Origin of the sequence: Thioalkalivibrio thiocyanoxidans ARh2, from assembly GCF_000385215.1 — a bacterium.
Taxonomy (GTDB): domain Bacteria; phylum Pseudomonadota; class Gammaproteobacteria; order Ectothiorhodospirales; family Ectothiorhodospiraceae; genus Thioalkalivibrio; species Thioalkalivibrio thiocyanoxidans.
In genome coordinates this window covers 1-114107 of record NZ_ARQK01000061.1, presented here as the reverse complement: position 1 = coordinate 114107, position 114107 = coordinate 1, and the positions used below count along the sequence as shown (strand labels likewise).

Genomic DNA, 114107 nt, shown 5'->3' with positions numbered 1-114107 from the left:
TTTGATGTCGATCTTCGGCCCGTAGAAGGCGCCGCCGCCCTCGTCCACCGAATACTCCAGCCCCTTCTTCTCGATCGCCGAGCGCAGCGAGGCGGTCGCGTGCTCCCAGATCGCATCGGAACCGACCGCGTCCTCGGGCTTGGTCGAGAGGTTCACGTCGAACTTCTCGAACCCGAAGGTCTGCAGCACCTCGAGCGTCAGGTCGATGACCGCCATCACCTCGGCCTCGATCTGGTCCTCGCGGCAGAAGATGTGGGCGTCGTCCTGGGTAAAGCCGCGCACACGCATCAGCCCGTGCAGCGCGCCGGACATCTCGCGACGGTACACCGTGCCCATCTCCGCCCAGCGCAGCGGCAGATCGCGGTAGGAATGCAGCCGGTCCTTGTACATCAGCACGTGGAACGGGCAGTTCATCGGCTTGAGCTGGAAGGCCTGGTGCTCGTCCTCCATCGGCTCGTACATGGACTCGGCGTAGAAGTCCGCGTGGCCGGAGGTCTTCCACAGCTCCAGGTTCGCGATGTGCGGCGACACGACGAAGTCGTAACCCGCCTTCTCGTGCATGTCGTACCAGTACTTTTCGATCTCGCGGCGGATGCGCGCGCCCTTCGGGTGCCAGAACACCAGGCCGCCACCGGCCTCGTCCTGGATCGAGAACAGGTCCAGCTCCTGGCCGATCTTGCGGTGGTCGCGGCGCTCGGCCTCCTTCAGGCGTTCCAGGTATTCCTTCAGCTGGTCCTTGTTCGGCCAGGCGGTGCCATAGATGCGCTGCAGCATCTCGTTGTCGGAATCGCCACGCCAGTAGGCACCGGCCACCTTGGTCAGCTTGAAGGCCTTCAGCTTGCCGGTGGACGGGATATGCGGGCCGCGGCAGAGATCGACGAAGTCGCCCTGCTTGTACAGCGAGATGTTCTCGCCCTGGGGGATGGACGCGATGATCTCGGCCTTGTACGCCTCGCCCATGTCGCGGAAGTACTTCACCGCCTCGTCGCGGTCCATCAGCGAGCGCTCCACCGGCAGGTCCTGCTTGGCCAGCTCCTTCATGCGCTTCTCGATCTTCTCCAGATCCTCCGGCGTGAAGCCGCGGTCATAGGCAAAGTCGTAGTAGAAGCCGTTCTCGATGGTCGGGCCGATGGTGACCTGCGCGTCGGGAAAGAGCTGCTTGACCGCCTGCGCCATCAGGTGCGCGGTCGAATGCCGGATGATCTCCACCCCCTCCGGGTCGCGGTCGGTCACGATCGCGAGTTCGGCGTCGTCGTCGATCTCGTGGCGGGCATCCACCAGCTGGCCATTCACCTTGCCGGCCAGGGTCGCCTTGGCGAGGCCTGGACCAATGTCCTTGGCGACATCCAGCACGGTGACCGGGTGATCAAACTCGCGGCGGCTGCCGTCGGGGAGGGTTACTGCGGGCATTGCGAGGCTCCTTCGCCGACCCATACGCGGGGTCGAACGTCGCGTATCAGAAATTGAGGATTGCCGGAACGACAACGGCGCGAAGCGTATCACACGCCCCGCGCCGTCGGCAGGTTTCCCGGCCTGCAGCCGGGATTCCCGGATAGCCCCTTACATGTTCTCTTCGATGAACAGATAGGTCCGGTTCACGTTGGGGCGGTGCCAGTCGTCGTAATGGCGCAGGTGCTTGAACTCTTCAAGGTCCGCGAGCCGCTCCACTACCTCGTCCAGCGACTCCCAGTCCTCGATCCCGGCCTTCACCTCGCGCACCAGCAGCGTGAGGTAGTCGCCGGTATCCTGGCGCGCCTCGGCCATGTCGGTGGCCCGCCCATGGCCTGGCACCACGATCTCGGGATCGATCGATTCCAGATGCCGGAAGGCCTCCAGCTTCTCCACCGGGTTGCTGAACGGATGGATCCCCAGCATGCGCTCGGTGTAGACGATGTCGCCGGTGAACACAACATCCTCGCCTGGCAGGTGGACCATGATATCGCCCGGGAAATGGGCGTCCCCGGCATAGATCAACTCGAAGTCGACCCCGCCCACCGTCAAGGTGTATTCGTCGGCATCAATGGGATCGGATGCCGGCACCGGCTCGGTACCTTCCATCGCCTCTTCGCCGACTGCATTCGCCAGCGAGGCGATCTGACTCTCGCCTCGCTCGGCCTGGGTGCTGGCAGTGCGCTTGAGCGCAACCAGCTCCGCACCCTGCTCCTGGAAGAAGCCATTGCCCAGCCAGCGATGATCCTGCGAACCCACCGAGATCACATGCGTGATCGGCTGATCCGTGACCTCGGCGATGGCCTCGGCCATGCGTTCGGCGACCTTGTAGCTCGGCCCCGAGTCGATCAGGACCACGCCCTCGTCGGTCACGACAAAGCCCGTGTTGTTGGTGAAACCAAGATTCTCCGGCGTGCGGTTCTCCAGCGAGCCGTAGAAATACCAGACGCGATCCGTCAGCTGGATCGGCTCCAGCACCTTCTCGATGGGCCGGTCGCGCGGCTCGTCGTTTTCGTCCCCGGCCTGTGCAATCAGGGCCAGGCCCATCAGCACAACGGCCAGCACTGGCAAGGCGGCCCAGCGCCCCTTCAATTGCCTGTCCATTCAACCATCCTCAATCAACAGTTATCGACTTGTCGGCTGTAAAGCCTGCGCATGCGTCGCGGGTACTTTGGCCTTCGAACGTCCGTTCGGACCGTTATTGACTGGACCCAGTATATCCGTTGGCCCACATAATTTAGACAGGGCTCACATCAACCCCGTCGCTGCTCGTCCCCCGCCGAACCACGCAGCGCGCGCACGACCCACCGCGCCGCCAGCGGGAACAGACCCACGGCCGCCAGTGAGGCAATCAGGCCGGGCGAGAAAATCCCTTCGGGCCCATCCAGACGGCTGATCTGCGTACCGGCATTGGCAAAGACGATCGTGGCCGGGAGCATCCCCAGTTGCGAGACCCAGTAATAGGTCCACGTCCGGATGCGCATCAGCCCCATGCCCGCGTTGATCACAAAGAAGGGGAAAGCGGGCGTCAGGCGCAACGCAAACAGGTAATAGGCCCCCTCGCGCTCGAAACCACGATTGATGGGTTCCAGCCGGTCCGCGAATCGGCGCTGCAGGGGCTCGCGCGCGATCGTGCGCGCCAGAAGAAACGTCAGCGTCGCGCCCAGCGTGGAGGCAAAGGACGACAGCACGCTGCCCCAGAACACGCCGAAGATGGCCCCGCCCGCCAGCGTCATGACGACGATACCGGGCAGCGACAGCGCCGCCACGATTACATACACGCAGAAGAACACCACCGCCGCCAACAGCGGCCGCGCCTCACGGTGGCCCTCCAGATCCCCCTGGGCCGCCTGCAGACGCTCGAACTCCAGGAAGCGGCCGAGGTCGAGGGCGAAGAACACGATCAATGCGACCACCGCAAGGATCGCCACCACCCAGTACGTTCGATTCACCTGCCCTCTCCCGATGCGCATTCGTCAAAACGGTGGACCCGGACGCTGCCCGCGTGCGTACATGGGCCGTATGAATACACAGCCACATCCGTACGATGCTCTCAAACCCACCGTAATTCTTGACGCGGTGGAAACCACCGGCCTGCGCTGCGATGGCCGCCTGCTCGCGCTGAACAGCTACGAAAACCGGGTGTATCAGATTGGCATTGAGGATGCGACGCCGGTAATCGCCAAGTTCTACCGACCCGGGCGCTGGAGCGACCAGGCGATCCTCGAGGAACATGCGTTCAGCCAGGAACTGGCCGCGCGGGAGGTCCCCGTGGTCGCGCCACTGGTCGGAGACGACGGGGCGACCCTGCACCATCACCAGGGCTTTCGCTTCGCGGTATATCCCCGCTGCGGCGGGCGCACACCGGACCTGGAGCAGTCCGATACGCTCCAGCGCATCGGACGGTTCATTGCGCGGATTCACGAGGTGGGCCGTAGCGCGCCGTTCCACGAACGCGTCACGCTGGAACCCGGGACACTGGGGGAACAGGCACGGCAGGACGTGCTCGCCTCCGGCTACCTGCCCCCCGAGCTGCAGTCAGTCTATCGCGACCTCAGCGCAGACCTGATCCAGCGTATGCAGCGAAATACCGAGGCCGTGGGCCCCATCCCGCAGTTGCGGCTGCATGGCGACACCCACCCGGGCAACATCCTGTGGACCGAGGACGGTCCCCACTTCGTCGACCTCGACGACGCCTGCAACGGACCCGCGATGCAGGATCTGTGGATGTTCCTCTCCGGAGAGCCGCCCGAGATGGCGGCGCAGCTGCAGAACCTGCTGGAGGGCTACGAGACGTTCATGCGCTTCGACCGCCGCGAACTGGGCCTGATCAGCACCCTTCGCACCCTGCGGATCCTGCGCCACGCCGCCTGGCTGGCCCGCCGGGCCGACGATCCCGCGTTCATCGACGGATTCCCCGTGTTCTACACCCCGCGCTACTGGGAGGAACACATCCTGACCCTGCGGGAACAGGCCGCCGCGCTGGACGAGCCCGCTCTGGCGCTTGTCCATCCGGAGGCACCGTACTAGGAAACACTAATCAAGCGGTCGAGCCCCTGCGATCGCCCCCAGGTCCCGATAGTGTTCCAGCAGTTGCTGCCCGCTATCCAGCAACTCGGGACCGGGCGCGAGGCCGAAATCCTCCGCTACCAGACGAAGCTGCTGGTCACCCGCTGCCGGCTCCTCGCAGACCCGCCACAGCAGCCGTGCTCCGAGCGGGTTCAGCTCGGCAAAGCGTACGCGCTCGTCCTCGCCACGATAGGCCAACAGGTAGGTGGGCACATCACCCGGCTGCTGGGGGCAGTGGTCCGGCCCTATCCGATGCACCGGGAACTCGTAAGCCAGCAGTCGCGCGGAGGACGAAAACACCGGGACCCCCGTGAGCAGATCGCCCTGCGGATCCACGTCGCCCGAGGGCTGCGCATCGCTGTAGACGAGCTCCGTTTCGACCCGTTCGTAGTGCGCCAGCTCGGCCAGAAACGGCCAGTCGTCGGGTTGCGGCACACGCTCCTCGGCCAGGTACTGCACGAACTCCCCCGCGAGCTGCGGGAAATAGGGCGTATGACAGCCATGGTCGCGATAGAAATCGCGCACCAGCGCTGCCCATGCCTCCTCCCCGAGGATGCGCCGGATCACCGGGAACCCGCGCCCGAGCAGATTGCGGACGTTATTAATGAACAGGCGCCGGTAGATCGCCAGTCGGCGGTCCTCGATACCCTCCGGAGGCGGGTGGCGCTCCGGGTCGCGCAGGTGCCGGGCGAGGTGCTCCTGCAGCTCCTGGAAATCGGGCTCAGCCATGGGCCTGCAGGGATGCGCGCTTCCCGGCCGCGTTGACCTGAAGTGCGCGGATGCGGTCCGTTTCCTCCAGCAAGACCTCCAGCGCCGGAAAGTTGAAGTCCCGCTCCAGCAGGGTCGGCACCGGGCCAATCCGTTCGTAGGTCGCCTCCAGCAGGTCCCATACGTCTCCGCAGACCGGCTGGCCGTGGGTATCCACGCGCAGGTCCGGTGCCTCTTCTTCGTGGCCGGCAATGTGGATGTAGCGCACCCGCTCCAGCGGCAGACCGTCGAGAAACCCGACCGGGTCATAGCCGTGGTTGATGCTGTTCACGTAGATGTTGTTCACATCCAGCAACAGGTCGCAGTCAGCCTCGCTCAGTACCGCCCGAATAAATTCCAGTTCGCTCATGCGGGCCCCCACCGGGGTGTAATAGGAGACGTTCTCCAGTGCCATGCGCCGGCCGATCGCCTCCTGTACCTGCAGGACCCGACGGGCCACATGCCGCACGGCCTCCTCCGTGAACGGGATCGGCATCAGGTCGTAGAGATGCCCCTTTTCGTCCCCGCAGGCCGAAAGGTGTTCGGTGTAATCCTCGATGTCGTGCGTATCAAGGAAGCGGCGCAGATCGGACAGAAACGCCGTATCCAGGGGGCGTGGTCCCCCAATGTCCAGGGAAAGGCCGTGACAGACGAACGGGTGCGCCTCGGTGTACTCGCGGAAGGTGCGACCCAGCCGCCCGCCCAGATGCATCCAGTTCTCCGGCGCGACCTCGAAAAACCCGAGCCGCTCCAGCGACTCGGGTGCCGCGGCCAGCGGCTCGAGTAGTGCCCGCCGCAGGCCGAGCCCGGCCCCGCGTACGCGGGCCGGGCGTACGGGCTGGATGGCTTCAACCGCCACAGGTCCCCTCGCCGCAGGCGCCTTCGGAGTCCTTTTCTTCTCCGTCACCGTTGGCGCCGCAGGAACCCTCGGAGTCCTTGTCCTGGTCATCTCCTTCGCCACTGGCGCCGCAGGTGGCTTCCCCGCAACTGCCCTGTGCCAGCATGTGGGGAGCTGAAGATCCCTGCTGATAGCCGTGGTTCAGATCCACCGCAGCAAAGGCCGGGCTGGAACCCATGGCCAGGCCGATCGCGGCGGTACCCACCGCGCCGGCCAGCGTCTTTTTCGAGAACAGTTCTTGTTTCATGATGCAACTCCTTCGTCGCTTGACGTTATGGGCAAAATGCCCGTCCTGCCAATGGCTACTGTATACGTAGCCTCATTGGCTATCCCCTGTCCATCATCCTCCTGCGGATGTAGAAATCGATGCTCAGGTAGCGACCGGCGCCCCAGAAGAAGATCACCAGCAGCATGATGAAGTATGTCGCGGCCATCTCGATTCCGCTGTTCACGATCGCGAAGCTCCCGTGCTCGGTCAGCCAGTCCCAGTTGCCGTGCTCCCGCAGGATGGAACGCGCGCGGCTCAGCCGTTCCTGGGCCGCTTCCACTCCCGAGCAGTTGAACAGGCACATCATCGGGTCGGAGATGCGCTGCCATCCGTTCTCCAGATGGGCCGTGACCGCCGCGACGATCATCGTGATCATCAGGGGAATGGAGAACCAGCGCGCGGCAATACCCAGCAGCAGGGCGATCGCACCCAGGACCTCGGCATAGGCGGCCAGCAGCACCATCAGGTACGGAAACGGCATCCCCAGCCCCCAGTCCGGGTTGCCAAACCACATCACCACGCTTTCCTTCGGCAGGAAGCCGTCGAGCTTGTTGGTGCCGGCCATCCAGAACACCGGCGCGAGATACAGGCGAATCAGCAGCGGCGCCAGAAAATCCGCCCCGCGCGTCATGTCCAGCCACCGCTGGAATCGGATGCCCGCCCGCAACGCCATAGCGTTCATCGCCTCGTCCTCGATTCTTCCGTTGAACGGACTTAAAGCCTAGCCAGCCCTTCGGACAATCGTGAGAACCGTCGCGCCGGCTTTTATGTCCGATCGTCCGGGGCGGAGCCAAGACGCCTGCGATGCCGTACATTGATCTGTGTTTCCTCGACAGGAGCGAACCCCTCATGGACATGAGCCGGATCATGCCGCGCGAGGACACGCTGTCGTCCGTCCTCTCGGCCTACAACCTGCGCGCACGGATCGACACCAACCCCCGTCTGTGCGGCCAGTGGCAGCTCAGCACCACCGGTTCCGGGCATGCGAGCTTTCACCTGATCAGCGAAGGGGGCTGTTACCTGCACATGGAGGACTGCGAGCCACTGTGGCTGGATGCAGGCGACATGCTGCTCCTGCCCCACGACGACTGGCACCTGCTGGCGAGCGAGCCTTCATTCGAGGACCGGGACAATCACCTGAATCTGCTGGACCCGTCCGAGCCCGAACCCGGCTCGACACAGCTGTTATGCGGTCACTTCGAATTCGATTCCGGGCGCCGGAATCCGATCCTGGCGGCCCTGCCCGACCGCGTGATCGTGCGCCACGCCGAGAGCGGCGAGCGGCTGGCGCGGCTGGCCGATCTGATGCGCCTGGAACTGTCAGAGCAGTCCGCCGGCTATCGGCCGGTACTCGATCGTCTGGCGGATACCCTGTTCGTAATGACGGTGCGCCACTACGTCTGCCATTACCAGGAGCATCCAGAGCAGTGTCTGATCGCGGCCCTCGCGGACGACCGTATCCGCCGTGCCCTCGACGCGCTGCATGCACGACCCGAGGAAGCCTGGACGGTCGAGGGCCTGGCGCAGGAGGCCGCGATGTCGCGAACGAGTTTCGCCGCCCGTTTCACCGAACTGGTCGGGCAGGCCCCCATCGACTACCTGACCCAGTGGCGCATGGTCCTGGCCGAACGGCTGCTGCGCGATCCGAGGGCATCGGTGGCCAGCGTGATGGAACAGGTCGGCTATGGCTCGGAGCCGGCCTTTCGCAAGGCCTTCAAGCGCGTCCACGGGTACGGCCCCGGGCGTATCCGGCGCCTGTTCTCGCGCCTGACTCGCTCGCACTGAAACACCGCGGTACCGGGCTTTCAGCGACCTGCAGGCGCCTCCCAGTGCTCGTCCTGCATCACGTCATCCAGTGGCGTGGAGGCCAGGTGGTTGGTGTAGTTCGAGAGGGTCTTCAGCGCGACCGCGAGGATCACATCCAGGATCGCCGCCTCGTCGAACCCCGCCCGGCGAAACGCCTCGAGTTCGGCATCGGGGACCGCGCCCCGATGCTCGAGTACCGCCACCACGAACCGGCGCAGGGCCTCGAGCCGCTGGTCGGGCACAGGTTGATCCTCCCGCAGCGCGTCGACGACTGCATCGGGCAGACCCGTCATCCGTCCCGTCATGGAGTGCGCGGCCATGCAGTAATGGCATTCGTGGAACCGACTGATCGTGAGTAGCGCAACGCTCTGTTCCTCGGAAGACAGGCTGCTCTGGCCCAGTCGCTCGGTCAGGTCCAGGTAGGCCGCGGCCGCCGCCGGGCTACTGGCCATCACGCGAATCAGATTCGGCACCAGCCCCAGCACCTTCCCGGATCGCTCGAAGGCCTCCGGCGCGCTGTCGGTCGCTCTCAGGGGAAATTCCATCGTCATATACCTCCAGGGAACCACTGATCAGTGGTTCCCTCGCTCTTCGTCGTGGACCGGTCTGACCGGCAGCAGGGCTTCCAGTGCCGGCAGCAGATGCAGGACCGTATCCGCGTCCTGCCGCGCCTTGGCCAGCAGCAGCACGCCCTCGACCTGCGCCAGCCACTGTTCCGACAGACGGGCACTATCCGACGCCTGCGGGAGTTCACCGCGCTGCGCGGCGGTCTCGATCGCTCGCTGGAAATGGCCGCGCAGGGCCTCCAGGTGCGCGGCCACGGCCTCTCGAACCGCCGAATTCCAGTTCGCCAGCTCCAGCGCCAGGTTCCCGAACGGGCAGCCGGGGAGCTCCCCGACCTCCCCCTGGGCGCGGATCTCGAACTGATACAGGCGATCGACAAACCGCCCGAGGCGGTCGCGCAGAGGCAGGTCGCATTCCAGCGACGGCCGCAGTACCTCGCGTTCGAGCTCGCGATAAAGCGTCTCGAGCATCTCCAGCACCAGGGCATCCTTGCCGGGAAAAAAGTGATAAAGACTCCCCTTCTTCACGCCGGCGTGCGCACAGATCTCGGCCACGCCGACGGCGCCGTAGCTGCGGCCAAGGACCAGCGAGCGTGCAGCGGCGATCAGGGCATCGCGTGTCCGGCTTCGGTTGAGTGCATCGGCCATGCATTGAATGGTAGTTGACCGGTCGGTAAATTGGAAAGCATCGGATACCTAGCGAGGCCACCATGTCCATCCCGGTTATCAACGCGCAGGCGGTCACGATTCCGGTTCGCTACGAGGACAGCTGGCAGGATGGCTTCGGCGCCCGCGGCTGGAAGCTGGACGTCCCCGGACGGGGAGCTGACGTGATTGCCGCGACCCCCTATTGCGGGGATCGCATTCCGACCTCGGTGTTTGTCCATGACGTCGTGGACCACCTACTGTGCGGCTTCAGTCTGTCCGGTTACGTCGACGAAGCCGCAGCCCTGATCCAGCTCTCCCTGCGAACCCACTCCAACCCTGTCCCGGACTTCCAGCAGATGGTCGACGAAGATCTGATCCCGGGGCTTGGCCAGCACGATGACTGGGTCGAGCTGCTGCCGGCCTCGCTAAACGCCTCACCCGAGGGTTCCGTGGAATCCAGGGACTCCCGCCTCCTCCTGAAAGGGCTTCGCGAAAGCCTGGGTGACGGGGCCCTGCGCGCCCTGCTGACAGCCGGGTTCGTCCGCGAAGGCTGGAAACGCACAGATGATGCCCGGGACCACTGGGAGGGGCTTGGCCTGCGTTATCCGGACCGCGGCGCGACCGCCCTGGCACTGCAGGAGCTATTCGAGTGGATGGACGCCACGGTGCGCGAGCAACAGTGGATGCACGCGACTGGACAATTCCTGATCCATCGCGAGCACGTGACCTTCCGGTTTTCCCGGCCTGAGGACGCAGGGCATCAGTCGGTAAATGTCACTTCCGGTCGTTGAGGCCAAACCACCAAACCGCAGACACACGACCAGACCTTACGCCTGCAGGTCAAAGTGCGATCCGAGATTCTCGTTGGAGTTGGACTGCACCGAGCCGTCGGGCATGAAGGTCTGGCCCATGTCCGCTTTGTCGTCCGGGTCGGCGTCTATCTGGGGGGCATCGTCGGCCTGCGGGGCCCCGTTGACCTGGCCGCCGGCCAGCGGCATCGCCGTGGCCTGTGTCGGCGGGGTCGCGTTCACGCCCTGGGGCGAGAATGCCGCCTCGTGTGCCGAGGGGGCCTGTGTGGTGGACACCGGCTGGGCGACATGCGGTGAGGTCGAGACGCCCGCGCCCTGCCCGTTGAGCTGACCATTCGCCTGCGCTTGCGTGGCGGCCTGTGCCTGCTGGGCCTGAGCTTGCTGGGCGGGCTGTGCGTGGGCCGCCTGTCCGGCCTGTGCCGCCTGGTTGCCAGCCTGCCCGGCGTTGTTCGGGTTTTGCGCCGAATGGGTCGGTCGCGCCAGGGCCGCCTGGTTCATTCCGATGCCATCGATCATGGGATGCTCCCGGTTTGCATTGCACCCGGCACCAAAGCAGCAACTATGCCAGAACACCCGACCCGGGCGCGAAGCGCGCCATGAGGCATTTCTCGGTCACCTGCCCTGTGCGGCTACAGGATCCGGGTGGCAAACGCGATCCGCCCGCCAGCAAGCGCGTTCCGGTCAGCCTGGGGCTATTCGCAACCGATGTCCTCGTGCCAGAGGTCCGGGTGGCGTTCAATAAAGGCGGCCATCAGCTCCCGGCAGGCGGCGTCCTGCAGCACATCGACCTGCACGCCGTGCGAGCGCAACCAGTCCTCCTCTCCCGTGAAGCTGGAGTTCTCGCCGATCACCACGCGCGGGATGCCGTACAGCACGATCGCCCCGCTGCACATCGCGCAGGGCGACAGCGTCGTGTAAAGCGTGCACTCGCGGTAGACGCTTGCAGGCAGGCGTCCGGCGTTTTCCAGGGCGGCCATCTCGGCATGCAGTATGGCGCTGCCGTTTTGCACTCGGCGGTTGTGCCCGCGCCCGACGATGCGTCCGGCGTGTTCGATCACGGAGCCGATCGGGATGCCACCCTCATCCCAGCCAGTTCGCGCCTCGTCCAGTGCGGCTTCCAGAAACGGATTCATGACATTCGTCCAGGGTTGCTCCCAGTGCATTGTGTACACTGAACGATGTCGGTTCCACACCGGCGCCACCCAACCCCCTCCCCGTTATCCCTGCAAGGGGTTCTATACAAGAGGACTACCATGCGCCGCCGCGTCATCGGCATCCCCGTCGGTATCCTGCTGGGCATCGCCCTCGCCTTTGTGCTGGCGAATGTCGCCCTGTTCAACCTGCTGCCGAAACCCGACCGGGTGAAGGTCCCGGTGGCCATCGACTACGGCACCTCGGACAGTGCGTTTCGCCGCGGAATGGGGCTCACGCTGCAGCAGCCGATTGTCTCCGGCAACAGGCTGGAGCTGCTGCGCGACGGCGAGGCCATCTATGACGCCAAGATCGAGGCGATCGAGAACGCCGAACACACGGTTACATTCGAGGTATACGAATTCTGGGGCTATCAGGCCGCCCGCTTCGCGGAGGCCTTTGCCCGCGCCGCCGAGCGTGGGGTGAAGGTGCACTTGGTGATCGATTACATCGGCTCCGTGGCGGCCGCCCAGGAGAAGTTCGACCGCATGACCGATGCCGGCGCGGAGGTCGTGCGCTGGCGCAAACCCTCCTGGTACGAGATGTCGCGGTTCAACCACCGCACCCACCGAAAGATCCTGGTCGTGGACGGCCACACGGGATTCATTGGCGGCGCCAACGTAGCGGATTCCTGGGTACCCGACGAGGACCACGAGCCCTACCGCGACAACCATTTCCGCGTCACCGGTCCCGTGGTGGGCAACCTGCAGGCGGCCTTTATGGAGACCTGGCTGGATGCCATGGGCGAACTGCTGCTGGGCGACGCCTATTACCCGGAACTCGAAGAAGAAGGTGATCTGGATGCACAGGTCGTCAACAGCGCCCCGCGCGAGGGACGCCATCGGATCCGCAAGATGTTCCTGCATGCCCTGGCCGCGGCCGAGGAGCAGGTCACCATTGCAACAGCGTATTTCTATCCCGACCCGGACTTCCTCGACGCCATGACCGAAGCCGCCGAACGCGGTGTCCGGATCCGCGTGCTGATGCCGGGCGACACCATGACCTTCGGCTTCGTGCGCCATGCCTCGGTCAATCGCTGGCGACCGATACTGGAAGCGGGGGTGGAACTGTACGAATACCACCCGCGGATGTATCACTCGAAATTGATAAGCGTCGACGACCGCTGGGCCAGCATTGGCTCCGCCAACATGCACAATCGGTCGTTCCGCCTGAACGACGAAACCAACCTGAACATCTATGACGAAGACTTTGCCCGCTCGATCCGGGAACTGATCGAGGAAGACAAGGCAGAGGCCGAGCGCATGACAATCGAGGCCTGGGAAGATCGCCCGTGGAAATACCGCATCTACGGCTGGATCGCGCGCATCCTTGGGCCCTATATGTAGGACACGCCCTACCGGCCTCGGCCGCCTCAGTCCGCGGCGGGCCAGGCGACTCCCTCGGCATTGCGCTCCACCACCAGAATGTGGCCCGTGCCGGCACCGCAACCGGACAGCCCCATGGTCTTCGCAGGCTGGCTGCCAGCCCGCAGTTGGTTCACGGTTCTGATTCCCGCGATCAAGAAACGCACACCGGCAGCTGCCGTCACACTCATCCCGCCCGCCGTGGCAACGACCCAGCCTGTCCAGGCGCTTGATTCCGGTCACATCACCCAGGCTTCGCGGCTGCGCCATGCACAGCCGTCTTCACCGCCTGGCTAGTCGGAATGACAGAGGCCGTCGCTGCAGCGCGACCGCCAGCGTCGACGCGCGAACCCCTCATAGACCCGGTCCATCAGGCGCACTACGGGCGGCACTCGCCTCAGGCCCCGCCCCAGCACGCGGTAGTACGGCAAATGCTGCCAGACGACGACGAATGCCCAGGCCCCGGTGTGGATCTGCCCTTGGGTATCGACGACGTGCATCCGCCGCATTGCCGCCCCCCAGTCAATGCGCCACGACCTCAATGGCGCCGCGTCGGCATGGATGTCCTGCCAGTCCACATGTCCGACCTTGTCCAGCCGCTGGTAGTGGCCGATCTCGCGCCGGCAAAGCGGACAGCCGCCATCGAAAAAGACGATGGGGCGACGCCCGGGAACCGGATGGTCAGGCATGGCCCACCGGGCCCACGTACTGATGCTCGGCCTCCGACAGCGAGCCCAGTGCACGTTCGACCACATCGCGCGCGAGATCGCGCGTCATCTCCGGGTGCGCCGGGATCATGTCGGTGCGCACGGCGAGCGCCATTGCCAGTGCCTGCAGGACGTCGCCATTGCAGGTGTCGCCCAGCACCCCGATTTCGTGATCCAGGGTATCGACCAGCCGATCCAGCAGCTGCTGGACACGCACGGCCGAACCGGTCTCGGGATGCAAACGAAACTCGAAGGATACGGCCTCGCCACTGGGGGTGGTATACCGATAGGGCATCACGTCCATGGGTCTCTCCTTCTGATTCGTGTGGGTTGGATGGCATCGCCAGACAGAACGCCGGCTTGAAAGATTGGGCCACGTACGACATCAACAGTTCAATCAATAACGAGATTCCTCGTAGGTCAACGTTGGGCCGTCATCAACATTAAACCACACCGTCGAGATACTCGACCGAGCCGCAAGTCGCGGTATTCTTGGCCCCGATGAACACGGTCCTCCACTTGCATCCAGGGTGGCACTGATGGCCCGCCGACGGCGCGGGCCGATCGCCCGCCTGCTACGCGCGCTGGCCTGGCTGCTGGCCGGGACGCTTGCGCTCGTCGTCACGTTCGCGCTGGGATTGATCCTCCTGTTTGCCAAGGTCAATCCGCCCTACGGCATGGCCATGGTCGTCGCGACGGACTGGCAGACCGCCTCGCGCCTGCGGCCGGACTGGCAGCGCCTGGATGACCTGCCGCGCCACCTGATGCTGGCGGTAATCGCGGCGGAAGACCAGCATTTCCCCGTGCATCGCGGCTTCGACTGGGGATCGATGCGCCAGGCGGTGGACGCTCACGTGCTGCATGGCCAGCGCCTGCGCGGCGCCAGCACCATCAGCCAGCAAACCGCCAAGAACCTGTTCCTCTGGCACAAGCGCTCCTGGTTCCGCAAGACGCTGGAGGCCGGGCTCACGGCGGGAATGGAGACTATCTGGCCCAAGCGCCGCATCCTCGAGGTGTACCTGAACCTGGCGGAATGGGGTCCCGGCATCTACGGGATCGAGCATGCAGCGCAGCATTATTTCGGTGTACCCGCGCGCGAGCTGAACCGGCAGCAGGCCGCACGCCTGGCCGCAATCCTGCCCAGTCCAGGCAACTACGATCCGGTGAACCCGGGTCCGCACCTTACCCAGCGCATTGCCTGGATCGAACGCCAGATGAACCAGCTGGGCATCGCCTGGCTGGATCCCATGCTGCTGGAATAAGCGCAGCGCGCTGAACTGGCGTGCACATCCATCAGTCATTCCCTAGACTGGCACCCTCCGCCGTCGCATGGATGCGCGTCTTCCGCATCAATCCTCGCGACCCGCGAACCCCGTCCAAGCCCGAGGTCCGCCCGTGTCCCCAAGTCACCTTCTCCGTCTTCCCTTTCTCCTGCTCGTCCTGGTGTCGCTGCTGGTCCCGTTGGGCACGGTTCAAGCCCAGGACACCGGCGAGCGCGAACTGCACGACGCTCTGATCGAGGCACTGGAAAACGAAGAAGCCCGCGAGCGGCTACTTGAAACGTTGCGTGCCGAGCGCGCGGAGGACGACGAGGCGGCAGCAGACGAAGAGGCCATCGACACCGACGAACCCATGTCGCTCCCGCGCCAGATCGCCCAGGTCACACAGTCCCTGGCCGAAGGCACGGTGCAGGAGATTCGGGCCCTCAACGAGATCGCCACGGACATCGGGGAGACGCTGCGCACGATCGACCCGGTGGTGTTTGGCACGGGTGTACTGGATCTGGCGATCCTGATCGCTTTCACAATCGCCATATTCCTGATCTTGCGCCGCTTGGGCAGCCCGATGTTTGCCGCGCTGGATCGCTGGGTGATCAACTCGCCTGAGCAGTATCACCTGCTGCGCGCACTCCCCGCCGTCCTCCTGGCCGCACTGGTCGACTTCCTGATCGTGCTCCTGGCCTGGGTGGCGGGTTACGGGCTCGCGCTGTTTGTGCTCGGAGAGTCCGGAGAGATGCTCACGCGGCACTCGCTGTTCCTGAACGCCTTCCTGCTGATCGAGGTCACCAAGGCGGCCCTGCGCCTGATTTTTGCCACGCGCTATCAGGGCCTGCGGCTGCTGCCGATGGCCGGCGACGAGGCCGCCTACTGGAATGCCTGGCTCGCGCGCCTGGTGACCTACATCGGCTACGGCCTGCTTCTGCTGGTGCCGATCACCAACATCCACATCTCCAGCGAGGCGGGCCGTTCGCTGGGCCTGCTGGTCATGCTGACCGCCTTCCTCTATGCGGCGGTGATCATCCTGCAGAACCGTCAGCGCGTGCATGACCGCCTGATCCTGGTCGCCAACCGCGCCGGGTTCGCATTCACGCGAATGACACTGACCTTCGTGGCGAACGCCTGGCACTGGATCGCGCTGATCTACTTCCTGACGCTGGCAGTCGTCAGCATGACCCGTCCGGAAGATGCCCTGCCCTTCATGGCCAAGGCCACCGGCCAGACCATCCTGGCCGCCTTTATCGGGGTATTCGTGGCCAACGTGCTCACCCAGGTCATCGGACGCGAGATCCGGGTGCCGGACGAGACCCGCCTCAAGTTCCCGATGCTCGAGGCACGCCTGAACTCCTATATCCCCAAGGCGCTCAAGACCATGCGCCTGGTGATCCTGCTCATCGTGCTGGCGGTGATCGCGGATGCCTGGGGCGCATTCAATCTGGGTGCCTGGATAGCGTCGGACGCGGGCATGTACGTCCTGGGTACCACGATCTCGGTCGCCCTGATCCTGCTTGCCGCCCTGGCCATCTGGCTGGTGTTTGCCAGCTGGATCGAGCACCGGCTGAACCCGAATACCGGCGAGGGCGAACCCGGCGCGCGCGAGAAGACCCTTCTGTCCCTGTTCCGCAATGCCGTCGCGGTGGTGCTGGCCGTGATGACCACCATGATCGTGCTGGCGGAGATCGGCGTGAACATCGGCCCGCTGCTGGCGGGTGCCGGTGTCCTGGGCCTGGCGGTGGGCTTCGGCGCGCAGAAACTGGTGCAGGACATCATCACCGGGGTATTCATCCAGCTGGAGAAAGCCATCAACACCGGGGATGTGGTCACGGTCGCCGGAACGACTGGGGTGGTCGAGAAGCTCACGATCCGCTCCATGGGCCTGCGCGACCTGTCGGGCACCTATCACCTGATCCCGTTCTCCTCGGTGGATGCCGTTTCCAACTACATGCGTGACTACGCCTACCACGTGGGCGAATACGGCGTGGCCTATCGCGAGGATATCGACGAGGTCATCGTGCGCCTGCGCGAAGCCTTCGAGGAACTGAAGGAAGACCCGGACCAGGGCCCGAACATCCTCGACGAGATGGAGGTGCACGGAGTCACCGCGCTGGCGGACAGCTCGGTCAACGTGCGCATTCGCATCAAGACCCTGCCGGGCACGCAGTTCGGTCTGGGGCGTGCGTTCAACCGCCTGGTGAAGAAGCACTTCGATGCGGCCGGCATCGAGATCCCGTTCCCGCACCAGACCATCTACTTCGGTCAGGAGAAGGACGGCACGGCCCCGCCCGCGCATCTGCGCCTCACCCAGGAAACGGGCGAGGACACCGAGGACAGTCGCGACTACTCGAAGGACCGGCGGGCCCGCCCCAACCCGAAGCACAAGGGCGATTACGACGAGGCCGAGGACTGAACGAGAAAAAGCCGGTGTACGGATTGACGCGGGTGACTTCCCCCGAGGTGGAAGTCGCGCCATGATGAAGGCATGCGACTGCTGATTCTGCTCGCACCGCTCGTGCTGCTCCTGGCCTGGGCCCCGAGCTGGTGGGTACGCCATACAATGAAGAAGTACAGCCAGCCGGAGGACCGCTACAACGGCACCGGGGCGGAACTGGCGCGCGACCTGCTGGATCGCCATGGCCTGCACCACGTACGCGTCGAATCCACCCGTGATGGCGACCACTACGATCCGTTCGATCGGGCGGTGCGGCTGTCGGAGGGCAACCACGACGGTCGGTCGCTCACCGCGATCACGGTAGCGGCGCACGAGGTCGGGCACGCGGTCCAGCACGCCCAGGACTACCCGCCCCTGCGGATGCGCAGCAACCTCGTATGTCTGTCGCGCTACGGACAGCAGATCGGGGCCTGGCTGCTGGTCGCGATCCCCGTGATCACGCTGATCGCCCGGCACCCGGCGCCGGGCATCCTGTTCTTCCTGGCCGGGATTCTGTCGATGGGGCTGGCCGCGCTGGTGCACTTCGTCACCCTGCCCACCGAATTCGACGCGAGCTTTCGCCGGGCCCTGCCGATGCTGCGCCGGGGCAATTACCTGCACCCGCCGGACTATCCCCATGCCCAGCGGATCCTGAAGGCCGCGGCCTATACCTATCTCGCCCAGTCCCTGATGAGCCTGCTGAACATCGCGTCCTGGTTCCGCTTCCTGCGCCGTTAGGGAAACACGGATTCATGTGTGCACTCGCGTTGGTACCCCAGGTTTCCCGAGACAAGGCGCGGTGCGCAGCCGGTAATGGTTCTGCCGGCAAGGGCCGCAACGCAGGATCGGGGAGCATGGGATTTCAACCCCACAAACCATTGAAGGCAGAAAGTCGGCCGCCCGTGGTTGACGAAAACGGGGGCGCGCACGGCGTTGTGGTTCCCTTGTGCAGAATGACCGCATGGCGATCACCACGCCTTGTTCGCACGCAAGCGCGACACAACAGTAAGCGTGCATATCCATCCGTGTCTCCCTAAAACATGGCCGACTGCCCCCTTTGCACCGGGCCACTGCGCCTTTTCTTCGCCCGCGGGGTGCGCGATCCCTCGCCCGGGGATTACCTGCGCTGCCCGACCTGTTCGCTGATCGTTCTGGAACCAGCGTCCTGGCCCACGCCTGCGTTTGAACACGCGTATTATCAAACGCACGAAAACCGCCCGGACGACCCCGGTTATCGGCGTTTTCTCGGGCGCTTGATCGCCCCCCTGGAGGCCCACTGCCCACCTCCGGCCCATGGCCTGGACTGGGGGTGCGGCCCCCATCCGGTGCTGGCGGACATGCTGCGTGCACGCGGCTACTCGATGCAGACCCACGATCCCGTGTTCGGGCCCGACCGCCCGCCCCCCCTCGAACGCTTCGACCTGATCACCTGCAGCGAGGTACTGGAACATCTGCACAACCCCCTCGCCACACTTGAGGACATGGCGGCCGTTCTGCGGCCTGGCGGCACCATCGTGATCATGACCGGCTGGCCGCCCGCCGCAGCCGACTTCCATCGCTGGCACTATCGCCGTGACCCTACCCACGTGGCCTTCTACGGCCCTGCCACGCTGCACTGGGTCGCGATGCACCTGGGCTGGGCGATCGAGCTACCGGCCACCGATATCGCCCTCTTGTGTCCTCCTTCCGGCCGAGGGGGCACCGATCACACCAAAAACGAGAAGCCTGCAGCGAAAACCGGGCTGCTCCGGCACCCGTCGACCACGCCTGTTAAGCTGTTGTTAAGTCACCACGCACTAAGCTTTCCACCGTAATTTCACGAGGAGAATCATTATGACGAACCGTTCCCGGCCTCTCGCCGGTTTGATTGCCGCCGCCGCGCTCGCGCTCGCCAGCCCGCTGGTGATGGCCCAGGGCATGGGTCAGGAAGGCATGGGCCAGCAGGGGCAACAGCAAGGCGGGGCCGACCCGCAAATGGAAATGCAGCAGCTGCAGCAGACCCTGGCCGAGACCCAGCAGCAGGCGATCGAGAACAACCCCGATCTCGAGCAAAAGGGCGAAGAGCTCGAAAACCTGGTGCTTAACAAGATGGAAGAGGCCGGCTATCAGCCGCGCCAGGATCTTGAAACCCTGGAAGGCGCCGAAGAACGCCTGCGCGATCCGGACCTCAGCGCCGAGGAGCGCCAGCAGGTGATCCAGTCGGAGGACGTCCAGCAGGCGCAGATGAACCTGCAGGAGGCCCAGCAGGCCGTGGCTCAGGACGAGGAAATCATCACCGCCCAGGAGGCCCTGCGCGAAGACCTGATGGCCGCCATGCGCGAAGAGAATCCGGACATCGATGACATCATTGCGCGTCTGGAAAGCCTGCAGCAGGAAATGCAGCAGGGTGGCAGCCCGGGCATGGCGCCCCCGCAGTAAACCGCGCCACGCCTGACGCTATCGCGCCCCGGTCGCCGCTGGTGACCGGGGCGTTTTTGTGTGGCACATGCAGGCGGACCAAACGCCGCCCTCTATATTCTCTTTGCGCTATGTATCGCATTGAATACCTTTGATAGAAGAAAATAAGTCGAGCCTCTATACTGGCGCCTCCCCCTGACTGCGCCCGGCCCACCCCGGGCCAGAGTTGGCTGCCAAATCGTGACGACGGCCCTGGCAGCCACACGGCCCGGGTGCGCCGGGCTCGCGGGATCGCTCGACAAGCCGTCGTCCACGTCACGAACAGGCCAAGCGAGTACCGCCATGAATTCGATCCTGCTGCGCATCTTTCCGTTCTTGAGCTGGCGCCCGACCAAGGGCACGATCAATGCGGATCTGATTGCCGGGATCTCCGTGGCCCTGGTACTGATCCCGCAGTCCATGGCCTATGCCCAGCTGGCCGGACTGCCGCCCGTCTACGGCCTGTATGCATCGCTGCTGCCGGTCATGGTCGCCGCCCTCTGGGGCTCCTCGCATCAGCTGGCCACCGGCCCCGTCGCAGTCGTCTCGTTGCTGACCGCATCGGCCCTGGTCCCGCTGGCCGCCGAAGGCTCCTCCGAGTTCATTGCCCTCGCGATCGCCCTGGCCCTGATCGTCGGGGTGATTCAGCTGGTCATGGGCCTGTTCAAGCTGGGCGCCCTCGTCAGTTTTATCTCCCATCCGGTGATCGTCGGCTTTACCAATGCGGCGGCCATCATCATCGGGCTCTCGCAGCTCAACAAGCTGCTTGGGGTGCCGATCGACACGTCGGGTCACTTCCTGCTGGGCCTGTGGGGCGTCGTGCTCGAACTGGGCAACACCCACTGGCCGACCCTCGCCTTCGGTCTGGGCGCGATCGCGATCATGGTCGGGATGAAGCGGGTCGCACCGAAGATCCCCGGCGTGCTGGTCGCGGTGGTCGTCACCATTCTGGTCTCCTGGCTGGTCGGCTACGAGCGCAAGGCCGACACAACACTGGACCAGATCGCCCCCGCCGAACTCGTCGAACTCGCCCAGCAGATCGAGGAGAAGCGCGGCCAGGTATCCGATCTGGATGACCGCGTGCGGGAACTGGAAAGCGAGATCCAGGAAGCCGCCCGCGTCGACGCCCCGGCCCTGCGCTTCCAGCAGGAGCAGGCCGAGCTGGAGCGCGAGGAACTGCGCGCCGAACTTGCCCCGCTGCGCGAGGAACTGCGCAGCGTCACGCTGCGCCGACTCCCGGCGACCGACGATGAACCCGAGCGCTTCATTGCCGATGACCACCTGTCGGACGCCGAGCGGGAACGTGCCGAACGCACTGCCTGGCGGATCGAGCGGGTAGATGGCGATGACGTCGCCCTGAATGGCGGTGGCGCAGTCGTCGGCAACGTACCTCAGGGCCTGCCGTCAATCAGCGCACCGGAGATGACCTTCGGCACCATCACCACACTGCTGACTACGGCCTTTGTTATCGCGCTGGTCGGCTTCACCGAGGCGATTGCGATCGCCAAGGCCATGGCGGCGCGGACCGGGCAGCGCCTGGACCCGAACAGGGAACTGATGGGCCAGGGCCTGGCCAACATCTCCGGCGGCTTTACCCAGGGCTATCCGGTGAGCGGGTCATTCTCGCGTTCGGCGGTCAATCTGAACTCGGGCGCACGCACGGGCATGGCGTCCGTCTTCACGGCCGTGATCATCGGGATCGCTCTGCTGTTCCTGACGCCCCTGATCTATCACCTGCCGCAGTCGGTGCTGGCTGCCATCATCATGATGGCCGTGGTAGGCCTGATTAATTTCAAGGCGATCAAGCACGCCTGGGTGGCCAACAAGCACGACGGGGCTGCGGCGATCGTCACCTTCGTCGCCACCCTGGCAATGGCCCCGAACCTCGACTACGGCATCCTGATGGGCGCCGGTCTGGCCATCGTGCTGTACCTGTACCGCACCATGCAGCCGCGCGTGTGCGAACTGGCCCGCTACGACGACGGGACGCTTCGCGAGGCACAGCGCTACGGGCTGGAGACCAACGAGAAGGTCGGGCTGATGCGCTTTGACGGCTCGCTGTACTTCGCCAACGTCCCCTACTTCGAGGATGCAGTGCTGGATCTGGTCGCGCGCAACCCGCAGGCCAGGTATCTGATCGTGGTCGGCAAGGGTATCAACGAGATCGACGCCTCCGGCGAAGAAGTCATCCACCAGCTGGTCCATCGCCTGAAGGCGCGGGGCATCACCCTGGTCTTCGCCGGCGTGAAGGCGCAGGTTATGGAGGTCATGCAGCGCACCGGCCTCGAGGACATCATCGGCAAGGACAACATCTTCAAGTCCACCGATCATGCGGTGAAGGAGATCTCCGAACGCGTGGGTGAACCGATCAAGTAATGCCAAGGGCCCGCGCCACGGACGGCGAAAAGGGCTGCACCCACCGGCGTCAGTCGCTACACTGGTCAGGTTACGAACCCAAGAGGAGTTGACCCGTGTCCCGAGACCAGATCGTTCGCTCGAGTCGCAACCCGTCCAGCACCGGCTCCATCAGCGAGACCATCTCGACCAACAAGGTCATCCGCCAGACCTACATGCTGCTGTCGGTGACGCTGGCGTTCAGCGCGGTGATGGCCTTCGTGGCGATGGCCGTGGGCGCCCCGGCGGTGCACTGGCTGGTCCTGCTGGCGGTCCTGATTGGCGGGCCGTTCGCCATCCATGCCGCGCGCAACTCCGCGCTCGGGCTGGTGCTGACCTTCGCCTTCACCGGCGTACTGGGCTTCTTCCTCGGCCCGATCCTCAGCATGTACCTGGGCCTGCCCAACGGGCCGCAGATCGTCGGCAATGCCTTTACCGCCACAGCGGTCGCCTTTGTTGCGCTGTCCGGCTATGCCCTGGCCACCAAGAAGGACTTCAGCTTCCTGGGTGGCTTCCTGGTGGTCGGCCTGATCGTCGCCCTGCTGGCGATCGTCGCCAACATCTTCCTGGCGATCCCGGCGCTGTCGCTGACCATCTCCGCGGCCGTGGTACTGCTGCTGTCGGCGGCGATCCTGTTCGACACCAGCCGCATGATCCACGACCCGGAGGCCAACTACATCATGATGACGGTCTCGCTGTACGCGAACCTCTACGTGATGTTCCTCCACCTGCTGAACCTGTTCCACGCCTTCATGGGTGACAACTAACAGCAGCGGCTCACAGGCAAGCGATTCGGGCCCCGCGATGCGGGGCCCTTTTGTTGGGAAACACGGATCAATGTACACGCTCGCGTTGGTACTCCAGGTTTTCCGAGGCAAGCCGCATCGTGCGGTCGGTAGTGATCCTATCCGCAAGCGTCGCAACACCGTTTCTCCTGGTAAACGCCATGACTGAACTGCGACACGGGGTATTTCTCGACCTGTCCACGGTGGATCGCGACGACCTGGACCTCACCCCCCTGCGCGAGGCCCTTCCCGAGTGGGACCTGCACCCGCGCACGGACCCCGACGAGATCAGCGCCCGCATTGCGAATGCCGAGGTAGTGGTCACCAACAAGGTTGTACTGGACGACTCGCTGCTGGCCGCGGCCTCGAACCTGAAGCTGGTCTGTGCCGCAGCCACCGGCACCAACAATATCGATGTCGCCGCCGCTCGCCGACTGGGCATCACCGTCAGCAATGCCCGCGACTATGCGACGGACTCCGTGGTACAGCATGTCTTTGCCCTGCTGCTGACGCTGGTCACGCGGCTGGACGACTACCGCGCCGATATCCGCGCCGGCCACTGGAGCGCGTCCGATCAGTTCTGTCTGCTGGATCACCCGATCCAGACCCTGGCGGGCATGCGTCTGGGCATCATCGGCCATGGCGTACTGGGCCAGGCCACGGCACGCGTCGCCCGGGCCTTCGGCATGCAGGTTCAGGTGGCCGCGAGCCTGCGCCCGGGATCACCCTCGTCTGCGGACGACGCGGATCGCATCCCGCTGCCGGAGCTCCTTGCGACCAGCGACGTGGTCAGCCTGCATTGCCCGTTGTCCCCCGAAACCCGCCACCTGATCGACGATGACGCGCTGCGGCGCATGCGTCCGGGGGCGATCCTGCTCAATACCGCGCGCGGTGGCCTGGTCGACCCCGAGGCCCTCGCACGCCATCTTCGGGCCGGAAGCCTGGGCGGTGCCGGCATCGACGTCCTGGAGCCCGAACCCCCGCCAGCGGACCACCCCCTGCTGGCAGCGGACATCCCGAACCTCGTGCTGACGCCGCATACCGCCTGGGCAGCCCGCAGTGCCCGCCAGCGCGTGATCGAGGAGACTGCGACCAACATCCGCTCTTTCGCCAAGGGACAGCCCCGCCATGTCGTCAGCTGATCCATCCCGCACCGACCGCGAACTGATCGCACGGATCGAGGCGCTGGAGGTTCGCCTGGCCCATCAGGAGTACACCCAGGAAGAGCAGGCTCGCGTCCAGCACGAGCTCCAGCAGGACAACCAGGAGCTACGCCGCCAGCTCCAGTGGCTCCGCGACCGACTGCGGGAACTCGAGGACCAGGGCGGCGGCCCCGGAGACGGCAACGAGCCGCCTCCGCCGCACTACTGACCGTGACCCTTCAAGTCCGCGCAGAACCGGGGCAGGAGCCCCGAGCCCGGGAGATCGACCATTACCTGCAAGTCGAGGGCTATCGTCACCTGGGCGAGGCGGCCCTGGTACTGGAGGTCGGCACGCACGGGCTGGCGCTGATCCGCGAGGAGAGTCGGCGCGCACTGCGTCTGCATCTGGACTTCGCCACCGGCCGTCAGGGGTATCGTCTGGCCCATAGCGGGCATCAGCGAGAGGGCCTGATCCGGGCCATGGGCAACATCCCGCGGGACAGCCATGTGGTGGACGCCACGGCCGGACTGGGTCGCGATACGCTGCTACTGGCCGCGCATGGCTTCCGCGTGGATGCCTGGGAGCGCCACCCGGTCATCTACCTGCTACTGGCGGATGCCCTGGAGCGCGCCGCCCGCGAGGAGGTGCTGGCACCCATCGTCGAGCGCATAACGCTGCACGTGGGCCTGGCCACGCCGGCGACCCTGAGCACCCAGCCCGTCGCCGCCGTATTCGATCCGATGTTCCCGGAGCGGGCCAAGCGCGCCGCGGTCAAGAAGGACATGCAGCTGACCCAGGCCCTGATGGAGGGCGACCCGGACCCCGACCCGGAAACCACGCTGCAGAACCTGCGCGAGGCGGCCACGCGGCGGGTCATCGTGAAGCGCCCCCTGCATGCCCCTGCTCTGGGTCCCGACGCGCCCCAGGGCAGCGTCAGGGGCAAGAGCGTACGCTTCGACATCTACGCACCTGCCGAGACACCCTGAGGCAGCCCCGCTGGGCCGCCCACGCCCCGCTCACCGATCAGGAACCACCCAGAATCAGCCGGTCGTCTCCGGAGAAGCGGTAATCCGGGATCGGCAGATTGCGCCGGGCATCCTGTCCGTCATAGACCCGCCCAGCCGCGTCATAGCGCCCCCCACGACAGCGATCGACGAACCCGCCGGACCAGTCCTCCGCCGCGTCCGGGTGCACCAGGTCCAGCTCGCAGCCGAGATCGGTGCTCTCGCCAATGACCACCAGCCACTCCGGCCGCAGGCTGCGCAACGGCAGTTCCAGCCCGTCCGGCTGCTGGCCGCGACGGGCACGCGGATCGACCAGTTCATCGTCATCACCCAGCGCCTGCTGCAGGGCCGGGTCCCGGTGCAGCACCAGGATGCGCCGACCGTCCCAGTCCAGCCGCTTGAGTTCGCCGGGGGCGATCGCATCCAGCTCCACGATGCGGCGCTCGGTCTCACCGCCCCCCAACATGGACAGCGCGTAGCTCGCCAGAATACCGGCGAATACGATCACACCGCCCAGCACCATCAGCTTCATCAGGACGCGGATCCGCATTCGGTTCAGGCTGTCGCCCGCAGGCTGCATCGTGACTTCTCCGCTTGAATTTGCTTTGCGCCTGGCCGGTGTACCTCTACACTACGCGCATGAATACGGCCAAACGCTCCGGAAGCCGCCACTACGTCGGCATCCACAATGACTTGTACGGCGGCATGACGCCGGTCGGCAATATTATCCGCGATGCCTGGGTATTCGGCTTCCTCCCGGAGACCGAGACCTGCGAGGGCTGGGATCTCGGACGCATCCAGCAACTGCACGACCAGGTCAACGCCGAGTGGGACAAGTACGACCTGCGCATCGCCAACCTCCCGCCCGAGCTGCGCGAGCGCCACGCCCGCATCCATGATGAAGCGATCGAGCGGGCCCGTGGGCACGGCTGGGTACCCGGGAAGGACTACGACAGCGAGATGGGCGACGACGCCTGATGCCGGGTACGGAGACCGAGCCGATGATCCGCGCCCTGGTCGTGATCGCGGCCCTGCTCGCTGCCGTCGCGGTGGTGCTCGGTGCCTTCGGCGCGCACGCCCTGCAGGACCGGCTGTCCGAGCGCGCGCTGGCCACCTGGCAGACCGGCGTCCAGTATCACTTCATCCACGCCCTCGCCCTGCTCCTGCTGGCGGCGCTGTGGTCGCACCTGGCCACCGGCTGGGCCACCGCCAGCGCCGTGGCCTTCGTGCTCGGCATCCTGCTCTTTGCCGGCAGCCTCTACGCCCTGGCCCTGGGCGCCCCGCGCGTCCTGGGGGCCATCGCGCCACTGGGCGGCACCGCCTTCATCCTCGGCTGGCTGGGCCTGGCAATCGCCGCCTGGCGGGCATAGGAAGGTTTGCCCACGCCCGGAAGGCCACTATCGCGTTCATCCGCTTTCCCTGACTTATACTGCCCGCGCCCAGAGGCAATAACCGAACCGAGAGACCCATGAGCCAGCCCTCCTTCGCCGTATTCGCCGAACAAACCCTCGACGAGATCTACAACTCCCTCAGCGACCAGGACGGTCTCGACGACCTGGACATCGACCTGATCGATGGTGTCCTGACCCTCGAGTTCGAGGACGGCGCGCAGATGATCCTGAACCGCCAGGAGGCCGCTCAGCAGATCTGGCTGTCCTCGCCCGAGGGGCCGGCCCACTTCGGCTACAACGAAGACGAGGATGCCTGGCTGGATGACCGCAACGGGGATGACCTGCACGAGACCCTGGCCCGCGTGATCGGACAGAAGCTGGGCGTGCGCGTAGAACTCTAGTCCCGAGGCCCCGACCGGCCGTTGTCACCCTCCTCCGACGGCGCCTCCGGGGATCCCTCCTCGTCCAGCGCCCGCAGGTGGGCCTCCAGCTCCGCCAGCACCGGGTGCGGCCGATCCTCTTCCAGCGCATTGTCCAGTGCCCGGGTCGCTTCCAGCGCCTCGGGGTCGCCCCGAAGCGGCATGCGCGCGATGCCCAGTGCCAGCATCCGGAACTGGCGAAACACCAGGTAGCTGACGGTCGCGGTAATCAGCGCCGCCCACATCTGATCCTGGAACCACAACCAGACAGCAATACCGTAGCCACTGAAGGTCAGGACAAAAATCCCCAGCGCCACGCGATGGGCACGGGCCACAATGCCCTCCAGCACATCGCGATTGCGCACGACGAAATCACGTTCGAAATGCATTCAGTTCGGTCCTCGGCCGCCTAGGGAAACACTGATTCATGTACACGCTCGCGCTCGAGTCGCTTTTGCGTGCGAACAAGGCGCGGTGACTGCCGTGCAGTTATTCTGCACAAAGGAGCCGCAACGCCGTGCGCGCGCAAAAGAGGCCGAGCCCCTTGGGGTTGGCACCCCCGGTTCCCCGATCCTGCGTTGCGGCCCTTGCCGGCAGAACCACTACCGGCTGCGCACCGCGCCTTCTCTCGGAAAACCGGGGGTGCCAACGCGAGTGTGTACATGAATCAGTGTTTCCCTCACGGCTATGGTTGCTGGGCGCGCCAGCGTTCGAAGGTCGGATAGTCCTCATAGCCGCGCGTGAGCACATAGTCCATCACGTTGCGCAGCCGGTTCAGGTGCACCACCGAGTCGATGCGGATGATCTCCTCGCCCGCCTCGTCAAAGAAGATCAGCGTCGGCGCCCAGTGCACATCGAGCTCTGCCGCCCAGTCACGCGGGTTGGTCCGCTGACCGTCCGGGGTCAGCACCGGCGTGTCACTGTCCTCGGCATCCAGCTGGACGGCATCCATCAGGGCGATGCGGTCCAGTACCTCGTCTTCCTGCAACGGCTCGGTGTGCAGGATATCGCAGGCGTGGCAGGCCTCGCGCTCGAAGAACACCACCAGGGGCCGTTGACCGGGGATCGCACTACGGTCCAGCGCATACGGCTCATTAACGAAGAAATCGCGCTCGTTGATGTCTTCCATGTCGAACTTGGGAGGCGGGTCGGCACGATCCAGGTAGTCGCGGAAACTCATCTCCCGGTCGTGACGCTCGGTCACGTAGTCGAGCAGCGCGCGGAAGCGATACGGCGGGTAATAGCCCCGCATCTGGTGGATACGCTCGCCTTCGGCATCGTAGAAGGCGATGGAAGGCGTGAAATTAAGCCGTTGTTCGGAGGCATATTCGCGCTCAAACTTGACCTCGCCGTCCAGCCCCGTGACCTCGCGGCTGCCGAGCACGTCGATCGCCACCACGTCGAAGTTGTCCGACAGCTGTGCGCGAATGTCCTCTTTCTCGAAATTGACCTCGAACAGGGCCTCGCAGTACGGGCAGTCATCCATCCCGTAGTACACCGCCAGGCCCTGTTTACCGCGCTCCACGGCGCGTTCCAGGTCCTCCGGCAGGTCGAGAAAGCTCAGTTCGAACCAGTCCGGGGTGTGCAGGCCGATGATGCGCGGCGCATCGTCGAAATCGAAACCCTCCTCGATCTCGGCCTGCGCCCATAGCGGCCAGCAAAGCAGCAGCGCCAGCAGGCTGGCGATCGCGACCGGCTTTCCGATTGGTTTCACACCCACCTCGTCTGAATCAACCTACTGTTCAGACGGCGGTTTCAGCAGCGAGGTTCCACCGAGATAGGGACGCAGCCGCTCCGGGATCGCGATCGAGCCGTCGGCCTGCTGGTGATTCTCGAGCAGCGCGACCAGGGCCCGGCCCACCGCGACGCCGGACCCGTTGATGGTATGCACCAGCTCGGGCTTGCTGCCTGCTTCCGGGCGGAAGCGCGCCTGCATGCGCCGCGCCTGGAAGGCCTCGAAATTGGAGCACGAGGAGATCTCGCGGTAGGCCTGCTGGCCCGGCAGCCAGACCTCCAGGTCATAGGTGCGCGCGGCCGCAAAGCCCATGTCGCCCGTGCTCAGCAGCACCACGCGGTAGGGCAGCTCCAGCGCCTGCAGCACCGCCTCCGCGTGCCCGAGCAGCTCTTCCAGGGCCGCGTCGGACTGTTCCGGATGCACCACCTGCACCAGCTCCACCTTCTCGAACTGGTGCTGACGGATCAGGCCGCGTACGTCACGCCCGTAGCTGCCCGCCTCCGAGCGGAAGCACGGGGTGTGGGCGGTCATCTTCAGCGGCAGCGCGCCGGCCTCGAGGATCTGCTCGCGCACCAGGTTGGTCAGCGTGACCTCGGCGGTCGGGATCAGCCGGAAACGCTGGTCGCAGTCCACCGAGAACAGGTCCTCGTCGAACTTGGGCAGCTGGCCCGTCCCCTCCAGCGACTCCGGGTTCGCCAGGTAGGGGACATAGGTTTCCTGGTAGCCATGCTGCTGGGTGTGCAGGTCGAGCATGAACTGGGTCAGCGCCCGGTGCAGACGCGCCATGTCGCCGCGCATCACCACAAAGCGGGAGCCGGCCACACGTACCGCCGCCTCGAAATCCAGCCAGCCACCGGGCAGACCGAGATCCACATGGTCACGGGGCGTGAAGTCGAATTCGCGCGGGGTGCCCTCGCGGCGCAGTTCGACGTTCGCCTCCTCGTCCTTGCCAACGGGCACGTCCTTCTGCGGCAGGTTCGGGATGCGCATCAGCAGCGCGTCCAGCTCCTGCTGCACGGCGTGCAGGTCGGCCTCGCACTGCTTGAGTTCGTCGCCCAGACGACCGACCTCGGCCTTCAGGGGCTCGATATCCTCGCCCCGCGCCTTGGCCTGCCCGATCCCCTTGGAGCGGGTGTTGCGCTCGTTCTGGAGTTCCTGGGTGCGAACCTGAAGCGCCTTGCGCCGCGCTTCCAGCGACTCGAAGCGCTCGCGGTCGAGCTCGAAGCCGCGACTGGCCAGCGCGGCCACGGTCGCGTCCAGGTCCTGGCGCAGACTGCGAATATCCAGCATGTCGGTAATCCGTTCACAAACGACCGGGAAGTCTACGGTCGCGGCCACGCCCCGTCCATGGCCGGGCCGTCAGGCCCGCTCGGCCTCAGCCGCGCGATGCAGCGGCATTCCAGCGACGCCCCTGCGCACTGCCCAGCCACACGCCCGCCAGCCACAGCACCAGGGATACGGACACATACAGCGCCGCACGTCCGGGATCGCCCATCTCCAGCAACCACAGGCTCTCCAGGCTGAACACCGAAAACGTCGTAAAGCCCCCGCAGAAGCCGGCCAGGACAAACTGGCGGGTCACCGGATCGGCGGGCCGGCACCCCTCCGGGGCACTGATCACGGCGTAAAGCCCGATCAGCCAGGACCCGGCCACATTCACCGCCAGCGTATCCCAGGGAAACCCGGCCCCCATCAGGTGCAGCCCGGTCCACGACAGGGCATAGCGCGCCATGCTGCCCAATGCGGCGCCCAGGGCGACGAACGCGGACAGGCGCAGCGAGTACCCCGTCATCCCGCGCCACCCGCGGCACGGCCCAGGACATGGCCGACAAACACCAGCGTCAGCCCACCGCCCAGTGTCAGCAGGACGTAGGCGATCGCCGGGCGCCAGCCGTCGCGTTCCGCAACACCCACCGTCTGCAGGCTGAACGAGGAGACCGTGGTGAAACTGCCGAGCACCCCCACCACCAGCAACAACCAGAGCCAGCGCACTCCGGAGGGGTCCGCCACCAGCCCAAGCACCACGCCGATCAGCAGCGCGCCCGAGGCGTTCACGACCAGCGTCCCCCACGGGAAACGGCCTCCGGTGCGGTTATCAATCCACTGCGACAGCCAGAAGCGCGCCAGCCCTCCCAGCGCGCCCCCTGCCCCCACCAGCACAAGGCCCTCCCACCAGACGATCATCGCGGCATTGTCTGTGCCCGCAGTCGGCCTGTCGAGCCATTGCATTCGGCGCACCGATTCACCGCCCTCCACGGATCTGTTCCAATGCCATTTGGCCATGCTTCGGCACACGCGGGTGCGCCTGTTCATCGACAAGCCCTGACACATCGTCTTTCCCGGCGCATGATTAGGACAACCGGAAGCAATGCACAGCCGCCACCCATCAGGGATACACATGAGCGATCGCGAATCAGACCGCGACTGGCACAGCCGGAGCGTCGATCAGACCCTGGATGCCCTTGGCACCAAGGCTGACGGCCTGGATAGCGAAACCGCCCACCAGCGGCTGGAAGAACACGGGTACAACCGGCTGCCCCAGCCGCCACGGCGTGGACCACTGATGCGCTTTCTGGGGCAGTTTCACAACATACTGATCTACGTACTGATCGCCGCAGCCGTTGGCACAGCGCTCCTTGGTCACTGGCTGGATACCGGCGTAATCCTCGGGGTGGTGCTGATCAATGCCACCATCGGCCACATCCAGGAGGGCAAGGCCGAAAAGGCCCTCGAAGCCATCCGCGGGATGCTCTCGCCCCAGGCACAGGTGCTGCGCGACGGACAACGCCGCAGCATCCCCGCCGAGAAGCTCGTCCCCGGCGATATCGTCTATCTGCAGGCCGGAGACCGAGTCCCGGCTGATCTGCGCTTGATCGGGGCGCACAATATGCGGGTCGACGAGGCCACGCTGACCGGCGAGTCGATCGCCAGCGACAAACAGACCGACCCCGTGGACAGCGACACCGATCTTGGCGACCGTCGGTCCATGGCCTACTCCGGGACCCTGGTCGCCTCCGGCCAGGGGCGCGGCGTAGTGGTGGCCACGGGCGCCAATACCGAGATCGGCCGCATCTCCACCCTGCTTGGCGAAGTGGAGAGCGTCACCACTCCGCTACTGCAGCAGATCGCCCAGTTTGGCCGCTGGTTGTCGGTCGCGATTGGAGTACTGGCCTCACTTACCTTTGCATTCGGGTTCTGGGTGCGCGACTACGACCTGGTGGAGACCTTCCTCGCCGCCGCCAGCCTGGCAGTGGCGGCGATCCCGGAGGGCCTTCCGGCGATCATGACCATCACCCTGGCAATCGGGGTGCAGCGCATGGCTGCCCGTCACGCGATCATCCGCCGCCTGCCGGCGGTGGAGACCCTCGGCTCGGTTACCACCATCTGCTCGGACAAGACCGGCACCCTCACCCGTAACGAGATGACGGTAAAGAGCATCATCACCACCCAGGCAGAGTACGAGCTGGGCGGGGTGGGCTACGAACCGCACGGCGGGATCACCCGCGACGGCCAGGAGGCCGACCCGGAGACCGATCCCCTGCTGGCCGAGGTGCTGCACGGCATCCTTCTGTGCAACGACGCCGAGGTCTACCGGAAGGACGACACGTGGACCATGGAGGGCGACCCCACCGAAGGCGCCCTGATCACCGCGGCGATGAAGGGAGGGCTGGAGCCGAAGCTCGTGAACAAGGAATTTGTGCGCGACGACGTGATCCCGTTCGAATCATCCTACAAGTTCATGGCCACCCTGCACCACGATCATGAGGGGCACGCCTTCCTCTTCCTCAAGGGCGCGCCGGAACGGGTACTGGCGCTGTGCAGCCACCAGCGCACCGACGATGAGGATGAACCGCTGGACACCGAACACTGGCAGCAGTGGATGGATGATGTCGCCTCCCGCGGTCAGCGCCTGCTCGCTCTCGCTACCCGGCGCATGGAAGGGCACTGCCGAGAACTCGAGTTCGCCGACATCGAGAACGGAGGGCTCACCCTGGTCGCTGTCTGCGGAATCATCGACCCGCCGCGCGAAGAGGCGATCGAAGCGGTAGCCCACTGTCAGGGAGCCGGGATCCGCGTGAAGATGATCACCGGCGATCACGGCGTCACCGCCCGGGCGATCGCCGACGAACTGGGCATCAGCACCGAAGGCGGTGTGGTGGTCGGCCACGAACTGGACGACACCTCGGACGATGACCTCAAGGCGATGGTCCAGCACGTCGACGTATTTGCCCGCACCACACCGGAGCACAAGCTGCGGCTCGTTCGCGCGATTCAGAGCCACGGCGACGTGGTGGCAATGACCGGTGACGGCGTAAACGACACCCCTGCACTCAAACGCGCCGATGTTGGCGTGGCCATGGGGCTGAAGGGCACCGAGGCCGCACGCGAGGCCTCCGCAATGGTGCTGGCCGACGACAACTTCGTCTCCATCGCCAATGCGGTCGAAGAAGGCCGCACGGTCTATGACAACCTGAAAAAGGCGATCATGTTCCTGCTGCCCAGCAACGGGGGACTGGCCTTCACAATCGTCGCTGCCATTTTGCTGGGTCTGACCCTGCCGCTAACCCCGGTGCAGGTCCTGTGGGTCAACATGGTCAGTGCGGTTACCCTCGGCCTGGCGCTGGCCTTCGAACCGACCGAGCCGGGCGTGATGCAACGCCCTCCTCGCCCGCCCAATACGCCTATCTTGTCCGGCTTCCTGCTCTGGCGCGTCAGTTTCGTGTCCACCCTGCTGGTCGCCGGCGCCTTTGGCCACTTCCTGTGGCTGGAGCAGCAGGGGGCGGAACACGAGTTCGCCCGTACGGTGGCCATCAACACCCTGGTCATGGGGCAGCTGTTCTTCATGCTTACCAGCCGCTCTCTTCTGGCGCCCGCTCTCAGCCATGCAAGCCTCGTCGCCAGCCGGCCGGCCCTGATCGCAATCGGGATCCTGATCGTACTCCAGAGCCTCTTTACCTATGCCCCGCCACTGCAACTCCTGTTCGGCACCACCGCCATCGGACCGCAAGAGTGGCTGCGCATCCTCGCGTTCGGCCTGATCCTGTTCACTCTGGTCGAGCTCGAAAAAACGGTGCTGCGACGCCGTGGTTTCAACCCCCACCAGTAGACGGCCGCCGGGCTGGCTCCAGGCCTGATCGCGGTGTCCGGCTTGTTCAGCCACCTGACGGTGCGGATGTTCCGGGGCCGCACACGCGTCATTACTGTCAGGCCGCCCGTGACGAAAGCCCAGACTTTGCAATCCGCCTCCTGTTCTACTTCCGACCCCCGTGGGTTTGAGGGCCGCTTTACCCTATTATCCGGGGAGTAGCAGTAAACGCCCCGGCGGTCAGTCAACAGCCCCAAGAGTGATCAAGACGATGATCGAGACGCAGTGGCTGATCCCTCTCCTCCCCTTTCTCTCGGCGTTACTGGTCCATTTGTCTGGTGCCCGGCTGGGCAAGCGCGTCGCGCAGCTGAGTGTCGGCATCAACCTGGTCGTGGTGCTGGTGGCTGCATTCCAGCTGACCGCCTACATCGTCAGCGACACAGGGCCCCAATGGGCGGCCCTCGCCGGCGGTTTGGGCAGCCTGCAGATCGACCCGCTGAGCGCGATCATGGCGCTGGTGGTCGCCGGCATCAGTCTGGTGGTCCACATCTACTCGATCCGCTACATGATCGAGGAGCCGGGCTACGCCCGCTTTTTCATGCTGCTGGACCTGATGACCGGCTCGATCCTGCTGATGGTCATGGCCGGCGATCTGATCACCCTGCTGGTGGCCTGGCACCTGATCGGCGTCTTCCTCTATTTCGTGCTGGCGCACAACACCGAACCCGTCAACGCGCAGCGCTACGCGTTCTGGACGTTCATTACCTATCGCCTGGGGGACCTGCCGCTGGTACTGGCCGCGATGGTGCTGTTCCAGGCCTACGGGGCGCTGGACTTCCCCACCCTGTTCGCCCGCATCGAAGCGACGCCGGATGCCCGTACGTTCCTGGACCTGCCGGTCGCCGGAACCGTGGCCTTCCTGGTGGCGCTGGCGGCGTTTGCCAAATCCGCTCAGTTTCCGTTGCACACCTGGCTGCCCTATTCCATGGAGGGACCGACACCGGTTTCGGCATTGATGCACGCGGGTATCGTCAACGCCGGCGGCATCATCATCAATCGCTTCGCGCCGGTATTCGTCCACAGCAGCGAGGTCCTGCATCTGCTGTTCATCGTGGGCCTGTTCACGGCGGTACTCGGTTCGATGCTGATGCTCGCGCAGAACGACATCAAGAAGTCGCTGGGCTATTCCACCGTGGGTCAGATGGGCTTCATGATCATGGAGACCGGTGCGGGTGCGTTCGCGCTGGCGATCTTCCACCTGATTGCCCACGGCCTGTTCAAGGGAACCCTGTTCCTCGGTGCCGGCAAGGTGATTGGCGCCGCGCGCAAACACGACGGCGTGCCCAACGATCCCCTCTACGACTTTCTGGTCGAACGCAAGTCGGCCCCGGCCCGACTGCCGTGGCTGTTGATCGGGGCTGCGATGCTGATCGTGCCGCTGGTGATTCTGGTGCTGGCACACTACTGGGTGGCCCCGGACTTTTTCCAGAAACAGGGCGCGATCGTGCTCCTGTTCTTTGGCTGGATCACGGGCGTCCAGGTGCTGTTCGCCACGCACCGGCTGGATACCGGCAATCCCTTGCGCATGATGGCCCTGATCGTCCTGTCATTCGCGGTGATCGTGGTCGGCTACAGCTTTGTCGGGCACAGCTTCGAGGGCTTCCTGTATCCGGATGCCGAGTTCCGCGAAGCGCTTTATACCGCGGCAGGCATCGATCAGATCACCTTCGGTGTGCTGATCGCGCTGCTGGCGCTGGTCATGGTGGCCGGGTGGCTGGGCGCCTATCTGACCCATGTCCGCCGCCAGCGGGTCGACAGGGAACATGGACGAACCTGGCTGACGCTGTACTCGCTGTTCTCCCGCGAGTTCTACGTCGCCGAGCTCTACACTCGCATGACGGTCTCGCTGCTGGCGCTGTCCCGGCGCCTGAATCTCTGGCTGAGGTGGGGTTGAGATGTCCGCTCTGCTGATCCTCGTCGCGGCATTCTTCCTGCCACTGTTCCCGATGAGCCTGGCGTTCAATGCGCTGGCTGCGCGCATCACCAACACCTACGTGCAGGTGGCGCTTTTCGTGGCCTGGCCGCAGTTCGGCGTGGCACTGATCCTGTGGGGTGATATCGCACCATTCGCTGGAGTGCTTGTCGTCTGGGCGACCCTGAGTGCGATTTTGTACGCCTTTCGCCTGTTGACCATCCGCGACGTCGGGCGCTGGGCGGCCTTGCTGGCCAGCTCCACCTGGCCCCTGGTGTGGCTGTTCGCCTTGCAGCTGCCGGCTGAAACGGACGTGATCGGCTTCGCCCTCGCGATGACAGCCGCCCCGTTGCTGATGCTCCTGGTACGCGATGCGCTTTCTCGACGGCTGGAGACCGCCTATACCGGACTGCATGGCGGACTGGCGCGGGATCTCCCCCGCCTGTCGGGCATGATCGTGGTAGCCACGCTCTGCGCAATGGCCCTGCCACTGTTCCCCGGCTTCTTCGCTCTGCTGACGCTGCTGGGTGGTGCCACACCCGGGGCTGCCCTCGGGGTCCTGCTGACCTGGCTGCTGTGGAGCTGGGCAGGAGCGCGACTGCTGCAAGGAACGGTGTTCGGCCCGCGCAGTGGTGACATCGCCAAGGACCTGCCGGCCACATCGATATGGGCCTTCGCCGGACTGGTGGCATTGCTGGTGGTATCCGGACTGCTGTGGACTGGAGGTGTCCCGTGAAGCTGACCCTCGGACGCAAGCTCAAGATCCGCTCGATGGTGCACATGGCGGCCGAGCCGATTCCCAACTTCTGGCCCATGCGCACCTTCATCCATCACAACCCGCTCCACGGGCTGGAGGACTTGCCGTTCCCGGACGCGATCCGGCGCGGTGAAGAGCTGTTCCACGGGAGGGGATTCCTGCCCCGAGCCGACTACCAGCGATTGTTCCGCGAGGGCCGCGTGGACCGCGACACCCTCGAGGCGCGCGTCGATGCCGCTCTTGAGAGCCACCCGGCCCTTAGGGCGATCGGCGGGCTCGACCTGCTCTGCACGCTGCTGACCGAATGCCATGATCCGGTCATCACGCCGCGCACGCTCGCCGATGCCGACGATGTGGCGGCCGCCCTGAACGGTCGCGAACACACACCCTCTGCGACGGATACCGGGATCCTCGCCAAACGGCTGCACGCCGCGTTTCCGGCTATGCGGCCGCTCTACGAGGCGCTCGATTCGCTGTGCGGCACACGTATCGGGCCCACGCTGGACGAACAACTGATCAGGATCTGCCTGGACTACTTCGACGAAGGTCAGTCGGCATGGCAGATGCCCGGCCGCGAACAAGGCCTGTTCGCCGCGTGGAAGACTGTCGTCCATCACCACCCGCGCCTGTTCCTGCGCGGCCAGCACACTCACAAAATCCTGGCGGAGTGTGACAGTCCCGAGGCGATCATCGCCCATGTCCTGGACGAGATCGGGATCCCCGAAGAGGCCTGGCCCGATCTGATCGTTCACGAACTGACTCGCCTGCACGGCTGGGCCGGCTTCATCCGCTGGCGCTCGACGGCAAGCCACTATCACTGGGCACGCGAACATCCGGCCGACCTGATTGATTTCCTGGCCATCCGCCTGGTGCTCGCGCTGTCGCTGATCCGCGAACATGGCCATCGGCACAAGTTGCCCGGTGACCGCAAGGCGCTCGAGGCCTTCCTGACCGAGCGACCCGGCGAGGCCTACCTGCGCCACGAACTGTTCACCGGAGCCGTACTGCCGACTCAGGCCGAGCTTGTCGAAGACGTCATCGCGCGTGGCAGGCCGGCCGAGATCGCCCGGCAACTGGACCATTACCTGCCGGCCAAACGCCGCGCGGAAAGCCGCGACCAGGCCCGCGCGCTTCACGCCCTGGCGTCGCTCGCCGGGAACCCCTCGCTGTTTGACGGGCTCGAGCGCGGACAGCTTCACGCCGTGCTGGAACAGCTTGGCGAGTTCGAGCGGCACGAGGGTATGGTCTGGCTGGAGGCCATGGAGGCGACCTACCGCCGCAGCGTTCTGTCCGGCCTGCGACTCGACCCGCCCGCGCCGCGCGAAAAACGCCCGTTCGCGCAGTTGCTGTTCTGCATCGACGTGCGTTCCGAACGTGTCCGGCGTCAACTCGAGACCATCGGCGACTACCAGACCTACGGCATTGCCGGCTTCTTCGGGGTACCGGTGAGCTTCATCGCGCTCGGCAAGGGCAGCGAGGATCACCTCTGCCCGGTCGTGGTCACACCGAAAAACCTCGTGCTGGAGGTGACCACGGGCGCCGAGCAACTGGACCTGGACCTGTACTCCTCGGCGGAATACCTGCTGCACGACCTGAAGCACTCCGTGCTGTCGCCGTATTTCACCGTCGAGGCCATTGGTCTGCTGTTCGGATTCGACATGATTGGCAAGACCGTCGCGCCGGCGACCTACCACCGATGGCGTGACAAGATCGAGTCGGATCAGCCCTCGACCCGCCTGATGGTCGACAAACTTACCCGTGAACAGGCGGATTCGGTGGTTCGCGCCCAGCAGCGGGTCATCATCGTCCAGGCGATTCATCAGCAGTTCGACATCGAGCGCGAAGCGATCACCGACTCCATGATCCGCGAGTTGCGCGAGACGGCAATGGGAAACAGCAGCGAACAGACCGTCTTCGCCCGCGAATTCGGCCTGAGCGAGAGTGCGGAGTCGGAGTTCATCGCGACCTTGCGGAACGACTATCGGATCAACCGTTCCTATGCCCATATGCAGCTCGAGCGACTGGGACGAATCGGCTTTTCCCTCGAAGAGCAGGCCTACTTTGTCGCCCAGGCGCTCCGCTCCATCGGCCTGACCGAACAGTTCTCGCGTTTCATCATCCTCACGGGGCACGGCAGCCAGTCGGACAACAACCCCTACGAATCGGCCCTGGACTGCGGCGCCTGCGGCGGCAGCCACGGTATCGTCAGCGCGCGAGTGCTCGCACACATGGGCAACAAGCCCGAGGTTCGCCGGCGGCTGCGGACCCAGGGCATCGACATCCCCGATGACGCCTGGTTTCTGCCCGCCATGCACAACACCACATCCGACGAGATCCGGCTGCATGACCTCGACCTGCTGCCGGCCAGCCACCTGGTCTATCTCGAGCGCCTGCGCAACGGCCTCCGCGCCGCCACGCGCCGAACGGCACGCGAGCGGCTGCAGACCCTGGAACCGGATCTCGAGGACGCCCCCGATACCATAACGGCCGCTCGGCGGGCACGACGCAACACGGTCGACTGGGCCCAGGTGCGCCCCGAATGGGGTCTGGCACGCAATGCGGGCTTCATCATCGGCCGGCGACACCTGACCGCGGCGAGCGACCTGCAGGGCCGCACGTTCCTGCATTCCTACGACTATCGCGTCGACCCCAAAGGCCGACTGCTGGAAAGCATTCTGACCGGCCCGCTGATCGTCGCCCAGTGGATCAACATGGAGCACTATTTCTCGGCGGTCGACAACGAACGCTACGGCTCCGGCAGCAAGGCCTACCATAACGTCGCCTGTCGCGTCGGGGTCATGACCGGCAACCTCTCGGACCTGCGCACCGGCCTGCCCGCCCAGACCGTACTCTACGACGGGCTGCCCTACCACGACCCGATCCGGTTGCTGGCCCTGATCGAGGCCCCGCTCTCCCATGCGCGCCGGGCCATTGAAAACGTGCCCAAGGTCCGGAGCCTGATTGCGAATGGCTGGGTACTGTGCGTCATCCTCGACCCGGAAACCGACCGGCTGTACCGATTCGTCGACGGCGACTGGTGCGAGGAACCCCCGCCCCGTTCCACACAAGATGCGGCCGACCGACCTGCCGTGGAGGAAAACCGCGCATGAACGACCTGAATCTCAAATCACTGAAGAAGATCGAGATCATTCTCGAAGGCGAACACCAGGCGTTTGCCACCGATCTGCTGGATCGGGCGGGCGTCAAGGGCTACACCATCATCGGCAATCTCTCCGGCAAGGGTAGCCAGGGCTTCCACTCGGGGCACCTGATGTTCAACGAGGACGAAGTCCTGATCATGATCATCGCGGCGATCCCCGAAGAACTGGTCGAACCGATCCTCGAAGGGTTCACGCCCTTCTTCAACCAGCACAGCGGTGTTGTCTTCATCTCCGACATCCAGGTCAGCCGCCTGGTGAAGTTCAAGGGCTGAGATCGAGCGCCTTGCCTTGAGCACACGGGTCGGCGACCACCACGGACGCCCCCTCACGACCGTGGTAGCCGAACATCACCTCCTCAGTGCCCATGGAGCCGGTTTTCGCCCGTGCGCTCAATGCCGCACTTCTCGTCCAGTGCAGAGTTGTCGTCCGCGTCGACGGGCATCGTGAGCGGACCCTCTCCCGGGACCCCAAGCAGCGTGGCAATGACCACCGTGGGCTCATCCCGGCTGGGGTTGTAGGCCGTGTGCACACTGTCCCCGGGATCGACCAGGGCCATGCCGGGTTCAAGCTCGCGCCTTACACAGTCCTCCGCGAACATGAATACGAATTCACCTTCCGTGACCATGATGAGTACCGTCCCCGGATGGGTATGCCAGGGAAACACGGCCCCCGGCTGGATGGTGAACTCGAATACGCTGACATTCGATGCGTCTTCAATGTCGAAGGTCTTCCTGGGCAAACCGTCGAGCTCCTGCGTGATCTGCATCGAGACTTCGCCGCTAAAGGCGTGACGTTCGGTCAATGGCTTGGCCGTGATCGGATCGGGGTCCGCGTGTGCCAGTGGCGTGGCCAGGAGCACCAGCAGCGTAAACGCCGTGAGGGATATGGCGGCTCTGGTCCTGGCAAGGAATCCGGGATTGTTCATGACATTCTCCTTTGGGTCTGTTTGGGGCGAGCACTCCCCGACAGCGGCACCCTCGGCGCCGTATGTCGCACACGCACTCCGTGCGGCTTGATGTGGAAGGACTCGACTGGCGATCGATTCGCATGTGAGTGTCATCGTCGGCTCCCCTTGGTTTGGGCTGCGATGGGTTACGGCAAGACAAGGCACGCCGTGAGATCAGCATTGCGAAGCGGAGGCCGACCCCGCTAGTTCAGAAAATGAACCGGAAAACACCCGGTGGCGGAGCCATAATTGGGAAAATGGCTGCGGAGAAGCGCCATGACCGACCGAACGGGATACAGTCAGTTCTGCCCTGTGGCAAAGGCGGCGGAGATCCTGACAACGCGCTGGACCCCGCTGGTTCTGCGTGAGTTGATCAGTGGGTCTTCAGGTTTCAACGAGATCCATCGCGGCGTGCCGCTGATGTCGCGTGCACTGCTGGCCCGCCGTCTGCGGGACCTGATTGCGAGCGGCGTCGTAGTCCGAGAACACGCGGACTATCGCCTGACGGAGGCCGGCGAGGCCCTGGGCCCGGTGATCATCTCGATGGGCCTGTGGGGGCGGCGCTGGGTGGAAAGCGCAGCCGACGGCCCCGACTGGGACGCAGGCGTACTCATGTGGGACATGCGCCGGCGCATCGATACCGCGGCTCTTCCCCCTGGGCGAACCGTCGTCCAGTTCGACTACAGCGACGCACCGCCCGAACTTCGACGCTGGTGGCTACTGATCGAAGACGATGATGTCGACCTCTGCCAGTCCGACCCCGGATTCGAGGTCGACCTGTACATCGCCACGACCGTGCGGGTAATGGGCCCGGTCTGGATCGGCCAGCAACCCCTCGCGCCGGCCATCGAACGCAGGGATATTCGGGTTCTCGGCAGACTGGAGCTGGAACGCAGCATCGGGCGCTGGATCAAGCTGTCGGTCATTGCCGAACAGGCGGCAAGATCGCCCCCCACAAGAACGGCCTCTGACGCCACCACCGGGATGCACCTGAAACACTGACCACCCGTCCGGCTTTCGTCCCTCTACCGAAATCCCATCAGGCTGTCGCCACCAGCGTTCCATCGCAAAACTGGCGGTCTTCAGCATGTCTCGCTCAGCGGTTGGCCCCAACGGGACGCCCAGCGCGGGCCGCGCGGGGCCTGCCCGCGCAGACCGTGCTCTGCAACGGCTTGCCTCACTACGCCCCAATTCGCCCGCTGACCCTCATCGAGCTCCATTGGCACACGCACGCGTAGCCATCGACAGCGTGCCCAGGATCCGGAGCCTTATCGAGAACGGCTGGGTACTGATCATGATCATCGCTGCGATCCCCGAAACACTAGTCGGGCCGGTCCTTGAAGGGTTCACGCCCTTCTCCAACCAGCACAGTTGTGTCGTCTTCCAGGTCAGCCGCCTGGTGAAGCTCAAGGGCTGAAGGCCCTGAAACTGCCGCACGGATGCGGCCCCGCGACTGCAGGTCCGGTCCGATACCGCCGACCCCGCGCGCGAAGGCTAGATCGGCTTCCTCGCCTTGGGCCGCCCCATTTCCAGCTGGTCGAACCGAGAAAGTGCTGCTGCCGGCGCGGGTTCAACCCCCATCAGCAATCAGAATGAGCACGGCTTCATTCGTGCCCGAAATCATCCAGGCGCCTGCCGAGCCAGGGCTAGGTGCCTCATCGAGGTCCATACCCCGCCAGTCATTGCCCAGTACCCGAGTCGATTACTCATAAACCTTGTTTATCAACCACCGCTCGCCTAGGGTAGCCGCGGCTCCGTCCTGTGATGGCGCTCACAAAATTCACGGATTGCGCGGCAGGAGGCCATATGCGGTTGATTCTTTTGTCTTTCCACTCTGAGTACTTCTCTTCAGCACCGGATGCCTTTCCCGGGGCTAGCCTCCCTGACGCATTAGCAGAGTACTGGAACACGGCAGACCCGCCTTGCCTTGGTAGCCATCGGTATCCGGCTGCTCAGGCGATTCATGGACGACGAGCGCGCGCTAGAGGTAACAAGTGATTTTCTCGGGAAAGGAATTCGTAGTACTCGATGGCATTACACCTGCCGTGGCTCTGACCGGGTGCGTTGACAACGGCGAAGCCGGAAGTGGCAGAAGAGGCCCGCAGGCGAACCTGACCCGCTCGGGTATGGCCTACGCCGGGATCGGAGATCGCACTGTCCGCCCGCTGGTCACGCCAGATCAGGGTTCCGGGTTGCACTGCATGAAAGAGTGCAGCCCGAGCGAGGACCTGAACGGTGGCTTCCCCTACCCGATGCAGGGCCAGCTCGACATCGGGGCGGCCCTGCGGCCGAACGGCGATCCGATAATGGCCGGGAGCGACGAGGATGCGGCTGGGATGCCGACGTCCTCCGTACGCTTCTGAGGATCCGGACATGCGAGCCTTCAAACTGAAGCGGACGGCCCTGGCGGCCGCCTTCGCCCTTGCCACCATCGCCTGGAACACGCTGGAAGCGAACAGCGACATCCATGGGTACGAACATGACCGTACCCAGTATCCAATGGAGCCGCTTCGGGACGACATCGCGGTGCTCACGCCGATACCTGCCCGGGATGGCACGAGATGCATCACCGACCACGCGAACCGGTCCCTCGACGAAGGGGGCCATGCGCCTCCCGGGGGCTGGGATGGTAAAGTGCGGGCCCAGCACGGGCCGTAAGCGGCCTGTCCCTCATTCAAACCGCATTGGTCGCAGGAGCATCATGGCGCAGTACATCTTCACGATGAACGGCGTGGGCAAGATCGTCCCGCCGAAGAAGTACATCCTCAAGGACATCAACCTGAACTTCTTCCCGGGCGCCAAGATCGGCGTGCTGGGCTATAACGGTGCAGGGAAATCCACCCTGTTGCGCATCATGGCAGGTGTGGACACAGAGATCGTCGGGGAGGCGCGGCCGCAGCCGGGCATCAATATCGGCTACCTGCCGCAGGAGCCGCAGCTCGACGAGAGCAAGGACGTGCGCGGCAATGTCGAGGAGGCCGTGGCCCCGATCAAGGAGGCGCTGGCCGAGCTGGATCAGGTGTATGCCGCCTATGCCGAGGCCGATGCCGACTTCGATGCCCTGGCTGCCAAGCAAGGCGAGCTGGAGGCGAAGATCGAGGCGGCCGATGGCCACAACCTCGAGCGCAAGCTGGAGGTCGCCGCGGACGCCCTGCGCCTGCCGCCGTGGGATGCGGACGTGAACACCCTGTCCGGGGGCGAACGCCGCCGCGTGGCCCTGTGCCGCCTGCTGCTGTCCAGCCCGGACATGCTGATCCTCGACGAGCCGACCAACCACCTGGACGCCGAGTCCGTGGCCTGGCTGGAGCGCTTCCTGCAGGAGTTCCAGGGCACCGTGGTCGCGGTCACCCATGACCGCTACTTCCTCGACAACGTGGCCGGCTGGATCCTCGAGCTGGACCGCGGCCAGGGCATCCCGTTCCAGGGCAACTACTCGCAGTGGCTGGAACAGAAGGAAAAGCGCCTGAAGCAGGAAGAAAAGGCCGAGGCCGCCCGCGTGAAGGCGATGGAATCCGAGCTCGAGTGGGTGCGCTCCAACCCGAAGGGCCGCGGCGCCAAGAGCAAGGCCCGCCTGAAACGCTTCGAGGAGATCGCCTCCACCGACTACCAGAAGCGCTCCGAGACCAAGGAGATCTACATCCCGCCGGGCCCGCGCCTGGGCGACAAGGTGCTGGAGGTGGAGAACCTGTCCAAGCACTTTGGCGACCGCGTGCTCTACCAGGGCCTGTCGTTCTCCGTGCCGCGCGGTGCACTGATCGGCGTGATCGGCCCGAACGGCGTCGGCAAGACCACGCTGTTCCGCATGATCGCCGGGCAGGACCAGCCGGACGACGGCGCGATCGAGCTGGGCGAGACCGTGCAACTGGCCTACGTGGACCAGAGCCGTGACGCGCTGCAGGACGAGAAGACCGTCTGGGAGGAGATCTCCAACGGCCAGGACATCATTCAGGTCGGCAACTTCCAGATGCCGTCACGCGCCTATGTCGGCCGCTTCAATTTCAAGGGTACCGACCAGCAGAAGCGCATGAAGGAACTGTCCGGCGGGGAACGCAACCGCGTGCACCTGGCCAAGCTGCTGCAAAGCGGCGGCAACTTCCTGCTGCTGGACGAACCGACCAACGACCTGGACGTGGAGACCCTGCGCGCCCTGGAAGAGGCCCTGCTGGACTTCCCCGGCTCCGCGATCGTGATCTCGCATGACCGCTGGTTCCTCGACCGCATCGCCACCCACATCCTCGCGTTCGAGGAGGACGGCAACGTGGTGTTCTTCGACGGCAACTACCAGGAATACGAGGAAGACCGCCACAAGCGCCTGGGCGCCGAGGCCGACCAGCCCCACCGGGTCAAGTACAAGCGACTCGCCTCCTGACCCCACCCCGAAGGCCCGGCTCCCGCCGGGCCTTCCAGTTTCTGGATCATCACGACCGCCTCTCACCTAGCGAGGCTCCGCGGTCGTCGCGATGTTGCGCAACAACCGCCCCAGGATATCGGTGCCGGTCAGTACGCGTGGCTCGTCGCCCCACAGCAGGACGACGTCGTCCTCGACGATGTCGTCGCCGCGCGGGCCGGTGTGCAGGCGAAAACGCTGGATGAGCTGGCCAAGCCGGTGCTCGCCGCTCTTTACGATCACCGGCCGGTGGCAGTGCCGCCAGGGGTTGAACCGCTCCGGCTCGAACAGCGCCTCGCGCAGGAAGTCGTCGGTGGACAACACCAGGCGCGGATTGCCGTCGGGGTCCTGGATCACGGTCCACGTCTTCCCCGAACGGGCCAGGCGCTGCAGGAAGGCGTCTTCCGGGCTCGGGGTGATCGCCGGGAATACCGGATGCGGGCCGTCAAAGGGCAGCACGATCCGGCTGAGTTCGTCCACGGGCTCGCCCTCCTCCTGCAGGGGTACGTCGTCGATTTCCAGGAAGTTCAGCGCCCCCTGGCCCTCCACCCGGGCGATGTCGGAGCGTTCTGATTCCATGTGCAGGCGGATCAGATGGCGCAGGTCACGCTCCGGGAAATATCGAATGCTCTCGCCCCCCAGCCACGCATCCAGTACCCAGGCCGTGGGGCGCGCAACGGGATACAACGCGATCTGGTAGATGCGCAGCACCGGCGCCAGCAGTGACGCCATGCGCAGCGCGTTCCGGGTGAAGTAGGACTGCGGGATGATCTCCGCGAAGATGGTGATCACGACCGTGGAAAACAGGAAGGCGGCCACACCGGCCAGTACCGAGCCGGACAGCAGGGCCAGCAGCACGTTGACCCCGACATTCCCCCAGAGAATGGTCACCAGTGCAAAGTTGGAGTCCTCGCGCAGGTGTAGCACCCGCGCGGCGCGGCGATCCCCCTTGCGCGCCTCGACCTCCAGTTCCAGCTTGCTGAGCGAGAACAGCCCCAGATTCAGCCCGGACAGCATCGCCGATTGCGACAGACAGGCGAAAATCCCCAGCCAGATCGCCAGGGTCATCGGGTCTCGCTCCCCGCATCTCGATGACCTGGCTGAACCACGCGCCCCGCCCGGCCAAAGCCCCATAATGCCAGCCGGTGCGTCAGCCACCACACGATTACACAGGAGATCATCACGAGGCCGATCCACAACTCCGGCGCCATCCACTCCTGCGGGTGCCCCGCCGGCCCAAGCGCCCAGTTCACGCTGTCCTCCGGCGTGGACAGGACATAGCTGATCAGCAAGAGGATCAAGCCCAGCGGCACCCAGTTGCGCCAGACGCGGGGATCGTAGCCCAGGCGCCAGACCATCCAGATCAGCACAAACGGCAGTGGCAGGTGATAGAGCGACAGCAACCGCACATGCAGCGGGGTATCGGGATCGTACATGTAGTCCACCGTACCGAACGGGGGATTGCCCAGCAGCACGAGACTCAGCACGAAATCCGCCACCCAGCCCATCTCCAGCACTGCCACCGCGACCAGCAGCATCCCGGCCAGACGGCGACTTTCCAGCCAGGCGGCCATACAGCCCCCGAGCAGTGCAATGTTGGACAGCCACAGAAAGTTGAGCGGCCCGTACTCGGCCAGATAGACCGGCACCAGGACCATCAGAAACGCCAGGTAGACCAGTTTGAACCAGAGGGGGATCATCGCGCGCGAGGCTCCGCCGGGCTTTCACACACCATACCGCACCGGCGTCCCTGCGAAGGGGTCAGACCGAATCCAGCGCCGCGACCACCTCCAGAGCCACCCGCCGACTGTAGTCGTGGAGCTTCCAGTGCCCCGGACTCCAGCCCACCAGAAAGCGATAGAAATCGGCCTGGGCAAACCGGAACAGATCACGCCATTCGGCCTCCAGCGCCCCCAGGTCCACGTCGGGGAGTCGAGCCGCAACCGCACCGCGCAGACTGGCGAAGTAGGTATCCAGCAGGGCCGCCTCCCATTGTTCCTGCTCGGATTCGTCGAGGCAGGAGCCCAGGAAATAGGCGACATCCTTCATGCCGCAGCCTCCCCCGACATACTGGAAATCCAGCGCTGCCACCGCCCCTGTCGGGCCAAAACAGAAGTTGGCCACCTTGGCATCGCCGTGGATTACGGTCCGGAACCGGGCCGCATTCAGGCGCTCGTCGATCGCCGTGGCCGTGCGGCGGATGGCCGGATCCTCGATAGCCGCCCACTCCTGCCGCCGCGTCGCCAGGTGCCAGTAGCTGCCGACCGGCCAGAGCCCGGCCGGGGCCATGCCAAGAAAGGTGGCATGAAACCAGGCCAGCCAGCGCAGACAGACCACCGCCTCATCGAAGTCCAGATGTTCACGCCGCCCGGAAAATCCGGCCGCATCCAGATCCTCGAGGATGATGCTGTGACCACCTTTCACCGGTCGTGCTTCCAGGCAGCGCGGGACCCGGCAGCCGTCCGGACAAAGTGCCGCCCAGTCACGGTAGAAGGCCATCTCCACCTCGTAGGAGTGCCGCTTGCGGCGGTCGCCGTGATCACTGTTCCAGCCACGCGGGTGATTGCAATGCGCGGGAAACACCACGTGCTTGACGATCACGCTGGGAAGAGCGGTGCCCTCGAGGTCATAGCGCACAATCTCGCCATACCCACTCCAAAGCTGCTGCAGCACCGGGCCACGACGCGCAGCAGACGCACGAGTGGCAGCGAGAACGCCGGCCAGCAGGGGGTCGCTCATCGGTATCTCCGCACGGTGCCGTCGGGTACTCTACTCGTCACGCGAACCCGTCCCGACTCTGAATTGTGGGCCCGCCGCCCCCAGGATCCCCATGCCGCAGGAACCGGCCAGCGACGCGCGCCAGGAGCTCGAAAATCTCGCCATACGCAAGCGCCGGGTCTATCTGGGGGCCCTGGCGCTGGCCGTGCTGATCATGCTCCTGAGCTGGCTTTTCCGCGACCCGGACGACTACTTCCTCGGCCATATTTACCCCGTCTTCGCCATCCTGACCTCCATCCTTCTCGTGCTGGTCTGGCGCGCACCGGTGCCGCTGCGCTGGCTGGAGATCGCCATGGTATCCACCCTCGGGGCATTGGTGCTCGGAAGACTGGCCTGGCACCACCATGTCGCGGGCCCGATCGATCAGCAGCTGCTGGTTCTGGCTGGTGGACATTACTGGGCGGTCGGCGCCCTGATCGTGGGCGTGTTCGTAATGCTGGATCGGCGCTACGGGGTGCTGGCCGGATCAATCTTGCTGCTCGCCAGCGCCGTGATCACCGTGACCGGGGTGCTGCCCGACCTCCGGGCCGACCGGGCATCTGGCGAGGCCTTGATGTACCTAATCCGGGTGCATGTATTCCTTGCCCTGCTGCTCGTACTGGTCAGCGCGGTCGCCGGACTGCGCGACCAGCTGCAACGTGCGCTAGTACGGGCCGAGGTGCTGGACCATTGGGCCAGCACCGACGTGCTGACCGATCTGGCGAATCGCCGGGCAATGGACCAATTCCTGCGCCAGCAGATGGCGACTGCGAGGCGTCGTGGCCAGCCCCTGTCGGTGATTCTGGTGGATCTCGACCATTTCAAGCGCATCAACGACACCCACGGCCATAATGTCGGTGATCAGGTGATTCAGGAAACGGCGCGCCGCCTCGAGCGGAACGTCCGCGAATCGGACCTGGTTGCCCGATGGGGCGGCGAGGAATTTCTGATTGCATTGCCGGGCGAAGCACTTCCTGCGGCCACCCGCACCGCCGAGCGCTGCCGGAGCACCCTGTCCGCCACCCCGATCGCCGGAGTCGAAGTCACGGCTACCTTTGGCGTGGCCGAACTCAAGCCGGATGACGGCCTGGACGAGCTACTGCGGCGCGCCGACCGTCGGATGTACCGGGGCAAGGCAACCGAGCGCAACCGCGTGATCGCGCAGCAAACCCCGGACGACGCTGACCAGTGTTTCCCGTAGGGAAACGCCTGCCCTCAGCGATTGCAGGTCGCGGCAAGGCGGCCCTCGACTGGATCACGCGTCATGCCGGTGTCCGCAAACAGGCCCGTGGCGGTCAGTTCGGCGCCATCGATCTGGATCAGGGGTTCCGAGGGGCCGTCAGCGGCAGAGAACCACTCATCGCCGGAACGGCTGCGGCTAGCCTCCAGCACCTCGCCCTCCGGAGACATCAAATCCCCGATCTGCACACTGACCGTATGCATCAGCATTCCGCTGACCTTGTTGCGCGAGACAAACACGCGCATCGGCCCCTCATCGGTCTCGGCATCGCCGACCAGCGTCTGCAGATCGGCCTGATCGGATTCGCCCGAGAAATCGCAGGCCTCCACGTCGAGGTCGTAGGACTGCCCGTCCAGCTCGAGCTGCGCGGTACCCGCGGCATGGGTGCCGCCCGCCATGGCGAAAATAACGGTCGCCGCTGACAGGCTGACGATACGATTCCAGTTCATGGGACGTCCCCGATGGTGATCGGAACTCGACAGTAGACCGCGACGCTCAGGCGGACAACCCCGGTAACGCTTGATCTCATCCTGGGTCCAGGCTGATTGACCGCCTCTGAGCCGCCGCAGCGAGGGTGCCACACACCGGAGGTGCATTCCTTTCGGCCGTGATGTGGTCCATATTCGGGGTAGCACAAGCTGATCTTCAAGGCGGAGGGGGATGCAGGCATTCTTTGGTAGCGCTGGCAGGCTTGGTTTTCTGGCCATGCCCAATGCCCCGCCTTGCCGGAACCCGAACCGGCAACGAGCAGATGCAACCTGAACGGATTGCCACCTGCCGCCTGCAGCTGCACCCAGGGTTCAGCCTGGATGATGCCGCGCGCGTCGTTCCCTACCTTGCCCGGCTGGGCATATCGCATCTGTACCTTTCTCCGATCCTCCAGGCGGTGCGCGGCAGCATGCACGGCTACGATGTGGTGGACCCGTCGCGGGTGAACGACGAGCTCGGCGGCGAGGCCGCGCGCCAACGCCTGTGCGCGGCGCTGGAACAGGCCGGGATGGGGCTGGTGCTGGACATCGTGCCCAACCACATGGCCGTGGCCGGGGATCAGAACCCGTGGTGGTGGGATGTGCTGGAGAACGGGCCCTCCAGCCGGTTTGCGATGTTTTTCGACGTGGACTGGGAGTCCTCGGAGGAACGCTGGCCGAACAAGGTCCTGCTGCCAGTACTGGGCGATCATTACGGGCGCATCCTCGAGGCTGGCGAGATCCGCCTGCAATACGCCGACGGGCTCTTCGAGCTCGCCTGTCACGAACACCGCTTCCCGCTGGACCCGTCTTCGCTGAACGACTTGCTCTACCGCGTCTGTCGCGCCACGGGCATCGAACTGCTGGGCTTTCTCGCGGAATCCTGCGCGCGCCTGCCACAACCCGAGCTGACCGCGCGTGACTCTGCCACCCGGCGCCACCGCGACCAGGCCGTGATCCGCCAGCTGCTGGACGACACCACCAGCCAGGATCCGGCGGCCGCCGAGGCAATCGCAGCCGAGGTGGAGCGAATCAACCAGGACCCCGATGCGCTGGACGCGCTGATCGAGCGGCAGAACTACCGCCTGGCCTGGTGGCGCACCGCCGGACGCGACCTCGGCTACCGCCGCTTTTTCGACATCAACGACCTGGCCGGGCTGCGACAAGAACGCGAAGAGGTCTTCCAGGCGGTGCACGCCCTGCCGATCCGCTGGGTGGACGAAGGCTCGGTGCACGGTCTGCGAGTCGATCACCCGGACGGCATGCGTGACCCCGCCGAGTATTTTCGCCGACTGGCCCATGTCTGCCCGGACACCTGGATCGTCGCCGAGAAGATCCTCGAACCGGGTGAGTCACTGCCCGACGACTGGCCGATCGCCGGCTCCACCGGCTACGACTTTCTCAACCGTGTGCAGGGGCTGTTCGTGGACCCGGCGGGCGAGGCGCCGCTGACCCGGCTGTTCGAGGACCTCACCGGCGAGGACACCGACTACGCGGGGCTGGTCTATGCATCCAAGCGCCAGGTCCTGGAGGATCTGCTCGGCAGCGAGCTCAACCGGCTGAGTGCGCTGTTCGTGGACATTTGCGAGCGCCACCGCCGCCACCGCGACTACACCCGCCACGAGCTGTACCTTGCCCTGCTGGAGGTGGTCTCCTGCTTCCCCGTCTACCGTACCTACGTGAGCCCGCGCGAAGGCGGGGTGACGGCGGCCGACGTCGGCTGCGTGGAGACCGCGATCGAACAGGCGGCCGAGCGCAGCGCCGCACTGGACAGCGAGCTGCTGCAGTTCCTGCGCGACCTGTTGCTCCTGCGCATCCCCGGCGAGCGCGAGACCGAACTCGCCCTGCGCTTCCAGCAGTTGACCGGACCGGCAATGGCCAAGGGGGTGGAGGACACCGCCTTGTATCGCTTCCACCGGCTGACGCCGCTCAACGAGGTCGGCGGCGACCCCGGAAGCTTCGGGGTGTCGGTGGACGAGTTCCACCACGCCAGTGCCCGGGCCCGCGCCCGCCACCCGGAGGCGATGCTGGCCACCTCCACCCATGACACCAAGCGCAGCGAGGACGTGCGCGCGCGCCTGGTGCTGCTCTCCGAGATTCCGGGCGCATGGGCGCAGACCGTGCGTCGCTGGATGCGTCACAACGCCCGCCACCGCACCGGCGAATGGCCAGAACCGGCTACCGAATACCTGTACTACCAGACGCTGCTGGGCGCCTGGCCGATCGACGCCGAGCGCATGACGGCCTACATGGAAAAGGCCGTGCGCGAGGCCAAGCAGCACACCAGCTGGACCCACCCCCAGGAGGACTACGAGCAGGCATTGCGCGAGTTCGTGAGCGGGACGCTGGAGGATGCAGGATTTCGCAGCGCGCTGGAGTCGTTCCTGCAGCCCCTGGTCGGCCCCGGCCGCACCAACAGCCTGGCCCAGACCCTGATCAAGCTCACCGCTCCAGGGATACCCGACATCTACCAGGGCAGCGAGCTGTGGGACCTGAGCCTGGTCGATCCGGACAACCGCCGTCCGGTGGACTTCGAAACCCGGCACCAACTGCTGGAGGAGCTCGGTCACCTGACCCCGGCACAGATCAGTGCCCGTGCCGACGAGGGCCTGCCCAAGCAGTGGGTGGTGCAACAGGCCCTGGCCCTGCGCCGCCGGCACCCGGAATGGTTCCGCCCGGATGCGGCCTACACCCCGCTGGGCGCGACCGGCGAGCGCGCCAGGCACGCGGTGGCCTACCTGCGCGGGGAAGGTGCCCTGGTGCTGGTGCCGCGCCTGGTGCTCGGGCTGGCGGGCGACTGGCGCGACACCCGGCTCGGGCTGCCGCCCGGCGTCTGGCACAACCGCCTGTCGGGCGAGACGTTCGAGGGCGGCGACCGGCCGGTGGCGAAGCTCCTCGACGCATTTCCGGTGGCACTGCTCGAACGCGAAGAGGAAACCGCATGACCCGCGTGCGCGTCTGGGCCCCGCAGGCGAACCAGATCGAGCTGGAGTGCGGCGGCAGGCGCATGCCGATGGACCGCCAGGGCGAGGGCTGGTGGTCGCTGCAGACCTCGCGGCTGGCGCATGGCAGCGACTACGCCTTCCGCGTCGACGGCAACGGCCCGTTCCCCGACCCGCGTTCCGCCTGGCAGCCGCAGGGCGTGCACGGCCCCTCGCGCTGGCTGGACCATTCCCGCTTCGTCTGGAACGACGCCGCCTGGCAGGCGCCGCCGCTGGCCGCGGCGGTGATCCAGGAGATCCACGTCGGCACCTTCACCCCGGAGGGCAGCTTCGACGGCGTGATCGACCGCCTCGGCCATCTGGCCGAACTCGGCATCACCCACCTGGAGCTGATGCCGGTAGCGGCGTTTCCCGGCGCCCGCGGCTGGGGCTATGACGGGGTCGACCTGTACGCCCCGCACCACGCCTACGGGGGGCCCGACGGCCTGAAACGCCTGGTCGACGCCTGCCACCGCCGCGGCATCGCGGTGCTGCTGGACGTGGTCTACAACCACCTCGGCCCGGACGGCAACTACTTGGCGCAGTTCGGCCCGTATTTCACCGACCGCTACCACACCCCGTGGGGCGACGCGGTCAACCTCGACGGCGCGGACAGCGACAGCGTGCGCCGCTTCTTCATCGACAATGCCCTGATGTGGCTGCGCGACTATCACATCGACGGCCTGCGCATCGACGCGGTGCACGCGATCGTCGACACCTCGGCCACCCACTTCCTCGAGCAGCTCGCCGGCGAGGTGCAGCGCCTCGGGCGCCAGCTCGGCCGGCACCTGGTGGTGATCGCGGAGAACGACCGCAACGACCCGCGCGTGGCGTGGCCGGTCGAGGCCGGCGGCTACGGGCTGGACGCGCAGTGGAACGAGGATTTCCATCACGCGCTGCACACCGCGCTGACCGGCGAGTCCGACGGCTACTACATGGACTTTCGCGGGCTGGCCGACCTGGCCCGGGTGCTGACCCGCGGCCTCGCCAACGACGGCCGCTATTCGCCCTTCCGCCGCCGGCGGCACGGCCGCCCCGCGGCGGACCAGCCCGGGCGGCGTTTCGTCGGCTGCCTGCAGAACCACGACCAGATCGGCAACCGCGCCACCGGGGACCGCAGCAGCCACCTGCTCTCGCCGGGTCTGCTTAAGGTCGGTGCCGCGCTGGTGCTGACCAGCCCGTTCGTGCCACTGCTGTTCCAGGGCGAGGAATGGGGCGCGACCAGCCCGTTCCTGTACTTCACCGACCATGGCGACCCCGAGCTGGGGCGCGCCGTCAGCGAGGGCCGGCGACGCGAATTCGCCGCCTTCGGCTGGGCGCCGGAGCAGATCCCCGACCCGCAGGCCGCGACCACCTTCGACCGCTCGCGCCTCGACTGGTCGGAGCACCGCCGCCCGCCGCATGCCGCGATCCTGCAGTGGCACCGCCAGCTGATCGCCCTGCGCCGCCGCCATCCGGCCTTCGCCGACGACCGCCTGGAGGCCATCCGCGTACGTTTCGACGAACCCCGGCGCTGGCTGCGGATGCAACGCCCGGGACTGGTGGTGGCCTGCAACCTCGGCCCTCAGGCGCGGCAGCTGGAATGCCCCGAAGCCGCCGGCTGGCGCGTGCTGCTCGGGTCGGAACCGGGCATCCTGCATGAAGGCGACCGCCTGCAGCTTCCCGGCGAGTCGGTCGCGATCCTCGGGGAGCCGCCTGCCGCGTGAGCACCCCGGCCCACCAGCGAATCTGCGAGGAGGAACGCCTTCGTGACGGCACCTGATGCGCCCCTGAAACGGATAGACGGCTACCTGCCGATCGAGGACCACGGCCTGATCGGGGACGGCACCACCGCCGCCCTGGTCGGACGCGATGGCGGCATCTCGTGGATGTGCGTGCCGCGTTTCGACTCCGAGCCGCTGTTCTGCGGCCTGCTCGATCACCGCCACGGCGGGGTGTTCCGCGTGGCGCCCGAGCCGCTGGTGGCCGCCCGCCAGTACTATCTCGGGGACACTGCGGTGCTGGTCACCGAAATGGACGGGCCCGAGGGACGCGTGCGGATCACCGACACGCTGCCGCTGCGCGCCGGAGCCGACCTTTCCGAGGATGCCCCGGCCGGACGCGGGGAGCTGCTGCGGCACATCGAGGTGCTGAAGGGCCGCGTGCGCCTGCGCATCCGTGTCGAGCCCTGGGGTCGCGCCCGGGTCGCGCCACACGGGCCGACCCTGCAGATCATGCCCAACCGCCAGCCCGCACTGGAACTGAACCTCGACACCTCGCTGCCGCTCGACAGCACCGACGCCGTGCACGAACTCGCCGCCGGCGCCCGCCACCATCTGCTGCTGTCGTGGGGCTCACACACCCACCGCTTCCTCGCCCGCACCCCGGAGCAGCTGGTGGAGGCCACGGTCGACGTCTGGCAGCGCTGGATGGAGCACTTCCACTACCACGGCCCGCAGGAGGCGCTGGTCCGCCGCTCGGCGGTCACCCTCAAGCTGATGGACTACACCGCCACCGGCGCGATGATCGCTGCGCCCACCTGCTGTCTGCCGGAGGCCATCGGCGGTCCGCGCAACTGGGATTACCGCTACGCCTGGATCCGCGATGCCGCGTTCTCGGTCTCCGCCATCGGCCATATCGGCATGGGTCACGAGGCGGCCGGCTTTCTCGGCTGGGCGCTGGATGCGGTGGACCGCTCCGGCGGCTGGCCGCGGGTGCTGTACGACGTCGACGGCCACCTGCCGCAGCCGGAGCGCGAGGAACCCGGGCTCGAGGGCTACCGGCGCTCGGGCCCGGTGCGCTGGGGCAACGGCGCGGTGGAGCAGCGCCAGCACGACGTGTTCGGCGAGATCCTCGACTGCGCCTACCGCTGGGTCAACTGGGGCGGCACCCTCGACGAGCACTTGTGGAACCGCCTGCGGCGCCTGATCGACGCGGCCGCCGAGGAATGGAAAAAGCCGGATCACGGCATCTGGGAGGTGCGCACCCCGGGGCGGCCGTTCACCTATTCCGCCGCCATGTGCGCGGTGGCGCTGGACCGCGGGGCGGACCTGGCCGACAGCCACGGCATGCCGGGCAACAGCAAGCTGTGGCGGGTGGAGGCGCAGGAGATCCGCGAGGCGATCCTCAACGATGCCTGGGACCCGGAACGCCAGACCCTGACCGAGCATCTGGGCCGCGGTGGCATCGACGCCAGCCTGCTCGCCCTGCCCTGGCGCGGCGTCATCTCGGCGAACCACCCGAAGATGGTGGCCACCACCGCTGCGGTGGTGAAACGGCTGGGGGCCGGCAACGGCCTGCTCTACCGCTATCTCCCCGATGAATCCCCCGACGGGCTGGCCGGAGACGAGGGGGCGTTCCTGCTGTGCAGCTTCTGGCTGGTGGACAACCTTGCCGACCAGGGCCGGCTGGACGAGGCGATGGAGCTGTACGACTCGCTGTGCGCCCGCACCAACACCCTGGGGCTGCTGCCGGAGCAGATCGACCCGGCCAGCGGCGCCTTCCTCGGCAACTTCCCGCAGGCGTTCAGCCACATGGGCCTGATCTCCAGCGGCATCAACCTCGCTCGGGCAATGGAACGCGGCCGCGAAGGCTGAGCGCGGCGGACCTCCGTGCTGGACAGTCTCCAGGCCCGTTCAGTCAGCGGGCATCTTCGAGGAATGGTGATGCGCGATCCGCCACTGCCCGTCACGGTGCTCGTAAGCGAAGGTGTAGCGCGCCTGGACTTCCTCGGTCTCGCCGTCCACCGTCATCCGGAAGGTGTAGATCCCGACATCGGTCAGCTGGTTGCAGCCGAGCCTTACGTTGCGGGAGTCGATAGTCCCGTAGGGCCTCGACTCGAGGAAATGTTCGAAATAATTCTGGATCTCTGCGTGGTTCGTGCGCGGGACCCTGGAGACCGTGGGCAGCAATACGGCGTCCTCGGCGTAGAGTTCAGTCACGCGAGCCGCATCGCCGGTCTGCAGGGCATCGTTCCAGGTTTCGAACCGCTCCAGCGCCAGGTCCTGGTCGACCGGTGCGCAGACCATTTCGCGCGCGTCGCCGCTGCCAGCCGAGGCAGTACCGGAAACCAGCACGAGGAGTGCGGCGGCGAGCGCCGCGACGGGGTATGAAGTCATGTCGCTGCCTCTGAACGTGTTCGCCGCCCGAAACTGGCGGCGCGGCCTCACTGCACGGCCGTACCGGATCAGGCGGTCGGCATCATCGAGGAGTGATGGTGCACGATCAGCCACTTCCCGTCGCGGTTCTCGTAGACGAAGGTGTAGCGCGCGGGGACTTCCTGCGTCTCGTTGCCGTCGCTTACGCGGAAGGTATAGGTGCCGGCGTCGGTCAGCTTGTTGCAGCCGAGCTTCACATTGCGCGTGTTGATGGTGCCGTAGGGCTTCTTCTCGAGGAAATGCTCGAAGTAGTCCTGGATCTCGGCATGGTTGGTGCGCGGGACATTGGACACGGTCGGCAGCAGGACCGCGTCGTCGGCGTACAGCTCGGTCACACGGCGGGCATCGCCCGTCTGCAGGGCGTCGTTCCAGGCGTCGAACAGCTCCTCGGCCAGGCGACGCGTGGCCGGGGCACAGACCACGCAGCTCTCGTTCGGCGGGGTATCGATCGCGCCGGCGAGCATATCGCTGCCCGTCCCGGTCACCGGGTGATGCTGGTCGCGGTGCGAGGCGCTCAGACTCAGGCGCGAACGCGGGGCCTCGTCGGCGTTGATGAACTGGGTGCCGCTGATACGCGGACGGGTCACGGTACTCACTGCGTGTTCTCCCACTCGGGCCGATGGCGGCCGGGTAAAGCGTGAATTTTAAAGAAAGCGCTGAATAAAGCCATCCCGGCTTTCTCAGCGCACGCGGCGCCGCAAACGCAGTTTGCAGCTTGCGCCGTACTCAACCGCCTACGGCGGTCGATTCCGGCGGCACGTCCCTGTGCCGCAGGGAAACGCCGATCAATCAGCGTTTCCCAAGGGCCCCTTGCGGGCCTGTCAGGGCGGCCACTCAGCCGGCCTGGGCCTTGAACGCGGCCAGCAGGTCCTCGACCTGCCCGCGCACCCGGGCCTCGTCCTGGATCGCGAAGTCGAGAAAGGTCTGGGCGACGACCGACAGGACCTTCTTCTTCGGGTAGACGATGTGCCACTGGCGATGGATCGGGAAGTGCTCGACATCCAGCAGTGCCACCGGACCCTCGGCCCCTTCGGCACTGAGGGTGTGCAGCGACAGCACGGCAATCCCCAGGCCACCGATCACTGCCTGCTTGATCGCCTCGTTGCTGCCCAGCTCCATGCGCACGGGCGGGCTGATCCCGTGCTCCTGGAACAGCTTGAGCGTCGCCTCGCGGATGCCCGAGCCGGGCTCGCGCATCAGGAACGTCTCCTGCTCCAGCTCCTTCAGCGGGATATTGCGCCGACCCACCAGCGGGTGGTCGCGGCTCGCCATCACCACCAGCGGGTTCGGAGCGAACGGGTGCACGGCGACATCGGTCAGTCGCTCGGGCACATGCCCGATGATGTAGAGGTCATCGTCATTGTTCGACAGCCGGTCCAGCACCCGGTCAAAGTTGCTGACTTCCAGAGACAGCTCGATATCCGGATACCGCCGGGCGAACTGCCCGAGGATGCTGGGCGCGAAGTACTGCGCCGTGGTGATCACCGCCAGGCGGAGACGCCCGCGCTTGAGGCCGTGCATCTCGGCCAGTTTCATCTCGAGGTTGGTCAGCGCACCGAGCATCTCGCGGCAGGTGTCGTACAGCAGCAGCCCGACCTCGGTCGGGAAGGCCTTGCGCCCCACGTATTCAAACAGCGGGAGCCCCAGCGCCGTGGAGAGCTTCTTGATCTGGATCGAGACGGTCGGCTGGGTCAGATGCAGCTCTTCCGCCGCGCGGGTAAAGCTCCCCAGGCGCACGATCGCCTCGAACACCTGCAGCTGACGCAGCGTGGCGTGCCGGATCAGGTGCGCCGGCAGCTCCGATTTGAGCATCACTTGCGGGAGGCTCGACTCCTTCGGCGTCGGGGACTGGGCCATGCGTGGCGACCGGTTACCGCGTAAGGCCCGCGTACAGCATCGGGAGCTTTTCCGGGAGCCGCTCGATCTGGTCCAGCACCATGAAGTGCTGGGCCCCAAAGATACGCTCGACGTATTCGTCCGCCTGCGGGTCGAGGCTCATGCAGAAGGTATAGACCCCCTTGCGCCCGACCTCCTCTACCGCCCGCTTCGCGTCCTGACGCAGATACTGCGGATCACGCACGTCCGTATCCGCCGGTTCGCCGTCGGTGATGATCAGCAGCAGCTTTTTCGCCGTGCCCTGATTGTGCAGCAACTGGCCGGCATGGCGGATGGCCGCTCCCATGCGGGTGGACAGCTGGCCTTTCATCCCGGCGAGACGCGCCTTCGCGGTGTCGTCGAACGGGGCATCGAAATCCTTGAAGCGGTAGTACTCGACGTCGTGGCGTCCGTCGGAGGCGAAGCCGTGGATGGCGAACGGGTCGCCAATGCGCGAGATCGCACCGGACAGCAGCGTGGCCGCCTCGCGCGCCAGTTGCACCACGGTCGTCTCGCCGTCGCCGATCGTCTCGTTGGTCGACTCCGACAGGTCCAGTAGCACCAGCACGGAGAGATCGCGCACATGGCGCAGATTGCGCACATAAATGCGCTCGTCGGGCTGACGGCGCATGCGGACATCGATCTGCGCCTCGACCAGCGCGTTCACGTCCAGCTCGTCACCCTCCGGCTGCTTGCGCATGCGCTGCACGCCCTGGGGCTGCATCGCCTCGATCAGGAACTTCAGGCGCGAGACCAGCGGCTTGTGCTTGTCGTAGATGGCCTCGATCTCCTCGATCTCGCCCTTTCGCGGGCGCCGCTCCAGCAGCGTGACCCAGTGCGGCCGTTCCAGCTGCATCTGGTAGTCCCACTCGTGATAGTGGAACGGCAGCGAGATCGGCTCCTTGCCCTCCTGCTGGTTGATGCTTTCGTCTTCGCCGTCGCGGAACCACTCGGTCGCCAGCACCATGATCTGCTGGGCATCGTCGCCGGCGTTAGGCACATCCAGCGTGTTGATCATCTCCATCGGGGTGACGTAGAAGCGCTCCTGTCCGGAGCCGTGCGCGGCCAGGACCTCCGCCTCTTCCTCTTCACGCCCGAAGTTCCAGAGATAGCGGTTGTCGTCGCGATAGAGGACATCCGGCGCGACCTTGGCCGGGTTCATATAGCCCTGCTCGGGGAACTCGGTCGCCAGCGCCTCGGCCAACTCGCGGGCCAGGCCTGCGGCCTCGAGGTCCTCTACCCGTTCCGCAAAAGCACTCACGGCCTTCTGCACGAACGGATGCGGGTCGTGATAATCCGGATCCAGCAGGGCGCGCGCGGTGCGCGCCAGCAATGCCTGCGGCGTCTCGCCATCCTCCGCCGTGGCGGTGTGCAGCGGCACCCAGATCTGGCGCAGACCCGGGAACGCGGCGATCGCCAGGGCCTCGATGCGCGCGTCCTCGAACAGCTCGGTCAGGATGCCGACCACGCCCCGTGGCCCCTCCTCCGGCTGCATCTCGCGGGTGTGCACCACATGGGACGCCGCGTGCGCGGCCGCCGCGCGATAGAGGTCCAGCCCGGTCAGGCCCTCGACATCGTCGTAGGCATCCGGCAGGAAGATCGTGAAGCCCTCGATGTACGGACGATACCCCTCGCGCGATTCGAAGTCGCCACTGGTCGGGCGCATGAAGAAATCACGCGCCCACAGCGAGCGCAGGTAGAGGTTGATCCGGCGCTGCACGTCGACGAACAGCGTGCCCCGGCGCTCCTTCTGGAACACCGAACGCGACTCCGGCGACTCCAGGCCAAAGTAGGCAATCTGGGCCTCGAGGTCCGTGCGGTGCGCCTGCGCGCCCCACGTCGCCCAGCGCCGCAGCCCGCCCAGCGTCAGGTGGGTCAGCAGCTCGTCCAGGTGCTCCAGCATCGGCCGTACGCCGCGCGGCGCTTGCCCGAGCAGGTTATCCAGCAGGCGCAAATACCCTTCGAACAGCGAATAGTCGCCAAGCCGCTGAGCCGCGACCGGGCTGGTCTCGATCACCAGAGTGATGACCGCCGCGGAGGTCTTGGAATACATCTTGATCGCGGAGCTGAGCAGTTCCGCAACCGCATCCTCGCCCAGCTCCTGGGCCAGTGCCGGCGCCTCCTGTACGAAGGCGACGACCATCTCCGAACCGCGCCCGAGGGCCTGGAGACTGCGGGCGCCTTCAAGGTAGTAGCGCTTGAGCCCGCTGGCGCTGAAGGCGCGACTGGCCTCCTGCCAGGAACTCTCCAGCACCTCCGCGGCGTGGTTCCCCAGATCGTCGAGGAGGTCCTGGTAGTCCTCCAGATGGATGCTCATGGGTTGGGCGCCCCGAGCTGCGCTAGAAGAACGTGGTGACGGCCGAATCCAGCGCGTCGCGCATGTCCGGATCGTCGGTGATCGGCCGCACCAGGGCCATGCGGCAGGCACCCAGCGGCTCCACACCCTTGGCAATCAGAGAGGCGGCGTAGACCAGCATGCGGGTGGAGATGCCCTCGTCCAGGCCATGACCCTTCAGGTTCCGCGCCCGCTCGGCCACACTGACCAGCTTGCCGGCCATCTCCTCGTTGATCTTGCCCTCGTGGGCGACGATCTTCGCCTCGGTCTCGTGATCGGGGTAGTCGAAATCGAGCGCGCCGAAGCGCTGCTTGGTCGACTGCTTCAGATCCTTCATCAGGCTCTGGTAGCCGGGGTTGTACGATATGACGACCTGGAAGTCCGCATGGGCCTGGACCATCTCACCCTTCTTCTCCAGCGGCAGCACGCGGCGGTTGTCGGTCAGCGGGTGGATCACCACCGTGGTGTCCTGGCGGGCCTCCACGATCTCGTCGAGATAGCAGATCGCCCCGTGGCGCGCCGCCAGGGTCAGCGGACCGTCCTGCCAGCGCGTACCGTCGGCATCGAGCAGATAACGGCCGACCAGATCGGAAGCCGTCATGTCCTCGTTACACGCTACAGTGATCAGGGGCTTGCCGAGCTTCCAGGCCATGTGCTCGACGAAGCGGGTCTTCCCGCAGCCCGTCGGCCCTTTCAGCATCATCGGCATGCGCACCGAGTACGCCGCCTCGTACAGCTCGATCTCGTCCGCGACCGGCTGGTAGTACGGCTCGTCCGTGATCAGGTGATCGCGCAGATCGTCTTGCATTGCCCAGACTCCTCAATCAAAAAGGCCGGGGGGCGGGATGATCTGCACCCCGCCCAGCCCCGGCCCCGAAACGCCGTGGCTCAGTCCGGCCAGATACGATTCGGGTGCAGGTTCTTCCACGGTTCGTCGGCCGTCGCCTTCGCCTTGCCCGGATCCAGTTCGGGTGCGCCGCCGCGCCGGCTCGCGGCCGAGCCGCTGGACTTCGTGGCCGACGTCTTGCGTGTGGACTGTGCGGCCGGCTTCTTGGCCGGGGCCTTCCGCTTGGTCGCAGACCCCTTGCGGGTTGCCGTCTTGCGGGCTGTCCCCTTGGGCGTAGCGGCCTTCTTGGTTGCGGCCGCCTTGGTGCTCGCTGCCTGATGTGGTTGCGTGCTCGCGGGCGTCGCGCTGGTGTCCTTCTTCGGCGCGTTGTCCGCCGCGGTGTTGCTGTCCTTGTCCTGGTCTTCGCGGGCGCTGCGCACGCCGGCCGCCAGCTTGTCTTGCAGATTGCTCATTGCGACACCTCCTCGATGATGGCTTCGATCTCGGCCGCCGCCGGTTCGCCCGGTTTGCCCAGGTCGTACACGGAACAGCCTTCCAGCGCGGAACGCCGATAGATGGCCCGCCGCCGGAGCGATTGTTCCAGCGCGGGTATGTCGATCTCCATCAGTGCATGCTTCATCGCGCGCGACAGCGCACTGCGGACCTCGAGCTGATTGACCACGATATAGGGGCGCAGCGACCGGTTCTTCATCTGCGCCTCCTCCAGACCGCGGCCCATCCGGACGCTGCCCCAAAGATCGACGGGGGATGGCAGAACGGGGATCAGCACCACATCCGAGCCGGCGAGGGCAGCCGTGACCGCCCCGCCCTCCAGGGTCGGCGGACAGTCCACCACGATGTGATCGTAATCCTTGCGAAGCGCCTTGAGTTCGCGGTCCAGCGGACCTGCGACCGCGAACACGGAGGCGGGAAACGGACGCTCGTCCGAGGACATCCGTGCCCACTGGCCGGCCGACGCCTGCGGATCCGCATCGACCACCAGGGTACGCCCTCGGCGCGCCAGACCGGCGGCGAGGTTCATGGAGAGGGTGGTCTTGCCAGTACCCCCTTTCTGATTGACTACCGCGAATACCCGGGAACCCACGTATCAGCCTCCTAGGGCCAGGAACCGGACGGGTCCGGCTCGTGGACTCTGACGTGATGGTCGGTCAACCAGTCGTTTCGCTGGCCAGCCGATCCACCTCTTGCGCGAAACGCTGATCCGCCTCGCCAATCCGGTCGCCGTCGCGCGCATCAATGGTGATGTTCACATACGTCGTACCGAAACTGATATTGGGATGATAGCCATCCTCCTCCGACAGCTCGGCCACCCGATCGAGAAACTCGCGAGTGATGCCGTAACGGTCAAAGGTGAACTGCTTGCTGATGGTCGCCGAGGAGCCCTTGCCCGGCTCCCAGCCGGCCGGCACCACGAGATCGCTATCCGCCATGTACTACTCCAGAACGTTGGACCGGCACGTCCTTAACGAACGGCCGCATCCTGTGCGTCGATCTCCCGTACATGCTCAAGCTCATCCTCCAGGATGCTCTCGAACAGCTCGGCGTCCCCCGCGGCACCCACGCGCCGACAGTACACCGCCGCCTCGTCATACAGGCGCACGGCCTCCATCTCCAGCTCGCGGTTGCGTTCCAGCAACTCGGCCATCGAGCGTCCCAGCCGCACGGGTGCCAGCTGGCTCCCGTTCGGGGCCACCCCATGGTGAAACATGCGGGTCATGAATCGATCCGCATGGTCCAGTTCCTCCTGGGCGTCCCGCCGCAGGCATTCGCTGACATCGCGCATGCCCCACATTGCGGTCAATCGCGCCTGGGCCAGATACTGCTGAACCGCGGACAGCTCATGCGCCACCGCCCGGTTCAGGTAACCCACGATCCGCGGATCCGCCATCGAGGCTGCCTCAGCTGGCCGAGCCGTCGGCAGTCGGGGCCTTCGGCAGGATGCTTTCCACTTCGGAGTGGACGCGGGCAATAATGTGCGCAGCCACCAGGCCGTCACCCACACGCTCGCAGGAATCCGCACCGGCACGCACCGCCGCATTCACGGCACCGGTCTCGCCGCGCACCAGAACGGTCACGTAACCGCCACCGACGAACTGACGACCGATCAGGCGCACTTCCGAGGCCTTGGTCATCGCATCCGCCGCTTCAATTGCCGGCACCAGACCGCGGGTCTCGATCATGCCCAGGGCCACACCAGAAATTTCGCTCGCCATTGCTAACCTCTTTTACAAACGGGCCGCCGGGCCGATCGGCCGCGGCGGCGTTCATCCCCGGTAGGGACTTACGGCTTTTCCGGGAGGATGTTTTCCACCTCGGAATGCACACGGGCAATGATGTGCGCAGCCACCAGGCCGTCGCCCACACGCTCGCAGGAATCCGCGCCGGCACGCACCGCAGCGTTCACGGCACCGGTCTCGCCACGCACCAGAACGGTCACGTAACCGCCACCGACGAACTGACGACCGATCAGGCGCACTTCCGAGGCCTTGGTCATCGCATCGGCGGCTTCAATCGCCGGCACCAGACCACGGGTCTCGATCATGCCGAGGGCCACACCAAAGTTTTCGCTAGCCATTACTCAACTCCTATCAAGCGTTACTGATGAATTACTTTTCAACCTGCTCGGGCAGGATGCTTTCCACTTCCGAATGCACGCGGGCAATGATGTGCGCAGCCACCAGGCCGTCGCCCACACGCTCGCAGGAATCCGCACCGGCACGCACGGCGGCGTTCACGGCACCGGTCTCGCCACGCACCAGAACGGTCACGTAGCCGCCGCCGACGAACTGACGACCGATCAGGCGTACTTCCGAGGCCTTGGTCATCGCATCGGCGGCTTCGATCGCCGGCACCAGACCGCGGGTTTCAATCATGCCCAGCGCCACACCAAAACGTTCAGTTGCCATTTCTCTTTCTCCTGGAGTTACAGTTTTTCCAATTAAAATGACGCTCAAGCCGCCTTGTGGGTACTAGCAGAGCGCTGTGCATCGGCCTGGTCTTGTCCAGCCATGTCCTTCGACCCTTCCGTCTTTCTGCCACCATCGTCCCAGTGGTCGATGATGCCGCCGATCGTCAGATCGGTTGTCACCTTGGGGTCATCGAGCGCGTAGCGCGCGGCCGATCCAGAGATCGTGAACACCCAGTTACCCGGGTGTGCACCGACCGGATCCACGGCCACGCTGAGCGCGCCCTTCTGATCCACCAGCACGCGCAGCGACATGGTCTTGAGTCCGTCCACGCGACGGGTCACCACCAGTTCGTCCTGCACCTGCATAATTTCCATGGAGCTACTGCTCCTCCCAGTAGTCGATGATCCCTACGATCGTCGCATCACTGGGGTATTCCTTGCTCCCCGCGGCCTCGCGTGCGGCGGACGAACCCACCACGATCACCCAGTCCCCGGGGACACAGCCGACCGCGTCCACCGCTACCGTGCGCGGCCCGCCGGCCTTCTCCTGCACCACCAGCAAGGGACGGTGGCCCAGATCCCGGATCCGGTTGGTCGAAACCAGCGTCTTCTCTACCTTGCAGATCTTCATTCCGTGTCCCGTTAGCTCAACCGGCGAGCGGTTCCAGCTGGCTGCCGCTGCGCTTGTCGCGAATCACCATGTGGCACCCGATCAGGCCCTTTTCGGCCAGTTCGCGGTAGCGCGCCATGATCTGGTCGCGAATCCGCCGGCAGCGCGCCTCGACCCGCTCGCGCGACCCCGGCACCTTGCGGTCGTAGCGGTAATGGATCACCACCGGTACCGGCAGACCCCGCTCGACATTCAGCTGCCGAAAGATCTTGTTCACCCCCACGTCCATCCCGTGGGCGCCCTCTTCCATCGTCTCCAGATGCGCGAAGTAGGCAAAGTTGCGTACCTGCATCTCCTCGACTTCCTGGCCGACGATGATCACCCGCTCGCGGTGGCCCACGTCGGCGTAATGCCCGTTGTGGTAGCGCGCCACGTAATCGAGCTGCGAAATATTATTCAGCAGCAGCCGCGAGATTAGCCGAAGCATCCCCTCGTGCGGTCCCCCGTTGCCGTGTCCCCAGCCCTGCTGGTGGATCGCGTCCTGGATCGCCTGATAGACGCGCAGCTCTGCGTCACGGCCATTCAGGTCCTGCGTCTCCCGATACACCTTCGCGCTGTCCACGAAGCGGTACAGACTCATCCGCGTATCCGCGTCCGGGATATGGATCTTCACCGCATCCGTATCCGTATCCACACCGATCAGCAGCGTGTCGACCGAGGCCCCACAGCAGTAGGTGTTCTCGATCGCCTGACGAAACGCCCGCAGCTGCCGCAGCGCGGCATCCGCTGCATCCCGTTCGCTGTTGCCGTGCGCCGCACACCCCTGGTGATGCGGGTCCGCACTGCTGTAGTGATACGCCGCGATCTTCAGGTACCGACTCGGCACATCCGCCGTGGTCGGCCGCCCCTCGCGAAACCGCAACAGCTCGCGTTTCGTCCAGTGGCGCACATCCTCTTCGATGTCGAACTGCGCCCCGGCATAACTCTTTACCCGAACGGCCAGGTCCGGCAGGCGCAGAATAAAGCGCCGCAGGCTCAACAGCCGCCCGTCGGAACAGGGCGAGATGTCCACTTCGTGGAAGTCGCAGTCGAGGAAATACGCAATCGCGCGTTCCGCCTCGTCCACCAGGTCATCCCGACCCGCCCAGTATTCGTTGACCAGTTGATCGAACAGCTCGAACGTGCCGTGCAGGTACAGTTCGCGCGTATCCAGATCATTGATCCACGCATCCTCCAGGACGCGTTCCGGCAACCGATACCCGAGGTTGTCCTCGACAATCCGTTGCGCCTTTTCCTCGAAGTCCCGCTCGTGCTGCAGCGCGTGGACCTCTTTCAGTACCGGCACCAGATTCGCAAACCGATCGCGAAAACCGCTCTCGAACGCGTACAGCCGTTCGTTGTCGGCGACATCCGCGAGCGGATGCCCGGGTTTCAGCACGGTCGGTTCCACCGGGGCCTTTGCCTTGGGCGGCACCGCGCTCACCAGAGGCTGCGCGGTACCCGTGCTCGACCCTGGCGTTGCCGGCGACCGGACGGCACTTCCCCGCGGCGTCGCGTAGCGCGTGCCAAACGGAGAAGTCTTGCGGCGGCCTCGGCGCACCATCGTGGTCGTATTGCCTCCTTACTCGCCGCTTAGCCGCGGGCACCGCCGGACAGGGTTACCAGAGAGCCGCTGCCGCTGTTCCCGGAGGAACCGGTGATCTTGCTCATTGGCACTTCCTTGCGCTCCAGCTCGCGGTTGACATAGGCGCTCCGGCCCTCGCCCCGCGGGTTGCCCTTCTGCGTCGCATTCCGGCGCGTGGAGAACCCTTCAGTACCCGTCACGCTGTTGCCACGGCCCCAGTCATCGCCAGTGATCGTCACCCCGTTACTGCTCCCGTTGACGGTCACGCGCTCGGCACCCGTCTTCGGGGCCTCTTCGGCCTGGGCCGGCACCGGTTGGTGGCGATCCGGCTGATAGCGGAACTCTTCCGTACCCGACACCAGGCCCGTGGCCTTGTTGATCGGGCCGGTAATACCACCCGACGCGCCATAGGCGGTCCCGGTTACGCGGCGTTCGCGGCGCGCCCAGGCCTCGCGGGCCGGACTCTGCACACTGAACCCGGCGTTGGGCATCTCGTGGGCCGGCACTTCGGCGACCGGCGCGGCCACGGCGGCCTGCCCTTCCGGACGCAGCCGCGGATGCAGGCTGCTCGCCGCCGTCGGACAGGTCGCAGCGAACTCGTTGGCGCCAACATAGGGTGCACCCGAGACGTCCTGGCATGCTCCGCGTTCAGTGCCGGTCACCCGCTCGTCATAACCCGGCTGGCTGCCGGAGACCGGATGCGCGGGCGTCGCGTGGCGCTCGGCCACTCGGGTCTGCGCCGTCTGGGCGTCCCGCGGATCGCAATAGGCGTCGTACTGGTCAGCACCGATATACGGCGTACCCGAAACCGGCTTGCACGCACCGTATTCGTCGCCCGTCACTCGGGCCGACCGACCCACGGCGCTGCCGGAGACGTTCTGCTGATTCCAGGTGCGGCTCACGGAGACCTTCTCCGGACCGGCCTGCGGACGGGTGCCACAGAAGGCGTCGTAATGCTCGGAGCCGACATATTCCGTTCCAGTGATCGGCTTGCAGCCGCCGTATTCATCACCCGTCACGCGCAGCGAGCTCTCGACCTGCGTGCCGGAGACTTCCCGGCCCCGCAGCGTGTGCATCACCCCGACCTTGGGCACACCGCCGGCGGCCGGACGATCGCAGAGGTCGCCGAAATCCGCCTGGTTATAGTACGGCGTACCCGTCAGCGGCCGGCAGGATCCGGACTCGTCACCGGTCACCTTCGGGCTGCGACCCACGGCCGTACCCGTCACGCTCTGGTCTTCCATCGTGTGCAGCTCCTGCACCTTGGCCGGCGTCGGCTCCGGGCGCGTACCGCACATGCCCTTGAACTGTTCCGTACCGATGTATTCGGTCCCGGTGACCGGCTTGCAGCTGCCGTATTCGTCGCCCGTGACTCGCGAGGAGCGCCCGACTTCGGTCCCGGTCAGTTCACGACCGCGAAGCGTGTGCATGACGCCGACCTTCATCGGCGCTCCGTTGGACTTTCCCGCGCTGCAGGGCACCTCGCTGGCCTGCGTGTTCAGGTATTCGGTACCGGTAATGTCGCGGCAGGAGCCGGACTCGTCACCGGTTACACGCGGGCTGCGGCCGACACTGGTGCCGGAGACACCCTCGCCGTGGCTGGTCATCATCACGCTGGTGCGCGGCTTGGTCGACGGCGCGCGAGTCCCGCAGAAGCCTTCGTACTGCTCGCTGCTGAGATACTCGGTCCCGGTGATCGCCTCGCAGGAACCGGACTCGTCACCCGTCACTCGCGCCGAACGGCCGACCTCCGTACCACTGACCTCCTGGCCACGGCTGGTATGGGAGTGGCCGACCTTGGCCGGATTGGCATTCGGGCGCACGTTGCAGTAGCGCTCGTAGTGTTCCAGCCCGAGGTACTCGGTACCCGTAATGTTCGAACAGCTGCCCGCTTCGGCGCCGGTCACGCTTCGGGTACTCTCGACCTGGGTCCCACTGACGTGGCCGCCCGCAAGCGTCGTGCCTTCTTCCACCTTCGGCGGGGCCTCGCTTGCCTGGTGGCGCGGGCGTCCACAGGGACGTCCCGGATCCGAGGAACCGCGACCAATGGTGCACAGTTCTTGGCGACGCTGGCGTGCCACCTCGCGGGTGGACATGCCCTTGCGCTTCGCGGCCTTCCAGGCACCTTCCTGCGGCATGGCACCGCGACCCTTCGAGCCGTTGAAACGGCGCTTGGTTGCTCGCTTGCCGTTTTGGGCCATCGCCTCGCGACGGGCCATGCAGATCGCACGGACCTCGGAAATCATCGGGTGAGGACCCGCCGCCTCGCCGCCGGACTCCACCTTCTCGCAAAGCGTGTCGAGACCGCTTTCCACCACAGTGTCGCGATCGCTGGAGTCCGCGCTGTAGCCATCGTCGCGCTCGGACTTCTCGCCCTTGCAGCCACAGCCACAGCCCTGCTTCTCTTCCTGTGCGTCTTCCGAGAAGGAGCCCTGCCCTTTCAGCAGGTCTTCCCGGCGCGGCTCCGCGGCCATGGCCTTCTTGCCCTCAGTCGCCAGCGCCTGCCGGCGCAGACGGCAGATCTCGCGACCGCTCATGTGGGAACAGTCGATCTCCATGCCCTGGCTCTGCGACAGCGCCTCGAGCTGACGCGAGCGGTCGGCGCCGCCGCGAGCCAGACCGCCGAGTGCGCGGGCACGGGTGTTGGAACGACCGACCGCCTTCTTGCCCTGGCGCGCCATTTTCTGGCGACGCTCGAGGGCAGCCTGGCGGCCGTTCGAGGCGCCGGCGTGCGCGCCCGGTTCCGGGCGGCGCTCACGGGCGCTGCTGTCGACCTCGAACGAGGGCGACGGCTGAGATTCGCTGGAGTGCGATTCCGGCTCCCGCGCCTGGGGGGCCGGTGCGGAAGCACGCTCGGCCTGGCGCGCCTTTTGCGCGGCCGCGGCGGAACGCGATCCCTTGTTTTGGCCGGTCGACTTCACGGCGGCCTTGCCATTACGAGACATGGCCTTGCGCCGTTCCCGGGCGAGTTCGCGACCCGAGAGACCTTCAGACGCGGATGTCGGATTACTCATGGCACTTCCTTACAGTTGGCGGCAGCAACGGTAATAACGCTTGATGGACAGGCCGGGTGCCACACGCACCCGGCCACCACCGAACCGGGGTCCTAGCGACCGCGGTCGACCACGAAGGCCATGCCCTGGCTCTGGGCGTAGTTATCGTACGCAATGAAGCGCACCATCATGCCCGGGTTGGAGCGGCGGCATTCTTCGATCTCGGACAGCACCGCTTCCACGGACTGCTCGCCGAAGAACGGCAGCTTCCACATGTACCAGTAATGGGACATGGAATTTTCCTTCTCGCTGAACTCGATCGCCGGGTTCCAGCCCTGCGCGAGGCAGTATTCGATCTGCTTGCGCACCTGGTCGGCATTCATCTCCGGCAGGTAGGAGAAGGTCTCGTACTTCTGCGACTGCTTGAAGTTCTGGATATCAGACATGTCGGTAATCCTGTGCTCTGGTTCTTTCTGGGCACGGGCGACGCGCTAGCGCCGCCCGTGCTCGGACGATCACTTGTGCTGGGTATCCAGCTTGTCGACGGTGTCGAACTCGAACTTGATCTCTTTCCACGTTTCCATGGCGATCTTGAGTTCGGGGCTGTGCTGCGCCGCCTGAGTCAGGATCTCCTTGCCTTCGCGCTCGATGTCCCGACCTTCGTTACGCGCCTGGACACAGGCTTCCAGCGCGACGCGGTTGGCCGCCGCACCCGGGGCGTTGCCCCACGGATGGCCCAGCGTACCGCCACCGAACTGCAGCACGGAGTCGTCGCCGAAGATGGAGACCAGGGCCGGCATGTGCCAGACGTGGATACCACCGGAGGCCACGGCGAACACGCCCGGCATGGAACCCCAGTCCTGATCGAAGAAGATGCCGCGCGAGCGGTCTTCCGGGATGAAGGATTCACGCAGCAGGTCGATCCAGCCCAGGGTCGCGGCACGGTCGCCTTCCAGCTTGCCGACCACGGTACCGGTGTGCAGGTGATCCCCACCGGACAGGCGCAGGATCTTCGCCAGCACACGGAAGTGGATACCGTGCTTCGGATGACGGTCGAGCACCGCGTGCATCGCACGGTGGATGTGCAGCAGCACGCCGTTGTCGCGGCACCAGTTGGCCAGACCCGTGTTGGCGCAGAAGCCGCCGGTGATGTAGTCGTGCATGATGATCGGCGCGCCAATTTCCTTGGCGAACTCGGCACGCTTGTACATCTCTTCCGGGGTCGGCGCGGTGACGTTCAGGTAGTGACCCTTGCGCTCGCCCGTTTCGGCTTCGGCCTTTTCGGTCGCTTCCTGCACGAACTCGAAGCGGTCACGCCAGCGCATGAACGGCTGCGAGTTGATGTTCTCGTCGTCCTTGGTGAAGTCGAGGCCGCCACGCAGGCACTCGTACACGGCACGGCCGTAGTTCTTCGCGGACAGACCCAGCTTCGGCTTGATGGTGCAGCCCAGCATCGGACGACCGTACTTGTTCAGGCGGTCACGCTCGACCTGGATACCGGAGGGCGGACCACCGCAGGTCTTCACGTAGGCGATCGGGAAGCGCACGTCTTCCAGACGCAGGGCACGGATGGCCTTGAAGCCGAACACGTTACCAACCAGCGAGGTGAACACGTTCACCATCGAGCCTTCTTCAAACAGGTCGATCGGGTAGGCGATGAACGCGTAGAAGGACTCGTCGTCACCCGGGACGTCCTCGATCATGTACGCCCGACCCTTGTAGTAGTCCATGTCGGTCAGGAGGTCGGTCCACACCGTGGTCCAGGTACCGGTCGAAGACTCGGCGGCCACGGCAGCCGCGGCTTCTTCGCGGTCGATGCCCGGCTGCGGGGTGATCTTGAAACATGCCAGCAGATCGGTATCCAGCGGCATGTATTCCGGCATCCAGTAGGTTTCGCGGTAATCCTTGACGCCCGCGGAGTACTTCTTGGCGGCCATGTGGCTTTCTCCTACGCGTTGGTTAATCGTGACGGTCGCCTAGATTAGGAAGGTGCACTGCTAATAACAAATAAATAATCTAGATACGACCAATAGACGTTCGTTTATAGAAAGACCGCTCCGCAATACTCCGCGCAGCGGCATAGGGGTTCGGTTCGCATCAGCGCTCGGTGCCTGCACGGCGACCGAAGCAGGGAATGCGGTGGCTGATTGTAGTCCATGACCGCAGGCAATGCATGCCTTTTGGTCGGCGCCTGGATCGGGGCCGCTCATCCGGGCACGTGAGGCCTGGACGGCAAGGATCAGGCCTGGGCCGCGTCGGTCTCCTGCGCCCTCAGCGTGTCGGCGTAGTGATCGCGCGCGACGTAGGTATAGATGGCCGGCACCACGAACAGCGTGAAGAGCGTGCCGATCGCCATGCCCGCCGCAATCACCAGCCCCATCGCGAAGCGCGAGCCGGCACCAGCACCGGTGGCCAGCAACAGCGGCACCATCGCCACCACGGTCGCCGTGGTCGTCATCAGGATCGGCCGCAGACGCAGGCTGGCCGCCTCCTCGATCGCATCGCGCAGCGGACGCCCCTGACGCTGCAACTGGTTGGCGAACTCCACGATCAGGATGCCGTGCTTGGCGATCAGGCCGATCAGGGTCAGCAGCCCCACCTGTGTATAGATGTTCAGCGAGGTCACACCCAGGCTGATGAAGATCAGGGCGCCGGCGATCGACATCGGCACCGTGGTCAGAATGATCAAGGGATCACGGAACGACTCGAACTGCGCGGCCAGCACCAGGAAGATCACGACCAGCGCGAAGAAGAACGTGACGACCAGATCCCCACCCTCGGCCTTCAGCTGCCGCGACTCGCCGGCGTAGTCCACGTTCACATCGGGCGGCAGCACCTCGGCGGCAATCCGGTCGATGATGTCCAGCGCCTCCCCGAGCGTGACGCCGGGCCGTGGCACCCCCTGCAGGGTCACCGCGTTCAACTGCTGGAAGCGGTTGAGCTGGCGCGGCGTGACCGTCTCCTCCAGCGTCACGATACTGGACAACGGTATCGGCTCGCCGTCCGCAGTGCGCGTGTACAGCTCTTCCAGCTGCTCCGGCGTCAGGCGGTCGGAACGCTGGACCTGCGGGATCACGCGGTAGCTGCGGTTCTCCATCGCAAACCGTCCGGCGAACCCACCGGAGAGATAGGTCGCCAGGTCGGCATTGAGCGTCGCCATGTCGATGCCAAGCTGCGAGGCACGCTCGCGGTCGATCTTCAGATCGACCCGTGGCTGGTCGAAGTTGAGATCGGTATCCAGAAATATGAAACGGCCCGTGGCCATTGCACGGTCCTTGATCTCCTCGCTCAGTTCGTTCAGCTCCTCGAACGAGCTGGTGGAGCCGAACACCACACTGACCGGTGCACCCTGCCCCGGGGTGGGCAGCTGCGGCGGCTGAATCGCGAACACCTCCAGGGCCGGCAGCCCCTCCAGTGCCGGCTGGAGGTCCTCTTCGAGGATCTTCGCGGTCGAGCGCTCGCGCTGATCCCAGGGCGACATCACAAAGCCACCCAGGGCCTGGTTGGTCGCCCCGGCCATGCCGGGCCCGCCGCCAAAGCCGTTCACGATAAAGATGTTGTCGAGCTCGGGGATGCGGTCGAAGAAGCCGTCGGTCAGCGCGGTGTTGCGCTCCAGATAGTCGATCCCCATGTAGGCATCGCCCTCCATGATCGAGAAGGCGAAACCCTGGTCCTCCTGTGGCTCGAGCTCGGTCTGCGAGGTCACGAACAGGAAGTAGCAGGACACCAGTACGATGGCGCCGAACACGGCAATGGTGAAACGGTCGTTCAGCGCCCCGTGCAGCCGCCGGCGATAGCGCTCGCGCAGGCTGTCGAAGCGCGCGTCCAGCCACGACTCGATGCGCCCGCGTCGCTCCACCGCACCATCGCGCAGGATTTTCGAGCACATCATCGGCGACAGCGTGATCGCAACAATCCCCGAGATCACAACCGTCGCCGCAAGGGTGAACGCGAACTCGATAAATAGCGTACCGGTCAGCCCCCCGATGAAGCCCAGCGGCAGGAAGACCGCCACCAGGGTGGTCGACATCGCGACAATCGGCCAGGCGAGTTCGCGCGCGCCCCGGAGCGCCGCATCCATGCGCGACATGCCCTCCTCGATATGCCGCGAGATGTTCTCCAGCATGATGATCGCGTCATCGACCACAATGCCGATCGCCAGCACCATCGCCAGCAGGGTCAGCAGGTTCAGCGAGAACCCCATCAGCAGCATCAGCATGAAGGTCCCAATCAGGGACAGCGGCACCGCCACCGCCGGGATCAGCACACTGCGCAACGATCCGAGGAACAGATAGATCACCACCAGCACGATCAACAGCGCCAGCGCGATCGTCGTCAGCACCTCGTCGATCGCACTCTCGATGTAATCGGTGGAGTCGTAAACAATCTCGCCCTCCAGCCCCGAGGGCAGGCGCGGCTCGATGCGCTCGTCGAAGATCTCGCGGACCTCGGCGATCACCTCCAGGGCATTGGCATCCGGCGCCAGTTCGATGCCGATGAAAGTCGCCGCCTCGCCATTGAAGCGCACCGAGGTGTCGTAGTTCTCCGAGCCCAGTTCCACCTCGGCGATATCGCCCAGGCGCACCAGGTCGCCATCCTGCTCGAACAGGATCAGTTCCTCGAAGGCCTCCGGGGTCTGCAGGTCGGTATCCGCGGTCAGGTCCAGGCTCACCATCGAGCCCTTGGTCTGCCCCACCGCGGAGAGGACATTGTTGCCCTCCAGCGCCGACCGGACATCGCGTCCGGTCACGCCGTAGGCCGCCATGCGGTCGGCATCCAGCCAGGCACGCATCGCAAAGCTCTGGTCACCGAGGATCTCGGCCCTCTGCACACCGTTCACGGTGGCCAGTTCCGGCTGCACCTCGCGGATCAGGTAGTCGGTGGTCTGGTTGTTGGACAGCCGATCGGAATAGAACGACAGGTACATCGCCGCGACATCGTCACCCACCGACAGGTCCACGACCGGGTCCTCGGCCTCCGAAGGCAGATCGCTGCGAATCTTGTCCACCTGGGCGGAGATCTGCGTCAGCGCCTCGTTCGGGTCATAATCCAGCTCCAGGAACGCCTGCACCGTGCTCATCCCCGGCAGGCTGCTGGATACGATGTAGTCGATCCCCTCCGCCTCGGCGATCTCGCTTTCCATCGGCGTGGTAATGAATCCCTGCACCAGGTCCGCATCCGCGCCGATATAGGCGGTGCTGACCGTGACCACCGCGTTCTGTACTTCGGGGAACTGACGCACGTTCAGGTCGAACACCGCCCGCACCCCGAACAGCAGGATGAACAGGCTGACCACAGTGGCCAGCACGGGCTTCTGGATGAAGATATCGGTGAAGCGCATCGTCGCGGGCCCGCTCAGCGATTGGTCGGCCGCGGATCGCGTTCGGCATCCGGCTGGGCATCCTCCGTGATCTTCACGGGGGTCTCGTTCTGCAGCTTGAGCAGGCCACTGACCGCGATCTCGTCGCCCTCTTCCAGGCCATCCACAACGCGCACAAGGTCACCCCGGCGCTCGCCGATCTCCACCAGGCGCTGTTCCACGCGCTTGTCGCCGTCATCGTCTTCAAAGATCACGAACACCGAATTGCCCCAGGGCGCGAAGCGAATCGCCGTCTGCGGGACCACCAGGCCCTCCTCCGGCTCGCCACGCTGCAGCGTGACCCGGGCGAACTGGCCTGGGCGCAGCCGATGGTCCTCGTTCGGAATCATCGCCTGTACCCTGAACATGCGGGAGGCCGCGCGTACGCGTGGTTCGATCGCAGTGATCTGCCCCTCGAAGGTCTCGCCGTAGGCATCCACGGTCACCTCGACCTCCTGACCCAGTTCGACATTCGCCAGCCGACGCTCGGGCAGCGTGAAATTCACATACAGCGGGTCCAGCGCCTCCAGCACCACGATCGGATCGCCCGGCCCGACGAACTGGCCCTCGTTGACCTGACGAATGCCCAGCTGCCCGTCAAAGGGCGCACGCAGACGCTTCTGGCGAATACGGGCATCCTGTGCCTTGACCGCCGCCTCGGCCTGTTGTGCCTCGGTCGCACGGCGCTGGAACTCCGAGTCGGAGATGTCGTTGCGCTGCACCAGACCCCGCGCACGTTCCAGCTCGCGCGCCGCCAGCTGCGCCTCGGCGCGCAGACTTTCCAGCTCTGCCTCGTCCAGTTCGGTATCGAGCTCGACCAGTGTCTCGCCGGCCTCCGCGAAAGCCCCGTTGGCGAAATGGATGCGATCGACAATGCCCTGCGCCTCGAAGCTCAGGGTGGCCCCCTGCACCGCCTCCAGATCCCCCACCGCACGCAGCTGCGGGGCCCAGCGATCGGTCTCCACCGTTGCCGCGTTGATCGTTGCCGTCGGCTCCGGCATCTCGTCGAAGTACTCCGCGATCTGCTGGTCGACGAAGGCCTTGAAGCCGAAGATGCCGCCCAGGACGACCGCCACGCCCAGCAGCATCAGGAAAAATCGCTTGCTCATCGGGTTTCCTTGGGGAGTGCTGATTCATGTACACGCTCGCGCAGGGCCGCGCGCACCCGCTCCGTCTCGGCACGCACCACCGAGGGTTCGTCCGGATCGATCCGCGGCTCCCAGCGCCAGCCGGTCAGCAGTGCATGGGTGTGGCGGATCAGGTGCTCATACGGGCGGTGGATGTCGTAGGCATCCAGCAGCCCCTGGGCATTCGCAAGCGCCTGCATCCCGGTGTTCAGCGCCCAGGGGCCCAGCCCCATCTCCTCGTCGCCCATCTCCTGCGCGGGCGGCAGGTCCTTGTTGGCCCGCGCCTCGGCCACCACCGCGGTCACGGCCTCGCTGATCGGCTTGGCGGCTTCCAGCAGCTCCTGCCGGCGCACCTCCGATGTGCTCGCCCAGATCACCTCCGTCGTCACGAACTGGGTCAGGCGATAGTAGTCCGGATTCGCCTGCACGAAATCGATATCGGCCAGCACCATCGCCAGCATTCGTGAACGGGTTCCCAGCGCCAGCCCCGGAATGCGCCGGAACAGCTCCGCGCGCTGGCGCGTCGTCCGGGTCGCCACGGCCGCCAGAAGATCTTCCTTGGAGTTGAAATGCTGGTACAGCGTGCCGGTCGCGTACTCGCAGGCGGCCGCCAGACGCGACATCTGCAATGCCAAAAGGCCCTCCGAGCGGATCAGCTCGTGGGCCTTTTCGACAAAAAGTGTCTCGCGCGCCTCGCGCTCGCGCTGCCGGCGGTGCTGGGTTCCCATCCGCGCACCCTAACGAATTGGCGCCAATATTTGAACCGTGTTCAAAGTCACAGAAATAAAGACGGCCGGGGCCCGTGGGCCCCGGCCGTATGCTCCAGGCCGCGTTGTCAGCTGGATTCGCGAACGAGCCGTACGATCGCGTCCGCCACGCTCTTGCTGGATTGCGGGTTCTGCCCGGTCACCAGCTTGCCATCCACCACCACATGGTCGGCCCAGTCCTCGGCGGTTTCGACCTCCCCGCCCAGCTCGGCGAGGCGATCCTGCAGCAGAAAGGGCACCGCGCGATCAAGCTGCACCGCCTTCTCCTCACTGTTGGTGAACGCAGCCACCTTGCGCCCCTTTACTGCCGGGCTGCCGTCCGCAAGCATCGCGCCAACCAGACAGGCCGGTCCGTGACACACCGCCCCCACGACCTTGTCATTTTCCAGAAATTCACCGACCAGGCGCTGAACGTGCGGGTTGTCCGGCAGATCGAACATCGTCCCGTGCCCGCCGGGGAAGAAGATCGCGGCATAGGCATCGTGATGCATACCCTCGTCGAGCTGGATGGTGTCATCCAGCGCCTCCTGCGCCGCCACGGCCGCCACCCCGGGATGGCTTGCCTCCAGGCTCTTCGGGTCCAGGGGAACGGGCCCGCCCTTGGGACTGGCCACCTTGATCTCGAAGCCGGCCTTGCGGAAGCGGTCATAGGGCACCGCGAACTCGTCGAACCACACCCCGGTCGCCTTGCCAGGGGAGATCTCGTCGTGGCTCGTCACCACCATCAATATCGTCTTGCTCATCCCGCGAACTCCTGTGGTCTCCATACAAACCGGTGGACTCGCCACCGTCGGACAGGGTTCCGCGGTCCCGCTTCACATGCGCGTCTCCCTGGAGGTCGTCCACCGACTCGTTGCCCAGGACCTCGCGGCGCCGTCGCCTCCCTGGAGGTCGCGCGAGACCACTGGATCTTGCCTCTCCACAGCCCGCCGCAACGGCGGCATGTACCGCAGACGCTTGACATTCAACCGGTCGCCGGCAGGGTCCACCGTACACGGTCGCGCCGGGCCCCGAACGAAAAAAGGCCCCATGAAGGGGCCTCGGAAAGGTCGCGGGATCGGTGCCCGCCCGCTGGTGGCGGGCGGGCACCAAAGCCCCGGATCGGGATCAGACCTGGGTGTAGCGCAGGTAGGAGCGGATCTCCTCGAAGCCCTGCGGGAACTTCTTCTGCGCGTCCTCGTTGCTGACCGTCGGCGGGATGATCACGCGATCACCCGGGGTCCAGTCGGCCGGCGTGGCGATACCGTGCTGGTCACCGATCTGCAGTGCATCAATCACACGCAGGATCTCGTCGAAGTTACGGCCCACCGACATCGGGTAGGTCATCATCAGCCGGATCTTCTTGTTCGGGTCGATGATGTAGACCGAACGCACCGCGGCGGTCTCGCTCTCGCCCGGGTGGATCATCTCGTAGAGCTCGGAGATCTTCTTGTCGGCGTCGGCAACGATCGGGAACTCCAGCGTGGTGTTCTGGGTGTCGTTGACGTCCTCGATCCACTTGTTGTGCTCGTCGACGGTATCCGTGGACAGGCCCAGCGGCTTCACGTTGCGCTCCGCGAACTGCTGCGCGAGCTGGGCAGTGCGGCCCATCTCGGTGGTGCACACCGGCGTGAAGTCGGCGGGATGGCTGAAGAAGAAGCACCAGGAATCGCCGATCCACTCGTGGAAATCGATCTTGCCCTTGGTGGTGTCAATCTGAAAGTTCGGGGCGGTATCACCCAGTCGAAGTGCCATGATGTACTCCTTTCTCGCTAATCAATGGTTTGCAAGTTTCGGGGCCGTCTCGGCTCCCCGTGGAAACCAAGGTATCGCGACCCCACTGCATTAGCCATTACTAATTCTCTAAGGCCGCGATAGCCGGTACCTAAGACGGTCTGCAACAAGGGCAGACGGCGCCCCGAGCGACCCACCCGTCACTACATGCGGCGAAAGAGCTCGGCCAGGTCGTCACGCATCGGCTGGCGCCCCATCTCCTCGGTGGTGAATTCCGAGCCGTCGAAGGACACGCGCAGCATCACCGCCTCGCCGGCTTCCATGTCGGGCATCAGCGCGACCATCGGGCGCCCGGTCAGGTATTCGGCAACCGCCTCGTCCATCTCCGCCGCGGCCTGTACCTGCTGCTGCATCCAGGTGGAGATATGCAGCATCAACGTGCCGTCCCACTCGGCCTTCGCGAGCTCGCCAAGCAGGGCGTGGGCCAGGGCTACGTTGTCGTCACGGCTGGCGCCGGCGCCAAAGGCGAGATAGGTCACCTCGGCGTCACCAATCGCCGCTACTGCGTCGGCGGCATCCTCGGGCCCTTCCATGCCCGCGATGCTGAACCCGGCCTCCGGGTTGGCGGCCAGCATCCCGGCCCCGAGACCGCCGGTCAGCGCGCCACAGATCGCGGAACGGTTGTTGACCACGGCCAGCGACTCGGCCTCCATCATGCTCGCAATGGCCTGTCCGACATTGCCGCCCGCCATGGCGCGAACGGTCTGCTCCTCGCCAAACGAAAGCGACTCGGCTGCCGCCGTGAGCGGTGCGGCCAGCAGCGCGGCCGAGAGAGACAGTGCAATGGTCGTCTTTTTCATCAGTTCACCTCGTGTTGGTGGTTGGGAATATTCGGTATTTCTGATGCCTGGTGCATCACATCACTATGGTCCGGCCGGCCGGGCGCGGCCCTCCTGGTGTTCGGGAGTTGTTGCTATGCAGCTCCTGGGGCCTTGCAGCACCACGCGCGCTTCATGTTTCTCCGACCGAGGGATACTGCGCAGACGGGGACACTCGCCGCAGGTGGCCCGTCAGAACCCGTACCTGGGGCCGCCGGCTCAGTCGTCTCGATCCAGTTCCCGCAAGCGCCGGTACAGGCTGCGCTCGCTCAGGCCCAGCCGGCGCGCGAGGCTCCGCCGATCACCCTGGTGTACCGCCAGGGCGTGGCGCAGATATTCGCGCTCGATCTCTTCCAGAGGACGCAGTTCCCGCGGATGGACCAACTCCGCGTAACCCTCTCCGGCCGCACCCGCCTCCGCGCGCGCGGCCTGCCGGCGCACCGGCTCTGGCAGGTGCTCCGGCCGAATCGGGCCACCATCCGCCAGCAGGGCCGCGCGTTCCAGGATGTTGCGCAGCTCGCGTACGTTACCGGGAAAGGCATACCCCTCCAGGAGTCGCATGGTGGCGTGGTCCATGGTCGGACGCGGCACCAGCTCGGAGCGATCCAGCATGGCCTCGACCAGCAGCGGGATGTCGCCGCTGCGCTGACGCAGTGGCGGCACCTCGATCGGGAAGGTATTGATCCGGTAGAACAGGTCTTCGCGAAATTGGCCAGTCCGCACCATGGCCTCCAGATCCCGGTGAGTGGCGCAAACCAGTCGAAAATCCGCACTCCGAGACTCGATCCCCCCGACCCGGCGGTAGGCGTGCGTCTCCAGCAGGCGCAACAGCTTCACCTGCTGCCCCAGCGGGATGTCGCCCACTTCATCCAGGAACAGCGTGCCGCCGGCCGCGGCCTCGACCAGGCCGACCTTGGCCGAGGCCGCCCCGGTAAAGGCCCCCTTCTCGTGGCCAAACAACTCGCTCTCGAACAGGGACTCGGTCAGCCCGGAACACTCGACCGCGACAAAGGGCTTGTCACGGCGCGGGCTTTCTTCGTGGATAGCCCGGGCAATCAGCTCCTTGCCGGTACCGGACTCGCCCAGTAGCAGCGCCGAGGCATTGCTCGGTGCCACACGACTGATCATGCCCAGCATGGTATTGAACGCCCGCGAACGCCCGACCAGCCCGGTGGCCCCGTCCTGCGGGCTGGACACTGGCAGATGGTGGAGTCGCTCGACGAAATATCGGACCTCGCCCCCCGGTCCCAGGATCGGCGTCAGCTCCACGTCCACGTGCTCGCGCCCCTGCGCCGTGTGATGAACATGCAGGACACGCTCCCGGCGTCGGCTGGCGAGTGCCGCTTGCAACGGGCAGGCCTCGCCGGCCTCGTCGCACGGCCGCTGATAGCCGTGGGACGCCTCATGGCAGGCGCGGGAGGAACCATCGGCGTCCGTGCCATAGACCTCCTGATAGGCCGTATTGGCCGCCAGGATCCGGTAATCGGGCGACAGCAGGATCGAGGGCTCGCGAAAGGCCTCCAGTACCTGTCGAATCGCCGAGAGCTCCGTCTCGTCGCCACATGGAATCGCCAGTCGCCTGATCGTCACGTCTTCTCGCATGGGCCAGATATCCAGGGGAGGCGCCGCTGCGGTGGTCCTCCGATGACTCTGCCCAATAGACACGCTCAACCGAGGTACGTTCAGTGGCATCACGGCCGGTCTCTCCGGATCCCGCCTAGTGGTACCCGGTCTCGGGCGTCACCTTTCCGCGGAAGACCCAGTACGTCCAGGCGGTGTACCCGAGGATGATCGGGATCACGAACAGCGCACCAACCAGGATAAACAGCTGCGCATCGGGCGACGACGCCGCGTCCCAGAAGGTGTAGTCCGGCGGCACCACGTAGGGCCACTTGCTGACCAGCAACCCCAGATAGGTCGTGATGAACAGCGCGATGGTCGCCACGAACGGGATCCCCTCGTCACGCCGGCGTACCGCGCGGATCAGTATCCAGGCGGAGAACAGTGCCAGCGCCGGAAGCACCCACAGGTACTGCCAGGTACCCATCCAGCGTTCCATCACCTTCGGGTCGATCAACGGCGTAATCAGGCTCACCGCCGCGAACACCAGCAGGACCAGGGCCAGCAGACCGGGCACCACGCGGTAGGCAAAGGCCTGGGTCTCGCCATCGGTCTTGACGATCAGCCAGGTCGCGCCCAGCAGCGCATAGCCCGCCAGCAGCCCGATGCCGGTCAGCACGGTAAACGGCGTCAGCCAGTCCAGCGGTCCGCCGGCGAAGCTCAATCCCTCCATCTCGAAGCCCTGAATATAGGCTCCCACGACGGCCCCCTGGGCAAACGCGGCTACCGCGGATCCCACGGCAAAGGCCACGTTCCACAGGCCCTTCGACTTGTTGGCCTTGAAGCGGAACTCGAAGGCCACCCCGCGGAAGATCAGGCCGGCCAGCATCAGAAAGACACCAATATAGAGCGCCGGCAGGAACACCGAGTACACCAGCGGGAAGGCCGCCAGCAGCCCCGCCCCGCCGAGGATCAACCAGGTCTCGTTGCCATCCCATACCGGGGCAACCGAGTTCATCATCACATCGCGCGAGGTCTCGCCCGGGGCGAACGGGAACAGGATCCCGACCCCCAGATCGAACCCGTCCATCAGCACGTAGGCGATGATGCCGACGGCGATAATCACCACCCAGATCAGCGTGATATCAAGCGTGGTTTCCATGGATCAGCTCCTTGTACCGCCGGTGGCGGCATCGTCGATCGAGGTATCGGCCGCCGACAGGGGCCGCTTCGCGTGGGCCGGGGCGTGCCGGACCTCGGCGGTCTCCGGTCCCTTTTGCACGATACGGATCAGGTAATAGACGCCCGCGGTGAATACGGCCGCGTAAACCAGCACGTAGCCGATCAGCGTGAACAGGGCCATGCCACCGGTCAGCGCCGGGGTGACGCCCTCGGCGTGGGTCATCACGCCGTAGACCAGCCAGGGTGCACGACCGGTCTCGGTCACGAACCAGCCGGCCAGCACCGCGACGAACGGTGCCGGAATCATCCACGTCAGCCCCTTCAGGAAGCGCCGAGAGCCGTACATCCGGCGCCGGAAGCGCAGCCAGGCCCCGGCCAGGGCAAAGACAATCATCACCAGGCCGATCGCGATCATGATGCGGAACGACCAGAAGACGATCCCGACCGGCGGGCGCTCCTCGGCGGGCACCTCCAGCAGGCCGGGAACCTCACCGTCCATCTCGTGGGTCAGGATCAGGCTGGCCATCTTCGGGATGCCGATCTCGAAGTGGTTGGTCTCGTTGGCCGCGTCGGGGATCGCGAACAGCAGCAACGGCGCCCCGCGTTCGGTCTCCCAGACGCCCTCCATCGCCGCGACCTTGGTCGGCTGATGCTCGAAGCTGTTCAGGCCATGGATGTCGCCCACCACCAGCTGGGCCGGCGCCGCCAGCAGCAGCACCCACATCGTGGTACCCAGCGCCTTGCGATTGACCAGCACATCGCGCTCGCGCAGCAGGTACCAGGCCGAGACGCCGGCGACCACGAAGCCCGCGGTCAGCAGCGAGGCCAGGCCCATATGGAAGAATCGAGGCCAGAAGCTCGGGTTGAAGATCGCCTCGATCCACGAGCTCACATGGAAGACACCGTCCTGCAATTCGAAGCCCACCGGCGTCTGCATCCAGCTGTTCGCGACCAGGATCCAGAACGACGAGATGAAGGTACCCAGCGCCACCATCAGCGCCGAGAACAGATGCACACCCTGCGGTACCCGGTCACGGCCGAACAGCAGCACGCCGAGGAAGGCCGCCTCGAGGAAGAAGGCCGTCAATACCTCATAGGAAAGGACCGGGCCGAGGAAGTTGGCGGTCGCATAGGAGAATGCGCTCCAGTTGGTCCCGAACTGGAACGACATCACCAGGCCGGAGACCACCCCCATCCCGAATACGACCGCGAAGATCTTGATCCAGAACTTCGAGATCTGTGTGTAGAGCGCCTCGCCGGTCTGCCAGGCGCGGAATTCGAGGAAGGCGATAAACGAAGCCAGCCCGATCGTGAAGACCGGAAAGATGGCGTGAAATGAAACCACGAATGCAAACTGGATTCGCGATAGCAGTACCGGGTCGAGCTCCATGACTATCCTCCACTGTGAGGGGTGCGCCGGACCGGGCGCATCACCAGCCACCTAACAAGTACCGTGCCAGTCAGCCCGAACCCCGCTCGACATGCGCCCTGCAGCGCCCGGCGACATGAGGAGCCACGCATCCCGGATGCCCGGCGGGGTCTCACAGCTGCCATTTCCGGCAGCCCGACACCAGCGCCCGCCAGATTTGGCAGTCCGCAATGGCATCCTTCACCGCAACAGGCACGCCCACGCGGCTTTCGCGGCTTGGCATGCAACTTGTAAGACCTTTGCAACCGAGGCAAGGCAGGCATCTTCCTGCCGACCAAGACTGCACCGCCGGACCGCGGTGCCGGACCATGGAGATTCAGCATGTCCCAGCGCGAAAACCGGAACGAGCATCCCCACCCGAATCGCACGAGCGAGGCGGTCGCCGATGCCCTTGAACGCAGCGGCCTGTCGCGGCGCGACTTCCTGAAGATCGCCGGGGCCGCGGGCCTGGCATCGGCCACCGGCATGCAGGCTGCGCCGGTGCGCGCGGCAGTTTCCACCCGTGCTCGTATCGTCGTGCTGGGCGGCGGCGCCGCCGGCCTCACCATGGCCGCCCGCCTGCGCAGCCTGCTCGACGGGGCACGCATCACGGTGGTCGAACCAAGCGAGATCCATCACTACCAGCCCGGCTGGACCCTGGTCGCCTCCGGCGTCTATTCGATCGGCGAGGTTCAGCGGCGCACCGAACGGTATATCCCGCGCGGGGTCGACTGGGTTCGCTCCGGCGTGGCCGCCATCGACCCCGATTCGCAGCAGGTCGAGACGGTCGATGGCGAACGCCTGGACTACGACTTCCTTGTGGTCGCCACCGGTCTGCACCTGGACTACGAGGCGATCGACGGCCTGCGCCGCGAGGACATCGGCCGGACCGGCCTGACCAGCATCTATGCCAGCGCCGAGGCCGCGCGGGATGCCTACGAGCAGATTCAGGCGTTCGGCGAGAACGGCGGCGTGGCACGTTTCACCATCCCCGGGACCCCCATCAAGTGTGCCGGCGCGCCGATCAAGGCCGCGTTGATCGCCAACAGCCTGCTGGAGCGAGCCGGCCAGCGCGGCGGGACCGAGTTCCACTATCACACCGGGGCCGACAGGTTGTTCAGCGTGGAACGCTTCGACACGATGGTGCGTGACCTCTACTCCGAGCACGACATCGCCGTGAACCAGGATGGATTCCTGACCGCGGTCGATGTTGACGCCCGCCAAGCCACCTTCCGCGGGACGAACGGCAACGAGGAGACGGTCGACTACGACTATCTGCATGTCACGCCACCGATGCGGGCCCACGGCTTCGTGCGCGAGGCCGGCCTGGCCGTGGAGGATGGCGCGCTGGCCGATGGCGGCTGGCTGGCGGTCGACGACCGCACGCTCCAGCACGCGCGCTATCCGAACGTCTTCGGCGCCGGTGACGTGGTCGCCACCGCCATCGGCAAGACCGCATCGACCGTGCGCTCCCACGGCGCGGTGATGCCGGACAACCTGGTGGATGTGCTGCAGGATCGCGAGCCGTCGCGCGAGTTCGACGGCTACACCTCCTGCCCGCTGATCACCGAAGTGGGCAAGGCCGCCCTGGTGGAATTCGACTACACCCTGGAGGAGGTCCCCACCTTCGGCTTCATCGACCAGGGAGAACCCAGCTGGATGTGGTGGCGCCTGAAGGTGCACATGATCAAGCCGCTGTACTTCAACATGCTGCGCGGGCGCTACCTGCGCTAGGGGGACGCTGACCCATGTCGACAGTCGCGCTCTCGCCGCGCCGGTTGTACCGTGCCCGAACCCCATTCGTCCGCGCACGATGAAGCCGACTGCCAGGGAGTGGCTGCGCCAGCGCGCTCACCCCCATCGACACTGGCTTTGGCTATCCGCGGCGGGTTCCCTGATCGCCGCGGGTGCCACGATCGGAGTGGCCGGCATCATCGCCCTGGCCGTTCACCGGGCGCTGTTCGAACCCGATCGCCTGGACTGGACGGCGGTACTGCTGGGCGGGCTTGGGCTGATCGGGCTGCGTTACGCCGCCCAGGCCCTGCGCGACCTGGCCGGCCAGCGCCTGGCCCACGATGTCAAGGGCCGCCTGCGCAGAGAGCTGTTGCGTCGAGCGCGTGAAACAGGTCCGGCGCGGCTCGCGACGCAGGCCACCACCGGCGAGTGGATCGAACGCTTTCAGGCGCGCGGCGAGGATCTGACTGGCTATTACGCGCGCTACCTGCCTGCCATGCAGGCGGTGATCCTGATCCCGCTGGCCATTCTGATCACCGTGTTCTGGCTCGACTGGCTGGCTGGACTACTGCTCCTGTTCGCCGCCCCGCTGATCCCGGCCTTCATGGCGATCGTCGGCATGGGGGCGGAGCAGATCCATCGCCAGCAACAGGAGGAGGAAGACCGCCTCGCCGGCCATTTCCTCGACCGCATCCGCGCCCTCGACTGGCTGCGCCGGGCGCGCGTACTCGACGCGACCGAGGCAGAGGTCGTGGAACGCAGCCACCAGCAGCGCCGGCTGACCATGCGCACCCTGCGCGTGGCCTTCCTCTCCTCGGCGGTCATGGAGTTCTTCAGCGCCGTGGCCATCGGCATGGTCGCAATCTATGTCGGCTTCGCCCTGTTCGGGGCCCTGGACTACGGCCCGGCGGTGGACCTGACCCTGTTCACCGGGCTGTTCGTCCTGCTGCTGGCCCCGGAATATTTCCTGCCGCTGCGCGAGTTCGCGCAGAGCTATCACGACCGGGCCGGCGCCCTCGCCGCCGCCGAGGCCCTGGCCCCGCTGGCGGAGCCCGTCAGCACGGCCGCGCCGGACGATGCCCGGCCGCAGGCCGCCCCTTCCGAAGACCTGCTCGTCCTGGAGGAGGTCAGCGTGCACTATCCCGGCCAGACGGAACCGGCGCTGGCCAGGACCACGCTGGCCATCCAGCCGGGCGAATCCATCGCGATCACCGGGCCCAGCGGCGCCGGCAAGTCCACACTGCTCGCCCTCTGCGCCGGCTTCCTCGTGCCGGATGGGGGTCGGGTGCACCGCCATGCAGACGCGCAGCACTTTGTCTGGATCGGCCAGGACGCTCACCTGTTCCACGGGACCCTGCGCGAGAACCTGCAACTGGCGCGTGGCGACACCATCCCCGACGCCGAGATGGCCAACGCCCTGGGCCAGGCCGGGTTGCCCCTGCAGGCCGCAGAACTCCCCGACGGGCTGGATACGGCCATCGGCGAGCAGCGCCGCGGCCTCTCCGGCGGGCAGGCCCAGCGCGTCGCCATTGCCCGCGGCCTGCTGTCCGCGCATCGGCTATGGCTGCTGGACGAGCCGACCAGTGCGCTCGACCACGAGACCGAACACGCGCTGCTGGACACCCTGTTCGAGCTCGCCCACCGACATCGGCTCACGCTGGTTGTGGCCAGTCACGAGGCAGCGGTCCGGCGCCGATGCCAGCGCATCCTCGCCCTCGGAGACGCGCGCGATGCATAAGGACTGGCGCTGCGATCTGCACTTCGTGCGCACGGTGTTTCGCCAGCGCCGGTTCTGGTACTGGGGCGCCTGGGCGCTCCTGGCCCTGACCTGGATCGCCGGTATCGTGCTGCTCGCCCTGTCGGGCTGGTTCATCACCGCTACCGCCCTGGCCGGGGCCGGCGTCCTGGCCACCCTGGACCTGTACGTCCCCTCGGGCGGCATTCGCACCGCGGCGATCAGCCGCACGCTGGCGCGCTATTCCGAACGCGTGGTCAGTCACGAGGCGGTGCTGCGCAGCCTGGCCGACCTGCGCAGCCGGACCTTTGCTGGTCTCGCCGCGCGCCCCGCACACTGGATCCGCACCTACCGCAGCGGTGACCTGCAGACCCGCCTGACCGGGGATATCGATACCCTGGATGCGATGCCGCTGCGGGTGGTGGGCCCGATCGTCGCCGCCGTGCTGAGCCTGCTGATCACCCTGACCCTGGCGCTCTGGCTGGCCCCGTGGCCGGCAGCCGCGCTGCTGGTGGCAGCCGGCGGCCTCACCCTTCTGGTCTCGCTGCTGCTCGCATGGCTCGGGCAACGCCACAGTCGCGAACTGGTACAAGCCCGGGCCAATGAGCGGATCGCCCTGTCCGACTACATCGGCGGGCTGGCGGAGCTGATCGCCTTCCAGCGCGCCGCCGAGACCGAACAGGCCCTGCGCGCCCGGCATGCCGACCATGCCCGCCGCCTGACCCGTCAGGAGTCGGTAGGCGCCCTGGCGGACCCGGTCGTGCAGGCAGCAGTAGCCGTGTCCTCGCTGCTGATGCTGCTGCTCGCCCTGCACTGGTATATGCAGGGCCTCATCTCCGGTCCGGTGGCGGTCCTGCTACCGCTGATGACGCTTGGGCTGGGCGAGGTACTGGGCAGCCTCCCCGGTGCCTGGTGGCGCACCGGCGAAAGCCTGGAGGCGGCCCAACGCGTGCGTCACATTGTCGAGGCGTCCCCAGATCGTCAGGGCAAAGCGGGGTACCCCGCCCCAGACGGTTCCCCGCGGCTTTCGACGCAGGGCCTGGTTATCGGTTTCGAATCCCACCGCCCCTTGTCCGCTCCGCTGGATCTCGCCCTCGAGCCCGGTATGCCGCTGGTCGTCACCGCCCCCAGCGGACGCGGCAAGAGCACGCTGCTGGACACACTGGCCGGCGAGCAACCAACGCTAGCCGGCTCGGTCCTGCTCGATGCCACCGCGATCGAGCGCATCGATCCCGACCAGCGCTATGCCCGTATCAGCTATCTGCCGCAGTCCGTCCACCTGCCGGACGCCCGCATCCGCGACATCCTGGCGCCCGAAAGGGGCTCGCACCCCGACGAGGCCCTGTGGGACGCCCTGCACCGGGTCGACCTGGCCAGCCGGGTGGCCTCCAGCAGCGAGGGCCTGGATACACGCATCGGGGAAGGCGGGCGCCGTCTCTCCGGCGGCCAGCGCCAGCGCCTGGCCCTCGCCGCGCTGACGCTGCAGGATCGTCCGATCGTGCTGCTCGACGAACCCTTCTCCGGCCTCGACCTCTCTACGCAGCGCCGCGTGCTGGAGTCTCTGCAGCCATGGCTGGAGCAACGCCAGTGCGTGCTCGTCACCCACGCCCCGGAGATGCTGCCGGTCCACTGGCAGCGTCGGTCACTGCCCCGAGCAGGTACCGATTCCAGGAGTGCTGCCAAAGGAGGCGAGTCTCCTTGACGGTCCGGGTTACCCGTGCCACTCATCCGGCATGGCACGACGACAGTCATCGCAACAGGCTGGCGGCCCTGCTACCGACTGCCTCCTGCGTACGGCCCGAGATAATGACCGCCGCCCGTGCGGCCGTGCGGGCCGGGCTCAACGCCCCCCTTGCGCCACGGCGGCCCATCCGCGGAGTGCCTCCACATCCACGCAGGGGCCCGGCAAGTCCGGCCCTCGGAGCACCGTTGCCGGATGCTGCGGCTCACCGAAACCGTCCAGGACAACCAGCGCCCCGCTGAAGTCCTGCTCCCGCGTGTAGTCGTTGGTCGTGACCACCACGGTCAGACCCGCGCCCCGGGCCGCGCGCACGCCGTTGTCCGAGTCCTCGAGGGCCAGACAGGCCTCCGGTGGCAGATCCATTGCCTCCAGGGCGTGCCGGAAGATGTCTGGTGCGGGCTTTTTCTCCGGGACGACATCACCGGCCGAGATCACCTCGAAGCGGTACGGCCCCTCTTCCCCCAGCGTGGCCTCCAGCAACGCGGTGACATTCTCCGGCGTCGTCGTGGTGGCAATCGCCAGTCGCAGACCGGCGGCCGCTGCCTCGTCCAGCAGGCGTTCAACCCCCGGCCGCAGGGGGATCGCGCCCGTCTCCAGAAGCGCCACGTAATGCCGGGTCTTGGCCGCATGCAGCTCGCGGATGCGCTGATCGATGCCGGGTTCGGCCAGGCGTTCGGGGTGATCCTCCGCAAGGTACTGGCGGATGCGCTCCTTGCCTCCCGTCACGCGTAGCAACTGGCCGTAGCGTTCCACGCTCCATTCCCAGTCCAGGCCGGCCTCGGCAAATGCCTGGTTGAAGGCTACGCGGTGACCATCACGCTCGGTATCGGCCAGTGTGCCGTCGACATCGAAGATCAAGGCCTTCAGTTCCTGCATCCGAACTCCTTTGATATGTGTCTGATAAAGAGGGATTCGCCCCCGGGCCCGTACAAAAACCCTGGCACGGGACTTGCCCGGGCGCACTGTCTCTGGTACTAAGTGCGCCTTATTTTTCCAGCCGGAGAGAATGCCCGCATGGCTGCTGACAAGAATCAGGACCACCCCTCCACCAAGCACATGGTTGCCGGAGGCATCGCGCCCTACGAGCCGAAACCGGACGAAGAGTACATGAATCCGGATCAGCTCGATCATTTCCGCAGCCTGCTGCGGGCATGGCGCCAGGAGCTGGCCGAAGAGGTCGACCGTACCGTGGGCCACATGCGTCAGGACGCCGCGAACTTCGCGGACCCGGCCGACCGCGCGACCCAGGAAGAGGAGTTTGGCCTGGAGCTGCGTGCCCGCGATCGCGAGCGCAAGCTGTCGAAGAAGATCGACGAGGCCCTGCGCAAAATCGACACCGGGGACTACGGCTACTGCGAGACCTGTGGCGTCGAGATCGGCATCCGCCGCCTCGAGGCACGCCCGACCGCCACGATGTGCATCGACTGCAAGCAGCTGGCCGAGATCAAGGAAAAGCAGATGGCCTAACAGGTCATCCGGCGGCAGGATGGCTGTGCCATGACCACCGCCAGCCCCCGGCAGGGTGCCCCCTACGTGGGGCGCTTTGCCCCCACTCCCTCCGGCCCGCTGCATGCGGGTTCCCTGCTCGCCGCCGTCATCTCCTGGCTGGATGCCCGCAGCCACCGTGGCCGCTGGCACCTGCGTATCGACGACGTCGACACTCCGCGCGTCCAGACCGGCGCGGAGTCCGCGATCCTTTCGGCACTCGAAGCCTTCGCCCTGGACTGGGACGGCCCGGTCACCCGCCAGAGCAATCGCACCCCGACCTACCAGGCCGCGCTCGAGCACTTACTGGAGCGGGACTTGGCATTTGGCTGCGCCTGCTCGCGGCGTGACCTTGCCCACCACGGCAAGCCGGGCTGGGAAGGCCCGATCTACCCCGGCACCTGCCGTCATGGCCCGCCCGCCGGGCGTCCACCGCGCGCCATTCGCGCCCGTGCCTTGCAGTCGCACTGGCTCGTGGAGGACCGCTTCCTGGGCCCCGTCGCCTTCGACCTGGAGGCCCTGGGCAGCGACTTCGTGATCCGCCGCGCGGATGGGCTGTTTGCCTACCAGCTGGCCACCGTCGTGGATGATCTCGAGCTGGGCGTAACCGACGTCGTGCGCGGGGTCGACCTCCTCGGGTCGACCCCGCGTCAGATGCAGCTCTACCGCTCCCTGGACGCCCCCCTGCCGCGCTACGCGCACCACCCCGTGCTGGTCGCCGGACGCGGCCACAAACTTTCGAAGGCAACGGGCGCCAAGGAGCTGCGCGAGGACAACGCCCGTGCCCAGGTCGCCTCCGTTCTGGACTGCATCGGACTGTCGCCCAGCGATCGTGACCGTCCCGACCGCCCGGCCACACAACTGGCCGAGGCCCTGGATCAGCTGACCGGACACCCTATGGCTGCGCGCCTGCCACTTGCCACGGAAGTGCCCGCCCGCGATCACGCAGGGTAGACTGCCGCCATGCTGCCCGCCCCTATTACAGCAACCGCGCCACCCCATGTGACCCGTGGCGCGCGGCTTCACACCCCACCGAGGCGCTGACAGTGGGTGCCTCACGCGCGATCCTGGTCACCCTGCTCGGGGCCCTGCTGTTCCTGAGTCCACTGGTAATCTGGGTCGCACACCTGACGCCGGCCTGGTGGTGGCCGTTCGCTGGCTGGGCGGCGTTCATCCTCGTGGTCGCCCTGGCCTTTGTCGGGGGTCGCCGTGACCCTTAGCCTGGGGCTGATCTACGCCGTCGGCGTGGCCTATCTGGCCCTGCTGTTCGGGATTGCCTTCCTGGCCGACCGGGTCCCGCGCATCGGTCGCATCGCGGCCAATGGCTGGGTGTTCAGCCTGTCGCTCGGAGTCTATGCCACGTCCTGGACCTTCTACGGTAACCTCGGCTTCCTCGCGGACCACGGCTATCTCTACCTGACGATCTACCTGGGCGTGACCCTCGCCTTCGCCGCCACCCCGTGGCTGCTGCGGCCGATCCTGCGTCTGACCCGCGAGCAGCAACTCACCTCGCTGGCAGACCTGTTCGCCTTTCGCTATCGCAGCCGGTGGACCGGCCCCGTCGTCGCGCTGTTCATGCTGGCCGGCGTGCTCCCGTACATCGCGCTCCAGATAAAGGCCGTCGCGGAATCCGCCGGCGTACTGACCGCCGAGACCCCCCCGCACCTGCTTGCCCTGACGTTTAGCGCCACCATTGCCCTGTTCGCCATCCTGTTCGGGGCACGCCACATCGCCCCTCGCGAGAAACACGCCGGACTGGTGCTGGCCATCGCATTCGAGTCCATCGTGAAGCTCCTGGCGATCCTCGGTATTACCGCCGTCGCCCTGTATGCGGTGTTCGGCGGGTTCTCCGGGCTGAACAATTGGCTCGCCGAAAACCCGGAGGCAGTAGACGCGCTCTACGCACCGGTGCGCGAGGGCGGCTGGTTCGCGATGATGATCCTGGCATTCGCCGCCGCCTTCCTGCTGCCGCGCCAGTTCCACATGCTCTTTACCGAGAACATTAACCCGGCAGCACTGAACCGGGCCGCCTGGGCCTTTCCTGCCTTCCTCCTGCTGCTGAACCTGCCGATGCCGGTGCTCTACTGGGCCGGCGAGGCGGCAGACCTCGGCATCGACACCAACTACTACGCGATCGGCATTGCGGGCATGCTCGATTCACCGGCACTGGCCCTCCTGGTGTTCATCGGGGGGGTTTCGGCCGCCAGCGCGATGATGATCGTCACCACGCTGGCCCTGGCGCATATGGGGACCAATTACCTGTCGCCGCTCACACGGCTGCACGAAGAACACAGCACTCAGGCCAACCTCTACTCCCGCCTGCTGTGGGGTCGGCGTTTCTGGATCGTGCTCATCATTGGCCTGGGCTATGCGTTCTACGGCCTGCTGCAGGTCGTGGAGGGCCTGGCCCAGCTGGGGCTGATTTCGTTTGCCGCCGTGGCCCAGTTACTGCCCGGACTGATCGGGCTGATGCTGTGGAAACAGGCGAACCGCGTGGGCTTCCTGCTCGGCCTCTGCGCGGGGATTGCCGGCTGGGCACTGACGCTGGTGCTGCCATTGCTGGCCAAGGCCGGTTTTGTCACCGGCTACCCGGACCCGCAGGCCCTGCTCCGGGCCGAGGCACTGGACCCATGGACCTTTGCCCTGATGTGCAGTCTCGGCACGAACGCCATCCTCTTTGTGCTCGGCTCGCTGCTGACGCAGCCCAACCGCGAGGAGTCCGAGGCCGGGCGCGCCTGTTGCCCCAACGAATCGGCCGGATCTGGCGGTGGATTGCCACTTGCCGGCGACGTAGGCGAGATGGAAAACGCGCTGGGCGCCACCCTGGGCGCCAGTGCTGCCCGCCATGAGGTACAGCGCGCCCTTGACGAACTCGGGCTGCCGCGACACACGCGCTCGCGCGGCGACCTGCGCAACCTGCGCGAGCGTATCGAACGCAACCTGTCGGGGCTGCTGGGACCGGTCCTTGCACGCATGATTGTGGACCAGCACCTGCGTCTGGATGCCGCGGGGCGCCACACTCTCAGCGAGAGCCTGCGCCGGGTGGAGGAACAGCTCGAGACCCGGGCCTTGCCCCTGTCGGGCCTGGCAGCCGAACTGGATGCCCTGCGCCGCTTCCATCGCCAGATCCTTCATGAACTCCCGCTGGGGGTCGCAAGCCTTGGAACGACCGGCGAGATCACCGGCTGGAATCAGGCCCTGGCCAAACTGACGGCCATCAGCACCGACAAGGCCGTTGGGTGCAATATCCAGCAACTCGACAGCCCATGGGCAGGACTGCTGACCGCCTTTATCGAGAGTCCGGATCGCCAGTGGTACAAACTCAACGTGGACCTGCCGAACGGCAACCGGCGACTCAACCTCCACAAATCTGCACTCCAGGACGAGCATGGGCGGCTCGAGGGACGCATCGTCCTGATTGAGGACATCACCGAACGCGCGCAAATGGAATCCGAGATTGCCCACGGCGATCGCCTGGCTTCGATCGGGCGCTTCGCCGCCGGGGTCGCGCACGAGATCGGCAACCCGCTGACCGGCATCGCCTCGCTGGCACAAAACCTCCCCCTCGAGGAAGATACCGCGGAGATCCGGGGCACCGCCGAAGACATCCTCGCGCAGACACGCCGCATTAACGCCATCGTGCAGTCGCTCGTCACCTTCGCACACGCCGACGAGGGCCCGTCCGCCGGGCATTTTGAAACCATCGCGCTGGACGCGATCGTCAACGAAGCGATCCGGCTCACGCGCCTGGCCGGGCGCAAGGACCTGCGCTTCGAACTGACGGGCCTGGAAGGCCTTTACCTGCGCGGCTCGCATGCGACACTACTGCAGGTGTTCATCAACCTGCTGACCAATGCCGAACAGGCCTCGCCGCCGAACGCGGTCGTTTCGATCGGCGCCAGCACCCGCGGCAGCAATGTCCAGCTGATCATCGACGACCGTGGGCCGGGCATCGAGGAATCGACTCTGGAGCGATTGTTCGAGCCATTCTTTACCACCAAGCCCGCCGGCCAGGGCACCGGCCTCGGTCTGCCTGTCGCCTACAGCATCGTTCGCGACCACGGTGGTACCCTGATGGCCGTTAACCGCCCGGAAGGCGGGGCACGCTTTGTCCTGATCCTGCCGCGACACAACCCCGATGGGGACACCACATGACGCGCATCCTTCTGGTTGACGATGAAGCACCGATTCGCCGCGCGGTACGCCGGTTTCTGGAGCACCACGACTTCCAGGTATGCCTGGCCGAGGATCTTGCCAGTGCCCGCACCGCTTTGCGGGACGCCCCCCCGGATCTCATGCTGGTGGATCTGCGCCTGCCCGATGGCGAAGGCATCGAACTCCTCGCCGAGGGCGGGCATACCCCCACCGTCATCATGACCAGCTACGCCTCGGTCCCTTCCGCGGTCGCCGCGATGAAAGAAGGAGCTGCCGACTACATCGCCAAGCCATTCGATCACGATGCCCTGCTGCTCACGCTGCGCGCAGCGCTGCGGGCCGGGGCCCCCGCCGCAACGACGGCAGGCAGCGACCGCGATGCCAAGGACGATCGTCTGGGCCTGGTGGGAGACAGTGCGGCCATCCAGCGCCTGCGCGATCAGATCCGCCGGGTCGCGACCACCCAGTCCACCGTACTGCTGCGCGGCGAATCGGGCACCGGCAAGGAACTGGCGGCGCGCGCCCTGCATCGACTCAGCCCGCGCGCCGCCGGGCCGTTCATCGCAGTCAACTGCGCGACCATTCCCGAAGGTCTGGTCGAAGCCGAGCTGTTCGGCCATGCCCAGGGCGCCTACACCGGCGCGGTGAAGGCGCGCACCGGCCTGATCCAGGCCGCCCATGGCGGCACATTGTTTCTGGACGAGATCGGCGAACTGGCGCCGGCCGCGCAGGCCCGCCTGCTCCGCGTATTGCAGGACGGCGAGATCCGCCCGGTCGGTGCCAACGAAAACCTGAAAGTAGATGTCCGCCTGCTGGCCGCCACCCATCGCGATCTGGAGGCCATGATCGAGGCACAGACGTTTCGCGCCGATCTGTACTACCGTCTGCGCGTACTGGAGCTGTCCATTCCCCCGCTGCGCGAACGGCGCGAGGATATCCCCGCGCTGGCCAGGCACTTTCTCGCGGGCTTCCCGACGCACAGCGGGCCGCGCCCCGAGCTCACCGAAGCCGCCCTGCAATCACTCGAGTCCCACGACTGGCCAGGCAATGTGCGCGAACTGGCCAATGCCCTGGAACGCGGCTGGGTGCTCAGCCCGGATGGCAGGATCGAACCGGATCACCTGGGACTCACCCCGGCTCCGGGCAATGGTGACGCAACGACCGGAGGATCGAGCCTCAATGACTACTTCCGCCGCTTCGTGCAGCAGAACCAGGACCGGATGACCGAGACCGAACTTGCACGTGCCCTGGGGATCAGCCGCAAGACCCTGTGGGAACGCCGCCAGCGCGAGAACCTTCCCCGGCCCTGAGCGGGATGGGCTTGTGGCCGCATCGGCTTGAGGAGAAACGACTTGAGTGACCCGCGCCGCGTCTTCCTCGCGCTGTGGCCCGACGAGGCCACACGCGGGATGCTGGACGAGGAGGCGCAACGCCTGGGCGGCCCGGGACGGGCCGTACCGAAGGCCCACCTGCATCTGACCCTGGCCTTTGCCGGCACCATCCCCGCCACGCAGGCCGACTGCATCGGCCAGGGAATCACCACCTTGAAGGGTGAGGCCTTCACACTTGTGCTGGATCAGCTGGGTTTCTTCAAAGGAGCGCGCGTCAGCTGGATTGGCCCATCCGAGACGCCCTCCGCGCTGAGCGAGTTGGCCGTACGGGCGCGAAGACTGGCAGAGGCCTGCGGCGCCGCGCCGGAGGGGCCCCCCTTCCGGCCACACATCACCCTGCGCCGCTTTGCACGCGCACCCGGACGCGAACACCCCGAACGCCCCATTCACTGGGACGCAGACGAGGTCGCGCTGATCGAGTCCGGACAGGGCGGAAACCCCGGTCCCTACAAGGTCATCGCACGGACCCGGCTCAGTTCTTGAGCGTCACCGGAGTCGTGAACATCAACAGGCCGTAATCCGCCTCATACTGCTCCTTGAACTGTCTGGCAATGCGATCGCACAACTCCGCGGAACCGACCACCTCCAGCTTGATGTTGCCCCCCTGGCGCCAGTTACCCCGGCGCTTGCCATGTTTGCCCCAGCCGCGGGTGTCGGTCACCGTATAGCCGGCCGCACCCTGGCGACGCACCTCGTCAATCAGGATATCCTCGAGGATCGCTTCCGCCACCACCGTCAACAACAGCATCTCGTCCGATTGCATCGCCTAGCCTCCCAGCGAATAGAGCCACTGGGCCATCCAGAAGTACAGCGGGACGCCCAGGAAGATATTGAACGGGAAGGTCACCCCCAGCGAGGCACCAATCGACAGCGCGGGATTGGCCTTGGGGACCGCGATACGCATGGCGGCTGGCGCGGCGATGTAGGAAGCACTGGCGTACAGCGTTGCCAGCAGGAGCGTGCCCCCCAGACTCATGCCAAGCCCCCAACCCAGCAGGATTCCCAGAACCGCTGATACCACCGGCATCACGATCGCGAAGACGACCAGGAACACCCCGTACTGGCGCACCTCCGCAATGCGACTGGACGCGACCAGCCCCATCTCGAGCAGGAACAGGGCCAGCACGCCCTTGAACAGATCGAAGAACATCGGCTCCAGTGGATCCATCAGCTCGGGGCCGGCCACGAAGCCGATCACCAGCCCACCCGCGAGCAGGAATATGCTCTTGCCGAAAAAGACCTCGTGCATGGTCTTGCCCCACTGCACCGGCCCCTTGCTACCCATGCGCGCCAGCAGGATGCCGATCACCAGCGCCGGCATCTCCAGCAGCACCAGGAAGACCACCATGTGGCCCTCGTAGTCGATGCCGCGGGCCGCGAGAAAGGCGACCGCCACCGAGAACGTCACCACGCTGACGGAGCCGTAGTGCGCGGCGATAGAGGCCGAATCCGCGCGCGGCATGCGCCCCAGCCAGCGCAGTACCGGAAACGCCAGCAGCGGGATCAGGGAACCGACCGCCAGCACCGCAAGGCCGGGCAGGATGAGCGGCACCAGCTCACTTTCCGCCAGTTTCACGCCGCCATGCAAACCGATGGCCAGCAACAGATAGATCGAGAGCGCCTCGTAGATCGCCATCGGGATCTTGAGATCCGACTTGGCCAACCCGGCGATCGCCCCGAGCAGGAAGAACAGAACTACCGGATCAAAAGCCATTTCAACCCGTCTCCGTTACAACGTGCTGGTATTGCCAACATCCTAGGGAAACCGAGACCAACGCGCACCTTCAGGTTTGCGCCCACCAGGCTGCCCCCATGATGCGTTACGCTCGGGGTGAAAGGTTTGTTGCTGGACAGCCGGAGACTGGGCGATGACACGCATCCTGATCCTGCAGGGCCATCCGGACCCGGCCGAAGGCCACTTCGATCATGCGCTGGCCGACGCCTACCGCGAGGGTGCCGAGGGTGCGGGCCTTGCAGTGGACTCGTTTCCGATCGCCCAGCGCGACTTCCCGCTGCTGCGCAGCCAGGCCGAGTTCCTGGACGAGACCGTGCCCCCCGCAATCCTCGAAGCACAAGAGCTGATCGAGGTCGCCAACCACCTGGTACTGATCTATCCGCTGTGGATGGGCGACATGCCGGCGCTGGTCAAGGGCTTTCTGGAGCAGGTCTTTCGGCCATCGTTTGTGGCCGACGGCGACATGAACCAGTTGCGCCATACGCGACTCAGGGGCCGCTCGGTGCGCATCGTCGTCACCATGGGCATGCCGGCGCCGGTCTACCGCTGGTTCTACCGCGCCCACAGTCTGAAGAGCCTGGAGCGCAACGTCTTTAGGTTTTGTGGCTTCGGCCCCGTGCGCCACACCCTGATCGGGCAGGCCGGAGGCGATGCCGCCTCGCGCCAGCGCTGGCTGGACAAGATGCGCGTACTGGGCGCAGTAAAACGCTGATCAATATTCACGCGCGTGCTGGTACTCCAGGAGGCTCGGCTGCCCTTTGTTGACGAAAATGTGCGCGCGCACGGCGTTGCGACGCCCCTGTGCAGTGGGTGTGATGGGCGCCACCGCACCCTGTTCGGTCCTGATGAGCCCCGCCGCCCGCCGCGCTGTGCAGCGGGCGACGTTCCGATCAAAGGTCGGGCGTCGGCGGCGTCGGCGGCTCGGGCAGGTCGGATGGATCTGGCAACGGGCCATCCCCCGGCGAGGGTGGGCCGGACGATCCCGGGGCCTCCGGCGGCGCCGGCAGGTCCGGGCTACTGCCCCCGCGCTGTTGCCCCGGAGGTGTCCCGCCATGGCCCGGCGGCGGGTTGCCCCCGGCCGGCGTATCGCCACTGGCCCCGGGCGAAGCTCCCGGCGGACCACCAGGACCCGGTTGCGCCTGTGCGCCACCCACTGCGAACAACGCGCTGAGCGCTACCGCCAGTACCCAACGTTTCTTCGACTTCATGTCACCAACTCCTTGTGTGGATTCCTGCCCATGAGGCCTCCCAAAGGGCGCACCGTTCCGGTCCATCCGAAGAACTGCCGATCTCTTCACGTTCCTCACCCCCAGAACGAGGCCCCAGGCTGCCGCGCCGGGGTGAACTCTCGTCACATGTGCAGGAACCGCTCGGCACACTGACGAGTTCGTTATCCTGCCAGTGATTTCATTCACCAGGAGATGCTGACGATGCAGCGTTTCGAATCCCGCAACGTCTTTGGTCGCCCGCTGGAACCCTGCGGTACCGATCCCGTCACCGGTTTCTATCGCGATGGAGATTGCGCCACCGGCCACGACGACCAGGGTATTCATACCGTCTGTGCCGAACTGACCGAGGAATTTCTGGAGTTTTCGCGCGCGAAAGGGAACGACCTCAGCACACCCAACCCGGCATTCGGGTTCCCGGGTCTGAAGGCCGGGGATCGCTGGTGTCTTTGTGCGGGGCGCTGGCTGGAGGCCTACAAGGCGGGCTGTGCACCCGGGGTGTTCCTGCGTGCCACGCACGAGGAGACGCTGGCGATCATCCCGCGCGACATCCTGGCGGAACACGCGCGCGACACCGCCGACTAGGTGTGATCTCTCAGTAGGTTGCCCACATAGCGATTCCGAAGCATTCGGAGTTTGCGGACCTAGCCGACCACCCGCCGTGCGCGGGCCTCGCCAGTGTAGGCGGCCTTCCAGCTCTCGTAGTCGGCCACCAGCTGTTCGACATCCGCGGCGTCGTACGGGCGCAGCCCGCTGAGCACCAGGTGCTTGCTGCCTTCTGCCACCACGGCCTGGTCGATCACCAGCTCGTAGTCGAGGCGGATCTCGCCGCGCTTGCCGTTCACGGTCATCACCGCGTCCTTGAGCCGCGGCTCCGGGACGCCGGCCGTTGCGGCCAGCGGCTCCGGCAGGCTGAAACCCATGCGCTCGTACATCACCAGGGGGCGCTTGGGGTTCACCATCACCCCGTGTTTCTCCATCAGCGGCACGAGCACATGCGGGAAGTTCTGCCCGGAAAAGCTGACGTAGCTGCGGATCAGCGATTCGATCACATCCGGATCATCGATCACACGCCCGGAGCGCTCGACCTCGATCACGCTCTTGCCGCCGTCCGCCGTAATGGCAAACGCATCGCCCGGGCGCTCCGGGAAGATCAGGGGCACGTGTCCGCCCACCATTCCGGTGAAGCGAAAATGCATGCTCGCGCTCGCGCCGAACGTATCCAGCACCAGCGCGAATAGCAGATCGCCGGGCACGCAGAAACGCCGGTTGTCGGCGTCATGGATCGGGTTGAAGTCGCCCGCCAGCGTCTTGGCGAACTCGCTGCCCTGCTCGGGCGTGACCACCACCTGGCCATCCCGGAGTTCGTAGAAATCTTTCAGGAAAGGGGTATGGCTCACGCGGTCTCCCCGGATGTCGTCGTCTTGTTATTGGGCCTGTCCCGGCGTTTGCACCACTATAGCCCGAAATGCCCCTCGATGGCCCGGATGAACGCATCGCCGTAGCGCTCGAGCTTGTGTTGCCCCACCCCGGTAATCCCGGCCATCTCCTCCGGCGTACGCGGCGCGCTGGCCACCATCTCCAGCAGTGTGGCGTCGGAAAAGATCACATACGGCGGCACGCCTTGCTCGCGTGCCAGTTCGGTTCTCAGCGCCCGCAGACGTTCCCAAAGGCTGCGATCTTCCGGATCCATCGCGGATACGCTGCGGGCGGTATCGCGGCGCGCGGGCCTGGCCGGGCGCGCCGGGCGGGCCTGCTCCTCGCGAAGATGGATGGATTCCTCTCCGCGCAGCACGCCCCGGCAGGAGGGATCCAGGCGCAAGCCGCCGTGACCCGCGTCGTCCAGCCGGAGCAGTCCACGGGCCAGCAACTGGCGCACCACCCCGCGCCACTGCATCTTGTCCAGCTCGGTGCCGATCCCGTAGGTACTCAGTCGGTCGTGCTCCAGCCGTTGCAGACGCTCGCTCGAAGAACCCCGCAGCACGTCGATCACATGCCCGGCCCCGAAGCGCTCGCCAGTACGGTAGATACAAGACAGAAGCTTCTGCACCGGCACGCTGGCATCCCAGGTCGCGGGCGGGTCCGTGCAGTTGTCGCAGGTCCCGCAGGGCTCCGGCATGTGTTCGTCGAAGTACGCCAGCAGCGCCTGGCGGCGGCAGCTGGTGATCTCGCAGAAGCCCAGCATCGCGTCCAGTTTCTGCTGCTCGATGCGCTGGCGCTCAGGGCCGGCCTGCGAGCCCTCCAGCATCTGGCGCAGGGTCACCACGTCCTGCAGGCCGTAGACCATCCAGGCATTGGCCGGCAGCCCATCGCGCCCTGCGCGCCCGGTCTCCTGGTAGTAGCCTTCCAGGCTTTTGGGCAGGTTCATGTGCGCGACAAACCGGACATTGGGCTTGTCGATCCCCATGCCGAACGCGATCGTGGCCACCATGATCACACCCTCCTCGCGCAGGAAGCGGGTCTGGTTCTCCGTGCGTGTGCGGGCGGAGAGGCCCGCGTGGTAGGGCAGCGCCGGAACCCCCTGCTCCGCCAGCCACTCGGCCAGGGCGTCGACCTTCTTGCGCGACAGGCAATAGACGATGCCCGCCTCGCCCGCGTGCTCCTCGCGGATAAAGCGCAGCAGCCGATCGCGCGGGGCACCCGCGCGCCCTCCATCGGCCTGGGCCACGCGATAGCGGATATTGGGGCGGTCAAAGGAGCTGATGAATGCGCGGGCCTGTTCCAGCCGCAGCCGCTCGCGGATCTCCTGGCGGGTCGGCCCGTCGGCCGTGGCGGTCAGCGCCATGCGCGGGACAGCCGGGAAGTGCTCGGCCAGCACCGCGAGCTGGCCGTATTCCGGGCGGAAATCGTGGCCCCATTGGGACACGCAGTGCGCCTCGTCGATTGCGAACAGGGCCAGCTCAATCCCCTGCAGGCGTTCCAGCATGCCCGAGGCAAACAGACGTTCCGGGGACAGGTACAGAAGATCCAGGTCGCCCGCATGGAGTGCGGCCAGCACACCGCGCGCGGTCTCGGCGTCCTGACCGGAATCCAGGCTGGCCGCGGCCACCCCGTTCTGGCGCAAGGCCGCCACCTGGTCCTGCATCAGCGCAATCAGCGGCGAGATCACCACCGCACAGCCCGGGCGGGCCAGTGCCGGCACCTGGTAGCACAGCGACTTGCCGCCGCCGGTAGGCATCAGCACCACGGCATCGCCACCGGCGATCACATGCTCGATGATCGCCTGTTGCTGGCCACGAAAATCGGAATAGCCGAAGGTCTCGCGCAGGATGTCCAGCGGCGCAATGGCCGGAGCGCTTCCCTGCGCGTGCCCGGCGGCGAGACGTGTCGGTTCCAAGAGAAGCTCCAGGGGTTGGCAAACACCGAAGCCTGCCGAATGCCCGGCAAGGCTGCAAGCCTCGAAACGGCCCGGCCCGTCCGGGCACTCTCTCCGGTCGCAACTGGTACGAATCCAGCACCACCGTGTACATTGGTCACCACCCCGCCCGACCCGCATCCACCACCAGACGTGATGGCCCGAAAGCATGCCCAATTCGGTTGACGAGGAAGTCCGCAGCGCGGTCCGCGAGTACCTGGATGCCTGGTTGCGGCAGCGGGACCTCGATCAGCTGCTCGCACTTCATACCGACACGCTCTGCGGCTTCGGCACCGGCATGGACGAGGCGGCGTTCTCGCCCGCGGAGGCCGCTTCGGTTATTCGGCGCGATATCGAGCAGGCGCCGGAGTCCTTCGACTACACGATCCAGCGCGAACACGTGACCTTTCCGCACCCGGAGGTCGCGATCGCGATGATCACCTTCGCGATGCACACCCGGATCCACGGACAGCAGGTCAAGCTCAACGAGTTGAGGGGCACCCTGGTTTTTCGGCGCACAGACGACGGCTGGCGTCTGGCGCACCTGCACGGCTCGTTCCCCGCCACCGTCCACGGGGCCGACGAGCCCTACCCGATCAAGGAGTTGGAGGACCGCGCCCAGGTGCTTGAGCGCATGGTCAGCGAACGCACGCGCGACCTGGAAGCCGCCCAAGAGCACCTCGAGCGCCTGGCCACCACGGATCCTCTCACGGGTCTGCACAACCGCCTGAAGGGTAACCATGCCATCGAGGAAGCGATCCTGCGGGCCCGCCGCGACGCGAGCCCCCTGACTGCGATCCTGATGGATCTGGATCACTTCAAGACCATCAACGACCAGCAGGGGCACGCTCGGGGCGACCATGTCCTGAGCGAGACCGGACGGCTCCTGCGCGAGCGCATCCGCAGCTCCGATACCGCCGCGCGCTGGGGTGGCGAAGAGTTTCTGATCCTCTGCCCCAATACCACGGCCAAGCAGGCCGCGAATCTCGCCGAGGCCCTGCGCCAGGTGATCGCGGCGCATGACTTCGGGACCGACCCGCCGCTGACCGCGAGCTTCGGTGTGGCCACCTGCCAGCCGGGCGACACCGCGGAAACCCTGATCGCACGTGCCGATCAGGCGCTGTACGCGGCCAAGCGCGCCAGCCGCAACCGCGTCGAAAGCGCCTGAATGCGCGGCCACACGACACATCCGGATGCCCCGCCGCCCGGGGCGGTAAACTGGCGCATCCTCAAGAGCCTGCTGCCCTATCTGGCGGAGTTTCGCGGGCGGCTGATCCTGGCGCTTGTGCTGATGGGCCTGGCCAAGCTGGCCACGGTCGCGATCCCGCTGGCACTGAAGTACATCGTCGAGCACTTCGAGGACGCCGATACCGAGGCGCTGGTGGCCGTACCGGTCGCCCTGGTGATCGGCTACGGTCTGCTGCGCTTTGGCAGCACGCTGTTCGGCGAGCTGCGCGATGCGGTATTCGTGCGCGTAGCCGAACGCGCGATGCGCCGCGCCTCGCTGCGCGTGTTCCAGCACCTGCACCGCCTGGAGCTGGGTTTTCACCTTGCGCGCGAGACCGGCGGCCTGGCGCGCGACATCGAGCGCGGCACCAGCGGCATGAGCTTCCTGCTGCGCTTTACCGTATTCAACATCCTGCCGACCCTGATCGAGATCGTGCTGGTCGCGGTGATCCTGCTGATCGCCGTGGGGCCGGTATTCATGGTCACGGTGCTGGTGGCGGTCGCGGTCTACATCGCGTTCTCGATCTGGATCACGGAATGGCGCACACGCTTCGTGCGCGAGGCGAATCTGCGCGACAACGAGTCCAACACCCGCGCGATCGACAGCCTGCTGAACTACGAGACGGTCAAGTACTTCGGCAACGAGTCCTTCGAGGCCGAGCGCTACGACCGCGGGCTGGCCGCCTGGGAACAGGCGCGCACCAAGAACGTCCTGTCGCTGGTTCTGCTGAACTCCGGGCAGGCCCTGATCATCGCCGCCGCGATCACCGTGATCATGCTGCTGGCCACGCGCCAGGTGGCGGCCGGCGAGATGTCGCTGGGGGATCTGGTGATGGTCAACGCCTACATGATCCAGCTGTTCATGCCGCTGAACTTCCTCGGCTTCGTCTATCGCGAGATTCGCCAGTCACTGGCCAACATCGAACGGCTGTTCGGCCTGCTGGAAAAGCCCGTTCAGGTGGAGGATCGCCCGGGTGCCCCCGATCTCGCGGTCCGCGCGGGCACGGTACGATTCGAGCATGTGAATTTCGGCTACCACGCCAGCCGGCAGATCCTCGAGGACGTCTCGCTGGAGATTCCGGCCGGGCACAAGCTGGCCGTGGTTGGCCCCAGCGGGGCCGGCAAGTCCACCCTGGCGCGCCTGCTGTTCCGCTTCTACGACGTGGACGGCGGGCGCATCACCATCGACGGCCAGGACATACGCGAGGTCACGCAGGCCAGCCTGCGTCGCGCCATTGGTGTCGTCCCGCAGGACACCGTGCTGTTCAACGACACCATCCGCTACAACGTCGCCTACGGCCAGCCGGGCGCGGACGAGGAGGCGATCCGCCGCGCGGTACGCCTCGCCCACCTGGACGACTTCATCGCCCAGTTGCCGGACGGGCTGGATACGATCGTCGGGGAACGGGGGCTGAAGGTCTCGGGCGGGGAAAAACAGCGCATCGCGATCGCCCGCATGCTGCTGAAGGATCCACCGATCCTGGTCTTCGACGAGGCGACCTCGTCACTGGATTCGGGCTCGGAGAAGGCGATCCTGCGCGCGCTGAACGAGGTCTCGGCGCGGCGCACCACACTCGTGATCGCGCATCGGCTGTCGACCGTGATCGACGCCGAACAGATCGTGGTGATGGAGCACGGCCATGTGGTCGAACGCGGCACGCACCGCGAGTTGCTGGCCCTGAACGGCGCCTACGCGCGGCTATGGCGCCACCAGCAGGAGGAGGCCGAACAGCCTCATCCGGCGACGCCTGGCGAATAGCTCAGTCGTCGACGTCGGCCTCGTCCATCCAGGCGGCCTGGATCGCCTCGAGGATGCGCTCACCGGAGCGGTTCGGGTCGTCGTCGAACTCCGGCAGCTCCATGACCCACTGGCGCAGATCCATGAAGTTGATGTTGCGCGGGTCCACGTCCGGGTGCTCGTCCGCCAGCTGAATCGCGATTTCCTGAGTATCGGTCCACTTCATAGCCGTGCCCTCAGTGGTTCTCGGAGACCTGGTTGATGGTGTATTTCGGCAGCTCGACCACCAGATCAGTGTCGGCCACGAGCGCCTGACAGGAGAGCCGGGAATCCGGCTCCAGACCCCAGGCCTTGTCCAGCATGTCTTCCTCGTCCTCGGTCGGCTCCTCAAGGCTGTCGAAACCCTCGCGCACGTACACGTGGCAGGTCGTGCAGGCGCAGGACTTCTCGCAGGCATGCTCGATCTCGATCCCGTTTTTCAGGGCGAGATCGCAGATGCTGATGCCCGGCTCGGCCTCGATGGAGGCCCCCTCCGGGCAGATTTCCTCGTGGGGCAGAAAGATTACCTGGGGCATGTTGTCAGTTCCCTGCGTCGTATTCGCTAACGTTGTGTCCGGCGAGCGCGCGCCGGATGCTGTCATTCATGCGCCGCGCGACAAAGGCCTCGGAGGCCTGCTCCACGCGCTTGCGCGCGGCCTCGATGGCGTCGGGATCGGCACCCTTCTCGCGTTCGGCGCGCAGCGCGTCGCGCGCCTGCTCGATGGTCTGGCGCTCCTCGGCCTCGAGGTAGCGATCGCCGTCCGTCTCCAGCGCGGCATCCAGCGCCTCGAGCACGCGGTCGGCCTCGACCTGCTCCTCGCGCAGGCGCCGCGCCTCCATGTCCTCGCGCGCGGAGGAGGCGGAATCGCGCAGCATCTGCTCGATCTCGCTATCGGTCAGGCCGTAGCTCGGCTTGACCTCGATATGCGCCTCCACGCCCTGGGTCTGCTCGCGCGCGGTCACGTTCAGCAGCCCGTCGGCGTCAACCTGGAAGGTCACGCGGATGCGCGCGGCCCCGGCCACCATCGGCGGGATACCGGACAGGGTGAAGCGCGCCAGCGAGCGGTTGGCATCGACCACATCACGCTCGCCCTGCACCACATGCAGCGACATCGCGGTCTGGCCGTCCTTGAAGGTGGTGAAATCCTGAGCGCGGGTGGCCGGGATCGTGGTGTTTCGGGGGATGATGAACTCGACCAGTCCTCCCATCGTCTCCAGCCCCAGCGACAGCGGGATCACGTCCAGCAGCAGGAGCTCGGTATCGGGCTTGTTGCCGGCCAGGATGTCCGCCTGCTGGGCCGCCCCGATGGCCACCACGCGATCGGGATCGATCCCGGCGTGCGGCGTGCGGCCAAAGAACGCTTCCATCGCGTCGCGGACCGCCGGCATGCGCGTGGAACCACCGACCAGTACGACCTCGTCGATCGCGTCCGGCGCCAGGTCGGCATCCTCCAGCACCTGGCGGCAGGCGGCCATCGTACGGTCCAGCAGCGGCCGGGCCAGTTCCACCAGCGTCGCGCGGTCGAGCTCCGCCGCGTGGATCGAACCATCGGCGCGCGCGACCTCGACGCGGGTGTTCTCGGCGTCGGTCAGGGCCTCCTTGGCCTCGCGCGCGGCCAGCAGCACGCGGCGCAGGCGCTGCGGGTCGCTCTCGCCGGTCATCCCGGCCTGGTTCAGCAGCCAGTCGGCGATCGCGCGGTCGATGTCGTCGCCGCCCAGGGCGGAATCGCCCCCGGTGGCCAGTACCTCGAACACGCCCCGGCGCAGCTGCAGGATGGAGATATCGAACGTCCCGCCACCCAGGTCATAGACCGCAATGATGCTCTCTTCGCCCTGGTCCAGCCCGTAGGCCACGGCCGCGGCGGTCGGCTCGCTGATCAGACGCAGGACGTTCAGGCCCGCCAGTTGCGCCGCATCGCGCGTCGCCTGGCGCTGCGGGTCGTCGAAGTACGCGGGCACGGTAATGACCACGCCTTCCAGCTCGTCGCCGAGTGTGGCCTCGGCGCGTTCGCGCAGCGTATGGAGGATGTCGGCCGAGACCTCCACCGCCGTCTTGTCCCCGGCAGCCGTCTCGATCCGCGGAACGCTGGAGTCCCCGGTCTTCAGCCGAAACGGCAACTCCCCGGACAGTGTGGCCACATCTGCCGCACCGCGGCCAATCAGGCGCTTGACCGAGGCAATGGTGTTGTGCGGATCATCCGCCGCATGCGCAGCCGCCGCGTGCCCGACGCTCACCGCATCCGGCGCGTAGTGCACAACCGAAGGCAGAATATGCCGACCCTGCTCGTCCGGCAGGGTGTCGGCCACGCCACTGCGCACGGTGGCGACCAGCGAATGCGTGGTGCCGAGGTCGATCCCGGCCGCCAGGTGCCGCCGATGCGGGGCGGAGTCGGCTCCGGGTTCGGTGATCTGCAGTAACGCCATCGAAATTCGGCTCCTTCACACGGCGGCGGCTCAGCCGCGCGCCAGGTTCTGTCGGGTTCGTTTCAGTTCGGCCAGCAGGCGATCGAAAAAGCGCAGTTCGAGCACACGATCCTTGGCCTGCGTCCCGGGTGACGCCGGATCGGCCAGGGCCTCGGCGACCTTCGAGCGCGCTTCGTCACGCGCCTTTTCCAGCTCCATCCCCACCGCGTCCAGTTCCTCGCGGTCGCCAGCGGTCTCGGCCTCTTCCAGCCGTTCACGCCACTCGATCTGGGCCTCGATGAACTCGATGTTCTGGCTGGTATCGCGTTCGGCATCGAACGTGATGCCGGCGCGCTCCAGCAACGCCACCGCACGGCGGTAGTCATCGTCGAGGATCGCGTAGGCCTCGTTGACGTCGGCCGCCATGGCCGCGGCCATGCGCCGCGCCTGGTCGCCCTGGCGGACAAAGCGGTCGGGGTGCAGCTCGGCCTGCAGGCGCTTGAAGCGCTCGGCCAGCTGCTGACGATCGATCTCGAAGGCGACCGGCAAGTCAAACTGCTCGAAGGGGTCGGTCATGACGTCCTGTTGTCCTCGCAACGAGAGACTGGCATCGGGCACGGGCGCCCAACGCAAAACGGGGTGGGACAGTGGCTGCCAGGCAACCACCATGCACCACCCCGGATGCGTGCATCAGTCAGATGCTGAAGCTTTCACCGCAGCCGCACCGGGCCTTCTCGTTCGGGTTGTTGAACTTGAAACCCTCGTTCAGGCCTTCCTTGCCAAAGTCCAGCTCGGTGCCATCCAGATAGACCAGCGATTTCGGATTGACCACGAGCTTCACGCCACGATCCTCGAACACCGTGTCGGTATCCTCGATATCGTCCGCGAACTCGACCACGTAGGCCATGCCCGAGCAGCCGGTCGTCCTGACCCCGAGGCGCACGCCTACCCCCTTGCCACGCTGGGCAAGAAAGCTCTGGATGCGCTCGGCCGCCGGTTCGGTGAGTGTAATCGCCATAGGCACCTCAGGCGGTCTTCTGCTCGGCCTGCTCGCCCTGATCGTGCCGCTCCTGATAGTTGGAGATGGCCGCCTTGATCGCGTCCTCGGCCAGCACGGAGCAGTGGATCTTCACCGGCGGCAGGGCCAGCTCTTCGGCGATCTGGGTGTTCTTGATCTGGCTCGCCTCTTCCAGGGTCTTGCCACGCACCCACTCGGTGAGCAGCGAGCTGGAGGCGATGGCCGAGCCACAGCCGTAGGTCTTGAACTTGGCGTCTTCGATCACGCCGTCGTCGTTGACCTTGATCTGCAGCTTCATCACGTCGCCGCAGGCCGGGGCGCCGACCATGCCGGTGCCGACGGAGTCGTCGTTCTTGTCGAAGCTGCCGACGTTGCGCGGATTTTCGTAGTGGTCCAGAACCTTGTCACTGTAAGCCATGACCGTTCTCCTGTTGCGTAGTACGCGTTGCGTTCGTGGTATCGAGCCGGTGGCCTAGTGGGCCGCCCACTCGACGGTGCTCAGATCGATGCCGTCCTGGTACATCTCCCACAGCGGGGAGAGCTCGCGCAGCTTGGCGACCGCGGCACGCACGATCTCGACCGTGTGGTCGACCTCCTCGACGGTCGTGTAGCGACCGATGGAGAAGCGGATCGAGCTGTGTGCCAGCTCGTCGTCGCGGCCCAGTGCGCGCAGCACGTAGGACGGCTCCAGGCTCGCCGAGGTACAGGCCGAGCCGGAGGATACGGCGATGTCGCGCAGCGCCATGATCAGGCTCTCGCCCTCGACGAAGTTGAACGAGACATTCAGGTTGTGTGCGACCCGCTGCTCGGCGTCGCCGTTCAGGTAGACCTCTTCCATGCCGTCGAGGCCCGCCCACAGGCGGTCGCGCAGCATGCGGATGCGCTCGAGTTCGGTGCCCATTTCCTCGCCGGCGACGCGGAAGGCCTCGCCCATGCCGACGATCTGATGGGTCGCCAGCGTGCCGGAGCGCATGCCGCGCTCGTGGCCACCGCCGTGCATCTGCGCCTCGATGCGCACCCTCGGCTTGCGGCGCACGTACAGCGCACCGATGCCCTTCGGCCCGTAGACCTTGTGCGCGGAGAAGCTCATCAGGTCCACCGGGAGCTTGGACAGGTCGACTGCGACCTTGCCGGCGGACTGGGCCGCGTCCACATGGAACACGATCCCGTGCTCGCGGCAGACATTGCCGATCGCCTCGATGTCCTGGATCACGCCGATCTCGTTGTTCACGTGCATCACGGAAACGACGATCGTATCGTCGCGGATCGCGTCCTTGAGTTCCTGCAGGTCCACCAGGCCGTTGTCCTTCACGCCCAGATAGGTGACCTCGAAGCCCTCGCGTTCCAGCTGGCGCGCGGTGTCCAGCACGGCCTTGTGCTCGGTCTTGACCGTGATGATGTGCTTGCCCTTGCGCTGGTAGAAATTCGCGGCACCCTTGATCGCCAGGTTGTCGGACTCGGTGGCGCCGGAGGTCCAGATGATCTCCTTCGGGTCGGCGCCAACCAGCGCGGCGACCTGTTCACGGGCATTCTCCACGGCCTTTTCCGCACCCCAGCCGAAGCTGTGGCTGCGCGATGCCGGGTTGCCGAACAGGCCGTCCTTGGTCAGGCAGCCGGTCATCTTCTCGGCCACACGCTCGTCGACCGGCGTGGTCGCGGAGTAGTCCAGGTAGATGGGCAGTTTCAGGTCACTCATTATGCGTTCACTCCTTACGCAGCCGCCTCAGGCGGTCGCATTGCTCGATTTCGTTGCACCGCCCTTCAGGGCGTTGCCATGCATGACCACTTCTTTCACGCCATCCTGTGCCATCTGCGCCTGATGCCGCTCCAGGACATCCGCCAGCGTCCGGTTGCTGAGAAAGTCGTAGAGCTGCTGGCTGAGATCGGTCCACAGGTCATGCGTCAGACAGCGCGACTCGGAATTGCAGTTGGCCTTGCCGCCGCAGCGCGTGACATCCACGGGCTCGTCCACCGCGACGATGATCTCGGCCACCGAGATACCCTCGGGCTCCCGACTCAGCGCATAGCCACCGCCCGGGCCGCGACTGCTGTTCACCAGTCCCTGCCGGCGCAGCCTGGAAAAAAGCTGCTCCAGGTAGGACAATGACAGTTTCTGGCGTCGTGCCACCTCGGCCAGCGATACCGGGCCGTTCTTGGTGTGCATCGCCACGTCCAGCATGGCGGTGACGGCGTAGCGCCCTTTGGTCGTCAGTTTCATGGCTGTGTCTGCTTCCTGCTCATTTGCCGCGCAGCTTAGAATACCTGACCAAAACGATCAAGTATTCCCCTGCTGTTTACGTTCTTGTTGGCTTTCCGCAGGCTGGGGGACCTCGCATTCGTCCGGCTCCAGCCCCTCCAGATCGCAGGGCTCGATCGGCCCCGAGTCCGCATCGCCCACCACCTCGCCGGGGTCGATCCCCGCACGCTTCAGGGCCTGGCAGGCCTTATCCATGCGCTCGTCCAGTTCGTGCACGCGATGCACGATCCGGTGAATCGCGTTGGCCACCGGGTCGGGCATGTCGCGGGCCACGCCATAGGCATCGAAGCCCATGCGGTCGGCCATCTGCTGAAACCGCGGGTCCGGCTCCGGCCGCGGACCGATGACCCGCGCCGGGATTCCCACCGCGGTCGCGTCCGCGGGGACATCCTTCAGCACCACGGCATTCGATCCGATGCGCGCGTGGTCACCCACGTGGATCGGGCCGAGCAGCTTGGCCCCCGCGCCGATGACCACCTCGTTGCCTAGTGTCGGGTGGCGCTTGCCCCCTTCCCAGCTGGTGCCACCAAGGGTCACCTGGTGGTAGATCGTGCAGTCGTCGCCGACCTCGGCCGTTTCGCCAATCACCACGCCCATGCCGTGGTCGATGAAGAACCGCCGCCCGATCTTCGCGCCCGGATGGATCTCGATCCCGGTCACCCAGCGGCTGAAGTTGGCAATCACCCGCCCCAGCCAGCGCATACGATGCTTCCACAGCCAGTGCGCCAGCCGGTGATACCAGAGCGCATGCAGACCGGGATACGCCGTCACCACCTCGAAGGCGTTGCGGGCAGCGGGGTCGCGTGCGAACACGCAGCGAATGTCCTCGCGCATCCTGTCAAACATGGTCCGGCCTCATTCCTGAGTCATTTACTAAGGTATCACTTCCATGCGCGCCCCGCCTCAGCGGCCACGCTCCGTGTGCGTCAATATGCCGCGCAGCATGCGCACCTCGCTGGCACTGAGCCCCGCGCGCATATAAAGGTGGCGCAGACGCCGCATCAGATGGCGCGGATTCCCGGGGTCAAGCACCTCAATGGTCGTCAGCGCCCGCTCGAAATGGCTGAACAAGCCCTCCATCTCCGCCTGGGTCGCTCGCGGGTCGCGCGCATCCTCGGGCTCGACTGATTCCGCGACCGACTCCCCGGCCAGGGCCGCCATGCGCAGCGCGTAGGTCATCACCTGCACGCTGCCGGCGAGGTTCAGGGAGCTGAAATCCGGGACGGTCGGGATCTGGACAAAGGCATTGCAGTGATCCAGCTCGGGGTTGGTCAGCCCGCTGTGCTCGCGCCCGAACACCAGCGCGACCGGCCCCTCGGACGCATGCGTCAGCACCTGTCCGGCCGCGACGTCCGGGCCCAGCACGGGCACGGAATGCGTGCGCAGCCGGGCGCTGGTGCCGATCACCCACACACAGTCCGAAACCGCAGCCGCCAGGTCGTCCACCACCCGGGCCCGCGCCAGCAGGTCATCGGCCCCGGAGGCCAGCGCCGTGGCATCGGCATGCGGAAACCGCTCCGGCGCCACCAGCACCAGATCGGTAATCCCCATCGCCTTCATTGCGCGCGCGGCGGAGCCGATGTTGCCGGGATGCGTTGTGCCGACCAGCACGACCCGCACCCGGCCCAGGCGTTGCTCCATTCGTGGAATCCCCTTCGTTCAAGCCGCCGGATTGTACACACCGGTGCCCGCGACTTCCCAAAAATGAGCCGCTTGTGTATTGTTCGCGGCCTTTCCGCGGCGCGTGCGCGCACCCGCGGGACACCCCGCAGAACACCAGGAGACACTCCATGCACCCCATGCTGAACACGGCGGTATCGGCGGCCCGCGAGGCCGGACGCATCACCACCCGCGCCTGGGGACGACCGGATCGCATGAACACGCGCGAGAAGGCCCGCAACGACTGGGTGTCGGATGTTGACCTCTCCGCCGAACAGGCGATCGTGCAGACGCTGCGCCGCGCCTACCCCGACCACACGATCATGGCCGAAGAAGGCGGGCAGCAGGACGGGGCCGACGCGGAGTACGTCTGGATCATCGATCCGCTGGACGGCACCACCAACTACCTGCGCGAGATCCCGCAGTACGGCATCTCCATAGCACTCAAGCACAAGGGACGGCTGGAACAGGCGGTGGTCTACGACCCGCTGAAGGAAGAGCTGTTCACCGCGACGCGGGGTGCCGGGGCGTTCCTCAACAGCCGCCGCATCCGCGTATCCGACCGCAAGGACCTCAACGGCGCCCTGCTGGGCACCGGCATCCCCTTCCGCGAAGGGCAGGATCTGGAACGCTACCTGAGCAGCCTGCGCCACCTCGTGCCGGGTACCGCCGGTGTGCGCCGCCCCGGCTCCGCCGCGCTGGATCTGGCCTGGGTTGCCTGCGGGCGCTTCGATGGCTTCTGGGAGATGGGCCTGCAGCCCTGGGACATCGCGGCAGGCCTGCTGCTGGTGCAGGAGGCCGGTGGTGTCGTCAGTGACTGGGCCGGCAACCCGGACGTGCTGCGCCGCGGCGATGTCGTCGCCGGCAACCCGAAGGTCCTCAAGGCCATGCTGCAGCGCCTGCACCAGGCCGAAAAAGAACGCGCCGCCCAAACGAACGACTGAGCCCTCCTCCCTTCGATCGCCCTGCCGGGCTAACGCTCAGGCGCGCCCGCGCCTCCGCACCGTTTAGGCTGGCCCTCGTTCGCCGTCTGGTACTTACGTACCTGCGGTCGACCGCCTGCCTTGTTGAGGCTGGCCCTGGTTCAGCATCCGGTGTTTACGTGCCTTCGGCCCGCATACTGCCGAGCACTCACTCGCGAGCGCGCCGCGCCAGTTTTCAATCAAAAACGGGCTTCTTTGCTCGTGCAAAGAAGTGACCAATAAACACGCCCGGGATTCGCCCAGGAACCTTGCTCCGGACGCGCCAGGCTGGCGGCGCTGAAACTCGCTTCGCTCAGACAGTCAGCGCCCCGTGTCTATTTTGAATCGTCCGGCCTGTCACGCCCTCCACAAGGGGCTCATATCGGGAGGGAAGATCAAAACAGAAGGTGTTCCAGCACTTCTGGCTATCCCGTACGCCGTAGGGTGCGTTGAGCGCAGCGAAACGCACCATGCCAACGTCGGGGCAACCCTGATGCGATTCGCTGCGCTCATCACATCCTACGATGGGGTCTGGCGCCCGCTTGCGGGCGCGGCACGCCAGGGCCGAAGGCCGCGCGTGCCCAGGATGTCGGAACACCTTGCCTCCAACCATTGGCACGAACGTCAGGACAGCCGTTGT

General features: G+C 65.9%; 111 protein-coding genes and 1 pseudogene (1 of these 112 running past the window's edge). 45 read left to right on the top strand and 67 right to left on the bottom strand.

All coding sequences use genetic code 11. The features are described from left to right. From thrS to G372_RS0113045, 3 genes are all read right to left on the bottom strand, one after another. A protein-coding gene (gene thrS / locus G372_RS0113055; RefSeq protein WP_019623471.1) for a threonine--tRNA ligase crosses the window boundary here: on the bottom strand, positions 1–1410 show its 5' portion. 507 nt of this gene lie to the left of the window's left edge; only the first 1410 of its 1917 coding nucleotides appear in the window; its start codon is at positions 1408–1410; the stop codon falls past the left edge of the window. A 150-nt stretch (positions 1411–1560) separates the two neighbouring features. After that, complete coding sequence (locus tag G372_RS0113050; protein WP_019623472.1) at positions 1561–2553, bottom strand: MBL fold metallo-hydrolase; 993 nt, start codon at positions 2551–2553, stop codon at positions 1561–1563. A gap of 149 nt (positions 2554–2702) precedes the next feature. Continuing rightward, complete coding sequence (locus G372_RS0113045) at positions 2703–3383, bottom strand: TVP38/TMEM64 family protein (RefSeq protein ID WP_019623473.1); 681 nt, start codon at positions 3381–3383, stop codon at positions 2703–2705. 88 nt (positions 3384–3471) lie between these two features. On the opposite strand from G372_RS0113045, the gene G372_RS0113040 reads away from it, so the two are divergent. Then, positions 3472–4479 carry a serine/threonine protein kinase gene (locus tag G372_RS0113040; protein WP_026278987.1) on the top strand — a complete coding sequence of 336 codons (1008 nt, stop codon included), beginning with the start codon at positions 3472–3474 and terminating at the stop codon, positions 4477–4479. A gap of 6 nt (positions 4480–4485) precedes the next feature. Here the strand turns inward: G372_RS0113040 and G372_RS0113035 are convergent, their stop codons facing one another. The 4 genes from G372_RS0113035 to G372_RS0113020 form a co-directional block, all read right to left on the bottom strand. Continuing rightward, complete coding sequence (locus tag G372_RS0113035) at positions 4486–5247, bottom strand: HvfC family RiPP maturation protein (RefSeq protein ID WP_019623474.1); 762 nt, start codon at positions 5245–5247, stop codon at positions 4486–4488. Continuing rightward, positions 5240–6124, bottom strand: coding sequence for an HvfB family MNIO-type RiPP peptide maturase (locus tag G372_RS0113030; RefSeq protein ID WP_019623475.1), 885 nt, complete (start codon positions 6122–6124; stop codon positions 5240–5242). Before G372_RS0113030 ends, G372_RS0113035 begins: the two co-directional genes overlap by 8 nt. Further along, the gene (locus tag G372_RS0113025) at positions 6114–6410 is read right to left on the bottom strand and encodes a hypothetical protein (RefSeq protein ID WP_019623476.1); all 297 of its coding nucleotides are present in this window, start codon (positions 6408–6410) and stop codon (positions 6114–6116) included. The genes G372_RS0113030 and G372_RS0113025 overlap by 11 nt, the downstream gene beginning before the upstream one ends. A 79-nt stretch (positions 6411–6489) precedes the next feature. Beyond that, positions 6490–7104, bottom strand: coding sequence for an HvfX family Cu-binding RiPP maturation protein (locus G372_RS0113020; RefSeq protein ID WP_018864139.1), 615 nt, complete (start codon positions 7102–7104; stop codon positions 6490–6492). Between the two features lie 176 nt (positions 7105–7280). Here G372_RS0113020 and G372_RS0113015 point away from each other — a divergent pair, with 176 nt between their 5' ends. After that, the gene (locus tag G372_RS0113015) at positions 7281–8216 is read left to right on the top strand and encodes an AraC family transcriptional regulator (RefSeq protein WP_018864140.1); all 936 of its coding nucleotides are present in this window, start codon (positions 7281–7283) and stop codon (positions 8214–8216) included. A gap of 20 nt (positions 8217–8236) precedes the next feature. Here G372_RS0113015 and G372_RS0113010 read toward each other — a convergent pair whose 3' ends face one another. Then, entirely contained in the window at positions 8237–8788 is a 552-nt protein-coding gene (locus tag G372_RS0113010) for a carboxymuconolactone decarboxylase family protein (protein ID WP_019623477.1), read from the bottom strand. Positions 8789–8809: 21 nt separating this feature from the next. Next, positions 8810–9448, bottom strand: coding sequence for a TetR/AcrR family transcriptional regulator (locus G372_RS0113005; protein WP_019623478.1), 639 nt, complete (start codon positions 9446–9448; stop codon positions 8810–8812). A gap of 62 nt (positions 9449–9510) precedes the next feature. On the opposite strand from G372_RS0113005, the gene G372_RS0113000 reads away from it, so the two are divergent. Continuing rightward, a complete protein-coding gene (locus G372_RS0113000; protein ID WP_019623479.1) occupies positions 9511–10239 on the top strand; it encodes a hypothetical protein in 729 nt (242 codons plus the stop codon). Between the two features lie 36 nt (positions 10240–10275). On the opposite strand, the gene G372_RS0112995 is transcribed toward G372_RS0113000, so the two are convergent. After that, positions 10276–10773, bottom strand: coding sequence for a hypothetical protein (locus tag G372_RS0112995; protein WP_019623480.1), 498 nt, complete (start codon positions 10771–10773; stop codon positions 10276–10278). 176 nt (positions 10774–10949) lie between these two features. After that, positions 10950–11390 carry a nucleoside deaminase gene (locus G372_RS0112990; RefSeq protein WP_019623481.1) on the bottom strand — a complete coding sequence of 147 codons (441 nt, stop codon included), beginning with the start codon at positions 11388–11390 and terminating at the stop codon, positions 10950–10952. A 120-nt stretch (positions 11391–11510) separates the two neighbouring features. Between G372_RS0112990 and G372_RS0112985 the strand changes: the two genes are divergently transcribed. Next, positions 11511–12794, top strand: a complete 1284-nt coding sequence (locus G372_RS0112985) for a phospholipase D-like domain-containing protein (RefSeq protein ID WP_019623482.1) — start codon at positions 11511–11513, stop codon at positions 12792–12794. A gap of 26 nt (positions 12795–12820) precedes the next feature. Here G372_RS0112985 and G372_RS14530 read toward each other — a convergent pair whose 3' ends face one another. The 3 genes from G372_RS14530 to G372_RS0112970 form a co-directional block, all read right to left on the bottom strand. Then, positions 12821–12949 carry a hypothetical protein gene (locus G372_RS14530; RefSeq protein WP_018864147.1) on the bottom strand — a complete coding sequence of 43 codons (129 nt, stop codon included), beginning with the start codon at positions 12947–12949 and terminating at the stop codon, positions 12821–12823. Positions 12950–13105: 156 nt separating this feature from the next. Beyond that, the gene (locus tag G372_RS0112975; protein WP_018864148.1) at positions 13106–13501 is read right to left on the bottom strand and encodes a thiol-disulfide oxidoreductase DCC family protein; all 396 of its coding nucleotides are present in this window, start codon (positions 13499–13501) and stop codon (positions 13106–13108) included. Next, a complete protein-coding gene (locus tag G372_RS0112970; RefSeq protein WP_018864149.1) occupies positions 13494–13823 on the bottom strand; it encodes a hypothetical protein in 330 nt (109 codons plus the stop codon). Before G372_RS0112970 ends, G372_RS0112975 begins: the two co-directional genes overlap by 8 nt. 235 nt (positions 13824–14058) lie before the next feature. Between G372_RS0112970 and mtgA the strand changes: the two genes are divergently transcribed. The 10 genes and pseudogenes from mtgA (at position 14059) to G372_RS0112920 (ending at position 24968) form a co-directional block, all read left to right on the top strand. Then, complete coding sequence (mtgA, locus tag G372_RS0112965) at positions 14059–14781, top strand: monofunctional biosynthetic peptidoglycan transglycosylase (protein WP_018864150.1); 723 nt, start codon at positions 14059–14061, stop codon at positions 14779–14781. A gap of 133 nt (positions 14782–14914) precedes the next feature. Continuing rightward, a complete protein-coding gene (locus G372_RS0112960) occupies positions 14915–17203 on the top strand; it encodes a mechanosensitive ion channel domain-containing protein (RefSeq protein WP_026340308.1) in 2289 nt (762 codons plus the stop codon). Positions 17204–17275: 72 nt separating this feature from the next. Beyond that, a complete protein-coding gene (locus G372_RS0112955; protein ID WP_018864152.1) occupies positions 17276–17962 on the top strand; it encodes a zinc metallopeptidase in 687 nt (228 codons plus the stop codon). A gap of 302 nt (positions 17963–18264) precedes the next feature. Beyond that, positions 18265–18998 (top strand): annotated as a pseudogene (locus tag G372_RS0112950) (class I SAM-dependent methyltransferase). A 59-nt stretch (positions 18999–19057) separates the two neighbouring features. Further along, positions 19058–19642 carry a hypothetical protein gene (locus G372_RS0112945; RefSeq protein WP_018864154.1) on the top strand — a complete coding sequence of 195 codons (585 nt, stop codon included), beginning with the start codon at positions 19058–19060 and terminating at the stop codon, positions 19640–19642. A gap of 321 nt (positions 19643–19963) precedes the next feature. Then, the gene (locus G372_RS0112940; protein ID WP_019623486.1) at positions 19964–22036 is read left to right on the top strand and encodes a SulP family inorganic anion transporter; all 2073 of its coding nucleotides are present in this window, start codon (positions 19964–19966) and stop codon (positions 22034–22036) included. 95 nt (positions 22037–22131) lie between these two features. Then, positions 22132–22821: a Bax inhibitor-1/YccA family protein gene (locus tag G372_RS0112935; protein WP_018139182.1), complete on the top strand. Its 690-nt coding sequence runs from the start codon at positions 22132–22134 to the stop codon at positions 22819–22821. Positions 22822–23000: 179 nt separating this feature from the next. Further along, positions 23001–23981, top strand: coding sequence for a D-2-hydroxyacid dehydrogenase (locus G372_RS0112930; RefSeq protein ID WP_019623487.1), 981 nt, complete (start codon positions 23001–23003; stop codon positions 23979–23981). Next, complete coding sequence (locus G372_RS0112925) at positions 23968–24210, top strand: SlyX family protein (protein ID WP_018861853.1); 243 nt, start codon at positions 23968–23970, stop codon at positions 24208–24210. Before G372_RS0112930 ends, G372_RS0112925 begins: the two co-directional genes overlap by 14 nt. A gap of 2 nt (positions 24211–24212) precedes the next feature. Next, positions 24213–24968 carry a class I SAM-dependent methyltransferase gene (locus tag G372_RS0112920; protein ID WP_019623488.1) on the top strand — a complete coding sequence of 252 codons (756 nt, stop codon included), beginning with the start codon at positions 24213–24215 and terminating at the stop codon, positions 24966–24968. A 37-nt stretch (positions 24969–25005) separates the two neighbouring features. On the opposite strand, the gene G372_RS0112915 is transcribed toward G372_RS0112920, so the two are convergent. After that, the gene (locus tag G372_RS0112915) at positions 25006–25566 is read right to left on the bottom strand and encodes a Rieske (2Fe-2S) protein (protein ID WP_018864159.1); all 561 of its coding nucleotides are present in this window, start codon (positions 25564–25566) and stop codon (positions 25006–25008) included. A gap of 125 nt (positions 25567–25691) precedes the next feature. Between G372_RS0112915 and G372_RS0112910 the strand changes: the two genes are divergently transcribed. The 3 genes from G372_RS0112910 (at position 25692) to cyaY (ending at position 26778) form a co-directional block, all read left to right on the top strand. Next, positions 25692–25964: a hypothetical protein gene (locus tag G372_RS0112910; RefSeq protein ID WP_369771648.1), complete on the top strand. Its 273-nt coding sequence runs from the start codon at positions 25692–25694 to the stop codon at positions 25962–25964. Further along, positions 25964–26356 carry a DUF423 domain-containing protein gene (locus G372_RS0112905; RefSeq protein ID WP_019623489.1) on the top strand — a complete coding sequence of 131 codons (393 nt, stop codon included), beginning with the start codon at positions 25964–25966 and terminating at the stop codon, positions 26354–26356. The genes G372_RS0112910 and G372_RS0112905 overlap by 1 nt, the downstream gene beginning before the upstream one ends. 98 nt (positions 26357–26454) lie before the next feature. Then, positions 26455–26778 (top strand): iron donor protein CyaY, encoded by a 324-nt coding sequence (cyaY, locus tag G372_RS0112900; protein ID WP_019623490.1) that lies wholly within the window; start codon positions 26455–26457, stop codon positions 26776–26778. On the opposite strand, the gene G372_RS0112895 is transcribed toward cyaY, so the two are convergent. The 5 genes from G372_RS0112895 to G372_RS0112875 all read right to left on the bottom strand — a co-directional run bounded on the left by G372_RS0112895 (position 26775) and on the right by G372_RS0112875 (position 30760). Then, positions 26775–27185: a hypothetical protein gene (locus G372_RS0112895; RefSeq protein WP_018864163.1), complete on the bottom strand. Its 411-nt coding sequence runs from the start codon at positions 27183–27185 to the stop codon at positions 26775–26777. The genes cyaY and G372_RS0112895 overlap by 4 nt on opposite strands. Before the next feature lie 296 nt (positions 27186–27481). Further along, positions 27482–28510, bottom strand: a complete 1029-nt coding sequence (locus G372_RS0112890; RefSeq protein ID WP_019623491.1) for a thioredoxin family protein — start codon at positions 28508–28510, stop codon at positions 27482–27484. A 21-nt stretch (positions 28511–28531) separates the two neighbouring features. Next, the gene (gene serS, locus G372_RS0112885) at positions 28532–29821 is read right to left on the bottom strand and encodes a serine--tRNA ligase (protein WP_019623492.1); all 1290 of its coding nucleotides are present in this window, start codon (positions 29819–29821) and stop codon (positions 28532–28534) included. 85 nt (positions 29822–29906) lie between these two features. After that, positions 29907–30323, bottom strand: a complete 417-nt coding sequence (gene crcB / locus G372_RS0112880) for a fluoride efflux transporter CrcB (protein WP_018864166.1) — start codon at positions 30321–30323, stop codon at positions 29907–29909. Then, a complete protein-coding gene (locus G372_RS0112875) occupies positions 30320–30760 on the bottom strand; it encodes a fluoride efflux transporter FluC (protein WP_020008878.1) in 441 nt (146 codons plus the stop codon). Before G372_RS0112875 ends, crcB begins: the two co-directional genes overlap by 4 nt. A 169-nt stretch (positions 30761–30929) precedes the next feature. Between G372_RS0112875 and G372_RS0112865 the strand changes: the two genes are divergently transcribed. The 5 genes from G372_RS0112865 (at position 30930) to G372_RS0112845 (ending at position 39779) form a co-directional block, all read left to right on the top strand. Next, positions 30930–33638: a cation-transporting P-type ATPase gene (locus G372_RS0112865; protein WP_019623494.1), complete on the top strand. Its 2709-nt coding sequence runs from the start codon at positions 30930–30932 to the stop codon at positions 33636–33638. Positions 33639–33888: 250 nt separating this feature from the next. Continuing rightward, entirely contained in the window at positions 33889–35571 is a 1683-nt protein-coding gene (locus tag G372_RS0112860) for an NADH-quinone oxidoreductase subunit 5 family protein (protein WP_019623495.1), read from the top strand. 1 nt (position 35572) lies between these two features. After that, positions 35573–36325: a hypothetical protein gene (locus G372_RS0112855; RefSeq protein WP_018864170.1), complete on the top strand. Its 753-nt coding sequence runs from the start codon at positions 35573–35575 to the stop codon at positions 36323–36325. Further along, positions 36322–39456 carry a DUF2309 domain-containing protein gene (locus tag G372_RS0112850; RefSeq protein ID WP_019623496.1) on the top strand — a complete coding sequence of 1045 codons (3135 nt, stop codon included), beginning with the start codon at positions 36322–36324 and terminating at the stop codon, positions 39454–39456. Before G372_RS0112855 ends, G372_RS0112850 begins: the two co-directional genes overlap by 4 nt. Further along, positions 39453–39779: a P-II family nitrogen regulator gene (locus G372_RS0112845; RefSeq protein WP_018174440.1), complete on the top strand. Its 327-nt coding sequence runs from the start codon at positions 39453–39455 to the stop codon at positions 39777–39779. The genes G372_RS0112850 and G372_RS0112845 overlap by 4 nt, the downstream gene beginning before the upstream one ends. Positions 39780–39862: 83 nt before the next feature. Here G372_RS0112845 and G372_RS0112835 read toward each other — a convergent pair whose 3' ends face one another. Beyond that, on the bottom strand, positions 39863–40432 hold the full coding sequence (locus tag G372_RS0112835; protein WP_018864172.1) for a cupin domain-containing protein: 570 nt from the start codon (positions 40430–40432) through the stop codon (positions 39863–39865). Positions 40433–40729: 297 nt separating this feature from the next. Between G372_RS0112835 and G372_RS0112830 the strand changes: the two genes are divergently transcribed. From G372_RS0112830 to ettA, 5 genes are all read left to right on the top strand, one after another. Then, positions 40730–41455: a winged helix-turn-helix transcriptional regulator gene (locus G372_RS0112830; protein ID WP_019623497.1), complete on the top strand. Its 726-nt coding sequence runs from the start codon at positions 40730–40732 to the stop codon at positions 41453–41455. Between the two features lie 217 nt (positions 41456–41672). After that, positions 41673–41870 carry a hypothetical protein gene (locus tag G372_RS0112825; RefSeq protein ID WP_019623498.1) on the top strand — a complete coding sequence of 66 codons (198 nt, stop codon included), beginning with the start codon at positions 41673–41675 and terminating at the stop codon, positions 41868–41870. Between the two features lie 784 nt (positions 41871–42654). Next, complete coding sequence (locus G372_RS14240) at positions 42655–42816, top strand: hypothetical protein (RefSeq protein WP_155998803.1); 162 nt, start codon at positions 42655–42657, stop codon at positions 42814–42816. Between the two features lie 10 nt (positions 42817–42826). Beyond that, a complete protein-coding gene (locus G372_RS0112815) occupies positions 42827–43111 on the top strand; it encodes a hypothetical protein (RefSeq protein WP_019623500.1) in 285 nt (94 codons plus the stop codon). 43 nt (positions 43112–43154) lie between these two features. Beyond that, on the top strand, positions 43155–44822 hold the full coding sequence (gene ettA / locus G372_RS0112810) for an energy-dependent translational throttle protein EttA (RefSeq protein WP_019623501.1): 1668 nt from the start codon (positions 43155–43157) through the stop codon (positions 44820–44822). Between the two features lie 66 nt (positions 44823–44888). Here ettA and G372_RS0112805 read toward each other — a convergent pair whose 3' ends face one another. From G372_RS0112805 to G372_RS0112795, 3 genes are all read right to left on the bottom strand, one after another. Beyond that, positions 44889–45908 carry a DUF21 domain-containing protein gene (locus G372_RS0112805; RefSeq protein WP_019623502.1) on the bottom strand — a complete coding sequence of 340 codons (1020 nt, stop codon included), beginning with the start codon at positions 45906–45908 and terminating at the stop codon, positions 44889–44891. Then, a complete protein-coding gene (locus G372_RS0112800; RefSeq protein ID WP_019623503.1) occupies positions 45905–46540 on the bottom strand; it encodes a hypothetical protein in 636 nt (211 codons plus the stop codon). The genes G372_RS0112805 and G372_RS0112800 overlap by 4 nt, the downstream gene beginning before the upstream one ends. 61 nt (positions 46541–46601) lie before the next feature. After that, positions 46602–47579, bottom strand: coding sequence for a phosphotransferase (locus G372_RS0112795; protein WP_019623504.1), 978 nt, complete (start codon positions 47577–47579; stop codon positions 46602–46604). 91 nt (positions 47580–47670) lie between these two features. Here G372_RS0112795 and G372_RS0112790 point away from each other — a divergent pair, with 91 nt between their 5' ends. Further along, positions 47671–48798 (top strand): GGDEF domain-containing protein, encoded by a 1128-nt coding sequence (locus tag G372_RS0112790; protein ID WP_019623505.1) that lies wholly within the window; start codon positions 47671–47673, stop codon positions 48796–48798. Between the two features lie 14 nt (positions 48799–48812). Here G372_RS0112790 and G372_RS0112785 read toward each other — a convergent pair whose 3' ends face one another. Continuing rightward, the gene (locus G372_RS0112785; RefSeq protein WP_019623506.1) at positions 48813–49286 is read right to left on the bottom strand and encodes a hypothetical protein; all 474 of its coding nucleotides are present in this window, start codon (positions 49284–49286) and stop codon (positions 48813–48815) included. Between the two features lie 302 nt (positions 49287–49588). Here G372_RS0112785 and treY point away from each other — a divergent pair, with 302 nt between their 5' ends. Genes treY through G372_RS0112770 form a run of 3 tightly spaced genes read left to right on the top strand, consistent with a single transcriptional unit; the run spans position 49589 to position 55860 of the window. Further along, the gene (treY, locus tag G372_RS0112780; RefSeq protein ID WP_019623507.1) at positions 49589–52249 is read left to right on the top strand and encodes a malto-oligosyltrehalose synthase; all 2661 of its coding nucleotides are present in this window, start codon (positions 49589–49591) and stop codon (positions 52247–52249) included. Beyond that, positions 52246–53991, top strand: coding sequence for a malto-oligosyltrehalose trehalohydrolase (gene treZ, locus G372_RS0112775; RefSeq protein WP_019623508.1), 1746 nt, complete (start codon positions 52246–52248; stop codon positions 53989–53991). Before treY ends, treZ begins: the two co-directional genes overlap by 4 nt. Positions 53992–54033: 42 nt before the next feature. Further along, positions 54034–55860 (top strand): glycoside hydrolase family 15 protein, encoded by a 1827-nt coding sequence (locus tag G372_RS0112770; RefSeq protein WP_019623509.1) that lies wholly within the window; start codon positions 54034–54036, stop codon positions 55858–55860. 39 nt (positions 55861–55899) lie between these two features. Here G372_RS0112770 and G372_RS0112765 read toward each other — a convergent pair whose 3' ends face one another. From G372_RS0112765 to G372_RS0112635, 27 genes are all read right to left on the bottom strand, one after another. After that, on the bottom strand, positions 55900–56382 hold the full coding sequence (locus G372_RS0112765) for an SgcJ/EcaC family oxidoreductase (protein ID WP_018864185.1): 483 nt from the start codon (positions 56380–56382) through the stop codon (positions 55900–55902). Between the two features lie 68 nt (positions 56383–56450). Continuing rightward, positions 56451–57017 (bottom strand): SgcJ/EcaC family oxidoreductase, encoded by a 567-nt coding sequence (locus G372_RS0112760; protein ID WP_018864186.1) that lies wholly within the window; start codon positions 57015–57017, stop codon positions 56451–56453. A 238-nt stretch (positions 57018–57255) separates the two neighbouring features. Then, positions 57256–58233 carry a LysR family transcriptional regulator gene (locus G372_RS0112755; RefSeq protein WP_018864187.1) on the bottom strand — a complete coding sequence of 326 codons (978 nt, stop codon included), beginning with the start codon at positions 58231–58233 and terminating at the stop codon, positions 57256–57258. Positions 58234–58291: 58 nt separating this feature from the next. Continuing rightward, a complete protein-coding gene (locus G372_RS0112750; protein WP_018864188.1) occupies positions 58292–60613 on the bottom strand; it encodes a nitric oxide reductase activation protein NorD in 2322 nt (773 codons plus the stop codon). A 22-nt stretch (positions 60614–60635) separates the two neighbouring features. After that, positions 60636–61439 carry a CbbQ/NirQ/NorQ/GpvN family protein gene (locus G372_RS0112745; RefSeq protein WP_018864189.1) on the bottom strand — a complete coding sequence of 268 codons (804 nt, stop codon included), beginning with the start codon at positions 61437–61439 and terminating at the stop codon, positions 60636–60638. 80 nt (positions 61440–61519) lie between these two features. Then, positions 61520–61930 (bottom strand): hypothetical protein, encoded by a 411-nt coding sequence (locus G372_RS0112740; RefSeq protein ID WP_018864190.1) that lies wholly within the window; start codon positions 61928–61930, stop codon positions 61520–61522. Then, a complete protein-coding gene (gene parA / locus G372_RS0112735) occupies positions 61927–62562 on the bottom strand; it encodes a ParA family partition ATPase (RefSeq protein WP_018864191.1) in 636 nt (211 codons plus the stop codon). The genes G372_RS0112740 and parA overlap by 4 nt, the downstream gene beginning before the upstream one ends. A 64-nt stretch (positions 62563–62626) precedes the next feature. Next, positions 62627–62908, bottom strand: a complete 282-nt coding sequence (locus G372_RS0112730) for a 4a-hydroxytetrahydrobiopterin dehydratase (protein ID WP_012982279.1) — start codon at positions 62906–62908, stop codon at positions 62627–62629. Positions 62909–62940: 32 nt separating this feature from the next. Beyond that, on the bottom strand, positions 62941–63366 hold the full coding sequence (locus tag G372_RS0112725; protein ID WP_018864192.1) for a ferritin-like domain-containing protein: 426 nt from the start codon (positions 63364–63366) through the stop codon (positions 62941–62943). Positions 63367–63376: 10 nt separating this feature from the next. Next, positions 63377–63691, bottom strand: a complete 315-nt coding sequence (csoS1, locus tag G372_RS0112720; RefSeq protein ID WP_012982277.1) for an alpha-carboxysome major shell protein CsoS1 — start codon at positions 63689–63691, stop codon at positions 63377–63379. Between the two features lie 68 nt (positions 63692–63759). After that, entirely contained in the window at positions 63760–64053 is a 294-nt protein-coding gene (gene csoS1 / locus G372_RS0112715) for an alpha-carboxysome major shell protein CsoS1 (protein WP_012982276.1), read from the bottom strand. Positions 64054–64084: 31 nt separating this feature from the next. Beyond that, positions 64085–64384 carry an alpha-carboxysome major shell protein CsoS1 gene (gene csoS1, locus G372_RS0112710; RefSeq protein ID WP_012982275.1) on the bottom strand — a complete coding sequence of 100 codons (300 nt, stop codon included), beginning with the start codon at positions 64382–64384 and terminating at the stop codon, positions 64085–64087. Positions 64385–64428: 44 nt separating this feature from the next. Beyond that, the gene (locus G372_RS0112705) at positions 64429–64761 is read right to left on the bottom strand and encodes a carboxysome peptide B (RefSeq protein ID WP_018864193.1); all 333 of its coding nucleotides are present in this window, start codon (positions 64759–64761) and stop codon (positions 64429–64431) included. Between the two features lie 4 nt (positions 64762–64765). Further along, positions 64766–65017 (bottom strand): alpha-carboxysome shell vertex protein CsoS4, encoded by a 252-nt coding sequence (csoS4, locus tag G372_RS0112700; RefSeq protein WP_012982273.1) that lies wholly within the window; start codon positions 65015–65017, stop codon positions 64766–64768. Positions 65018–65033: 16 nt separating this feature from the next. Then, complete coding sequence (locus tag G372_RS0112695; RefSeq protein ID WP_369771646.1) at positions 65034–66599, bottom strand: carboxysome shell carbonic anhydrase; 1566 nt, start codon at positions 66597–66599, stop codon at positions 65034–65036. A 29-nt stretch (positions 66600–66628) separates the two neighbouring features. Further along, entirely contained in the window at positions 66629–69565 is a 2937-nt protein-coding gene (locus G372_RS0112690) for an alpha-carboxysome scaffolding protein CsoS2 (protein ID WP_019623511.1), read from the bottom strand. Positions 69566–69726: 161 nt separating this feature from the next. Continuing rightward, positions 69727–70059, bottom strand: coding sequence for a ribulose bisphosphate carboxylase small subunit (locus G372_RS0112685; protein WP_018864196.1), 333 nt, complete (start codon positions 70057–70059; stop codon positions 69727–69729). 69 nt (positions 70060–70128) lie between these two features. Continuing rightward, on the bottom strand, positions 70129–71550 hold the full coding sequence (locus G372_RS0112680) for a form I ribulose bisphosphate carboxylase large subunit (RefSeq protein WP_018864197.1): 1422 nt from the start codon (positions 71548–71550) through the stop codon (positions 70129–70131). Positions 71551–71852: 302 nt separating this feature from the next. After that, the gene (locus G372_RS0112675) at positions 71853–74954 is read right to left on the bottom strand and encodes an efflux RND transporter permease subunit (protein ID WP_018864198.1); all 3102 of its coding nucleotides are present in this window, start codon (positions 74952–74954) and stop codon (positions 71853–71855) included. Between the two features lie 14 nt (positions 74955–74968). Continuing rightward, on the bottom strand, positions 74969–76081 hold the full coding sequence (locus G372_RS0112670; protein ID WP_019623512.1) for an efflux RND transporter periplasmic adaptor subunit: 1113 nt from the start codon (positions 76079–76081) through the stop codon (positions 74969–74971). After that, the gene (locus G372_RS0112665; protein WP_018864200.1) at positions 76078–76827 is read right to left on the bottom strand and encodes a TetR/AcrR family transcriptional regulator; all 750 of its coding nucleotides are present in this window, start codon (positions 76825–76827) and stop codon (positions 76078–76080) included. Before G372_RS0112665 ends, G372_RS0112670 begins: the two co-directional genes overlap by 4 nt. 107 nt (positions 76828–76934) lie before the next feature. Beyond that, the gene (locus G372_RS0112660; protein ID WP_018864201.1) at positions 76935–77609 is read right to left on the bottom strand and encodes a type 1 glutamine amidotransferase domain-containing protein; all 675 of its coding nucleotides are present in this window, start codon (positions 77607–77609) and stop codon (positions 76935–76937) included. Positions 77610–77973: 364 nt separating this feature from the next. Then, a complete protein-coding gene (locus tag G372_RS0112655) occupies positions 77974–78600 on the bottom strand; it encodes a peroxiredoxin (RefSeq protein ID WP_018864202.1) in 627 nt (208 codons plus the stop codon). A 182-nt stretch (positions 78601–78782) separates the two neighbouring features. After that, positions 78783–79439 (bottom strand): hypothetical protein, encoded by a 657-nt coding sequence (locus G372_RS0112650; protein ID WP_019623513.1) that lies wholly within the window; start codon positions 79437–79439, stop codon positions 78783–78785. A gap of 237 nt (positions 79440–79676) precedes the next feature. After that, a complete protein-coding gene (locus G372_RS0112645) occupies positions 79677–81059 on the bottom strand; it encodes a sigma-54 interaction domain-containing protein (protein ID WP_019623514.1) in 1383 nt (460 codons plus the stop codon). A gap of 115 nt (positions 81060–81174) precedes the next feature. Then, a complete protein-coding gene (gene cydB, locus G372_RS0112640; RefSeq protein ID WP_018864205.1) occupies positions 81175–82179 on the bottom strand; it encodes a cytochrome d ubiquinol oxidase subunit II in 1005 nt (334 codons plus the stop codon). A gap of 3 nt (positions 82180–82182) precedes the next feature. Then, entirely contained in the window at positions 82183–83589 is a 1407-nt protein-coding gene (locus G372_RS0112635; RefSeq protein WP_019623515.1) for a cytochrome ubiquinol oxidase subunit I, read from the bottom strand. Positions 83590–83949: 360 nt separating this feature from the next. Between G372_RS0112635 and G372_RS0112630 the strand changes: the two genes are divergently transcribed. The 3 genes from G372_RS0112630 to cydC all read left to right on the top strand — a co-directional run bounded on the left by G372_RS0112630 (position 83950) and on the right by cydC (position 88778). Beyond that, the gene (locus tag G372_RS0112630; protein ID WP_019623516.1) at positions 83950–85341 is read left to right on the top strand and encodes an NAD(P)/FAD-dependent oxidoreductase; all 1392 of its coding nucleotides are present in this window, start codon (positions 83950–83952) and stop codon (positions 85339–85341) included. A gap of 79 nt (positions 85342–85420) precedes the next feature. Then, positions 85421–87079 carry a thiol reductant ABC exporter subunit CydD gene (cydD, locus tag G372_RS0112625; protein WP_026340309.1) on the top strand — a complete coding sequence of 553 codons (1659 nt, stop codon included), beginning with the start codon at positions 85421–85423 and terminating at the stop codon, positions 87077–87079. After that, positions 87072–88778 (top strand): thiol reductant ABC exporter subunit CydC, encoded by a 1707-nt coding sequence (gene cydC, locus G372_RS0112620; RefSeq protein ID WP_019623518.1) that lies wholly within the window; start codon positions 87072–87074, stop codon positions 88776–88778. Before cydD ends, cydC begins: the two co-directional genes overlap by 8 nt. A 138-nt stretch (positions 88779–88916) precedes the next feature. On the opposite strand, the gene G372_RS0112615 is transcribed toward cydC, so the two are convergent. Next, on the bottom strand, positions 88917–89693 hold the full coding sequence (locus G372_RS0112615) for an HAD family hydrolase (protein WP_019623519.1): 777 nt from the start codon (positions 89691–89693) through the stop codon (positions 88917–88919). Between the two features lie 138 nt (positions 89694–89831). Between G372_RS0112615 and dksA the strand changes: the two genes are divergently transcribed. From dksA to thpR, 6 genes are all read left to right on the top strand, one after another. After that, the gene (gene dksA / locus G372_RS0112610) at positions 89832–90284 is read left to right on the top strand and encodes an RNA polymerase-binding protein DksA (protein ID WP_018864211.1); all 453 of its coding nucleotides are present in this window, start codon (positions 89832–89834) and stop codon (positions 90282–90284) included. A gap of 30 nt (positions 90285–90314) precedes the next feature. Beyond that, positions 90315–91256: a tRNA glutamyl-Q(34) synthetase GluQRS gene (gene gluQRS / locus G372_RS0112605; RefSeq protein WP_019623520.1), complete on the top strand. Its 942-nt coding sequence runs from the start codon at positions 90315–90317 to the stop codon at positions 91254–91256. Between the two features lie 92 nt (positions 91257–91348). Further along, positions 91349–91522 (top strand): hypothetical protein, encoded by a 174-nt coding sequence (locus G372_RS14400; RefSeq protein ID WP_018864213.1) that lies wholly within the window; start codon positions 91349–91351, stop codon positions 91520–91522. After that, positions 91512–94457, top strand: a complete 2946-nt coding sequence (locus G372_RS0112595) for a sensor histidine kinase (protein ID WP_019623521.1) — start codon at positions 91512–91514, stop codon at positions 94455–94457. Before G372_RS14400 ends, G372_RS0112595 begins: the two co-directional genes overlap by 11 nt. Then, positions 94454–95767: a sigma-54-dependent transcriptional regulator gene (locus tag G372_RS0112590; RefSeq protein WP_019623522.1), complete on the top strand. Its 1314-nt coding sequence runs from the start codon at positions 94454–94456 to the stop codon at positions 95765–95767. The genes G372_RS0112595 and G372_RS0112590 overlap by 4 nt, the downstream gene beginning before the upstream one ends. 42 nt (positions 95768–95809) lie before the next feature. Next, positions 95810–96331 (top strand): RNA 2',3'-cyclic phosphodiesterase, encoded by a 522-nt coding sequence (thpR, locus tag G372_RS0112585; protein WP_018864216.1) that lies wholly within the window; start codon positions 95810–95812, stop codon positions 96329–96331. Here the strand turns inward: thpR and G372_RS0112580 are convergent. Then, complete coding sequence (locus tag G372_RS0112580) at positions 96321–96611, bottom strand: P-II family nitrogen regulator (protein WP_018864217.1); 291 nt, start codon at positions 96609–96611, stop codon at positions 96321–96323. The genes thpR and G372_RS0112580 overlap by 11 nt on opposite strands. A 3-nt stretch (positions 96612–96614) precedes the next feature. Then, the gene (locus tag G372_RS0112575; protein WP_018864218.1) at positions 96615–97562 is read right to left on the bottom strand and encodes a sodium-dependent bicarbonate transport family permease; all 948 of its coding nucleotides are present in this window, start codon (positions 97560–97562) and stop codon (positions 96615–96617) included. Between the two features lie 154 nt (positions 97563–97716). Here G372_RS0112575 and G372_RS0112570 point away from each other — a divergent pair, with 154 nt between their 5' ends. Further along, a complete protein-coding gene (locus tag G372_RS0112570; protein WP_018864219.1) occupies positions 97717–98295 on the top strand; it encodes an NAD(P)H-dependent oxidoreductase in 579 nt (192 codons plus the stop codon). 718 nt (positions 98296–99013) lie between these two features. Further along, on the top strand, positions 99014–99394 hold the full coding sequence (locus G372_RS0112565; protein WP_012982252.1) for a DUF2237 family protein: 381 nt from the start codon (positions 99014–99016) through the stop codon (positions 99392–99394). A 59-nt stretch (positions 99395–99453) separates the two neighbouring features. Here G372_RS0112565 and G372_RS0112560 read toward each other — a convergent pair whose 3' ends face one another. Both G372_RS0112560 and recQ read right to left on the bottom strand, forming a co-directional pair. Then, on the bottom strand, positions 99454–100209 hold the full coding sequence (locus G372_RS0112560) for a DUF3581 family protein (RefSeq protein ID WP_019623523.1): 756 nt from the start codon (positions 100207–100209) through the stop codon (positions 99454–99456). 56 nt (positions 100210–100265) lie between these two features. Beyond that, complete coding sequence (gene recQ / locus G372_RS0112555) at positions 100266–102146, bottom strand: DNA helicase RecQ (RefSeq protein ID WP_019623524.1); 1881 nt, start codon at positions 102144–102146, stop codon at positions 100266–100268. 187 nt (positions 102147–102333) lie between these two features. On the opposite strand from recQ, the gene G372_RS0112550 reads away from it, so the two are divergent. Continuing rightward, the gene (locus G372_RS0112550; RefSeq protein WP_018864223.1) at positions 102334–103332 is read left to right on the top strand and encodes a diguanylate cyclase; all 999 of its coding nucleotides are present in this window, start codon (positions 102334–102336) and stop codon (positions 103330–103332) included. Beyond that, on the top strand, positions 103333–105150 hold the full coding sequence (locus tag G372_RS0112545; RefSeq protein WP_019623525.1) for an ABCB family ABC transporter ATP-binding protein/permease: 1818 nt from the start codon (positions 103333–103335) through the stop codon (positions 105148–105150). A gap of 1 nt (position 105151) precedes the next feature. Here the strand turns inward: G372_RS0112545 and iscX are convergent, their stop codons facing one another. From iscX to G372_RS0112495, 10 genes are all read right to left on the bottom strand, one after another. Then, positions 105152–105355 carry a Fe-S cluster assembly protein IscX gene (gene iscX / locus G372_RS0112540; RefSeq protein ID WP_019623526.1) on the bottom strand — a complete coding sequence of 68 codons (204 nt, stop codon included), beginning with the start codon at positions 105353–105355 and terminating at the stop codon, positions 105152–105154. Positions 105356–105365: 10 nt separating this feature from the next. Then, on the bottom strand, positions 105366–105704 hold the full coding sequence (gene fdx / locus G372_RS0112535) for an ISC system 2Fe-2S type ferredoxin (RefSeq protein ID WP_018864226.1): 339 nt from the start codon (positions 105702–105704) through the stop codon (positions 105366–105368). 4 nt (positions 105705–105708) lie between these two features. Continuing rightward, on the bottom strand, positions 105709–107592 hold the full coding sequence (hscA, locus tag G372_RS0112530) for a Fe-S protein assembly chaperone HscA (protein WP_019623527.1): 1884 nt from the start codon (positions 107590–107592) through the stop codon (positions 105709–105711). Between the two features lie 30 nt (positions 107593–107622). Next, on the bottom strand, positions 107623–108147 hold the full coding sequence (gene hscB / locus G372_RS0112525; RefSeq protein ID WP_018864228.1) for a Fe-S protein assembly co-chaperone HscB: 525 nt from the start codon (positions 108145–108147) through the stop codon (positions 107623–107625). A gap of 118 nt (positions 108148–108265) precedes the next feature. Further along, positions 108266–108589 carry an iron-sulfur cluster assembly protein IscA gene (gene iscA, locus G372_RS0112520; protein WP_018864229.1) on the bottom strand — a complete coding sequence of 108 codons (324 nt, stop codon included), beginning with the start codon at positions 108587–108589 and terminating at the stop codon, positions 108266–108268. A 7-nt stretch (positions 108590–108596) separates the two neighbouring features. Then, positions 108597–109007 carry a Fe-S cluster assembly scaffold IscU gene (iscU, locus tag G372_RS0112515; RefSeq protein ID WP_018864230.1) on the bottom strand — a complete coding sequence of 137 codons (411 nt, stop codon included), beginning with the start codon at positions 109005–109007 and terminating at the stop codon, positions 108597–108599. A 54-nt stretch (positions 109008–109061) separates the two neighbouring features. After that, positions 109062–110285: an IscS subfamily cysteine desulfurase gene (locus tag G372_RS0112510; RefSeq protein WP_018864231.1), complete on the bottom strand. Its 1224-nt coding sequence runs from the start codon at positions 110283–110285 to the stop codon at positions 109062–109064. A gap of 27 nt (positions 110286–110312) precedes the next feature. Then, complete coding sequence (locus G372_RS0112505) at positions 110313–110807, bottom strand: Rrf2 family transcriptional regulator (RefSeq protein ID WP_018864232.1); 495 nt, start codon at positions 110805–110807, stop codon at positions 110313–110315. A 57-nt stretch (positions 110808–110864) separates the two neighbouring features. Next, complete coding sequence (gene cysE / locus G372_RS0112500; RefSeq protein ID WP_196800071.1) at positions 110865–111692, bottom strand: serine O-acetyltransferase; 828 nt, start codon at positions 111690–111692, stop codon at positions 110865–110867. 57 nt (positions 111693–111749) lie between these two features. Next, complete coding sequence (locus G372_RS0112495; protein ID WP_019623529.1) at positions 111750–112487, bottom strand: RNA methyltransferase; 738 nt, start codon at positions 112485–112487, stop codon at positions 111750–111752. 149 nt (positions 112488–112636) lie between these two features. On the opposite strand from G372_RS0112495, the gene G372_RS0112490 reads away from it, so the two are divergent. Beyond that, positions 112637–113449 (top strand): inositol monophosphatase family protein, encoded by an 813-nt coding sequence (locus G372_RS0112490; RefSeq protein ID WP_018864235.1) that lies wholly within the window; start codon positions 112637–112639, stop codon positions 113447–113449. Positions 113450–114107: the final 658 nt, after the last annotated feature.

Coding starts and splice junctions, on each gene's coding strand:
- G372_RS0113050 (WP_019623472.1), bottom strand. CDS start 2,553: ATGGACAGGCAATTGAAGGGGCGCTGGGCCGCCTTGCCAGTGCTGGCC.
- G372_RS0113040 (WP_026278987.1), top strand. CDS start 3,472: ATGAATACACAGCCACATCCGTACGATGCTCTCAAACCCACCGTAATT.
- G372_RS0113035 (WP_019623474.1), bottom strand. CDS start 5,247: ATGGCTGAGCCCGATTTCCAGGAGCTGCAGGAGCACCTCGCCCGGCAC.
- G372_RS0113025 (WP_019623476.1), bottom strand. CDS start 6,410: ATGAAACAAGAACTGTTCTCGAAAAAGACGCTGGCCGGCGCGGTGGGT.
- G372_RS0113020 (WP_018864139.1), bottom strand. CDS start 7,104: ATGGCGTTGCGGGCGGGCATCCGATTCCAGCGGTGGCTGGACATGACG.
- G372_RS0113015 (WP_018864140.1), top strand. CDS start 7,281: ATGGACATGAGCCGGATCATGCCGCGCGAGGACACGCTGTCGTCCGTC.
- G372_RS0113010 (WP_019623477.1), bottom strand. CDS start 8,788: ATGACGATGGAATTTCCCCTGAGAGCGACCGACAGCGCGCCGGAGGCC.
- G372_RS0113005 (WP_019623478.1), bottom strand. CDS start 9,448: ATGGCCGATGCACTCAACCGAAGCCGGACACGCGATGCCCTGATCGCC.
- G372_RS0113000 (WP_019623479.1), top strand. CDS start 9,511: ATGTCCATCCCGGTTATCAACGCGCAGGCGGTCACGATTCCGGTTCGC.
- G372_RS0112995 (WP_019623480.1), bottom strand. CDS start 10,773: ATGATCGATGGCATCGGAATGAACCAGGCGGCCCTGGCGCGACCGACC.
- G372_RS0112990 (WP_019623481.1), bottom strand. CDS start 11,390: ATGAATCCGTTTCTGGAAGCCGCACTGGACGAGGCGCGAACTGGCTGG.
- G372_RS0112985 (WP_019623482.1), top strand. CDS start 11,511: ATGCGCCGCCGCGTCATCGGCATCCCCGTCGGTATCCTGCTGGGCATC.
- G372_RS0112975 (WP_018864148.1), bottom strand. CDS start 13,501: ATGCCTGACCATCCGGTTCCCGGGCGTCGCCCCATCGTCTTTTTCGAT.
- G372_RS0112970 (WP_018864149.1), bottom strand. CDS start 13,823: ATGGACGTGATGCCCTATCGGTATACCACCCCCAGTGGCGAGGCCGTA.
- mtgA (WP_018864150.1), top strand. CDS start 14,059: ATGGCCCGCCGACGGCGCGGGCCGATCGCCCGCCTGCTACGCGCGCTG.
- G372_RS0112955 (WP_018864152.1), top strand. CDS start 17,276: ATGCGACTGCTGATTCTGCTCGCACCGCTCGTGCTGCTCCTGGCCTGG.
- G372_RS0112945 (WP_018864154.1), top strand. CDS start 19,058: ATGACGAACCGTTCCCGGCCTCTCGCCGGTTTGATTGCCGCCGCCGCG.
- G372_RS0112940 (WP_019623486.1), top strand. CDS start 19,964: ATGAATTCGATCCTGCTGCGCATCTTTCCGTTCTTGAGCTGGCGCCCG.
- G372_RS0112930 (WP_019623487.1), top strand. CDS start 23,001: ATGACTGAACTGCGACACGGGGTATTTCTCGACCTGTCCACGGTGGAT.
- G372_RS0112925 (WP_018861853.1), top strand. CDS start 23,968: ATGTCGTCAGCTGATCCATCCCGCACCGACCGCGAACTGATCGCACGG.
- G372_RS0112915 (WP_018864159.1), bottom strand. CDS start 25,566: ATGCAGCCTGCGGGCGACAGCCTGAACCGAATGCGGATCCGCGTCCTG.
- G372_RS0112910 (WP_369771648.1), top strand. CDS start 25,692: ATGACGCCGGTCGGCAATATTATCCGCGATGCCTGGGTATTCGGCTTC.
- G372_RS0112905 (WP_019623489.1), top strand. CDS start 25,964: ATGCCGGGTACGGAGACCGAGCCGATGATCCGCGCCCTGGTCGTGATC.
- cyaY (WP_019623490.1), top strand. CDS start 26,455: ATGAGCCAGCCCTCCTTCGCCGTATTCGCCGAACAAACCCTCGACGAG.
- G372_RS0112895 (WP_018864163.1), bottom strand. CDS start 27,185: ATGCATTTCGAACGTGATTTCGTCGTGCGCAATCGCGATGTGCTGGAG.
- serS (WP_019623492.1), bottom strand. CDS start 29,821: ATGCTGGATATTCGCAGTCTGCGCCAGGACCTGGACGCGACCGTGGCC.
- crcB (WP_018864166.1), bottom strand. CDS start 30,323: ATGACGGGGTACTCGCTGCGCCTGTCCGCGTTCGTCGCCCTGGGCGCC.
- G372_RS0112875 (WP_020008878.1), bottom strand. CDS start 30,760: ATGCAATGGCTCGACAGGCCGACTGCGGGCACAGACAATGCCGCGATG.
- G372_RS0112865 (WP_019623494.1), top strand. CDS start 30,930: ATGAGCGATCGCGAATCAGACCGCGACTGGCACAGCCGGAGCGTCGAT.
- G372_RS0112860 (WP_019623495.1), top strand. CDS start 33,889: ATGATCGAGACGCAGTGGCTGATCCCTCTCCTCCCCTTTCTCTCGGCG.
- G372_RS0112855 (WP_018864170.1), top strand. CDS start 35,573: ATGTCCGCTCTGCTGATCCTCGTCGCGGCATTCTTCCTGCCACTGTTC.
- G372_RS0112845 (WP_018174440.1), top strand. CDS start 39,453: ATGAACGACCTGAATCTCAAATCACTGAAGAAGATCGAGATCATTCTC.
- G372_RS0112835 (WP_018864172.1), bottom strand. CDS start 40,432: ATGAACAATCCCGGATTCCTTGCCAGGACCAGAGCCGCCATATCCCTC.
- G372_RS0112830 (WP_019623497.1), top strand. CDS start 40,730: ATGACCGACCGAACGGGATACAGTCAGTTCTGCCCTGTGGCAAAGGCG.
- G372_RS14240 (WP_155998803.1), top strand. CDS start 42,655: ATGAAAGAGTGCAGCCCGAGCGAGGACCTGAACGGTGGCTTCCCCTAC.
- G372_RS0112815 (WP_019623500.1), top strand. CDS start 42,827: ATGCGAGCCTTCAAACTGAAGCGGACGGCCCTGGCGGCCGCCTTCGCC.
- ettA (WP_019623501.1), top strand. CDS start 43,155: ATGGCGCAGTACATCTTCACGATGAACGGCGTGGGCAAGATCGTCCCG.
- G372_RS0112805 (WP_019623502.1), bottom strand. CDS start 45,908: ATGACCCTGGCGATCTGGCTGGGGATTTTCGCCTGTCTGTCGCAATCG.
- G372_RS0112800 (WP_019623503.1), bottom strand. CDS start 46,540: ATGATCCCCCTCTGGTTCAAACTGGTCTACCTGGCGTTTCTGATGGTC.
- G372_RS0112795 (WP_019623504.1), bottom strand. CDS start 47,579: ATGAGCGACCCCCTGCTGGCCGGCGTTCTCGCTGCCACTCGTGCGTCT.
- G372_RS0112790 (WP_019623505.1), top strand. CDS start 47,671: ATGCCGCAGGAACCGGCCAGCGACGCGCGCCAGGAGCTCGAAAATCTC.
- G372_RS0112785 (WP_019623506.1), bottom strand. CDS start 49,286: ATGAACTGGAATCGTATCGTCAGCCTGTCAGCGGCGACCGTTATTTTC.
- treY (WP_019623507.1), top strand. CDS start 49,589: ATGCAACCTGAACGGATTGCCACCTGCCGCCTGCAGCTGCACCCAGGG.
- treZ (WP_019623508.1), top strand. CDS start 52,246: ATGACCCGCGTGCGCGTCTGGGCCCCGCAGGCGAACCAGATCGAGCTG.
- G372_RS0112765 (WP_018864185.1), bottom strand. CDS start 56,382: ATGACTTCATACCCCGTCGCGGCGCTCGCCGCCGCACTCCTCGTGCTG.
- G372_RS0112755 (WP_018864187.1), bottom strand. CDS start 58,233: ATGCTCAAATCGGAGCTGCCGGCGCACCTGATCCGGCACGCCACGCTG.
- G372_RS0112750 (WP_018864188.1), bottom strand. CDS start 60,613: ATGAGCATCCATCTGGAGGACTACCAGGACCTCCTCGACGATCTGGGG.
- G372_RS0112745 (WP_018864189.1), bottom strand. CDS start 61,439: ATGCAAGACGATCTGCGCGATCACCTGATCACGGACGAGCCGTACTAC.
- G372_RS0112740 (WP_018864190.1), bottom strand. CDS start 61,930: ATGAGCAATCTGCAAGACAAGCTGGCGGCCGGCGTGCGCAGCGCCCGC.
- G372_RS0112730 (WP_012982279.1), bottom strand. CDS start 62,908: ATGGCGGATAGCGATCTCGTGGTGCCGGCCGGCTGGGAGCCGGGCAAG.
- G372_RS0112725 (WP_018864192.1), bottom strand. CDS start 63,366: ATGGCGGATCCGCGGATCGTGGGTTACCTGAACCGGGCGGTGGCGCAT.
- csoS1 (WP_012982277.1), bottom strand. CDS start 63,691: ATGGCGAGCGAAATTTCTGGTGTGGCCCTGGGCATGATCGAGACCCGC.
- csoS1 (WP_012982276.1), bottom strand. CDS start 64,053: ATGGCTAGCGAAAACTTTGGTGTGGCCCTCGGCATGATCGAGACCCGT.
- csoS1 (WP_012982275.1), bottom strand. CDS start 64,384: ATGGCAACTGAACGTTTTGGTGTGGCGCTGGGCATGATTGAAACCCGC.
- G372_RS0112705 (WP_018864193.1), bottom strand. CDS start 64,761: ATGGAAATTATGCAGGTGCAGGACGAACTGGTGGTGACCCGTCGCGTG.
- csoS4 (WP_012982273.1), bottom strand. CDS start 65,017: ATGAAGATCTGCAAGGTAGAGAAGACGCTGGTTTCGACCAACCGGATC.
- G372_RS0112695 (WP_369771646.1), bottom strand. CDS start 66,599: ATGGTGCGCCGAGGCCGCCGCAAGACTTCTCCGTTTGGCACGCGCTAC.
- G372_RS0112690 (WP_019623511.1), bottom strand. CDS start 69,565: ATGTCTCGTAATGGCAAGGCCGCCGTGAAGTCGACCGGCCAAAACAAG.
- G372_RS0112685 (WP_018864196.1), bottom strand. CDS start 70,059: ATGTCTGATATCCAGAACTTCAAGCAGTCGCAGAAGTACGAGACCTTC.
- G372_RS0112680 (WP_018864197.1), bottom strand. CDS start 71,550: ATGGCCGCCAAGAAGTACTCCGCGGGCGTCAAGGATTACCGCGAAACC.
- G372_RS0112675 (WP_018864198.1), bottom strand. CDS start 74,954: ATGCGCTTCACCGATATCTTCATCCAGAAGCCCGTGCTGGCCACTGTG.
- G372_RS0112670 (WP_019623512.1), bottom strand. CDS start 76,081: ATGAGCAAGCGATTTTTCCTGATGCTGCTGGGCGTGGCGGTCGTCCTG.
- G372_RS0112665 (WP_018864200.1), bottom strand. CDS start 76,827: ATGGGAACCCAGCACCGCCGGCAGCGCGAGCGCGAGGCGCGCGAGACA.
- G372_RS0112660 (WP_018864201.1), bottom strand. CDS start 77,609: ATGAGCAAGACGATATTGATGGTGGTGACGAGCCACGACGAGATCTCC.
- G372_RS0112655 (WP_018864202.1), bottom strand. CDS start 78,600: ATGGCACTTCGACTGGGTGATACCGCCCCGAACTTTCAGATTGACACC.
- G372_RS0112650 (WP_019623513.1), bottom strand. CDS start 79,439: ATGAAAAAGACGACCATTGCACTGTCTCTCTCGGCCGCGCTGCTGGCC.
- G372_RS0112645 (WP_019623514.1), bottom strand. CDS start 81,059: ATGCGAGAAGACGTGACGATCAGGCGACTGGCGATTCCATGTGGCGAC.
- cydB (WP_018864205.1), bottom strand. CDS start 82,179: ATGGAAACCACGCTTGATATCACGCTGATCTGGGTGGTGATTATCGCC.
- G372_RS0112635 (WP_019623515.1), bottom strand. CDS start 83,589: ATGGAGCTCGACCCGGTACTGCTATCGCGAATCCAGTTTGCATTCGTG.
- G372_RS0112630 (WP_019623516.1), top strand. CDS start 83,950: ATGTCCCAGCGCGAAAACCGGAACGAGCATCCCCACCCGAATCGCACG.
- cydD (WP_026340309.1), top strand. CDS start 85,421: ATGAAGCCGACTGCCAGGGAGTGGCTGCGCCAGCGCGCTCACCCCCAT.
- cydC (WP_019623518.1), top strand. CDS start 87,072: ATGCATAAGGACTGGCGCTGCGATCTGCACTTCGTGCGCACGGTGTTT.
- G372_RS0112615 (WP_019623519.1), bottom strand. CDS start 89,693: ATGCAGGAACTGAAGGCCTTGATCTTCGATGTCGACGGCACACTGGCC.
- dksA (WP_018864211.1), top strand. CDS start 89,832: ATGGCTGCTGACAAGAATCAGGACCACCCCTCCACCAAGCACATGGTT.
- gluQRS (WP_019623520.1), top strand. CDS start 90,315: ATGACCACCGCCAGCCCCCGGCAGGGTGCCCCCTACGTGGGGCGCTTT.
- G372_RS0112590 (WP_019623522.1), top strand. CDS start 94,454: ATGACGCGCATCCTTCTGGTTGACGATGAAGCACCGATTCGCCGCGCG.
- G372_RS0112580 (WP_018864217.1), bottom strand. CDS start 96,611: ATGCAATCGGACGAGATGCTGTTGTTGACGGTGGTGGCGGAAGCGATC.
- G372_RS0112575 (WP_018864218.1), bottom strand. CDS start 97,562: ATGGCTTTTGATCCGGTAGTTCTGTTCTTCCTGCTCGGGGCGATCGCC.
- G372_RS0112570 (WP_018864219.1), top strand. CDS start 97,717: ATGACACGCATCCTGATCCTGCAGGGCCATCCGGACCCGGCCGAAGGC.
- G372_RS0112565 (WP_012982252.1), top strand. CDS start 99,014: ATGCAGCGTTTCGAATCCCGCAACGTCTTTGGTCGCCCGCTGGAACCC.
- G372_RS0112550 (WP_018864223.1), top strand. CDS start 102,334: ATGCCCAATTCGGTTGACGAGGAAGTCCGCAGCGCGGTCCGCGAGTAC.
- G372_RS0112545 (WP_019623525.1), top strand. CDS start 103,333: ATGCGCGGCCACACGACACATCCGGATGCCCCGCCGCCCGGGGCGGTA.
- iscX (WP_019623526.1), bottom strand. CDS start 105,355: ATGAAGTGGACCGATACTCAGGAAATCGCGATTCAGCTGGCGGACGAG.
- fdx (WP_018864226.1), bottom strand. CDS start 105,704: ATGCCCCAGGTAATCTTTCTGCCCCACGAGGAAATCTGCCCGGAGGGG.
- hscA (WP_019623527.1), bottom strand. CDS start 107,592: ATGGCGTTACTGCAGATCACCGAACCCGGAGCCGACTCCGCCCCGCAT.
- hscB (WP_018864228.1), bottom strand. CDS start 108,147: ATGACCGACCCCTTCGAGCAGTTTGACTTGCCGGTCGCCTTCGAGATC.
- iscA (WP_018864229.1), bottom strand. CDS start 108,589: ATGGCGATTACACTCACCGAACCGGCGGCCGAGCGCATCCAGAGCTTT.
- iscU (WP_018864230.1), bottom strand. CDS start 109,007: ATGGCTTACAGTGACAAGGTTCTGGACCACTACGAAAATCCGCGCAAC.
- G372_RS0112510 (WP_018864231.1), bottom strand. CDS start 110,285: ATGAGTGACCTGAAACTGCCCATCTACCTGGACTACTCCGCGACCACG.
- G372_RS0112505 (WP_018864232.1), bottom strand. CDS start 110,807: ATGAAACTGACGACCAAAGGGCGCTACGCCGTCACCGCCATGCTGGAC.
- cysE (WP_196800071.1), bottom strand. CDS start 111,692: ATGTTTGACAGGATGCGCGAGGACATTCGCTGCGTGTTCGCACGCGAC.
- G372_RS0112495 (WP_019623529.1), bottom strand. CDS start 112,487: ATGGAGCAACGCCTGGGCCGGGTGCGGGTCGTGCTGGTCGGCACAACG.
- G372_RS0112490 (WP_018864235.1), top strand. CDS start 112,637: ATGCACCCCATGCTGAACACGGCGGTATCGGCGGCCCGCGAGGCCGGA.